Source organism: Saccharopolyspora phatthalungensis (genome assembly GCF_014203395.1).
Taxonomy (GTDB): domain Bacteria; phylum Actinomycetota; class Actinomycetes; order Mycobacteriales; family Pseudonocardiaceae; genus Saccharopolyspora; species Saccharopolyspora phatthalungensis.
Genome location: NZ_JACHIW010000001.1, coordinates 4,274,579 through 4,389,921, shown reverse-complemented (window position 1 = coordinate 4,389,921; position 115,343 = coordinate 4,274,579). Strand labels below are relative to the sequence as shown.

92 protein-coding genes, 1 tRNA gene, 1 pseudogene and 3 CRISPR repeat arrays (2 of these 97 running past the window's edge) are annotated in these 115,343 nt (G+C 67.0%); of the genes and pseudogenes, 40 read left to right on the top strand and 54 right to left on the bottom strand.

Annotation, left to right across the window (positions count from 1 at the left end; all coding sequences use genetic code 11):
- The 3 genes in view from BJ970_RS20160 to BJ970_RS20150 are tightly spaced (at most 29 nt apart) and all read left to right on the top strand, a layout consistent with a single transcriptional unit that may run on beyond the window.
- Positions 1 to 165 carry the end of an acyl-CoA dehydrogenase family protein gene (locus BJ970_RS20160; protein WP_184727678.1) on the top strand. 1,038 nt of this gene lie to the left of the window's left edge, so only the last 165 of its 1,203 coding nucleotides appear in the window; its start codon lies off the left edge, out of view; the stop codon is at positions 163 to 165.
- Complete coding sequence (locus BJ970_RS20155; protein ID WP_184727677.1) at positions 162 to 1,280, top strand: acyl-CoA dehydrogenase family protein; 1,119 nt, start codon at positions 162 to 164, stop codon at positions 1,278 to 1,280. The genes BJ970_RS20160 and BJ970_RS20155 overlap by 4 nt, the downstream gene beginning before the upstream one ends.
- A gap of 29 nt (positions 1,281 to 1,309) precedes the next feature.
- Positions 1,310 to 1,762, top strand: a complete 453-nt coding sequence (locus BJ970_RS20150) for a MaoC family dehydratase (RefSeq protein WP_184727676.1) — start codon at positions 1,310 to 1,312, stop codon at positions 1,760 to 1,762.
- A gap of 55 nt (positions 1,763 to 1,817) precedes the next feature.
- On the opposite strand, the gene BJ970_RS20145 is transcribed toward BJ970_RS20150, so the two are convergent.
- The gene (locus BJ970_RS20145) at positions 1,818 to 2,435 is read right to left on the bottom strand and encodes a TetR/AcrR family transcriptional regulator (protein WP_184727675.1); all 618 of its coding nucleotides are present in this window, start codon (positions 2,433 to 2,435) and stop codon (positions 1,818 to 1,820) included.
- A 67-nt stretch (positions 2,436 to 2,502) separates the two neighbouring features.
- Positions 2,503 to 3,258: an SDR family oxidoreductase gene (locus BJ970_RS20140; RefSeq protein WP_184727674.1), complete on the bottom strand. Its 756-nt coding sequence runs from the start codon at positions 3,256 to 3,258 to the stop codon at positions 2,503 to 2,505.
- Positions 3,259 to 3,350: 92 nt separating this feature from the next.
- Here BJ970_RS20140 and BJ970_RS38935 point away from each other — a divergent pair, with 92 nt between their 5' ends.
- The 3 genes from BJ970_RS38935 to BJ970_RS20130 all read left to right on the top strand — a co-directional run bounded on the left by BJ970_RS38935 (position 3,351) and on the right by BJ970_RS20130 (position 5,285).
- On the top strand, positions 3,351 to 3,485 hold the full coding sequence (locus BJ970_RS38935) for a hypothetical protein (RefSeq protein WP_281399461.1): 135 nt from the start codon (positions 3,351 to 3,353) through the stop codon (positions 3,483 to 3,485).
- 518 nt (positions 3,486 to 4,003) lie between these two features.
- On the top strand, positions 4,004 to 4,588 hold the full coding sequence (locus tag BJ970_RS20135; protein WP_184727673.1) for a DNA-binding protein: 585 nt from the start codon (positions 4,004 to 4,006) through the stop codon (positions 4,586 to 4,588).
- A gap of 40 nt (positions 4,589 to 4,628) precedes the next feature.
- Positions 4,629 to 5,285, top strand: a complete 657-nt coding sequence (locus tag BJ970_RS20130) for an RES family NAD+ phosphorylase (protein WP_184727672.1) — start codon at positions 4,629 to 4,631, stop codon at positions 5,283 to 5,285.
- A 158-nt stretch (positions 5,286 to 5,443) separates the two neighbouring features.
- Here BJ970_RS20130 and BJ970_RS20125 read toward each other — a convergent pair whose 3' ends face one another.
- On the bottom strand, positions 5,444 to 6,421 hold the full coding sequence (locus tag BJ970_RS20125; RefSeq protein WP_184729240.1) for a TerC family protein: 978 nt from the start codon (positions 6,419 to 6,421) through the stop codon (positions 5,444 to 5,446).
- Positions 6,422 to 6,953: 532 nt separating this feature from the next.
- Between BJ970_RS20125 and BJ970_RS20120 the strand changes: the two genes are divergently transcribed.
- Entirely contained in the window at positions 6,954 to 9,776 is a 2,823-nt protein-coding gene (locus BJ970_RS20120) for an alpha/beta fold hydrolase (protein ID WP_312864329.1), read from the top strand.
- Between the two features lie 32 nt (positions 9,777 to 9,808).
- Positions 9,809 to 10,702 carry an ABC transporter permease gene (locus tag BJ970_RS20115; protein ID WP_221468117.1) on the top strand — a complete coding sequence of 298 codons (894 nt, stop codon included), beginning with the start codon at positions 9,809 to 9,811 and terminating at the stop codon, positions 10,700 to 10,702.
- Positions 10,703 to 10,709: 7 nt separating this feature from the next.
- Here BJ970_RS20115 and BJ970_RS20110 read toward each other — a convergent pair whose 3' ends face one another.
- The 4 genes from BJ970_RS20110 to uvrB form a co-directional block, all read right to left on the bottom strand.
- Complete coding sequence (locus BJ970_RS20110) at positions 10,710 to 11,270, bottom strand: dihydrofolate reductase family protein (protein WP_184727669.1); 561 nt, start codon at positions 11,268 to 11,270, stop codon at positions 10,710 to 10,712.
- 129 nt (positions 11,271 to 11,399) lie between these two features.
- Positions 11,400 to 12,392, bottom strand: coding sequence for a methyltransferase (locus BJ970_RS20105; RefSeq protein ID WP_246470924.1), 993 nt, complete (start codon positions 12,390 to 12,392; stop codon positions 11,400 to 11,402).
- Between the two features lie 357 nt (positions 12,393 to 12,749).
- Positions 12,750 to 13,190, bottom strand: a complete 441-nt coding sequence (locus BJ970_RS20100; RefSeq protein ID WP_184727667.1) for a VOC family protein — start codon at positions 13,188 to 13,190, stop codon at positions 12,750 to 12,752.
- Between the two features lie 63 nt (positions 13,191 to 13,253).
- A complete protein-coding gene (gene uvrB, locus BJ970_RS20095; RefSeq protein ID WP_312864328.1) occupies positions 13,254 to 15,410 on the bottom strand; it encodes an excinuclease ABC subunit UvrB in 2,157 nt (718 codons plus the stop codon).
- Between the two features lie 108 nt (positions 15,411 to 15,518).
- On the opposite strand from uvrB, the gene BJ970_RS20090 reads away from it, so the two are divergent.
- The 3 genes from BJ970_RS20090 to BJ970_RS20080 all read left to right on the top strand — a co-directional run bounded on the left by BJ970_RS20090 (position 15,519) and on the right by BJ970_RS20080 (position 17,254).
- Entirely contained in the window at positions 15,519 to 15,950 is a 432-nt protein-coding gene (locus BJ970_RS20090) for an SPW repeat protein (RefSeq protein ID WP_184727666.1), read from the top strand.
- Between the two features lie 94 nt (positions 15,951 to 16,044).
- Positions 16,045 to 16,620, top strand: coding sequence for a ribonuclease FAU-1 family protein (locus BJ970_RS20085; RefSeq protein ID WP_184727665.1), 576 nt, complete (start codon positions 16,045 to 16,047; stop codon positions 16,618 to 16,620).
- Positions 16,621 to 16,774: 154 nt separating this feature from the next.
- On the top strand, positions 16,775 to 17,254 hold the full coding sequence (locus tag BJ970_RS20080; protein WP_312864327.1) for a ribonuclease FAU-1 family protein: 480 nt from the start codon (positions 16,775 to 16,777) through the stop codon (positions 17,252 to 17,254).
- A gap of 196 nt (positions 17,255 to 17,450) precedes the next feature.
- Here the strand turns inward: BJ970_RS20080 and coaE are convergent, their stop codons facing one another.
- Together coaE and rpsA are read right to left on the bottom strand one after the other, a co-directional pair.
- Positions 17,451 to 18,641: a dephospho-CoA kinase gene (gene coaE / locus BJ970_RS20075; protein WP_184729237.1), complete on the bottom strand. Its 1,191-nt coding sequence runs from the start codon at positions 18,639 to 18,641 to the stop codon at positions 17,451 to 17,453.
- 157 nt (positions 18,642 to 18,798) lie between these two features.
- Entirely contained in the window at positions 18,799 to 20,301 is a 1,503-nt protein-coding gene (gene rpsA, locus BJ970_RS20070) for a 30S ribosomal protein S1 (RefSeq protein ID WP_184727664.1), read from the bottom strand.
- 300 nt (positions 20,302 to 20,601) lie between these two features.
- Here rpsA and BJ970_RS20065 point away from each other — a divergent pair, with 300 nt between their 5' ends.
- Genes BJ970_RS20065 through BJ970_RS20050 form a run of 4 tightly spaced genes read left to right on the top strand, consistent with a single transcriptional unit; the run spans position 20,602 to position 25,134 of the window.
- Positions 20,602 to 21,462 (top strand): class I SAM-dependent methyltransferase, encoded by an 861-nt coding sequence (locus BJ970_RS20065; protein ID WP_184727663.1) that lies wholly within the window; start codon positions 20,602 to 20,604, stop codon positions 21,460 to 21,462.
- Positions 21,463 to 21,471: 9 nt separating this feature from the next.
- Positions 21,472 to 22,404, top strand: coding sequence for a GNAT family N-acetyltransferase (locus tag BJ970_RS20060; protein WP_184727662.1), 933 nt, complete (start codon positions 21,472 to 21,474; stop codon positions 22,402 to 22,404).
- 46 nt (positions 22,405 to 22,450) lie between these two features.
- Positions 22,451 to 23,113 (top strand): ATP-binding cassette domain-containing protein, encoded by a 663-nt coding sequence (locus BJ970_RS20055; RefSeq protein ID WP_184727661.1) that lies wholly within the window; start codon positions 22,451 to 22,453, stop codon positions 23,111 to 23,113.
- Positions 23,110 to 25,134 carry a YhgE/Pip domain-containing protein gene (locus tag BJ970_RS20050; protein WP_184727660.1) on the top strand — a complete coding sequence of 675 codons (2,025 nt, stop codon included), beginning with the start codon at positions 23,110 to 23,112 and terminating at the stop codon, positions 25,132 to 25,134. The genes BJ970_RS20055 and BJ970_RS20050 overlap by 4 nt, the downstream gene beginning before the upstream one ends.
- 60 nt (positions 25,135 to 25,194) lie before the next feature.
- Here the strand turns inward: BJ970_RS20050 and BJ970_RS20045 are convergent, their stop codons facing one another.
- Entirely contained in the window at positions 25,195 to 25,602 is a 408-nt protein-coding gene (locus tag BJ970_RS20045) for a VOC family protein (protein ID WP_184727659.1), read from the bottom strand.
- 253 nt (positions 25,603 to 25,855) lie between these two features.
- Positions 25,856 to 28,501: a DNA polymerase I gene (gene polA / locus BJ970_RS20040; protein WP_246471696.1), complete on the bottom strand. Its 2,646-nt coding sequence runs from the start codon at positions 28,499 to 28,501 to the stop codon at positions 25,856 to 25,858.
- Positions 28,502 to 28,637: 136 nt separating this feature from the next.
- Here polA and BJ970_RS20035 point away from each other — a divergent pair, with 136 nt between their 5' ends.
- On the top strand, positions 28,638 to 29,060 hold the full coding sequence (locus tag BJ970_RS20035; RefSeq protein ID WP_184729236.1) for a PaaI family thioesterase: 423 nt from the start codon (positions 28,638 to 28,640) through the stop codon (positions 29,058 to 29,060).
- 61 nt (positions 29,061 to 29,121) lie between these two features.
- On the opposite strand, the gene BJ970_RS20030 is transcribed toward BJ970_RS20035, so the two are convergent.
- Together BJ970_RS20030 and BJ970_RS20025 are read right to left on the bottom strand one after the other, a co-directional pair.
- On the bottom strand, positions 29,122 to 29,733 hold the full coding sequence (locus tag BJ970_RS20030) for an ANTAR domain-containing response regulator (RefSeq protein ID WP_184727657.1): 612 nt from the start codon (positions 29,731 to 29,733) through the stop codon (positions 29,122 to 29,124).
- 116 nt (positions 29,734 to 29,849) lie between these two features.
- Entirely contained in the window at positions 29,850 to 31,241 is a 1,392-nt protein-coding gene (locus BJ970_RS20025) for an amino acid permease (RefSeq protein WP_184729235.1), read from the bottom strand.
- 152 nt (positions 31,242 to 31,393) lie between these two features.
- Here BJ970_RS20025 and BJ970_RS20020 point away from each other — a divergent pair.
- A tRNA-Leu gene (locus BJ970_RS20020) sits at positions 31,394 to 31,470 on the top strand.
- An 82-nt stretch (positions 31,471 to 31,552) separates the two neighbouring features.
- Positions 31,553 to 32,776 (top strand): site-specific integrase, encoded by a 1,224-nt coding sequence (locus BJ970_RS20015; RefSeq protein ID WP_184727656.1) that lies wholly within the window; start codon positions 31,553 to 31,555, stop codon positions 32,774 to 32,776.
- Between the two features lie 929 nt (positions 32,777 to 33,705).
- Positions 33,706 to 35,359: direct repeats of the CRISPR family, unit length 37 nt; unit sequence GTGGCATCGGCCCTCCGGGGCCGATGAGGATCGCAAC.
- 108 nt (positions 35,360 to 35,467) lie between these two features.
- Positions 35,468 to 36,622: a CRISPR direct-repeat array (repeat unit 37 nt; unit sequence GTGGCATCGGCCCTCCGGGGCCGATGAGGATCGCAAC).
- Positions 36,623 to 36,858: 236 nt separating this feature from the next.
- On the opposite strand, the gene cas2 is transcribed toward BJ970_RS20015, so the two are convergent.
- The 15 genes and pseudogenes from cas2 to BJ970_RS19940 all read right to left on the bottom strand — a co-directional run bounded on the left by cas2 (position 36,859) and on the right by BJ970_RS19940 (position 56,007).
- Positions 36,859 to 37,143, bottom strand: coding sequence for a CRISPR-associated endonuclease Cas2 (cas2, locus tag BJ970_RS20010; RefSeq protein ID WP_221468111.1), 285 nt, complete (start codon positions 37,141 to 37,143; stop codon positions 36,859 to 36,861).
- A gap of 140 nt (positions 37,144 to 37,283) precedes the next feature.
- On the bottom strand, positions 37,284 to 38,909 hold the full coding sequence (locus BJ970_RS20005) for an IS1634 family transposase (protein WP_246470923.1): 1,626 nt from the start codon (positions 38,907 to 38,909) through the stop codon (positions 37,284 to 37,286).
- 18 nt (positions 38,910 to 38,927) lie between these two features.
- Entirely contained in the window at positions 38,928 to 39,926 is a 999-nt protein-coding gene (gene cas1, locus BJ970_RS20000; RefSeq protein ID WP_184727654.1) for a CRISPR-associated endonuclease Cas1, read from the bottom strand.
- Positions 39,919 to 40,554 carry a CRISPR-associated protein Cas4 gene (cas4, locus tag BJ970_RS19995; protein ID WP_184727653.1) on the bottom strand — a complete coding sequence of 212 codons (636 nt, stop codon included), beginning with the start codon at positions 40,552 to 40,554 and terminating at the stop codon, positions 39,919 to 39,921. The genes cas1 and cas4 overlap by 8 nt, the downstream gene beginning before the upstream one ends.
- Before the next feature lie 10 nt (positions 40,555 to 40,564).
- On the bottom strand, positions 40,565 to 41,455 hold the full coding sequence (gene cas7c / locus BJ970_RS19990; RefSeq protein WP_184727652.1) for a type I-C CRISPR-associated protein Cas7/Csd2: 891 nt from the start codon (positions 41,453 to 41,455) through the stop codon (positions 40,565 to 40,567).
- A 51-nt stretch (positions 41,456 to 41,506) separates the two neighbouring features.
- Complete coding sequence (gene cas8c / locus BJ970_RS19985) at positions 41,507 to 43,324, bottom strand: type I-C CRISPR-associated protein Cas8c/Csd1 (protein WP_184727651.1); 1,818 nt, start codon at positions 43,322 to 43,324, stop codon at positions 41,507 to 41,509.
- Positions 43,324 to 44,004: a type I-C CRISPR-associated protein Cas5c gene (cas5c, locus tag BJ970_RS19980; RefSeq protein ID WP_312864326.1), complete on the bottom strand. Its 681-nt coding sequence runs from the start codon at positions 44,002 to 44,004 to the stop codon at positions 43,324 to 43,326. The genes cas8c and cas5c overlap by 1 nt, the downstream gene beginning before the upstream one ends.
- A 709-nt stretch (positions 44,005 to 44,713) precedes the next feature.
- Positions 44,714 to 46,924, bottom strand: coding sequence for a CRISPR-associated helicase Cas3' (gene cas3 / locus BJ970_RS19975; RefSeq protein WP_184727649.1), 2,211 nt, complete (start codon positions 46,922 to 46,924; stop codon positions 44,714 to 44,716).
- 349 nt (positions 46,925 to 47,273) lie between these two features.
- Positions 47,274 to 47,977: a CRISPR direct-repeat array (repeat unit 37 nt; unit sequence GTGGCATCGGCCCTACGGGGCCGATGAGGATCGCAAC).
- A 25-nt stretch (positions 47,978 to 48,002) separates the two neighbouring features.
- Entirely contained in the window at positions 48,003 to 48,245 is a 243-nt protein-coding gene (locus tag BJ970_RS40045; protein ID WP_184727648.1) for a DDE-type integrase/transposase/recombinase, read from the bottom strand.
- A gap of 88 nt (positions 48,246 to 48,333) precedes the next feature.
- A pseudogene (locus tag BJ970_RS19965) lies at positions 48,334 to 49,298 on the bottom strand (2-oxoacid:acceptor oxidoreductase family protein); the annotation flags it as partial.
- Positions 49,295 to 50,440, bottom strand: a complete 1,146-nt coding sequence (gene ispG / locus BJ970_RS19960) for a flavodoxin-dependent (E)-4-hydroxy-3-methylbut-2-enyl-diphosphate synthase (protein ID WP_184727647.1) — start codon at positions 50,438 to 50,440, stop codon at positions 49,295 to 49,297. The pseudogene BJ970_RS19965 and the gene ispG, both read right to left, overlap by 4 nt.
- A complete protein-coding gene (locus BJ970_RS19955; RefSeq protein WP_312864325.1) occupies positions 50,440 to 52,242 on the bottom strand; it encodes a 1-deoxy-D-xylulose-5-phosphate synthase in 1,803 nt (600 codons plus the stop codon). Before BJ970_RS19955 ends, ispG begins: the two co-directional genes overlap by 1 nt.
- Complete coding sequence (gene ispH, locus BJ970_RS19950) at positions 52,239 to 53,486, bottom strand: 4-hydroxy-3-methylbut-2-enyl diphosphate reductase (RefSeq protein WP_312864324.1); 1,248 nt, start codon at positions 53,484 to 53,486, stop codon at positions 52,239 to 52,241. Before ispH ends, BJ970_RS19955 begins: the two co-directional genes overlap by 4 nt.
- A gap of 10 nt (positions 53,487 to 53,496) precedes the next feature.
- On the bottom strand, positions 53,497 to 54,462 hold the full coding sequence (locus BJ970_RS19945; protein WP_312864323.1) for a polyprenyl synthetase family protein: 966 nt from the start codon (positions 54,460 to 54,462) through the stop codon (positions 53,497 to 53,499).
- Positions 54,463 to 55,104: 642 nt separating this feature from the next.
- Positions 55,105 to 56,007, bottom strand: a complete 903-nt coding sequence (locus BJ970_RS19940) for an IclR family transcriptional regulator (protein WP_184727645.1) — start codon at positions 56,005 to 56,007, stop codon at positions 55,105 to 55,107.
- A 311-nt stretch (positions 56,008 to 56,318) separates the two neighbouring features.
- On the opposite strand from BJ970_RS19940, the gene BJ970_RS19935 reads away from it, so the two are divergent.
- The 5 genes from BJ970_RS19935 (at position 56,319) to BJ970_RS37065 (ending at position 61,608) form a co-directional block, all read left to right on the top strand.
- Positions 56,319 to 56,915, top strand: a complete 597-nt coding sequence (locus tag BJ970_RS19935) for an ester cyclase (protein WP_184727644.1) — start codon at positions 56,319 to 56,321, stop codon at positions 56,913 to 56,915.
- Positions 56,915 to 58,288, top strand: coding sequence for an FAD-dependent oxidoreductase (locus tag BJ970_RS19930; protein WP_184727643.1), 1,374 nt, complete (start codon positions 56,915 to 56,917; stop codon positions 58,286 to 58,288). The genes BJ970_RS19935 and BJ970_RS19930 overlap by 1 nt, the downstream gene beginning before the upstream one ends.
- A 2-nt stretch (positions 58,289 to 58,290) precedes the next feature.
- The gene (locus BJ970_RS19925) at positions 58,291 to 59,295 is read left to right on the top strand and encodes a terpene synthase family protein (protein WP_184727642.1); all 1,005 of its coding nucleotides are present in this window, start codon (positions 58,291 to 58,293) and stop codon (positions 59,293 to 59,295) included.
- Complete coding sequence (locus BJ970_RS19920) at positions 59,292 to 60,659, top strand: FAD-dependent oxidoreductase (RefSeq protein WP_281399458.1); 1,368 nt, start codon at positions 59,292 to 59,294, stop codon at positions 60,657 to 60,659. The genes BJ970_RS19925 and BJ970_RS19920 overlap by 4 nt, the downstream gene beginning before the upstream one ends.
- Positions 60,660 to 61,035: 376 nt before the next feature.
- Positions 61,036 to 61,608 (top strand): hypothetical protein, encoded by a 573-nt coding sequence (locus BJ970_RS37065; RefSeq protein ID WP_221467235.1) that lies wholly within the window; start codon positions 61,036 to 61,038, stop codon positions 61,606 to 61,608.
- A 574-nt stretch (positions 61,609 to 62,182) separates the two neighbouring features.
- Here the strand turns inward: BJ970_RS37065 and BJ970_RS19910 are convergent.
- Positions 62,183 to 63,460, bottom strand: coding sequence for an ROK family transcriptional regulator (locus BJ970_RS19910; protein WP_184727640.1), 1,278 nt, complete (start codon positions 63,458 to 63,460; stop codon positions 62,183 to 62,185).
- 108 nt (positions 63,461 to 63,568) lie between these two features.
- Here BJ970_RS19910 and BJ970_RS19905 point away from each other — a divergent pair, with 108 nt between their 5' ends.
- Positions 63,569 to 65,002: an MFS transporter gene (locus tag BJ970_RS19905; RefSeq protein WP_184727639.1), complete on the top strand. Its 1,434-nt coding sequence runs from the start codon at positions 63,569 to 63,571 to the stop codon at positions 65,000 to 65,002.
- Between the two features lie 34 nt (positions 65,003 to 65,036).
- The gene (locus BJ970_RS19900; protein ID WP_184727638.1) at positions 65,037 to 66,632 is read left to right on the top strand and encodes an arylsulfatase; all 1,596 of its coding nucleotides are present in this window, start codon (positions 65,037 to 65,039) and stop codon (positions 66,630 to 66,632) included.
- Positions 66,633 to 67,030: 398 nt separating this feature from the next.
- On the opposite strand, the gene BJ970_RS19895 is transcribed toward BJ970_RS19900, so the two are convergent.
- Together BJ970_RS19895 and BJ970_RS19890 are read right to left on the bottom strand one after the other, a co-directional pair.
- Positions 67,031 to 68,011 (bottom strand): hypothetical protein, encoded by a 981-nt coding sequence (locus BJ970_RS19895; RefSeq protein ID WP_184727637.1) that lies wholly within the window; start codon positions 68,009 to 68,011, stop codon positions 67,031 to 67,033.
- A gap of 449 nt (positions 68,012 to 68,460) precedes the next feature.
- Positions 68,461 to 69,606 carry a hypothetical protein gene (locus tag BJ970_RS19890; protein WP_184727636.1) on the bottom strand — a complete coding sequence of 382 codons (1,146 nt, stop codon included), beginning with the start codon at positions 69,604 to 69,606 and terminating at the stop codon, positions 68,461 to 68,463.
- 322 nt (positions 69,607 to 69,928) lie between these two features.
- Between BJ970_RS19890 and BJ970_RS19885 the strand changes: the two genes are divergently transcribed.
- The 3 genes from BJ970_RS19885 to BJ970_RS19875 are packed head-to-tail and all read left to right on the top strand — an operon-like array spanning position 69,929 to position 71,500.
- Positions 69,929 to 70,297, top strand: coding sequence for a hypothetical protein (locus tag BJ970_RS19885; protein WP_184727635.1), 369 nt, complete (start codon positions 69,929 to 69,931; stop codon positions 70,295 to 70,297).
- A gap of 8 nt (positions 70,298 to 70,305) precedes the next feature.
- Positions 70,306 to 71,247, top strand: coding sequence for a Ppx/GppA phosphatase family protein (locus tag BJ970_RS19880; protein ID WP_184727634.1), 942 nt, complete (start codon positions 70,306 to 70,308; stop codon positions 71,245 to 71,247).
- On the top strand, positions 71,237 to 71,500 hold the full coding sequence (locus BJ970_RS19875) for a putative immunity protein (RefSeq protein ID WP_246470922.1): 264 nt from the start codon (positions 71,237 to 71,239) through the stop codon (positions 71,498 to 71,500). Before BJ970_RS19880 ends, BJ970_RS19875 begins: the two co-directional genes overlap by 11 nt.
- 357 nt (positions 71,501 to 71,857) lie before the next feature.
- Here the strand turns inward: BJ970_RS19875 and BJ970_RS19870 are convergent, their stop codons facing one another.
- Positions 71,858 to 72,322, bottom strand: coding sequence for a DUF1772 domain-containing protein (locus tag BJ970_RS19870; protein ID WP_184727633.1), 465 nt, complete (start codon positions 72,320 to 72,322; stop codon positions 71,858 to 71,860).
- A gap of 437 nt (positions 72,323 to 72,759) precedes the next feature.
- On the opposite strand from BJ970_RS19870, the gene BJ970_RS19865 reads away from it, so the two are divergent.
- A complete protein-coding gene (locus BJ970_RS19865; protein ID WP_184727632.1) occupies positions 72,760 to 74,211 on the top strand; it encodes an alkaline phosphatase family protein in 1,452 nt (483 codons plus the stop codon).
- A 43-nt stretch (positions 74,212 to 74,254) separates the two neighbouring features.
- Complete coding sequence (locus BJ970_RS19860) at positions 74,255 to 74,890, top strand: hypothetical protein (RefSeq protein ID WP_184727631.1); 636 nt, start codon at positions 74,255 to 74,257, stop codon at positions 74,888 to 74,890.
- A 250-nt stretch (positions 74,891 to 75,140) separates the two neighbouring features.
- On the opposite strand, the gene BJ970_RS19855 is transcribed toward BJ970_RS19860, so the two are convergent.
- Positions 75,141 to 75,353 (bottom strand): hypothetical protein, encoded by a 213-nt coding sequence (locus tag BJ970_RS19855; protein WP_184727630.1) that lies wholly within the window; start codon positions 75,351 to 75,353, stop codon positions 75,141 to 75,143.
- 306 nt (positions 75,354 to 75,659) lie between these two features.
- The gene (locus BJ970_RS19850) at positions 75,660 to 77,189 is read right to left on the bottom strand and encodes a hypothetical protein (RefSeq protein ID WP_184727629.1); all 1,530 of its coding nucleotides are present in this window, start codon (positions 77,187 to 77,189) and stop codon (positions 75,660 to 75,662) included.
- A gap of 191 nt (positions 77,190 to 77,380) precedes the next feature.
- On the opposite strand from BJ970_RS19850, the gene BJ970_RS19845 reads away from it, so the two are divergent.
- Entirely contained in the window at positions 77,381 to 77,590 is a 210-nt protein-coding gene (locus tag BJ970_RS19845; protein ID WP_184727628.1) for a hypothetical protein, read from the top strand.
- 90 nt (positions 77,591 to 77,680) lie between these two features.
- Here the strand turns inward: BJ970_RS19845 and BJ970_RS19840 are convergent, their stop codons facing one another.
- Positions 77,681 to 78,205 (bottom strand): DUF3761 domain-containing protein, encoded by a 525-nt coding sequence (locus BJ970_RS19840; RefSeq protein WP_184727627.1) that lies wholly within the window; start codon positions 78,203 to 78,205, stop codon positions 77,681 to 77,683.
- 550 nt (positions 78,206 to 78,755) lie between these two features.
- On the opposite strand from BJ970_RS19840, the gene BJ970_RS19835 reads away from it, so the two are divergent.
- Positions 78,756 to 79,592, top strand: coding sequence for a metal-dependent hydrolase (locus tag BJ970_RS19835; RefSeq protein ID WP_184727626.1), 837 nt, complete (start codon positions 78,756 to 78,758; stop codon positions 79,590 to 79,592).
- 13 nt (positions 79,593 to 79,605) lie between these two features.
- Here the strand turns inward: BJ970_RS19835 and BJ970_RS19830 are convergent, their stop codons facing one another.
- Together BJ970_RS19830 and BJ970_RS19825 are read right to left on the bottom strand one after the other, a co-directional pair.
- Positions 79,606 to 79,953, bottom strand: a complete 348-nt coding sequence (locus BJ970_RS19830) for a YciI family protein (protein ID WP_184727625.1) — start codon at positions 79,951 to 79,953, stop codon at positions 79,606 to 79,608.
- A gap of 62 nt (positions 79,954 to 80,015) precedes the next feature.
- Complete coding sequence (locus BJ970_RS19825) at positions 80,016 to 80,630, bottom strand: NIPSNAP family protein (RefSeq protein WP_184727624.1); 615 nt, start codon at positions 80,628 to 80,630, stop codon at positions 80,016 to 80,018.
- Between the two features lie 90 nt (positions 80,631 to 80,720).
- Here BJ970_RS19825 and BJ970_RS19820 point away from each other — a divergent pair, with 90 nt between their 5' ends.
- Positions 80,721 to 81,206, top strand: coding sequence for a winged helix-turn-helix transcriptional regulator (locus BJ970_RS19820; RefSeq protein WP_184727623.1), 486 nt, complete (start codon positions 80,721 to 80,723; stop codon positions 81,204 to 81,206).
- 67 nt (positions 81,207 to 81,273) lie between these two features.
- Here BJ970_RS19820 and BJ970_RS19815 read toward each other — a convergent pair whose 3' ends face one another.
- Positions 81,274 to 82,038 carry an SDR family oxidoreductase gene (locus BJ970_RS19815; RefSeq protein ID WP_184727622.1) on the bottom strand — a complete coding sequence of 255 codons (765 nt, stop codon included), beginning with the start codon at positions 82,036 to 82,038 and terminating at the stop codon, positions 81,274 to 81,276.
- Positions 82,039 to 82,137: 99 nt separating this feature from the next.
- Between BJ970_RS19815 and BJ970_RS19810 the strand changes: the two genes are divergently transcribed.
- The 3 genes from BJ970_RS19810 to BJ970_RS19800 all read left to right on the top strand — a co-directional run bounded on the left by BJ970_RS19810 (position 82,138) and on the right by BJ970_RS19800 (position 87,919).
- Positions 82,138 to 82,992 carry a helix-turn-helix transcriptional regulator gene (locus tag BJ970_RS19810; RefSeq protein ID WP_184727621.1) on the top strand — a complete coding sequence of 285 codons (855 nt, stop codon included), beginning with the start codon at positions 82,138 to 82,140 and terminating at the stop codon, positions 82,990 to 82,992.
- A 321-nt stretch (positions 82,993 to 83,313) separates the two neighbouring features.
- On the top strand, positions 83,314 to 85,446 hold the full coding sequence (locus tag BJ970_RS19805; RefSeq protein WP_184727620.1) for a UvrD-helicase domain-containing protein: 2,133 nt from the start codon (positions 83,314 to 83,316) through the stop codon (positions 85,444 to 85,446).
- Positions 85,447 to 85,654: 208 nt separating this feature from the next.
- Positions 85,655 to 87,919 carry a helicase domain-containing protein gene (locus BJ970_RS19800; protein ID WP_184727619.1) on the top strand — a complete coding sequence of 755 codons (2,265 nt, stop codon included), beginning with the start codon at positions 85,655 to 85,657 and terminating at the stop codon, positions 87,917 to 87,919.
- Between the two features lie 27 nt (positions 87,920 to 87,946).
- Here BJ970_RS19800 and BJ970_RS19795 read toward each other — a convergent pair whose 3' ends face one another.
- Positions 87,947 to 96,868, bottom strand: a complete 8,922-nt coding sequence (locus tag BJ970_RS19795) for a WXG100-like domain-containing protein (RefSeq protein ID WP_184727618.1) — start codon at positions 96,866 to 96,868, stop codon at positions 87,947 to 87,949.
- Positions 96,869 to 97,592: 724 nt separating this feature from the next.
- On the opposite strand from BJ970_RS19795, the gene BJ970_RS19790 reads away from it, so the two are divergent.
- Both BJ970_RS19790 and BJ970_RS19785 read left to right on the top strand, forming a co-directional pair.
- Entirely contained in the window at positions 97,593 to 97,940 is a 348-nt protein-coding gene (locus BJ970_RS19790; protein WP_184727617.1) for a hypothetical protein, read from the top strand.
- 13 nt (positions 97,941 to 97,953) lie between these two features.
- Positions 97,954 to 98,667, top strand: a complete 714-nt coding sequence (locus BJ970_RS19785; RefSeq protein WP_184727616.1) for a GntR family transcriptional regulator — start codon at positions 97,954 to 97,956, stop codon at positions 98,665 to 98,667.
- 66 nt (positions 98,668 to 98,733) lie between these two features.
- Here BJ970_RS19785 and BJ970_RS19780 read toward each other — a convergent pair whose 3' ends face one another.
- The 11 genes from BJ970_RS19780 to BJ970_RS19730 form a co-directional block, all read right to left on the bottom strand.
- Complete coding sequence (locus BJ970_RS19780) at positions 98,734 to 98,925, bottom strand: ferredoxin (protein ID WP_184727615.1); 192 nt, start codon at positions 98,923 to 98,925, stop codon at positions 98,734 to 98,736.
- Positions 98,922 to 100,205, bottom strand: coding sequence for an NADH-ubiquinone oxidoreductase-F iron-sulfur binding region domain-containing protein (locus BJ970_RS19775; protein ID WP_184727614.1), 1,284 nt, complete (start codon positions 100,203 to 100,205; stop codon positions 98,922 to 98,924). Before BJ970_RS19775 ends, BJ970_RS19780 begins: the two co-directional genes overlap by 4 nt.
- Positions 100,202 to 101,239 carry a phosphotriesterase family protein gene (locus BJ970_RS19770; protein WP_184727613.1) on the bottom strand — a complete coding sequence of 346 codons (1,038 nt, stop codon included), beginning with the start codon at positions 101,237 to 101,239 and terminating at the stop codon, positions 100,202 to 100,204. The genes BJ970_RS19775 and BJ970_RS19770 overlap by 4 nt, the downstream gene beginning before the upstream one ends.
- On the bottom strand, positions 101,236 to 102,087 hold the full coding sequence (locus BJ970_RS19765; RefSeq protein ID WP_184727612.1) for an HpcH/HpaI aldolase family protein: 852 nt from the start codon (positions 102,085 to 102,087) through the stop codon (positions 101,236 to 101,238). The genes BJ970_RS19770 and BJ970_RS19765 overlap by 4 nt, the downstream gene beginning before the upstream one ends.
- Positions 102,084 to 103,196 (bottom strand): amidohydrolase family protein, encoded by a 1,113-nt coding sequence (locus tag BJ970_RS19760; RefSeq protein ID WP_184727611.1) that lies wholly within the window; start codon positions 103,194 to 103,196, stop codon positions 102,084 to 102,086. Before BJ970_RS19760 ends, BJ970_RS19765 begins: the two co-directional genes overlap by 4 nt.
- Positions 103,193 to 103,705: a Rieske (2Fe-2S) protein gene (locus BJ970_RS19755; protein ID WP_184727610.1), complete on the bottom strand. Its 513-nt coding sequence runs from the start codon at positions 103,703 to 103,705 to the stop codon at positions 103,193 to 103,195. Before BJ970_RS19755 ends, BJ970_RS19760 begins: the two co-directional genes overlap by 4 nt.
- Positions 103,702 to 104,928, bottom strand: a complete 1,227-nt coding sequence (locus tag BJ970_RS19750; RefSeq protein WP_184727609.1) for an alpha-hydroxy acid oxidase — start codon at positions 104,926 to 104,928, stop codon at positions 103,702 to 103,704. Before BJ970_RS19750 ends, BJ970_RS19755 begins: the two co-directional genes overlap by 4 nt.
- Positions 104,929 to 106,086 carry an amidohydrolase family protein gene (locus BJ970_RS19745; protein ID WP_184727608.1) on the bottom strand — a complete coding sequence of 386 codons (1,158 nt, stop codon included), beginning with the start codon at positions 106,084 to 106,086 and terminating at the stop codon, positions 104,929 to 104,931. It abuts the gene before it with no gap.
- Between the two features lie 25 nt (positions 106,087 to 106,111).
- Positions 106,112 to 107,446: an MFS transporter gene (locus BJ970_RS19740; protein ID WP_184727607.1), complete on the bottom strand. Its 1,335-nt coding sequence runs from the start codon at positions 107,444 to 107,446 to the stop codon at positions 106,112 to 106,114.
- 421 nt (positions 107,447 to 107,867) lie between these two features.
- Positions 107,868 to 109,370, bottom strand: a complete 1,503-nt coding sequence (locus BJ970_RS19735; protein WP_221467233.1) for a peptide deformylase — start codon at positions 109,368 to 109,370, stop codon at positions 107,868 to 107,870.
- Positions 109,371 to 109,566: 196 nt separating this feature from the next.
- On the bottom strand, positions 109,567 to 109,854 hold the full coding sequence (locus tag BJ970_RS19730) for a hypothetical protein (RefSeq protein ID WP_184727606.1): 288 nt from the start codon (positions 109,852 to 109,854) through the stop codon (positions 109,567 to 109,569).
- 82 nt (positions 109,855 to 109,936) lie between these two features.
- Between BJ970_RS19730 and BJ970_RS19725 the strand changes: the two genes are divergently transcribed.
- Entirely contained in the window at positions 109,937 to 110,752 is an 816-nt protein-coding gene (locus BJ970_RS19725) for a DNA-3-methyladenine glycosylase family protein (RefSeq protein WP_184727605.1), read from the top strand.
- An 86-nt stretch (positions 110,753 to 110,838) separates the two neighbouring features.
- On the opposite strand, the gene BJ970_RS38930 is transcribed toward BJ970_RS19725, so the two are convergent.
- From BJ970_RS38930 to BJ970_RS19715, 3 genes are all read right to left on the bottom strand, one after another.
- Complete coding sequence (locus tag BJ970_RS38930) at positions 110,839 to 110,964, bottom strand: hypothetical protein (RefSeq protein WP_281399456.1); 126 nt, start codon at positions 110,962 to 110,964, stop codon at positions 110,839 to 110,841.
- 58 nt (positions 110,965 to 111,022) lie between these two features.
- Complete coding sequence (locus tag BJ970_RS19720) at positions 111,023 to 112,993, bottom strand: NACHT domain-containing protein (RefSeq protein WP_184727604.1); 1,971 nt, start codon at positions 112,991 to 112,993, stop codon at positions 111,023 to 111,025.
- Between the two features lie 498 nt (positions 112,994 to 113,491).
- The gene (locus BJ970_RS19715; protein WP_246470921.1) at positions 113,492 to 113,890 is read right to left on the bottom strand and encodes a hypothetical protein; all 399 of its coding nucleotides are present in this window, start codon (positions 113,888 to 113,890) and stop codon (positions 113,492 to 113,494) included.
- Between the two features lie 206 nt (positions 113,891 to 114,096).
- Between BJ970_RS19715 and BJ970_RS19710 the strand changes: the two genes are divergently transcribed.
- The gene (locus tag BJ970_RS19710; protein WP_184727603.1) at positions 114,097 to 114,333 is read left to right on the top strand and encodes a hypothetical protein; all 237 of its coding nucleotides are present in this window, start codon (positions 114,097 to 114,099) and stop codon (positions 114,331 to 114,333) included.
- A gap of 118 nt (positions 114,334 to 114,451) precedes the next feature.
- On the opposite strand, the gene BJ970_RS19705 is transcribed toward BJ970_RS19710, so the two are convergent.
- Positions 114,452 to 115,343 carry the 3' portion of a helix-turn-helix domain-containing protein gene (locus BJ970_RS19705; protein ID WP_184727602.1) on the bottom strand. It continues 572 nt past the right edge of the window, so the window shows 892 of its 1,464 coding nt (coding positions 573–1,464); the start codon falls outside the window, past its right edge; its stop codon occupies positions 114,452 to 114,454.

Sequence of the window (115,343 nt, the reverse complement as noted above, 5' to 3'; positions counted from 1 at the left end):
TTCGCCAAGCGCGGTCCGGGTTTCCGGTACCTGCGGGCGAAGGGCAACTCGATCGAGGGCGGCACCACCGAGATCCTGCGCAACATCATCGCCGAGCGGGTCCTGGGGCTGCCGCCGGAGAGCCGCACCGACAAGGACCGGCCGTGGAAGGAGCTACCGCGATGAGCGCGCCGGATCTGCTCTACAGCGAAGTGGAAGAGGACCTGCGCGCGAACGTGCGCCGGCTGCTGCGGGACCGGTGCGACTGGACCGCCGTGCTGGCCCGCTGCGAAACCGACGAGCCCTACGACCTGGCGTTGTGGCGGACCCTCGCCGGGGAGCTCGGGCTCGCCTCGCTGCTGGTGTCCGAAGAGCTCGGCGGCGCGGGTGCCAGCACCCGGGAACTCTCGGTCGTGGCCGAGGAGATCGGCCGATCCGTGGCGCCAGTGCCGTTCCTGAGCAACCTGCTGACCACGGCCACCTTGGTGGCCTGCGCCGACGAACCGCGAGTCCGGGAACTCCTGCCGCAGTTCATCGACGGCTCGCGGCTGGGCACCGTCGCCGTCGGGTTGACCACCGTGCCCTACAGTGCGTTCCCGCAATCGGTGAAGGCCGAGGGGACCGCGCTGAGCGGTTCGGTGTCGGCGGTAGTGGACCTGGAGGTCGCCGACTACGTCGTGGTGCCCGCGGTTGACGCCGACGGCGCGGCGCTGTACCTGGTGGACGCTTCGGTGTCCGGAGTGTCGCGGAGCGCGACGACGCCGCTGGACCTCACCCGGCGGTTTGGCACGATCACTTTGGACCGTGCGGTCGGCGAGCGGATCGCCTCCGGTGCCGACGCCGAACGGATCCTGCGGCAGGCGCTGGTCACCACGGCCGGTCTGCTGGCCGCCGAGCAGGTGGGGCTGGCCCAGAAGTGCCTGGACGTCACCGTGGAGTACGCCAAGACGCGCTACCAGTTCGGCCGCCAGATCGGCTCGTTCCAGGCGATCAAGCACCGGCTGGCCGACCTGTGGGCCGGAGTGAGCTCGGCGCGGGCCGTCGCCCGCAATGCCGCCGACACCCTGGCGCGCGGCGACGACGAGACCGAACTCGCGGTGGCCATCGCCCAGGCATACTGCTCCGACCTGGTCGTGCTGGCCGCCGAGGAGCACCTCCAACTGCACGGCGGCATCGGGATGACCTGGGAACACCCGGCGCACCTGTACCTGGGGCGGGCCAAGAGCTCCCAGCTCGCCTTCGGCATCGCCGACCACCACCGGCAGCGCATCGGCGAACTCGCCGACCTGCCGATGCCGTAGCTTTTCGTTGTCCCCCAAGGAGGTTTACGTTGCGCTTATTCACCAGCAGGGAAGAGATCATCGCGGCCAAGGGCGAGAAGCTCGGCACCAGTGAATGGCTTACGATCACGCAGGAACAGGTGAACCAGTTCGCCGAGGCCACCCTGGACCGCCAGTGGATCCACATCGACGTCGAGCGCGCCGAACAGGGCCCGTTCGGCGGCCCTATCGCGCACGGATTCCTCACCCTGAGCCTGCTATCGAAGCTGAACTCCCAGACCTACCGGTTCGAGGGCGCCAAGATGGCGATCAACTATGGCCTGAACAGGGTCCGCTTCCCCAGCCCGGTCCTGGTCGGCTCCCGGATCCGCTCCAGCACCGAACTCGCGGACGTGACCGAAGTGGACGGCGGCCTGCAGCTGACGATCAAGTCCACCATCGAGATCGACGGCGGCAGCAAACCCGCCTGCGTGGCAGAGGGCCTCACCCGCATCATCTTCTGACCACTTTCCCCGGCGATTTCAAGGGAAATCGACGCACCGGTCTGAAATCGACTCGCTAGGGCCGGAGCGAGGCGAGCAGCAGGTCGGCGAACTGTTCGCCGACCTCGTCGCCGCTGAGCTTGCCGTCCTTGCGGAACCAGCTGCCGAGGTGATGCACCGCGCCGAAGAAGAAGTCCACGACCAGATCCGCCGACTTGTCCGCGCGGAAGACCCCGGCGAGCTGACCTTCCTCGATCAGCGCGCACACCCGCTCGTGGTAGCGCCGCCGCTCCGCGCGCACCTCGGCCTGCTTATCCGGGTGCAGCAGGTGCATCGAGCGGAAGAAGATCACCGTGTCGTCCAGGTTGGCGGCCGTCGTGGCGACCACGTCCGCCGCCACCGCGTGCAGCCGCTCCCACACCGGGGCGCCGCTTTCCGCCGCGCTCTCCATCCGCGCGTGCTGGTCCCGCAGCACCCGTGCGTAGATCTCGTAGAGCAGGTCATCCTTGGAGCCGAAGTAGTGGTACATCGCGCCCTTGGTGACCCCGGCGGCGTCCACGATCTGCTGCACCGAGGTCATCTCGAAGCCATGCTCGGCGAACAAGCGCGTGGCCACGGCCAGCAACCGCTGCGGAACCGGTTCGGCACCCGCTGCCACCCCGGCGGTAGTGCGATCGTCCGCCGACCGCGTCATGTCTGCCTCCCCTGTCGATCCCCGCTCAGCGTATCGACCCGTCGGTCATGCCTGCGGCAAGCCGCACCTACACCCCGCCCCTCAGGGTCACACCGCCGTCGAGCACCAGGATTTGCCCGGTGATCCAGGATGCCTCCGCGGAGAGCAGGAACGCCGCCGCACCGCTGATGTCGGCGGGAATTCCCAACCGCTTCAAGGGGTAGCCCGCGGCGATCTCGTCCTCCTTGTCCGCGTACAGCGCGGTGGCGAACTTCGTCTTGACCACGGCCGGAGCAATGCCATTGACCCGGACGTCCGGACCGAGCTCCAACGCGAGCTCCTTGGTGATGTGCGCCAACATCGCCTTGGTGGCGCCGTAGAAACCGATGCCCGGCGCGGGCCGCAGACCGGCCACGGAGGACACGTTGAGCACCGAACCGCCATGCTCCTTCAGCCACGCCCGGTAGGCCTGCTGGGTCCACGCCACCGTCGCGAGCACATTGACCTCGAAGGTCTTGCGCGCGATTCCCAGATCCAGGTCGATCAGCGGGCCGTGGGCCGGGTTGATGCCGGCGTTGTTGACCAGCATGTCCAGCCGGCCGAAGGTCTCCACGGTCTTGGCGATCGTCTCGGCCTGGTGCTCCTCGTCGTCGGCCTTCCCGGCGATGCCGAGCGCGTTCTCGGCGCCGCCGAGGCCCTGCACCGCCTCGGCCAGCGACTCGGGCTTGCGCGCCGTCAGGGTGACCTTCGCGCCTTCGGAGACCAGGCGTTCCGCGATGGCCAGGCCGATGCCTCGGCTCGACCCGGTCACGATCGCCACCCGGCCGTCGAAACGCTTGCTCATCGATTTCCTTCCTCTCCCGCTTTTCACCATGCGGCGGCAGCCGCTTTCACCGACTCGCACCGCCGTTCAAGTCGGCCACCTCGGCGCCAAACATGTCCGAGACCGACCAGTCGGTACGTCCAGTCAACGGTGCGCGCGCGGTCACGTCAACCCTCGGCCGCACGCCGGCCGGTGCATACGTCATCGCACTGGTCTTCGACAACGCGGCCCCTGGCGCGGCTGTCTAGCCGTACACCCATGTCGCCCCATCCGGCAGCGAACAGCGAAACGTCGCCCGGAAGCGAAGCGAATGCCGCCGAAGCTTGGAAAACTTTTAACTAACTAAAACTAAAATAGGTTAAATATTGACCGCCTCGCTGCGCCAAGCCCATCGGCGGTAGCCCCGAGTGCCGAGAGCGCCAATGCCGACCCCCCGGCACCAACCGCACCGAGCCGCGCAAGCGGGGCCACCGACCGCAGCCCTACACCGGCCGGACCCCGAAACTCAACGACGGGCGACTTGGCGAATCAAAGGGGACGCCAGCAGTGCCAACGCAATCCCCAATCCGGTCGGGCCCATTTGGACACCTTGCCGTAATCAACTCCGCCTCCGGCGGGCGTTTCGCCCCACGATTACGGCGAAGAACACCCCGATCGGAACCGGATCTCCGTCACAGTGCGCAATCCACATGCTACTACAAGTGATATTTCGCACTCGGCGCACGTTCGCGCACACATTTCGGCTTTCAGGCGCTACCCTGGAGTCATGTCAGCCGCGCTGGAGACCGTGTTGGCACGGGCCGGTTTAAAGGTCACTGCCAACGAATTCCTCAATCTGGTCGAGGATGCAGCGAAGAAGCTCACCGCGCCCCAGGTGGACCCGGCTGCGCACTTCACTGATGCGGAACGAGTCGCGCTCGCCGAAGCCGGCCTGGACCTGACCCCGCTGGACGACTCCGAAGTCGACGCCCGCGCGCGGACCGTCGCCGAACAGGCCGTGCTGCGCGACACCGCGCTGTCGGTCAGCCAGGCCGCGGAGCGGGTGGGAGTCGACAGCAGCCGGATCCGCCACCGGATCAGCGAACGACGGTTGATCGGCTGGAAGGACCGCGGCGGGTGGCGACTGCCTGCGTGGCAGTTCAGCGACACCGACGTGCTGCCCGGCCTGGACATCGTGCTGTCGTTGATGCCCGTCGACCAACCGGCGCTCGTATTGGCCAACTTCATGACGACGCCGCAGGAGGACCTCGAACTCGGGGACCGGCCCGCGAGCCCGCGCGAGTGGCTGCTGGCCGGCGGCGACCCGCAGCGGGTCGCCGAGCTCGCCGCCACGATCGGCACCCCGGCCTGAGCCCCTTCCCCAACCTTCGAGACCCAAACCCAGGACCTCCATGGCACGGCTACCACAGCCGCCCGCGCCCGCTGCGCTGCAGGCGATGCTCCGGCGCACCGAAGACGTGATCGCGGTGCCCGCCGGCACTCGCCTGGTGCGCGTGTTCACCTCCGGGGGCAACCATCCCCAGCAGTGGGACAGCTTCCGCTATGCCGGCCCGCTGCCGCACGCCAGGTTCGACCCGCACCTGCCCAACACCCAAGGCGGTCCAACCGTCACCCGAGAGCACGGCGTGCTGTACTTCTCGATCTCGGTGCAGACCTGCATCGCCGAGGTCTACCAGGCGACCTCCACAGTGGATCGCCGGACGCGCAGCCCGCACCTGGTGCTGTTTCGTCCACGTCGGACGCTACGACTACTGGACCTGACCGGCCTGTGGCCCACCCGCGCCGGCGCCTCGCAGGCGATCAGCAGCGGGCCCAAGCTGCGCACCCAGGCGTGGGCGCGCGGAATCCGCGCGGCCTATCCGGAGCTCGACGGGCTCTGGTACCGCTCGTCGATGGACGCGGGCAACCCATCGCTGTGCTTGTGGGACCCGCCTGCGGCGACAGCGCTGCCGGACTCGCCCGACGTGCTGTTGCCGTTGAGCCATCCGGGGCTGGACGTACCGCTGGGACGGGTGTGCAAGGAGTTGAGTTACACCCTGCTGGACTAGTGGTTTGCCGGTAGCGGAACCTCGGACGCCGCCTGGGCTCCGGGATCCCCGACTTGTGTATGCCCAGTCTGCTGTCTTGCCGCATCGGCAGGTGCCGGGAACCGGTCGGCAGCAACCGGCAATGCCGTGGGTTCCTGCCGAGAACCCGGGCACGTGGATCAAGCGTTCTCGGCCGGTTCCTGTTCCTGCGCCTCGGCGTCCTTCTTTGACTTCACCAGGCTGGCCCAGGTGGTGATGGCCAGGACCAGGACGATGACCGACAACGACAACCAGTTGTTGATCTCCAGCCACTCCGGCACCAGGTGGTACTCGTGGAACGCGTGCAAGATCAGCTTGATGCCGATGAACCCGAGGATCACCGCCAGCCCCACCGACAGGTAGACCAGCTTGTCCACCAGCCCGCCGAGCAGGAAGTACAGCTGCCGCAGCCCCATCAGGGCGAATGCGTTGGCGGTGAAGACCAGGAACGGGTCCTGGGTGATGCCGAAGATCGCCGGGATCGAATCGACCGCGAATAGCAGGTCGGCGCTGCCGATCGCGACGATCACCACGAACATCGGGGTCAGATAGCGCTTGCCGTCGATCTTCACGCTCGACTTGGAGCCGTGGTAGTCCTCGGTCACCGGGAACACCTTGCGGACCCAGCGGACCACGGCGTTCTCGTGGTACTCCTCGTCCTCGTCCTTCTTGCGCACCATGCTGATCGCGGTCCACAGCAGGAACGCGCCGAAGATGAAGAAGATCCAGACGAATTTGGCGATCAACGCGGCGCCGACCGCGATGAAGATGCCGCGCATCACCAGTGCGAGCAGGATGCCGATCAGCAGCACCCGATGCTGGTGGATCGACGGAACGGCGAAGCTGGACATGATCACCATGAAGATGAACAGATTATCCACGCTCAGCGAGTATTCGGTGATGTAACCGGTGAAATATTCGATCGCGAAGTGCGAGTCTCCGAACAACCACACGCCGACCCCGAACAGGATCGCGCAAGCCACATAGAAGACGACCCATTTGGCGGCTTCGGCGGTGGTCACCTCGTGCGGCTTGCGATCCACGATCACGAGGTCGAGCAAGAGCAGTAAGGCCAGGCCACCGAGCGTGGCCACCCAGACCCACCACGGAACGTCCAGTCGATCGACCGCAGCCTGCGCCTGCTGGGCGAGCAACGTCACGTCGGCACCCATCCATTACCTCCGGTTCAGGGCATGCGCCGGGGACCGGAGGTCTCTTCCACCGGCCTCTGGCCGGTCGACGGCACCGGGCTTGTCCAGGCAAGTTCCGTGATGACGACACCGTCGCGAAGGAATACTCCCCTCCACCACTTGCCAAGATTGTCACTTATGCGTGGCTCCAAACACCAGGCGGGGTGGAGACAAGCAACGAACATCACGCGGCAAACCGTACGGCCCGCCGCTGGGGGGCGGCAATGCGAACGACCACCGCTTCACACCGACGGCGGGCCGAGATCATTGCGTCTCACCCGATCACCGTTATGATCTCCACCGCCCGGTCGCACCGGGACCGCACGCGGGGATGCGGCATGGCCTCGGCAGCGGGCACGACGAGGTGTCCGGTTGCTGTTTGGTCTCTGCTTCATAGCGTCTTGCCTTCGCCCGCGTCTGGATGAAACCGGTGCCGTTGTCTTCCCCTACTGTCAACTGCGTGTCCGCCTCGCCCCGTCGCCGCAAGGGCCTCGTGCTGATCGCCCTGTCCTGCATAGCCCTCGTGGTGCTCGGCGCTTTCCTGTGGTCCGGTAACGAACGACCGGCCGCCGCCCCGGAACCGCCCCGGGAGGCACTGCTGGACGTGCTGGACGGCCCCAGCGGCAGCGAGCGGGTGCAGATCGACGTCACGCTGTTCGCCCCGGCCGACACCCCGGCGCCCGCGGTGCTGCTAGCGCACGGGTTCGGCGGCAGCAAAGACGACACCGCGGCCCAGGCGCAGGAACTGGTCCGCCGCGGGTTCACCGTGCTGACCTATTCCTCCCGCGGTTTCGGCCGCAGCACCGGCAAGATCGCGCTGAACGACCCCGACTACGAGGTGGCTGACGCCCACCAGTTGCTGGACTGGTTGGCACGCCAGCCGGAGGTGCTGCGCGACCGCGACGGCGATCCGCGCGTCGGCGTCACCGGCGACTCCTACGGCGGCGCGCTGAGCCTGCTGCTGGCCGGGACCGATCCCCGGGTGGATGCGATCGCGCCGGTGATGACCTACAACGACCTTGGCCAGGCGCTGCTGCCCAACGCCGCCTCGGTCGACCGCGTCGGTGGCGACACCCCGGCCCACGGAGCCTTCGGGGACCAGGGCGTGTTCAAGCAGGCCTGGACGGGTCTGCTGTTCTCGGCGGGCAGCTCGCCGGTACAGCGCACCGACCAGCGATCGCAAGCATTCCCGCGCACCGACGGCGGATCCGGCTTCCGCAATGAATCCGCGAATCAGCCGCTGACCTGCGGGAATTTCACCCCGCAGGTGTGCGCCGCCTACGCCGAGGTGGCGCAGACCGGGCGAGCCGGGTCGGCGACGCTGGAACTGCTCAACCGGGTCTCCCCGAAGACCGTCACCGCCAACATCAAGGTGCCGACGCTGCTGGTGCAGGGCGAACGAGACACCCTGTTCGGCCTGGACCAGTCGGATGCCAACGCCCGGCAGATCGCCGCCGCCGGCGGCAAGGTCAAGACGATCTGGTTCGCCGGCGGCCACGACGGCGCCACGCCCGGTCCGGCATTGCGCGAACGCATCGCGGACTGGTTCGCCTTTCACCTCGGCGGGGTGCCGCCGGTGCCCGACCCCGGTACCGGCTTCGAATACGACATCGCCGGCAGACCTCAGCGCAACGGCGAGGTCCCGGTCCGCACCGTGTCCGCACCCGCCTATCCGGGCGTGCGAGCAGAGCGCACCCCGCGCTTCGCGCTGCAACTGCACGGCGCGCCGACGCAGGTCGTCAACCCGCCGGGCGGCAATCCGGCCGCCACCAGTTCGCTGCCAGGCGCCGGCGAGGTGCTCGACGCGGCCGGCAGCCTCGGCCGGTCGCTGGCCCGTGACCTGCCCGGCCAGGTCGCGGTGTTCCGCACCGAACCGCTGGACAGCCAGCTGATGATCTCGGGTACGGCGCAGACCCGCCTGTCGGTGGCGTCGGTGCCTGGCCAGCCCGCGACCGGCGACGCGGTGCTATTCGCCAAGCTCTACGACGTCGGCCCGGACCACCAGCGCAGTCTGATCGGCAACGCCGTGTCCCCGCTGCACGTGGTCGGGTTGCCGGCGGATGGCACCCCGGTCGACGTGGCCGTGACGCTGCCGGGCGTCGTACACCCCCTGGAGACCAACCACTGGCTGGAACTGGCTGTGGCGACGACCGACCAGGCGTACGCGGTGCCGAGAGAACCGGCGGTGCACCGCATCGGCCTAGCCGGCGACAGGGCGGTATCCATTCCGTCCGTGCGGGGCGCGACGACGACCGCCAACGTCGTGCCGATGGGTCCGTTGGTTGGCATCGGCGTCATCCTCGCGCTAGCGCTGGCGGCGTGGCTGATCTCGCTGATCCGGCGCAAGAGCACCGACGACGTCGACCCGCTGCTGGCCGACACCCCGCTGCTGATCGCCGGGCTGACCAAGTCGTACCCGGACAAGCCCACCGCGGTCCAGGACCTGTCGATCCGCGTCGAGCGCGGCCAGATCGTCGGTCTGCTCGGACCGAACGGGGCGGGCAAGACGACCACGCTGCGGATGCTGCTGGGGCTGCTCAAACCCAGTTCCGGGCAGATCCGGGTGTTCGGCCACCGGCTGGTCGGCGGCGCACCGGTGCTGTCCCGGGTCGGCGCTCTGGTGGAGACCCCGGGTTTCCTGCCGCATCTATCCGGCTTGGACAACCTGCGGTACTACTGGGCGGCGACCGGGCGGCCGATGCTGCAGGCCCACTTCGACGAGGTGCTGCAAATCGCCGGGCTCGGCACCGCGGCCCACCGCCGGGCGCGCACTTACAGCCAGGGCATGAAGCAGCGGCTCGCGATCGCCCAGGCGATGCTCGGGCTGCCGGAGCTGCTGGTGCTCGACGAGCCGGCCAACGGGTTGGATCCGCCGCAGATCCACCAGATGCGCGAGATCCTGCGCCGCTACGCCTCAACCGGCCGCGCGGTGCTGGTGTCCAGCCACCTGCTGGCCGAGGTCGAGCAGACGTGCACGCACGTCTGCGTGATGCACGACGGCCGGTTGGTGGCTGCGGGCAGCGTCGCCGACATCGTGGCGGTCGGCGGCGAGGCGACGTTCCGGGTCGACGAGCCGGAGCGGGCCGCCGAGGCGCTGCGCACCATCGAAGGGCTCGGCCCGGTGGAGATCGACGGCGATCTGGTGCACGCCGACCTCGCCGGGCACCCGGCGGCGGTGGCGGTCAACGTGCTGGTCGCCGCCGGGATCGCGGTGCACCAGGTGGGGCCGCGACGTCGGTTGGAGGACGCTTTCTTGCAGTTGGTCGGGGAGGATCACCGGTGACCGACGAAGCCGAACAGCCCAAGGTGGGACAGCTGGATACCGCCGAGACGGCGGTGGTCCGCTCCGGCCGCCGACACGCATTCCAGCCCGACGGCAGCGTCGAGGGCTACCGGCCGAAGCGGACGCTGCCGGTGCGGGTGGAGCTGGCCCGCCAGCTGCGGCGCCGCCGCACCCGGCTCGCGCTGGGCTTCCTGGTGGTGCTGCCGTTCTTGCTGCTGCTGGCCTTCGAGATCGGCGACGACGGCAGGCGCAGCGGCCGGACGCTGGCCGACATGGCCACCACCAGCGGCCTGAACTTCGCGGTGTTCACCCTGTTCGCTTCGACCAACTTCCTGCTGGTCGTGGTGGTGGCGTTGTTTTTCGGCGACACGGTGGCCAGCGAAGCGTCCTGGTCGAGCCTGAAATACCTGTTGGCCGCCCCGGTGCCCCGCATCCGGCTGCTCCGCCAGAAGGCCGTGGTTTCGGCGCTGCTGTCGGGTTTCGGGCTGGTGCTGCTCACTGCGGGCGCCCTCGGCGTGGGCCTGCTTTGGTTCGGCGGCGGCGAACTGGTCAGCACCACCGGCGAAGCGGTGCCGTTCCCGGCCGGGATGATGAGCCTGGCGGTGGCCACGGTGTATCTCGCGGTGCACCTGACCTGGATCGCCGGGCTGGCGCTGTGGCTGAGCGTCAGCACGGACGCGCCGCTGGGAGCGGTCGGCGGCGCGGTGGTGGTCTCGATCCTTTCGGAGATCCTCGACCAGATCACGGCCCTCGGAGATCTGCGCGACTACCTGCCGACGCACTACTCGACGGCGTACTCGGACCTCCTGAGCGAGAACATCGACTGGACCGCGATGGCCCGCGGGGCCTTTTCGGGGCTGGCCTACGCGGCGGTTTTCACGGCCCTGGCGATCTGGCGCTTCCACGACAAGGACATCACCAGCTGACGCGGTTTCATTTCCTGACGCGGTAGCGGAGGTGGACCACGCCGCCGCCGAAACGGCGTTCGTCGAGGAGTTCCAGACCGAGGCGAACCTTGTCGGGAAGAGCCCGCGTGCCGCCGCCGACCAGCACCGGTATCAGGAACAGGTGGCATTCGTCGACCAGTCCGGCCCGGAACGCATGCGCCGCCAGACCGGGACCGCCCACGGTGATGTCGCGTTCCGCCGACGCTTTCAACCGCCGGACCGCCTCGGGGTCGAAGGACCGAACGATGCGCGTGCGGGCGGTGGACACCTCCTCCAGCGCCGAGGAGTGCACGATCTTGTCGGCCGCCTGCCAGATCCGCGCGAAGTCCTGCATGACGGGCCGCTGGTCGGCGAAGGAATCCGCGTCGTCCCAACCGATCATCAGCTCATACGTCCGGCGCCCGAGCAGGAAAGTGCCGACCGGCCGCTCAAGGTCGTTGACGAATGCGTGCACCTCCTCGTCCGGCTCGGCCCAGCCGAAATCGCCGTCCTCGTCGGCGATGTAACCGTCGAGCGAGGCGATCGCCGAGTAGATCAACTTCGCCAAGGAACTCCTCCGTCCGCTCGATTGCCGACCCGTCACAACCTCATTGCCCGGGCCTCATTGCCCGGGCCAGGACCGTTGCGCTACGCAACATCTCAGAATTGAGTCATTTTCCTGCGCGTCGGACCGAACTTACGCGGTCCGGTCTCGCCTGTCATCGCATCCGGCCGGGGCCAAGCGCCAAAGCGAGACCTGTTCCGCTGCTCGCGCCGCCCCGAGCGGCCCCCGCGCCTCCCGTGCCCGGGGATGCCGCGGACGCGTGTCGAGGCGCCCGAGCACGGCAAGGCCGGCGGCACCGAACTCATCCAACAGCTGCCCACGAGTACGCAGTCCAAGCAACTCGGCCAGGTTCGACAACACCAGCCAAGCCTCACCACCGACTGCCAGGTGATCCGCAACGCCACGAATGAACCCTGACAACATGCGTCCCTCTGGATCGAAAACCGCCGCGTCAAGAGCCGAGTTCGGTGTCGCGGGTAGCCACGGTGGGTTGCAGACCACCAGATCGGCGCGTCCGGGCGGGAACAGATCGGACTGTGTCACGGTCACGCGATCGCCAAATCCCAGCCTTCGCACGTTGTCCTGGGCGCAAGCCACAGCCCGCGGTGCGACATCAGTGGCCACCACACGACCAACTCCGCGCCTGGCGAGCACCGCCGCGAGCACGCCAGTGCCCGTCCCGATGTCGAACGCCGTTCCTACTTCGGCTATCTCGGCTGACGCAACGAGATCCACGTATTCGTCGCGGGTAGGGGAAAACACACCGTAGTGGGGATGAATCCGGGCATTCAGAGCCGGGACGTACACACCGAGCGTGCGCCATTGGTGAGCACTCAACACCCCCAGAAGCTCGCGGAGGGAGACAATGCACGACTCCCCCGGAGCGCCGTACACCTCGCGGCACGCGGCGCGCACATCCGGTGCCCGAGGCAGATCTACGACAAGGTCCGCATTCAACTCGACGAGAAGCATTCCGAGCACTCGAGCGCGGTTCTTCCGCGTCTGGCGGTACCGGTAGAACCTCTCGGCCGGATCCGGTACGGCCCGGATCGGTTTGCGGTCCAGGCGCTTGCTCAGGTCGGAGAGCAACCGCCGAGCGTTCGAGTAGTCGGCGCGCCACAACATTCCGATGCCTTGCGACGCATTCCGGAGGGCACTGTCGACGTCGAGGCCGGCAGTAGCAACGCCGACATTTTTCGGTGCCCGTGCGCCAGCGGCGGACCTCCACTGGGCCGACCGCAAGCGGCCGTTCTCGTGCCAGGAAATCGTCGTACTGACATGAACTGCAGGATGTTCCACAAAGGACTCCGGTGCCTCGGGATGGATGGCGATCATCTCGTTTCCTGCGCTCGCGCCCACAGCCTGACGCCTCCTCGCTACCGTGCGATCGACTGTCCTTGGCGCACCGCGGAAACGCCGTTTTCACGCGAAATCGCCAACCCTCCGGAGTCAGCGGACCCCCAGCGAGTGTGCTCAGACCGGTCACTGCACGCAAAGCTCATTGCCTTCGGGGTCTTGCAGGACGACGCAGTAGCCGTTGGGCTCGTCGACTTCGCGGACGTACGTGGCCCCGAGGCCCTTGAGGCGTTCGACATGCCTCGCCACGATCTCGCGTCGCTCCGCGCGCTCGTCCAGCGCCAGGCCACGTTGGGAGACATTCACGTCCAGGTGCACCCGGTTCTTCGCCGTCTTGCCTTCGGGCACGCGCTGGAAGAACACCCTGGGTCCCTCGCCCGCCGGATCCATCACCGCGGCGAAGTCGCCCCACTTCTCCTCAGGAATCCCGACGGTCCGGGCGAACTGCTCCCACGATTCGAAGCCCGAAGGCGGCGGCTGCATCTCGTACTCCAATGCTACCGCCCAGAACTGCGCCAACCGCATCGGATCGTGCGCATCGAAAGTCACCTGAAACCCCAAGCCCACCACAACCACCTCCAGCGCGCACAGTAAACCTGGGCACCGACAAGCACTCGCCGCCCAACCCCATCATTTGATGCCGGCGGCGTCCATGCCTCGGAGTTCCTTCTTGAGGTCGTGGATCTCGTCGCGGAGCCGGGCCGCGAGTTCGAACTGCAGCTCGCGGGCCGCATTCATCATCTGGTCGTTGAGCTGCTGCACCAGGTCCGCCAGCTCGGCGCGCGGCATCGACTTGATGTCGCGGTCCTCCAGCAGCCCGGCGCTGGCCACAGCCTCCCCGGTCGGCTTCTTACCGCGCGAGACGTTGCGGCCGGAACCGCCGACGGCCACCGACTCATCGGTGTCCTCGGACTCGGAGTACACCCGGTCCAGGATGTCGGCGATCTTCTTGCGCAGCGGCTGCGGGTCGATGCCGCGTTCTTCGTTGTAGGCGATCTGCTTGGCGCGGCGCCGGTTGGTCTCGTCGATGGCATGCCGCATCGAGTCGGTGACCCGGTCCGCGTACATGTGCACCTGGCCCGAGACGTTCCGCGCCGCGCGACCGATCGTCTGCACCAGGCTGGTGCCGGAGCGCAGGAAACCCTCCTTGTCGGCGTCCAGGATGGCCACCAGCGAGACCTCCGGCAGGTCCAGGCCCTCGCGCAGCAGGTTGATGCCGACCAGCACGTCGTACTCCCCCAGGCGCAGCTGCCGCAGCAGCTCGACCCGCCGCAGCGTGTCGACCTCGGAGTGCAGGTACCGCACCCGGATGCCCAGTTCGAGCAGGTAGTCGGTGAGGTCCTCGGCCATCTTCTTGGTCAGCGTGGTGACCAAAACCCGCTCGTCGCGCTCCGCGCGCTCCCGGATCTCGTGCACCAGGTCGTCGATCTGGCCCTCGGTGGGCTTGACGACCACCTCGGGATCGACCAGGCCGGTCGGGCGGATCACCTGCTCGACGAACTCGCCGCCGGCCTGCGCCATCTCGTAGGGCCCCGGCGTCGCCGACAGGTACACCGCCTGGCCGATCCGGTCGCTGAACTCCTCGAAGGTCAGCGGCCGGTTGTCCAGCGCGCTGGGCAGCCGGAAACCGTGCTCGACCAGGGTCCGCTTGCGGGAGGCGTCGCCCTCGTACATCCCGCCGACCTGCGGCACCGTCACGTGCGACTCGTCGATGATCAGCAGGAAATCGTCCGGGAAGTAGTCGATCAGGGTCGCCGGCGCCGACCCGGCCGCGCGGTCGTCGATGTGCCGCGAGTAATTCTCGATGCCGGAGCAGAACCCGACCTGGCGCATCATCTCGATGTCGTACTGGGTGCGCATCCGCAGCCGCTGCGCCTCCAGCAGCTTGTTCTGCTTCTCCAGCTTGCCCAGCCGCTCTTCGAGCTCCTGCTCGATGCCGCGGATGGCCTTCTCCATCCGCTCCGGACCGGCCACGTAGTGCGTCGCCGGGAAGATCCGCAGGTCGCGCACCTCGCGCACGATTTCGCCGGTCAGCGGGTGCAGGTAGTAGAGCCGGTCGATCTCGTCACCGAAGAACTCCACCCGTACCGCGAGCTCCTCGTAGGCCGGGATGATCTCCACGGTGTCGCCGCGCACGCGGAACGTGCCGCGGGCGAATGCGATGTCGTTGCGGGTGTATTGCACGTCCACCAGCGCGCGCAGGAACACGTCCCGGTCGATCTCGCCGCCGACCTCCAGCGGGATGGACCGGTCCAGGTACGACTGCGGCGTGCCCAGGCCGTAGATGCAGGACACCGACGAGACCACCACGCAGTCGCGGCGGCTGAGCAGGTTCGAGGTGGCGGAGTGGCGCAGCCGCTCGACGTCCTCGTTGATCGACGAGTCCTTTTCGATGTAGGTGTCGGTCTGCGGGACGTATGCCTCTGGCTGGTAGTAGTCGTAGTAGCTGACGAAGTACTCGACGGCGTTGTCCGGGAAGAAACCGCGCAACTCGTTGGCCATCTGAGCGGCCAGTGTCTTGTTCGGCTCCAGCACCAGGGTGGGTCGCTGGACGCGCTCGATCAGCCAGGCGGTGGTCGCCGATTTGCCGGTACCGGTGGCGCCGAGCAGCACGACGTTCTTCTCGCCGGAGTTGATCCGCCGCTCCAGGTCCTCGATCGCCTGCGGCTGGTCGCCGGACGGCTGGTAGTCGCTGACCATGCGGAACCGGCCATCGACCCGCGGGATGTCGCTGACCGGCCGAAACTCGGAGTGGGCCAGTACTGGGTGCTCAGTCGCGAATGCCACGACAACCAATGTACGAGCCCGCCCCGACATCGTGCTGCGTCACGGGGTGACCAAACGGCTGCCAGGGCAGATAATGAATTGCGTCACCCCAGTGCAGGAGGTGGTGTGATGTCGGGCAGCACACCTATCGTTGGGCATCCCGATCTCGCCGAGATGCGCCTGCGCTACGAGCGAGCCGCCGAAACTCCGACCGCTCAGGTGGCGGACGGCCTCGCCGTGCTCGCTGGGCTGTTCGTCGCATTGTCGCCGTGGATCACCGGGTTCGCCGCTAGGACGCCGTCGTTGACGGTGAACAACCTGGTCGTCGGGCTGACCGCGGCCCTTCTCGGGCTTTCGTTCGCGGCCGCCTACCACCGCACGCACGGCATCGCCTGGACTTGTCCGGTGCTGGGCGTGTGGACGATCGTGGCCGTTTTCGTGATGAGCGGAACCGTCGTCGTGACCAGCACCGTGCTGTGCAACGTGATCGGCGGGGCGATCCTGATCCTCGCGGGGCTGGGCATCATGGCTCCGGCCTACGCCACCCGCGCGACGACTTGACCGCGACCGATCGGAGGTGACGTGACACAAGTGGTCAAGAGAGAGCGGGCGCGACGACCTTCAGACGCCGCGCCCGCCCGCATACAGTGGCAGGGTGACCACGCAGCGCGAGATCGCCGAACAGCTCGGCCTGCCCGTTCACCCGCCGAAGGTCGAGGTCTTCGACCTGGTCGCGAACACCAACACCGACCCCAAGGGCCATGTGCGCACCGTGACGCACTTCCGTCACCAGCCGTTCGGCCTCTACCTGGCGCGTCCGACGCCGGGCCACCCGACCATCGCCGCCCTGGAATCCTGGCTGTTGCCCGCGCTCGGGCTGCGCATCACCCGCTGGTACTACCATCCCGGCCACGAGAAGGACGTGGACTTCTACCTGGACGTGGTGGACATCGAGCCGGGGGAACATCGGTGGCGCACCGTCGATCACTACCTCGACGTCGTGGTGCGGGACCGGCGCGCGGCGCAGGTGCTGGACATCGATGAATTCGTGGTCGCAGTGCAAGCGAAACTGCTGGATCCCGAAACGGCGGAGCGCGCGATGCGGCGCGCGTGCGAGACCGTCGAGGGGCTCGCCCGACACCGGTACGACCTCGCGAAGTGGTTGCGCGACAACGGGATCGAGCTGTCGTGGCATGGGCAACTCACCGAAGATCCCGCACTCCGCGAATGAGAGCTACCGCCAACCCGGTGATAGTTCGTGCACGCACCGAATCGATACGCTACGAGCCCCGAAAAGTTACCTGGAAACCCGCTGTTGTTGATCATCCGGGTCGGATTTGACGCTACTGTCAATAGGCGTGGGCGCTGGGATTTCTCCTCAATTGGTGGAAGTGATCGACGTCTTCAGTTCGCAGCGTAGACAGCCTTCCGGCTTCGTTCACCAGTTGGAGGTCTGCCACGTCGAGCGCTGGGGGCTCGCGGTGGAGTACTCAACCCCGGAAGCAGCGGAGCACGACGCCGAAATCACCTGGCTGCTGCCCGATCTCGGGCTGCGGCTGACCCGCTACCGCCCGCGCAGCAGGCACTCGCGCCCTGGCCCGAGCACGCTCACCGCGGTCCACATTGAGCGCGAGACGCGGTCGTGGACCACGACCGATCTGCTGCTCGGCCTGGAGGTCGGGGACCGCGGCCGTGCGCGGATCACCCACGCCGCCGAGTTCGCCGCTGCGGTGGACGGCGGTCTGATCCGGCTCAGCGAGGCCGACTACGCGCTGCGCACGGTGCACCGGACGCTGGAAGAGGTCACCCGGCACCGCGACATCAACGAGTGGCTCGCCCACCGAGGCATTTTCGAAGCCTGGTGATCACGCCCGGCGAGGTCCGGTGCCGGGTCGCGTTGAGATCGGATCGAACTCGGCGTCGTCGTTGGAAAAGTCCAGGTTCGCACCTTCGTCCAAATAGGACAGATCGGTCGGCGATGCGCGCTGTGGTCGTGAATGCCGGCGCGAGCGACACCCGAGATCACCCAAGATCACTCGGGTGCCGCTTGGCGCGAAAAGATCATTCGCTCCAGTCGGTTTGGTCGGCCCAGCGCCAGGCCCTCGGAAGGGCCTCGGCGAACCAGGGTTCCTTCGCATCCGCGTAGGCGCTGTGATCCGGGTCGGCAGCATGTTCGGCGGCTAGCTTCCGCTTGATAGCCAGGTATTCCTCGCGGGCCGCGTCATCGGCGCGCAGCCAGGCCGGGAACAGCAGCGCGACGCGCTGGCCCGGCGACCCGTCGACGCGGATGTGCAGGTTCGCGTAGCGACCCGGGTCAGCCGACACATGGAGCCGCTTCTCCCAGACCGCAGGGTCCGGTGCGAACGCGTGCTGGGTGTCGTTGTGGATGTCCGGCCACACCGGGAAACCGGCATCGCCCAGCGGCTCGGCCAGCGCATCGGCGTCGGCCAGGGACCGGACCGTCAGCTGCAGGTCGATGATGTCCTTCGCGGGCAAGCCGGGCACGGCGGTCGAGCCGATGTGGTCGACCCGCAGCGCCTTGTCCCCCGCCGCCCGCTCGATCCGGGCGATCAGCCGCCGCGCCTGCCGCGGCCACTCCGGATCCGGATCGACCAGCTTCGGCGCCCGCCTCGGCGGGTGGTGCCGCAGCCGGACGTTCTCCTCGAACGGCACCAGGCGGTCCGGCCAGAGCGCATCGACCCGGGCTACCAGGTCATCGACCGAACCGCTGTTGTCGAGCCACACGTCCGCGACCTCGCGCCGCTGCTCGTCGGTGGCCTGCGCGGCGATGCGGGCACGCGCGTCCGCTTCCGCCAGGCCGCGATCGATCAGCCGCCGCACCCGGTCCGGTTCGGGCGCGTCGACGATGACCACGAGGTGGTAGTTCGGCGCGTAGCCGACCTCGACCAGCAGCGGCACATCGTGGACCACGATCGCGTCGACGGGTGCCCGCGCCATCCGCTCGGCGGTCAGTTCGCGGATCTTGGGGTGCGTGATCGCATTGAGGTCGGCGCGCGCCTCGCTGTCGCCGAAGACCTTGGCCGCCAATGCCGGCCGGTTCAGCGCGCCGTCGGCGTCCAGGATGTCGCCGCCGAACCGCTCGACGAGTTCGGCCAGCCCCAGGCTGCCCGGTTGCACCACTTCCCGGGCCAGCACGTCGGCGTCGATGAGCACCGCGCCGCGCTCCACCAACCGCCGGGCCACCGTCGACTTCCCCGACCCGATGCCACCGCTCAATCCCACCCGCAACACGGGACCCATCTTGCCAGTCCAATGCCCCGTCCCACCTGCCACGTCAGCGCAGTCCCGCCGGCACGGGATCGGCCGGGAACGTCGGTCACGTGCAACGGAAACGGCCCCGCACCTCGGAAAGGTGCAGGGCCGTTCCTTCAGCCGCTAGGCGTCAGACTCACGCGCCGCCGGAGAGCTTCTCCCGCAGCGCAGCCAGCTGCGCGTCGCTGGCCAGCGAGCCGCTGTCCTGCTCGTCGTTCGAAGCCGACGAGTAGTTGCCACCACCGCTGGCCTGCTCCTCGCCGCCACCGGCCGCGGCGGCCGCAGCGGCCTCCGCGTCGGCCTGGCGGGCCTTGGTGATCTGGTTGATGTGCTTCTCGAAGCGCGTGTGGGCCTCGGCGTACTGCCGCTCCCATTCCTCACGCTGCTTGTCGTAGCCTTCCTGCCACTCCTGGGTCTCCGGGTCGAAGCCCTCGGGGTAGATGTAGTTGCCCTCGTTGTCGTACTCGGCGGCCATCCCGTACTGGGTGGGGTCGAACTCCGAGTCGGGGCTGAAGCCCTCGTTGGCCTGCTTCAGCGACAGCGAGATCCGGCGACGCTCCAGGTCGATGTCGATGACCTTGATCATCACCTCGTCGCCGACCTGGACGACCTGCTCCGGGATCTCCACGTGGCGCTCGGCCAGCTCGGAGATGTGCACCAGGCCCTCGATGCCCTCGTCGACCCGGACGAACGCGCCGAACGGCACCAGCTTGGTGACCTTGCCCGGCACGATCTGGCCGATCGCGTGGGTGCGGGCGAACTGGCGCCACGGGTCTTCCTGGGTGGCCTTCAGCGACAGCGACACGCGCTCGCGGTCCATGTCCACGTCGAGCACCTCGACGGTGACTTCCTGGCCGACCTCGACGACCTCGCTCGGGTGGTCAATGTGCTTCCAGGACAGCTCCGAGACGTGCACCAGACCGTCAACACCACCGAGGTCGACGAACGCACCGAAGTTGACGATGGAGGACACGACGCCCTTGCGGACCTGGCCCTTCTGCAGCTGGTTGAGGAACTCGCTGCGGACCTCGGACTGCGTCTGCTCCAGCCAGGCACGGCGGGACAGCACCACGTTGTTGCGGTTCTTGTCCAGCTCGATGATCTTGGCTTCGAGCTCGCGGCCGACGTAGGGCTGCAGGTCGCGGACGCGGCGCATCTCGACCAGCGAGGCGGGCAGGAAGCCGCGCAGCCCGATGTCGAGGATGAGGCCGCCCTTGACGACCTCGATGACGGTGCCGCGCACGGGCTCGTCCTTCTCCTTGAGCTCCTCGATGGTGCCCCAGGCGCGCTCGTACTGGGCGCGCTTCTTGGAGAGGATCAGACGGCCTTCCTTGTCCTCCTTCTGGAGAACAAGCGCCTCGACGAAGTCGCCGACGGAAACGACCTCGGCAGGATCGACATCGTGCTTGATTGACAGTTCGCGGGAGGGGATGACGCCCTCGGTCTTGTAGCCGATGTCAAGCAGCACCTCGTCGCGATCGACCTTGACGATGGTGCCCTCAACAATGTCCCCATCGTTGAAGTACTTGATGGTCTGGTCGACGGCGGCGAGGAAGTCCTCCTCCGTCCCGACGTCGTTCACTGCGACCTGCGGCTTGGTGGCGGCTGCAGTCGGGACGGTGGTGGTGTCGGTGGACATCAGGTGGGTTGCTCCGGTACGGATAGGTTGGTCGCTGGATCTACATTGTTGCCGCGCCCCGGGCATCCGGCCAAGACCAGCTGGTTGCTGGACCAGGAGATTCCGCTTCCTCGACCGGCCTCCACCCCCGGTGCGACCCGGTGCGGAAGAGCCGCCGAAAAAAAGACCCACGGCGCGGGCGGTATCGTACGCGCTTTCTCGATCGTCGGGCAAACTGCGGTACACCTCGACGACCAGCCGGTCCCGGACGACGACAATGCTTCACGTCCGAGCAGTACCCACAATCGGTGCGGAGAATCCTTGACACGACCCGACGACCCGGAAGACGACGAACCCCAGGGTAGTGCGGCAGAACGGTTGCTGGGCACAACCGGTGTGAGCAAGCGCACGGTCGGCGCGGCGGAATCGCGGAGCGCGAGCCGACTCTGGTGGGATGCCGACGCCGACGACTACCAGTCCGAGCACGGTGCGTTTCTCGGCGAGAGCGATTTCGTCTGGTGCCCGGAGCGGCTCCGCGAGCAGGATGCCGGGCTGCTCGGCGATGTCCGGGGCAAGCGGGTGCTGGAAGTCGGCTGCGGCGCGGCGTCGTGTTCGCGGTGGCTGGCCGACCAGGGCGCGCTGCCGGTGGGGCTCGACATCTCGGATGGGATGCTGCGGCATGCCGCGGCGGGCGGTCGGCACAGCGGGACCGCGGTGCCGCTGGTGCAGGCGAGCGCGGACTGCCTGCCGTTCGCCGACGACTCCTTCGACCTGGCCTGCTCGGCGTTCGGCGCGGTGCCGTTCGTGTCCGATTCCGGGGCGGTGTTCCGGGAGGTCGCGCGAGTGCTGCGACCCCGCGGCCGCTGGGTCTTCGCCGTGAACCACCCGATGCGGTGGATCTTTCCGGACGATCCGGGCCCGACCGGGCTGACCGTGACCCATTCCTATTTCGACCGCACCCCGTACGTCGAGGTCGACGACGCCGACCGGGCCACCTACGTGGAGCACCACCGCACCCTCGGTGATTACGTCCGCCAGCTGACCGCCGCCGGATTCCGGCTGGTCGATCTGGTCGAACCGGAGTGGCCGGAGGGGCACACTCAGGTCTGGGGGCAGTGGAGCCCGCTGCGCGGCCGGTTGTTCCCGGGCACGGCGATCTTCGTCTGCGTCCTCGACTCCTAAGGAGAAGTTGTGGCTACGGCACAGGAGTTGATGCGGTTGCAGTTCGCGCGGTTCGCCGCGTTGGACCCGCAATTGCCGGACACCCATCACCTGCCGTCCAGCGGCGAGCCGATCGTGACGCAGACCCTGGATGGCGGCGCGGTGGCCGGGCTCGTGGCGCGGAACTCGAATCCGCCGGGGTCGGCGCAGAGCCTCTGGCAGGCCAGCGAGGTCTTCGAGCTCTTCCCGATCGTCGGCGAGCAGCCCCAGGCGGGCATGGACGCGTTGTTGCGAGCCTGGCGCGAATGGCTGGCGACACACGCCTCACCGGGGCCCAACTCGTCCTGCACGGTTGTCTGGCCCAGCCGGGACATCGCGGCGACACGGGCCCTGCTCGACCACGGCTTCCTCCCGCTTTCCTGCCTGGCCGTGCGCCCACCCACCCCCGCCGAATATACGGAACTATCTGGTACCGTAAAAGTGCGTCGCGCCGGACCGGCCGACCTGGACGCCGTCGTCGAACTCACCCTTGCCGAGCTCGAATACGCCGCCCTGGTCGGTACGTCGACGTACCGACCCGACGCTCCGCGGCTGAAGCGGACCGCTGCGCACGTGCGCCTGCACTCCAGCGATCCGGTGTGGCTTGCGGAGCAGGACGGGACGCCGGTCGCGGTCGCGGAATGCGGCTGGGTCGACACCGCCAAGTCCCCCAGCAGCTACCGGCTCCGGGCCGGCATGTGGGCGTACGTCAACTGCGTGTCGGTGCAGGAGAAGGTCCGCGGCACCGGCATCGGCCGACAGCTGATGACCTTGGCGCACAACGAGTTCGCGCGCGCCGGAGTCATCGGCAGCTTCCTGTACTACAACCCGCCCAACCCGCTGTCCTCCGTGTTCTGGCCCCGGCAGGGTTACCGGCCACTGTGGACGATGTGGGAGGTGCGCCCGGCCACCGCGCTGCGCTGACGCTCGCCCGGCCGTGCGGCGGCCGGGTCAGAGCCGAGGAGTCTGCGTGGAGATCGTCGCCACCGGCGTCGAAGTCAGCGGAGCACACGGACCGCTGCTGGCACCCACTTCGCTGCGCGCGCGGACCGGCCAGGTCCTGCTGGTGACGGGCGATCCGAACTCCGGTCGCACCGCGCTGGCGCTGACACTGTCCGGGCGGCTGCGCCCCACCCGCGGCACCGTCCGCCTGAACGGCGCCATCGACGCAACCGCACTGCGACGCACCGTCGCGGTCGTTGACGCGCCGCAGATCACCGAACCCGACGGCGCGCTGGCATTGCGCGACGTCGTCGCCGAGGGCCTGAGCCTGGCTGCCCGCAAGTCCGGCCGGCGCAAGGTCCGCGACTGGCTGTCGGCTCGGGACTGGCTGCGCGAGGGAGCGGGCGAAGAGCGCTTCGAGAACCTGGCCGGGTACGAACGCACCCGGCTGCTGCTCGATCTCGCCTGCGAGAACCGCACAACCCGCGCCCTGGTGCTGGACTGCCCCGACCGCCACGGCGGCGACCCGGCCGGCTGGTACTCCTTAGCCGCCCGTCACGCCGAGCGAGGCATGGCCGTGATCGCGCTCTGCGCCCCGCACTCCGCCGACAAGCTGGGCATGCCACCCGCCCGAATCGGCGCGGACAACCTCGAAATGTCCACTCTGGATTCCGCTGAAGGTCTACGATGACTAGTTTCCGGCTTGCCGCCACCGAACTGCGCCGCCTCACTTCGGGCAAGCTGCCCAAGCTCGCGCTGCTCGCGGTCACCCTGGTGCCGCTGCTGTACGGCGCGATGTACATCTACGCGAACTGGGATCCCTACGGCAAGCTCGACTCGGTGCCCGCCGCCGTGGTCATCGACGATGCGGGCGCACAACGCGAAAACGGCACCCGGCTGGCGGCGGGTCAGGACGTCTACCAGGAACTCGTCGATTCAGGCACCTTCGACTGGAACCGCACCGACGCGCAGCAGGCCCAGGAGGGCGTCGCCAGCGGCCGCTACACGTTCGCGCTGGTGCTGCCAAGAGACTTCTCCGCGGCGCTGCTCTCCCCCGCCGACTTCCAACCTCGACAAGCGAAGCTGCAGCTGATCACCAACGACGCCAACAACTACCTCGTCGGCACCATCGCCGACAAGGTGGCCTCCGAGGTACGCAAAGGGGTAGCGGCCAGCGCCGGGACCGAGGCGGCGAACCAGTTCCTGCTGGGATTCAACACCGTGCACGACAAGACCGCCGAAGCGGCCAACGGCGCGAGCCGACTCGCCGACGGCGCCGGGCAGCTCAACGACGGGCTGGGAAAGGCCCGGCAGGGCACCGCGCAGCTGTCCACCGGCGCCCACCAACTGCTTGCGGGCCAGACCGAACTCGCCGGTGGCGCGAACCGGCTCGCCGACGGCACCGGCCAGCTCCGCAGCGGGCTCGATGAGCTCCGGAGGTCGACCGCGCCGCTGCCGGCGCAGACCGCGAAACTCGCCGACGGTGCGGAGCAGGTCGCCGCGGGCAACGAGCAGCTCGCGTCCAAGGCGGCGGAGCTCGGCGGGGTTTCGCAGGAAATCGTGGACAACCTCGACACGGCCAAGGTGCGCATCGCCGAGCAGCTCCGCCAAGCCGGGCTGGACGAGGCGACCGCGCAGCGGATCGTCGCGGGCCTCGACCAGCTCAACGGCCCCATGAGCGAGGCCAACGGCAAGGTGCAGACCCAGGTCGGCCAGGTGCGCGCGCTCGCCGAGGGATCCCGCCAGGTGGCCGCGGGAAACCGCAAACTGGCCACCGCGATGCCGACGATGACCAACGGAATCGACCGCCTCGCCGACGGTGCTACCCGGGTCGACGACGGCGCGCAGCAGCTCCGCGATGGCGAGCAGCAGGCACTGACCGGGACCAAGCAGCTCAGCGGCGGAGCCGACCAGCTCGCCGGTGGCGCCAAGCAGCTAGCCGACGGCTCCGGGAAGCTCGCGGAAGGGTCGAGCACGCTCGCCACGGAGCTGGGCAAGGGCGTCAACGACATCCCGAATCCCGACGAGCGGACCCGCAACGCCACTGCGGACACCATCGGCGATCCGGTGGCCGTGGACACCAAGGCCCAGGTCAAGGCGGACACCTACGGCGCCGGGCTGGCACCGTTTTTCTTGGGCCTGGCGTTGTGGATCGGCGGTTTCGTGCTCTTTCTGCTGATGCGCCCGCTGTCCAGCCGCGCGCTCGCCGCCGGTGTCGCGCCCTGGCGCGTCGCGCTCGGCGGCTGGTTGCCCGCGGCGGCCGTCGGCCTCGCGCAAGCCGTGCTGCTGTATCTGGTCGTGGTCTTCGGGGTGGGGGTGCACCCGGCGCACGCCTGGTGGACGCTCGGGTTCCTGATCCTGACGTCGTTCGCCTTCACCGCGGTGGTGCACGCACTCAACGCCGCGTTCGGCCCGAAGGGCAAGTTCATCGCGTTGATCGTCCTGGTGCTGCAACTGGTCACGGCGGGCGGCACGTTCCCGTGGCAGACGATCCCGGAGCCGCTCCACCCGCTGCACCAGGTGCTCCCGCTGAGTTACGTGGTCAGCGGTCTACGCCACCTGCTCTACGGCGGGCCGGGCACGACGGCGGTGACGAACGCGGTCGGGGTCTTGCTCTGCTACCTGGCGGCGGCGCTGCTGCTGAGCACGATCGCGGCCTGGCGTCAACGGGTCTGGACCCCGACCCGGCTGAAACCCGAGCTATCCCTATAGTTGGCGATTTCAAATGGAAATCGACGTGCTGATTTCCATTGAAACCGCCCTTTCCATGAGCTACGCGACATCCCCGGCGGGCTCGTCGTCGTAGCGGGCGACCTCGATCAGATTCCCGTCCGGGTCGCGCAGGTACAGCGAAGTGATCGGACCCGCCGCGCCGATCCGGCTGACCGGCCCCTCCTCGATGCGCACCTCGTTGGCGCGCAGGTGCTCCTGGACCTCGGAGATCGCGTTCTCCGTGATGAAGCACAGGTTGGCCGAGCCGGGCACCGGGTGCGTCGCGGTCGGCTCCACCAGTTCGCTGGCCGCGTGCAGCTTGATCGTCTGCCGACCGAAGCTCACCGCGCGCCGATCGCCGGGAAACGTCACCGGCGTCATGCCGAGGACCTGCTCGTAAAACTCCACTGCCCGATCGACATCGGCGACGGTGAGGACCAGGTGATCCACTCTGTCGATGCTGATCATGCTCCTCCTCGGGGTTGGCGCGGCCCGCGCCCGTGCAATACACCGGCTAACGCAGCCGCTACCGGTAACGCGTAGCGCAGGCTATCCGCACCGACGCGCGGCGCGTTCGGGCGGGCCCGGCGACGGTGATATCCACCATTCCAGGCGGCCCGCCCGGGCCGAACCCCGGAAATGATCACTTCGGGACCGAGCCGCAATCTCGTGGTTACCCGCTACCCCGACCCTGACCGGCCGAAACAGCGGCCGGAGCGGGTCAGTGCGCGGCGGCGTCCCAGGAGCGGCCGACGCCGATCGAGACCTCCAACGGCACGTCCAGCCGGTGCGCCGAACCCATCTGCTCGCGCACCAGCTTCTCCACCTCGGCCCGCTCATCGTCGGCGACCTCGATGATCAGCTCGTCATGCACCTGCAGCAGCATCCGCGACCGCATGTCGTTGTCCCGCAACGCACGGTGCACGCCCAGCATCGCGACCTTGATGATGTCGGCGGCGCTGCCCTGGATCGGCGCGTTGAGCGCCATTCGCTCGGCCATCTCCCGCCGCTGCCGGTTGTCGCTGGTCAGATCGGGCAAATAACGGCGCCGCCCCAGGATCGTCGAGGTGTAGCCGTCCTTGCGCGCCTGGTCGACGACCTCCCGCAGGTAGTCGCGGACCCGGCCGAACCGGGCGAAATAGGCGTCCATCTGCGTCTTGGCGTCCTCGGCGGAGATCCGCAACTGTTGCGCCAGCCCGTAGGCCGACAAGCCGTAGGCCAGCCCGTAGGACATCGCCTTGACCCGGCGCCGCAGTTCGTGGTCGACCTCGCCGATCGGCACCCCGAAAGCCCGGGAGGCGACATAGTTATGCAGATCCTCACCGGTGCGGAACGCCTCGATGAGCCCCTCGTCGCCGGAGAGGTGCGCCATGATGCGCATCTCGATCTGGCTGTAGTCGGCCGTCATCAGCTCCGCGTAGCCGCCGCCGACGACGAAGACCTCCCGGATCCGGCGGCCCTCCTCGGTGCGAATCGGGATGTTCTGCAGGTTCGGATCGGTCGAGGACAGCCGGCCGGTGGCCGCGATCGTCTGGTTCAGCGTGGTGTGGATCCGCCCATCGTCCGAAATGGACTTCACCAAACCGTCCACAGTGGTCTTCAACCGGGTGGCATCGCGATGTTCCAGCAGGTGCTGCAGGAAGGGGTGCTCGGTCTTCTCGTAAAGCGTCTGCAACGCCTCGGCGTCGGTGGTGTAACCGGTCTTGGTGCGCTTGGTCTTCGGCATGTTCAGCTCGTCGAACAGCACCACCTGCAACTGCTTGGGCGAACCGAGGTTGATCTCTTTGCCGATCACGCCGTAGGCGTCCTGCGCGGCCTGCTTGACCCGGGCGGCAAAACGCGCGCCCAGCTCGGCGAGCTGCTCGGCGTCGACCGCGATGCCCGCGCCCTCCAGCTCGCTGAGCACCACGAGCAGCGGCAGCTCCAGGTCGGTGAGCAGGCCACGGCTGTCGATGCGGTCCAGCTCCGTGTCGAGCGAGTCCGCCAGCTCCGCCACCGCACGGGCTCTGACCAGTTCGGCGGCCGCGGCCTTCTCCCTGGTCTCCGCCTCGTCTTCCAGCAGCGACAGCTGGCCGTCGTCCTCGCCCTGCTCCGCTCGCAGCTCACGCTGCAGGTAGCGGACGACGAGATCCGGCAGTTCGAAGGACCGCTGCCCGGGCCGCACCAGGTACGCGGCCAGTGCGGTATCGCTGGTCAAGCCCGCCAGCGTCCAGCCGCGGTCGCGGATGGCGTGCAGCGGCCCCTTGACATCGTGCGCCGCCTTGGTCGCAGCGGGGTCGGCCAGCCAGGCCGCCAGCGCCTGCTCATCTTTCTCCGTCAGCGCGCCGACATCGACGAATGCACCCGCGCCGTCAGCGGTGGCGAGCGCGATGCCGGTCAGGTCGCCGTGGCCGCGCGCCCACTGCCCGGTGCACGCCAGCCCGACCCGGTTGCCGTTGCGGGCGTGCTTGTCCAGCCACGCCGCCAACTGGCCGGGCTGCATGAGCCCACCGGAGATCTCGAAGCCCTCCTCCACCTCGGGCTCGGCGCTGGACAGCGTCGCGAACAACCGGTCGCGCAGCACCCGGAACTCCAGGTCGTCGAACAGCCGGTGCACCGCATCGCGGTCCCAGGCACGCGCCGCCAGGTCCGCCGGCACCGACTCCAGCGGAACGTCGCGAACCAACTCGGTCAACTGCCGGTTGAGCAGCACCGACGACAGGTTCTCGCGCAGCGCCGCACCGGCCTTGCCCTTGACCTCGTCCACCCGGTCCACCAGGTCAGCCAGCGAGCCGAACTGCTGGATCCACTTGGTGACGGTCTTTTCCCCCACCCCCGGGATCTTCGGCAGGTTGTCCGACGGGTCGCCGCGCAGCGCCGCGAAGTCCGGGTACTGCTGCGGCGTCAGGCCGTACTTGTCCTCGACGGCCTGCGGGGTGAAGCGGGTGAGCTCCGAGACGCCCTTGGTTGGGTACAGCACCGTGATGTCGTCGGTGACCAGCTGCAGCGCATCCCGGTCCCCGGTACAGATCGAGACGCGGAAGCCCTCCGCGGCGGCCTGCGTGGTCAGCGTCGCGATGACGTCGTCGGCCTCGTAGTTCTCCTTGCTCAGCACCGGGATGTTGAGCGCGCTCAGGACGTCCTGGATCAGGCTGACCTGGCCGCGGAACTCGTCCGGCGTGGTGCCGCGATTGGCCTTGTAATCGGTGAAGGTCTCGCTGCGGAAGGTCTTGCGGGAGACGTCGAAGGCGACGGCGAGGTGGGTGGGCGCCTCGTCGCGGAGCAGGTTGATCAGCATCGAGGTGAAGCCGTAGACCGCGTTGGTGTGCTGCCCGGTGCCGGTCTGGAAGTTCTCCTTCGGCAGGGCGTAGAAGGCGCGGTAGGCCATCGAGTGGCCGTCAATGAGCAGCAGGCGTCGGTCCTCGGAATACGTCACGGCGGCGAGTCTAGGCTGAAGAGCCGACAGCTTGTACCGGAGGCGACAGGAGGACCCAGCGGTGGCTGCGTTCAACGGTGGTGAGACGATGACCAGCGATAACAACCGGCCGAGCCCGGTGCTGAGGGCCGCCGACGAGCAGCTCACCGAGCGGATGGGCATCGAAATCGTCGAATGCGGACCTGATCGAGTGGTCGGCACCATGCCGGTCGCCGGCAACCGCCAGCCCTACGGTCTGCTGCACGGCGGCGCCAACGCGGTGCTGGCCGAGACCCTCGGATCCATCGCCGCGGGCCTGCACGCGGGCGCGGACCGGTTAGCGGTAGGGCTGGACTTGTCCTGCACGCACCACCGCGCGGCCACCGAAGGCGCGGTCACCGGCGTCGCCACGCCCCTGCACCAGGGGCGTTCGACCGCCACCTACGACATCACGATCACCGACGAAGAGGGCCGGCGGACCTGCTCGGCGCGGCTGACCTGCGTGCTGCGCGACCAGCCGCCCGGGCAGTGATCAGTTCTCGCCAACCGCGCGCTGCGGGTCGCCCCGCCGCACTGGGACGAGTTCACCGGTCTCAGGAGAGGTTTTCCAGCACCGCCTGGGCCACGGCCTTCATCGTGGTCCGGCGGTCCATGGCGGTCCGCTGCAGCCAGCGGAACGACTCAGGCTCGGAAAGGTTGTGCTTGCTCATCAGCAGGCCCTTAGCCCGCTCGATGGTCTTGCGCGCCTCCAGCCGCTCGGTCAGGTCCGCGACCTCGGCCTCCAGTGCCTGCACCTCGGTGAAGCGGGACACCGCCAGTTCGATGGCCGGCACCAGATCGCGCTTGGCGAACGGCTTGACCAAATAGGCCATCGCGCCCGCGTCCCGCGCCCGCTCGACGAGATCGCGCTGGCTGAACGCGGTCAGGATCACGACCGGCGCGATCCGCTCACCGGCGATGTTGGAAGCGGCCTCGATGCCGTCCATCTTCGGCATCTTGATATCCAGGATCACAAGATCGGGGCGAAGCTCCTCGGCGAGACGGACGGCCTCCTGCCCGTCCCCGGCCTCGCCGACGACCTGGTACCCCTCCTCGCGGAGCATCTCGACCAAGTCGAGCCTGATCAACGCCTCGTCCTCGGCCACGAGTACGCGACGTTCGACGGGCTTGGACTCGCGTGTGTCCTCGGCAGCCGGCGTCGTCACCGGGGTCCTCCAAAACTCGGGTCCGCCGATGCGGTTTGCATCGGAAACCGCAGCTTACCGGCTATGACTTCACGCCGAGGTAAACACGCGACGTGACCATTGCGACATCGCGTTGATCAAGCCTTCGCCACCCGCCGCCGCACGAACAGCAGGTAGCTCAGCACAATCCCGGCGAAGCTGACCAAACTCAGCGTGAGCTGCGAACGGGCCTCCTCGATGGCGCCCATCGTGACCACGACGGCGGCGATCACGATCAGCGTGGCCCACGTCAAATAGGGGAAGAACCACATCCGCAACTTCAGCCGCTCAGGCATCTCCCGTTCCAGCCGGCGACGCATCCGCAGCTGGGAGACCGCGATCATCCCGTAGATGAACAGCGCGACGGCCCCGGCGGAGTTGATGACGAAGTAGAAGATCGTGTCCGGCGAGACGTAACTCGCGGCAACGGCGGCGTAACCGACCAGGGTGGACAGCAAGATCGCCTTCCACGGCACTCTGCGACGGTTGATGTCGCGGACCCAGCCCGGCGCGAAACCCCGCCGCTGCAAGGCGAAAAGCATCCGGGAAGAGGTGTAGAGCCCGGAGTTGAGCACCGAGATCACGGCGGTGAAGACGACCACGTTCACCATGACCTCCGCGGCGGGCAATCCGAACCGCGTGAAGGCCGCGGCGTAGGGGCTGCCGCCGGTGGGGATCTCCCGCCACGGCGTGATCATGACCAGCAGGGTCACCGAACCGACGTAGAACAGCAGCACCCGCCACACCACGGCCCTGGTCGCCTTGGCCACCGACTTCTCCGGCTCGTTCGACTCGGCCGACACAATGGTGACGATTTCGGTGCCGAAGTAAGAGAAGACCACAATGACGACGCCATGCAGCACGGCGAAGCCGCCCTTCGGGATGAACCCGTCAAGCGCAATGTTCCCGACGGAGACCTCGGCACCGGGCCAGAGCCCGAGCACGAAAACGGTTCCGCACACCAGGAAGATCACGATGGTGATGACCTTGATGGAGGCCAACCAGAACTCGGTCTCGCCGAACGACCGCACCGAAACCAGGTTCGTGGCGGTGAGCAGCAACATCAACACCAGCGAGATGAGCCACTGCGGCACGACCGCCACCAAGGGATTCAGCAACCCAGCGCCGGCCACGGCCTCGAAGGCGACCACGCCGACCCAGTAGTACCAATACAGCCAGCCGATGGTGAACCCGGCCCAATCGCCCAACGAGGTCCGCGCGTACTCCATGAACGACCCGAGCGCGGGGGCCGCGGTCGCCATCTCACCGAGCATCCGCATCACGAGCACCACGATCAACCCGCCGAGGGCGTAAGACAGCACGGCGGCCGGACCGACGGTGGCGATCACGGCCCCGCTACCGATGAACAGGCTGGCGCCGATGATGCCGCCAAGCGCGATCATCTGCAGGTGCCGGTTCTTCAGGCTCCGGCGTAACCCAACTCTGTCGGCGTCCTCCGCCGCGGACTCGACCCTGGCGTCATCGACCATCACCGACCCCCGTGTTCGACCGGACACGCTGAGTTGAGACTGCGAACCTAACTCGCGATGATCACGCCCACCAAGGCCCCGAACCAAGCCCCCGAGGCACCGAAGACCCCTGGGGAACGGTTGATCATCGATCGAGTATGCTGACCCAGCAAGCCCCCGTAGCCCAATCGGCAGAGGCAGCGGACTCAAAATCCGTCCAGTGTGCGTTCGAGTCGCACCGGGGGCACCAATAGATGCAGGTCAGCGCACATAGAGCCTGACCTGCTAGTTGTTACCATAGATCATCCATACAAAACCCATGCTTTTGGGAGATGATCACGGTTCGCCCTCCACTGCCCCTCGGCACCTGGAGCACGATCCGCACCTACGGCCGCGTCGACGGCAAGTGGGTTCCCAAGGCATCGATCCCCACCGGCGCGAAGATCGACAGCTGGCGCGCCATGACCAAGTACCGCGGACACGACGGCCACACCCGACAGGTGGAGCGCGTCGGCAACAACGAGACGAAGGCACGGCGCAGCCTCCGCGGAGCACTCGTCAAGCAGGCCGGCCAGCAGACCGCCCTCGGCGCGGGGTCGCGCTTCAAGGACGCCGCAGCGCTCTACCTTGAGCAAATTCAGATCCGACGCTGCGGCACCACCTACGACCGATACAAAGGGCGCTTGGACAAGCACGTCCTGCCGTCGATCGGGCAGCTTCTCCTTCGAGAGTGCACCGTGAGCAAACTCGAGAATTTCATGCTGGACCTGGAGCGCAAGAATGTTGCCGCCAACACCCGCCGGGGCATCCGCACCGTGCTGTCCGGCGTGATGCAGTACGCGGTCCGCCACGAGATCGTCGACCACAATCCGGTCCGCGATCTCTCCGACATCGAAGGCACAGCAAAGAAGCCTGTTGCGATGACGGCCGAGCAATTGTCGGATTTCCTGGCCAAGCTCGATGCCGACAAGGTCGCCGTAAGCGCTGACCTTCCTGATTACATCCGGTTCTTGTTCGGCACGGGCGTTAGGTTCGGCGAGGCGCTGGCTGTCCGATGGCGCGACCTCAACCTGACCGACCAGCCCATCACCGTCGATGGCGAGCAGGTCCCGCCCCGATCGTTATGGATTAACGGCAACATCGTCGCCGTGTCCGGAAAGGGATTGGTCCGCCACGATGGCAAGACATTCAAAGCCAACCGCGTCATCGGACTCCCCGACTACCTGTACACACTGCTGTTAGTGCGCAAACCGCTCGACGCCCACGAAAACGAGCCCGTATTCCCGTCCGGCACACTGGGTTGGCGCCACCCCAGTAACATGCAGCGCTCAGTGCGACGGATGCGGGAACGCATCAAGTACCCCGACTTCACCACTCACGTCGGCCGCAAGATGGTGGCCACCATCCTGGACATGTCCGGGCAGACCGCCCGAGAGATCGCCGACCAGCTTGGGCACGCCAACCCAGCGATGACCCAGAACGTGTACATGGGACGCGGGGTGCGGAATCCGGCTGCTGCCGCCGCACTCCACGCGGCATACAGCGCCAAGGAGTAGCACACCGTCAAGGGGTAACAACCCCGTCGCCGGAAAGTAGCAGGCTGGTGCCCCGGCTCCCCAAGCACGTCGGTGGGCGGCCAAGACGTCCTTCGGCCGCGAGTGTAGAGCTCCTCTGCACCCGTGCAGCCCGCCGACGCCTCGACACGCGGCACTGACGCCCTGCAAGCAGATGCCCCGATCAGTGGTTATGCCCGGCCGCGCCCCCTTTCTGGGGGCTTGGTCAGTCGTCGTTGCCGCAGGGCGGTATGTGCGGATGGCCGTGCACAGGTCCAAGACACGTTCGCCAGGGATACCAGCAGCGGAGCGGTCAGAGAGGGTCCGTCCGTTCGACGATTTTCGTGCAGCACCTGCATCAACGCCAGCGGCTCGGTCAGCAAACCACACTCTGGCGTCGAAACCACCGACGTTTGTAACTGAACCTGAATTTGGACGTTTCCGGACTGTGCCGTGCCTGAGTGTAGTTGATCGCGCTGAGCTGCAGCGACATCAGGCGCGGCATGTGGTCCATGGCGGTTCACAGTACCCCGCAACGGACCATAAAGCATGGATAAACGATGGTTGTGCCAGCCCGCGCTGGACTCCCCGACCCAAGTTAGACCCACCCGCCTCCCGTGCCGGCGCCTCAGTCGGTTCGCCCCCCAACAATGCCCCACGCGCCCAAAGGCAGCACGCGGATACAGCAGCATCCCCTAGCATTTACGGTTACGGTGCGCATCGAGCGAGCCGCAAGCTCACGGCTGAATACGACTAGATGGACCCGGGAGCTCGTGAGGCCGAACCAATCCCTGCGCCGGGGTACGCAGCCCGCTTAGGATGACCAAGCGTCGTGCGACACGCCTACACTCACCGAAGTGATCCCCGGGCGTGTCGGTCTCGGTACGGTCACATGATAAGTACCGAGATACAGTTCTCCCTGTTCGTGCAGGGTGGCATCGGCCCTCCGGGGCCGATGAGGATCGCAACATGGACCAGGCGGTTCAGATGGGCCTGACCCGTGAGGTGGCATCGGCCCTCCGGGGCCGATGAGGATCGCAACCCCAGGGGCCGCGGGGCGAGCGCGGCGCTCCGCCGGGTGGCATCGGCCCTCCGGGGCCGATGAGGATCGCAACGCTGTGTTAAGTGCGACTGGCGCGGCGTGCGGACCGTGGCATCGGCCCTCCGGGGCCGATGAGGATCGCAACTGGATTGGGACGACCGACTCAAGGTCGCGACGGTGTGTGGCATCGGCCCTCCGGGGCCGATGAGGATCGCAACCGGATCATGGGGATCTCCTCGGTGTTCGTCCTGAGTGGTGGCATCGGCCCTCCGGGGCCGATGAGGATCGCAACCTGATCGAGAAGTCCACGGGGACCGGCCCCCGTGAGTGGCATCGGCCCTCCGGGGCCGATGAGGATCGCAACTGGCACGCCGCCCACCGCCGTGGTGTCGACATCAGTGGTGGCATCGGCCCTCCGGGGCCGATGAGGATCGCAACTCCAGCGCGACCGCCGCGTCCTCCGGGGATGTGTCGAGTGGCATCGGCCCTCCGGGGCCGATGAGGATCGCAACCTCTCTTGATTGGCGGGTTGAGGTCAGCGGAATGGTTAGGTGGCATCGGCCCTCCGGGGCCGATGAGGATCGCAACCGGGACGGGAAGCCGAGCGAAGTCCGACGCGCGCAGTTGTGGCATCGGCCCTCCGGGGCCGATGAGGATCGCAACCCTCGTACTGGGAGACGCGGACCGAGGTGCCGCATGGTGGCATCGGCCCTCCGGGGCCGATGAGGATCGCAACCTGATCGAGAAGTCCACGGGGACCGGCCCCCGTGAGTGGCATCGGCCCTCCGGGGCCGATGAGGATCGCAACTGGCACGCCGCCCACCGCCGTGGTGTCGACATCAGTGGTGGCATCGGCCCTCCGGGGCCGATGAGGATCGCAACTCCAGCGCGACCGCCGCGTCCTCCGGGGATGTGTCGAGTGGCATCGGCCCTCCGGGGCCGATGAGGATCGCAACCTCTCTTGATTGGCGGGTTGAGGTCAGCGGAATGGTTAGGTGGCATCGGCCCTCCGGGGCCGATGAGGATCGCAACCGGGACGGGAAGCCGAGCGAAGTCCGACGCGCGCAGTTGTGGCATCGGCCCTCCGGGGCCGATGAGGATCGCAACCCTCGTACTGGGAGACGCGGACCGAGGTGCCGCATGGTGGCATCGGCCCTCCGGGGCCGATGAGGATCGCAACACCTCAGGCGACGGGTGCTGTCGACGACCTGCTGGTGGCATCGGCCCTCCGGGGCCGATGAGGATCGCAACCACAAGAAGGGCCGCAGCTACGACCTGTACGCGCCTGGTGGCATCGGCCCTCCGGGGCCGATGAGGATCGCAACTGCACTGGACGCGGAAGGAATGCTGGCCGCACTGGGGTGGCATCGGCCCTCCGGGGCCGATGAGGATCGCAACAAGCTGGGGGACTCCGCCACAGCACTGGACGCGGCGTGGCATCGGCCCTCCGGGGCCGATGAGGATCGCAACCAGGTCGTAGAGTGCCGCGGTGAGGGTTCGGTCGGAGGTGGCATCGGCCCTCCGGGGCCGATGAGGATCGCAACCACTCCCCGGCCTTGTACGGTCCGCTGGCGAACCAATGTGGCATCGGCCCTCCGGGGCCCGATGAGGATCGCAACTCCTGGCTACCTGGTCAGGCGCACCAGCGCGGGAGTGGCATCGGCCCTCCGGGGCCGATGAGGATCGCAACGGACACAAAGGGGAAGGGCACCCGCGGTATGCGGAGTGGTGGCATCGGCCCTCCGGGGCCGATGAGGATCGCAACCGGATGATGCTGACCGAGGACGCCCAGTGGATCGACTGGAAGTGGCATCGGCCCTCCGGGGCCGATGAGGATCGCAACACGCTGTTGAACGAAACCCACCACTGGATCACCAGGTGGCATCGGCCCTCCGGGGCCGATGAGGATCGCAACAGCTGCCACGAGACGTACACCCACTCCGGGTCATCTGGCGTGGCATCGGCCCTCCGGGGCCGATGAGGATCGCAACGACATCAAGCGCTAGGTGCAGCTCGTCAATCTGTTTGGTGGCATCGGCCCTCCGGGGCCGATGAGGATCGCAACCCAACCATCGTGACATCACCTCCCCTGTCTGCCTACTGGTGGCATCGGCCCTCCGGGGCCGATGAGGATCGCAACAGCGCGGGCTATGTCGGCGTCAACCTGGACGTCGATGTGGCATCGGCCCTCCGGGGCCGATGAGGATCGCAACAACGTGCACCGCTTCTACAGCGTCCAGGACGCCGCAAAGTGGCATCGGCCCTCCGGGGCCGATGAGGAGCGCAACCTTGCCATCGCCGTCGTGATCGTCGTGCTGGCGATCTGTGGCATCGGCCCTCCGGGGCCGATGAGGAGCGCAACCACCCCGACGTCCCGGACGAGTACCTCGCCCGCGTTGTGGCATCGGCCCTCCGGGGCCGATGAGGATCGCAACTGTTCCGACGGAGCCGGGTACGAGGGCAAGACCTGCAAGTGGCATCGGCCCTCCGGGGCCGATGAGGATCGCAACCGAATTCCGACTACGGGACCAGTGTGTCCCGAGAGGTGGCATCGGCCCTCCGGGGCCGATGAGGATCGCAACCGGGTAGAAGGCCATGTACATCGGATCGTTGAGCAGGCGTGGCATCGGCCCTCCGGGGCCGGTGAGGATCGCAACCTGCCGGAATGCTTGCGCCTGAGCGTGTTCCTGCTCGCGTGGCATCGGCCCTCCGGGGCCGGTGAGGATCGCAACCTGCCGGAATGCTTGCGCCTGAGCGTGTTCCTGCTCGCGTGGCATCGGCCCTCCGGGGCCGATGAGGATCGCAACCGTAGCGCCGCCAGCAGCAGCGGCTGACTGCCCGATTGAAGCCCGGCTTCCCGTTTCTTGTCTTCGTGCCGGATGTGGTCCCAGCCGTCAATCATGGCGTTCCTCGCCGCTGTCGTCGGTTGATGTTCACGTGTGGTGCCGTGGTCGGCTACGCCGGACCTCGCCGTTTCTGTGCCTGACGCGCTCGGGGATCGCGGTTCGGTAGGACGTTTCGATTTTCCGAAGCGACCCGGTGGCTAGAAGACCAAGGGAGTGTGGTGTGGTGCTGGTGGGGAGTGGCCGAGATGCTCGGCTTTGGCGAGGGCGCCGTGGTGCAGTTTGTAGACGCGGATGCTGTCGTGCTCGGCGTCGATGACGTCGAGCAGGCGTTGCTGCATGAGTAGCCAGTCCACCTCGGTGCACACGACTTCGAAGACGGACTTTTGCACGCGCAGTCCGTATGCTTCGCAGACTTTGGCGACTCTGCGGAGTCTGCGTGCACCGGCTGGTGTGCTGGTGTCGACGTCATAGGTGATGAGCATTTCCACGTCAGTTCGCCACCCACGGTGCGTAGGCGGGCTGATCTCCGCGCAGGTAGCGCGCGAACAGTCGTGCCTGCACTAGCCGGGTGTTTCGCACATGGGTGAGTGTGGGAGGAGCCCGGGTATGCCGGGCTGGTTGATCATGGTGGTTGGGTGGGGTCGACGGCAAGTAGGTCGAGGAGCCGGGCCTGGGCTGGGGTGGGTTGCGGGATGATCGCCGGCTGCCCGGCGCCGGCCGGAATCAGCCGCATGCCGGCCAGCGCTTGGAAGATCAGGCGGCCGGTGGGCTTGGCCTGCTGACCGGGGTAGAGTCCGGGCATCTTGACCTGGGGAGCGATCGCGGTTCGCACCGCGCGTTCGATGAGGCAGAAGATGAGTAGGGCCAGGCAGATCACGGTGATCAGGGCGGTGATACGCCGGTTGGTTTTGAGGAACATCGGTGCGACCGCCAGTGGGCCTTTGAACGCCGAATAGCGGCGTTCCACTACTTCCTGGCCCTTGTAGCGGATCAGGACCTCGGCTGCGGTGACGTCGGCGGGCAGGTTGGTCAGCAGTGCGTACCAGCCGTCGGTGGCGGCCTCGGCATCGAGCGCGTCCTTGTCGAACCACCATGTCAGGGTGGGTTTGCCGGTGACCGGGTCGGTGCCGGCCTCGCTGCGCAGGTATGCCTTCACCCGGCGGTCACGGGCGATGGCGGTGATCCGGTCGGTCACGGCCTGCTCGGTCGGGTAGTGCCGGGAGCCGAGCCCGCGGATCAGCCGGTCGAGGTCACCCGTGGCGCGGTCGAGCTTGCGGGCCCGTGCGGTGGCCGCGGCCCCGGCACGGGCCGAGGAGTGCACGAACACCCGCCGCAGCCGCAGTACCGAGTCCTTCTTCCGCTTACCGGGCACGGTGATGGCGTCCTCGACCACCCGCCAGGTGCCCCGCTGATCGGCCGGTGTGTTCGCGTCCCGCTCGGCCACGTAGTCCACCACGGCCGCCGTCGGCGGGTCGAGCGCGGCCAGTTCGGCAGAGCCGACATAAGTTTTCGCCGCCGGGGCGATGAACGTCACCCCGGCGCTGATCATGGCATGCAGGTTGTCGTAGGAGACCAGCTTGGAGTCGCCGACAAGCAGGAATTCTCTCGGACCGGCGAGGTCTTTCAGTGCAGTCATCGCGCCCACCACCTGAGCCACCTCGCCGGCGCCACCGTCGTAGGACCGGTGCAAGACCGGCACCCCGCCATCCCCGGTCACCGCCAGCCCGGCCTGGATCTGCTTGAGGTCCGGGCGCCGGTCTTTGGGATGACCGAATCGTGGGGCCGCATAGCCGGGATCGGCGTGTTCGTAAGCGCCGTACAGCGAGATCGAGGTCATGTCCCAATGGCATCGGGACACGTCGAGCCCGAACCCGGTGATCGCTTGCGCCCCAACGGATCCGACGATGCGATCCAACTCCGGCGCGATCGCGTCCAGAGCACGGCCGATCCGGTCGTCGTTGAGTGCGGCGGGATCGATACCCAGCACTTCCTCAACCGACCACGATCGCGCCCAGTCCGTGACACGCAGCAGCGGTGCCGGTGACGTCAACCGGTTCGCGACCAGCGCCTCGATCACCTGCCCGTGCGTCAGGATCGCCACGTCCCGCCTGACCGGGCAGGCCCGGTCGATGATCCCGGCCAGGTCGAGGCGACGGCAGAACTCGGCCACCACCGGCAACGCACCCAGCATCTTCTCCACACTCGGCCCGCCATACGCAATCGGTTGCCGACGCCGTCGTTCCCGCATCCAGCCACGATAAGATGATCAAGACGAATCACCGTTCCCGCCCCAACCATCCTCATGTGCGAAAGACGGGACTAGCGGGAGCAGTGCGGCCGGTACGTCGTGTTGCACGCCGCTGTGTTTCCAGAGTCGTTCCCGTGCTTGCGACCACTCGTTGAGCACGAGTTTGCGTCCCTCCTCGGTGAGTGTGACTCCACCGCCGGGATCGGTCATGGTGTGTTTGGCGGTGATTTTCTTTCGGTTGAACAATGCCAGCACAAGACGGTCCACCAACAGTGGTCGCAGTTCTTCCATCAGGTCCAAGGCCAGCGATGGTTTGCCTGAGCGCACGCCGTGCAGGTAGCCGATGTAGGGATCCAGCCCGACCTGCTCCAGCGCGCCCACGACAGCCACGCGCAGCATTCCGTAGCCGAAGGAGAGAACACAGTTGAAAGGATCTTGTGGTGGCCGGCGGGTACGTCCCTGCGGAACGCCCCGCGCCAGCATCGGCATCGCTTGGAAGTAGCTGCGCGCGGCCATCCCTTCGATGCCGAGAAGTTCGGTCAGCGAAGCACTAGCAGCCACCGCTGCCAGTGCTTCGCTGTGCTGCTGGGCCACGGCGCGGATTTCGGTCTTGCGTGGTTCGTCGGCGTCGCGGGCGATACGCAGCAGCAGTTGGCGGTAGTTCTGCAGTTTCCCGGCCACCACTGCCTTGGCGATGGTTAGTCTGCGGTGCGGATCGTCGTAGGCGCGGACCTGTTCCAGCCGCAGCAACGGATTGCCTGTCTGCGCACCACCCACGCGGCCGAGGAACCGTCCGTTGCGGGACAGCCAGGTGATCCCGCGTTGGTCGTCGGTGCAGCGCAGCAGCAGCTCGTTGCTGACGTCGACGCCCCTCCACACCACGAGTTGCTCGATGCGCACCAAAGGCAGGATGTTGCGTCCCGGCCGTTCGGGATGGTGAATGCGCACGGTGTCGCCTTCCAGATGCAGGCTCGTGCCTGGAGTCGTGACGAACAGCGTGCGCAATAGCTCAGTCATCCCACCGTCCCAACGGCTGCGGTACGAACAGTGCCGAGGCGTCCACGAGTACGGAGGGCATGCAGCCCTCCCGTAGCGAGCAGCGATCGCACCGTGCGTCATTGACCGGAGCGGGTAGTGCTCCGGTTCGAAACACCTGCCGCAGGCGAGCGAGCACGGCGCGCAACCGTTGCTCCAGCGCGTCGTCGACCACGACTTCGTAGCGGCGGCGGTGCCGACCGGCGAAGATCACACCGTGCGGCACCGCCGCTGAGAACATCCGGCGCAGGCACAGCACCTGCGCCGCCACTTGCAGGTCCGCGGCGCTGCCGGGCCGGTAGCTGCCCGACTTGTGTTCCACGGGAACCGGCTCGCCCTGGTGGAACTCGACGACATCGCAGACGCCGTGCACCCCGAGCTCGGAGTCGCTGATTTCCAGTGAGCTCCAGGTGGGTATCCCGGTGCGCGAGACGCTGGGGCCACCGGAGTCGACGACTTCGTGCGCGAAGTGCCCGCGTTGGGTGTCGGTGTTGTCGGCGAAGTAGCGATCGAGGTGGATCAGCGCGGCTTGCCGGGGGCAGTAGGCGAAGTGCTCGATCGCCGAGACCGGAATACTCGTCCACGCCGCTTCGTCGGCTCCTTCGTCCACCTCAGCCCGCTCAGGAGAGGAGTTTGGTCATGGTGATGCCCGAGGGCAGGCCATCTTCGTCGACGGATACGACGTAGTCGCCGAAGGAGCGCGGTGGCCCGCTGAGCTGTTCGCTCAATCGCACGGTGATGCGCTCGGTGAGTTTGTGGGCTGGGGCGTTGCCGAAGGCGTTGTCGTGGCTGAACACATACAGTCCCCGTGCGGTCATCGTGCCCCGGGCCGAGGAGCGGTCGTGGTCGAGCATCATTTCCAGCGTCCGGTACAGCAGCTCGAAGTCCCGGCCGTCCACACCGGTCTGCGTCCCGCGAGCGGCAGAGTAGTAGATCTCGGCCTTGTACAGTCCATAAGGGACTGTCCACTTGCCGCCCATCTCGGTGGATTCGCCCTTCTCGATGTCCTCAGCCTTGGTTTGGGTGACGCGAGTGATCGTGTGCTGCTGCGGCATCACCGGGTGGAAACTGCGGGCGTTGGTCACCTGCAGCGGGCCGTAGATCTGGCCGAGGGCTTTGGTCTCGCCGGTGGACAGCACCGCGCCGAACAGACGGATATCGGCGTAGCGCTCGGTCAGCCATGACCGGGCGGTGCGCAGCTCCTCCTCGGTGAGCCGCTTCTTCTTGCGGTCGATCTTGTTGGCGCTCATGGTCTCACCGAGCCGCGTGTTCAGCGCGTGCCCGGCTTCGACGAAGATCCCGTAGCGCGGGTCATCGCCGGCGGCCAGCGGCAAGGTGTTACGGATCTTGCGCTTGAGCGCAACATCGGTGACCAAACCGTGCCCGGATTCCTCGTCCATGCGTGGCCGGTTGCCGAAGTCAGGATCGCCGTTGGGGTTGCCGTCGGTGACGTCGAACAAGAACACCATGTCGTGGCGCACAGCCGGGTCCAGGTGAGCGTCGAGAGTCATGGAAGACCTTTCTTTCCTCAAAAAATCCGTGGGTCTGCAGTCGATCGGAGGTCAGGCGTTTTCGTCGGGTCCGCCGTCGTCGCCGCGCTCCGGGTCGTCGCCGTCGGCGGCCTTGCGGGCCCGGCGCTGCTGTGTGTCATGTGCGCGTTGCTGGTGGTAGCCCAGGACGAAACGGGCTTGCTGCTCCGGGGGGAGGTAGCCGGTCAAAGGCGCGGTGTGGTCGACCAGATGCAGCAGCTGGTCGAGATCCTCGCGCAGGCGGCGCAGGGCGCGGGAGGTTTTGGGATTCCGGCGGATCTTGTTCAGCCATGCCGAGGCGAGTTTGCGTCCGGCCATCACTGCCGGCGTGGGGTTTCCAATGGCTCCGGCCAGGAAGCGATCCCCGAAGGTGGTGTTGACTTCCTTGCCGTGTGCTAGGTACTGGATCTCCTCCAAACGCGCGAAGACCCGACCGTAGACGTAGGCGGTGTCATGCGATTCTTCGTCAAGTCCTGGGGACACGCGGGGCTCCTTGTCTCGGGGATGGCACAGCGCCAGGCGCAGCAGCCCTGCGCGGGGCGCGTCAACGTGCCCGTCGGAAGCGATGCGGCGCAGTACGTGGTGCAGCACCGAGCGGGGTAGCGGGACGCCGCGCAACGCGCGGGCCAGCAGATCGCGCTGAATGTGCTCCGGGCGGCGACCCGACTTCGCGCCGATCTCGGCGTAACGACCTGGGGCGCCGTCGCCTCCCGACTCCCACCGGCCGGTGGCCAGTACCAGGTGCCACAAGCCGTGCGAGACGGGCTCGTCATGCCAGCCGGACGCTATGCGCATGTGGTCATACCAACGCCCCAAGTTGCGGGCGACCGCCGCCAGCGGCATGTCGATCCATTCGCGCACCATGATTCGCGAGGAGTTCCCGCCGAGGCTCAGTGAGCAGAACCGCTCCTGGCTGTCCCACTGCTCGGCGAGTTCCGCGGCCCTGTCCAGCTCACCGGACCACAGTTCCTTCAGCAGCCGGCTCACCGCACCGGGATCGGCGTTGCGGGGCATCACATCGAAGATGTCGTTGGGTGATGCGCCCAGGACCCACCAGACCATCACGCTGTCCTGGCCGGGCAGTTTCGTCGCGTGCTCTGAGCTCAGCAGGTGCGTCAAAGCGACGCTGACCGCATTTCCACACGTGAAGCAGATCGGTGTGTGCTGGAGACCGGTGGTGAGCCCGTAGCCGAAAACCTGCGCGTTCACGCTGACCAGCGCGACATCGTTGCCCGCACCCGGCACGAGCCGTTTCGGGACCGTGCCGGGAATCGAGTCCACCAGCGGACTTTCGGTCCCGCACGCCAGGCACAGCCCGAAGCCACCATTCTTGCCGCCCTTGCGGCGGATGACTTCATCGGCCCAGAACCGCACCAACGAAGACCGCTTGATGATCAACTGCTCATCGACGGCGATGAGCACACCGTCTTTGGCCCCGTAGTCGGCAGGACGCTCCCAGCGAATGTAGTCCTGCTGCCGGTAGAACTCCCGCACGCTCAAAGCCGCGTGATCATCGTCGGCCTGGCCCGCCCATGCCGAGATCAGCGACACGAAATGCTCGTGGCACTGGGCGACGCGCTCCGGCTTGGTGGTGTCATCGCCCCACCCGAACACGTACTGGATGTCGTCGGCTCCGAGCTGAGGCGCCACCCCGACCGTTCGGGTCACCGCAGGAGTCGTGTGCCGCTGGCCACGCAGTTTGCCTTTCGCATCCGGTTCCCGGATGCCGGTCAACCTGGCCGGCCGACCGTCGCTATAGAGGTCGAGCCGCCACACGAACTCACGTTCCCGGTGAAACGGCGCACTGTCACTGTTCTCCCGGGCATACTCGACCAAACGCTGCACCAGCACTACAGCGCCCCCATCCCAGCGGAGGTGATCCCCGAACGCGGGACGTGCAACCGACCCCGCTCAAGACGAGCGGTGAACCACGAAAACGTGACCGTGCTCTTGTCCCCCTTCTTCGGATGACGCACCCCGTGCAGCATCACCCCCAGATCGGCATCGACCGCGATGGCCGGGCGATCATCCGGCATACCGAAATACGCGGTGAACTCGCGCGTGCCCAGATAAGGCTGGTGAAAGCACTGCCCGCGCTCGACCCTCCGCCGGAACTGATCCCGATAGGCCGCGGCCTTCTTCGTGGCATGCTCACGCAACTCCACATGCGCATGGATGCGGTAGGAAACATCACGCAGACACACCGAGTTACGCTGCGTACGGTTCTCGGCCGTGTCGACCCGCCGCCCCCGCAGCGCCGCATCCGCCACCGAAGCCAGATCGATGGTCTCATTACGGCGCTGGGTGAACTGCCGGATCGGGTTGAGCACATCGATCGCCACCGGCCGCCAATCGAACTCCGGCTTCCAGAAAATCGCTTCGAGAACACCAATAGCAGCGGTCGGCGTCATCATCGGGTAAGAAACGCGCTCCACCTTCAACTCCGGACGGGTGAACAACGCACCCGGCCCCCAGACCTGCACGCTTACAGGTGGTGCGCCTTCACTAGACACTGGCAATTCCTGGGTCACCAAACCTCCTGTTCTCGTGAAACCTTGATGTGTCGGCGCTATAGCCCAGGGCTCGTCGCCGGGCATGCGCCTGGTTTTACAACACATGCCTGACGTTGTGCCCTCACAACGTCAGGCCGATGCCTGCCAACTCGGGAAACCTACTGTCCCCACCAGTCGCTCAGCCGCAGCAGGATGAGAACGGTCAGCAATTCACCGCTCCCGAGAGCAGCGCTGAGCAATACAGTCGCCTTGTTGCGCTTGCGCCACTGTATGGGTGAGCCAGCGGCCGTAAACTTCCCCGCGCACCGGAGTGCCTCCACTACTTGCCGCACATTCGTCCGTACGTGTGCACCCGAACTCGGCATTCGGCTTAACATCCGCATCCAACTGAAGCCTGAACCGCAGGTTTACTCTCGTCACCCGCCATTCCCGAAATAGTCGCCTTTCCCCCGGCTGGTGATCATGTTATCAGCGCCTAGGTTCCAGCTGCCGGAAGGCGGAGTCATTAGACACGGGCGGGCCGCCTGCTTGCCGAGCTCGCCAAGTTAAGGTCAGGTCGGCACGAGGCGAGAGCTGGTGAGGATCGCAATCAGCTTCCGGACGGCGGAACGCCGACCAAAGGCTCGGCGGCATCGAACGTCTGGTTCGGTGCCGCCGATTTGCGGCTGCAGAGGGAAGGCAGGAGCTGAGCATTTGCTCCAGGCCGTCGGAGGTTGACCGAGCGTGGTCACCAGACCTCCTGTTCTTGGGAGTGGGATGTGTCGATGCCGTATGCCTCGTGGTACGGGCCGATCCATTCATGCAGATCACCCATGCGCGGCGAGCAGAACGCCCGGATCGCCGGAACGTCCAGGAGCCGCCTCGGCAGCGCCACCACGTAAGGCTGCAGCTCGCGCAGCAACCAACGTCCTTCTTCGGGAGCTTGCTGGAATCGACGCAGCAACTGCGCAGCGGGAGTCGGCCCCTCATGGTCGGTCACGACAACCGGGACCGTGTCGTCATCGAGCATCCGAAACGCCAGCGAGCCGTCTCGGACCTGGCCCGCTCCCCCCGCACGCAGCGGACCCTCGGCCACCGCCGTGTAGTCGAGCTTCGCGCGGTTGCTCTGAATCTCTCGTGCTCGCCTGCCGTTTTCCGTGTTACCCCTGCTGTAGAGCGTGCGGTAGTACGCGTCGAGCGCGTCAAGATCGTCGGGGTCCACCGTGCGGGAATCGCTTTGCGGGCCGAAGACCTCGCTGGTGACCTTAACTCCGATCCCGTACCCGGCGGGGGACGTCATGTCCTCGGCATCGAACACCACGACCAGACCTTTTGTCGCGCCCTTCCCCTCGCGGTTAGCCCGGCCCGCTGCCTGCTGCAGCGCCTCCGCCGGGGCGAAAGCCCGGTACACCACCGGGAAGTCGACGTCCACTCCCGCTTCGATGAGCTGCGTCGACACCAGCCGCACCGGTTCGCCCACGGCCAACAGGCCGCGCACCTTCTTCAGCACGGTCCGCCGGTGTTCCGGATACATCCGCGTGGACAGGTGAAACGCATTGCGCACTCCGTCATCTCTCCACTGCCGGTAGATACCGCGGGCATCGGCGGTCGTGTTGACCACGACCAACACCTGCTCGTGCTCGGCGGCTTTCGCAGCGACCTCGGCCAATTCCGGCTTCGGCTCCAGCCACCACCGGTAACGCACCCGCCTCAAGCGCTGAAACAACGCTCGCGGCTCGTCGACCACATCCTGAACCTCCAGCCCGTTCCAGATGTCCAGAGCATGGAAGGAAGGTTGTGTCGCCGACGTGAGCAACACGGTGGTACCGAACTCCTCGGACAGCGTGCGCAAGGCATCGAGGATCGGTGTCAGCACCCGCAGCGGCAACGCCTGCACCTCATCGAGCACCACCACCGAGTTGGCGAGTCGGTGCAGCTTGCGCATCTGCGCCGGCTTGCGGCTGAACAGCGAGTCGAACAGCTGGACCGTGGTCGTGACGACGAACGGGCTATCCCAGTTCTCGACAGCCGAACGCAGCCTGCGCTCATGCTCGCCCTTTTCCGGTGGCCGCACGCCAGAGTGGTGTTCGAGCACCGCGTCCGGACCCAGCATCGAGCGGTAGACCTGTGCGTTCTGCTCAGTCACCGTGATGAACGGGACCGCCACGATGACCCGATTCTTGCCGTGCTCCGCACCATGATGCAGCGCAAAACCGGCGGCACTGAGTGTCTTGCCCACCCCTGTGGGGGCAGGCATCCGGTAGATGCCAGTCCCGCCGGCGGCGTGCTCGATAGCGCGTTGGTAGACGCCTTCACGAAGCGCGTCGATAGGAGAAGACTCCCGGCCAGCCAGCATTGTCTTGCGTTCCAACTCGAACCGGTCACGCAGGTCGGCCATGTCAGCATCCGGCCGCACATGCGCCTCCGGGAGCCCGTCGAAGTGCGCCGCCGTGTCGAGATGATCGGCATCGACCAGCGCGGAAAAAGCAAGGCGAATACCCAACTCGGCAACCAGATTCGATCGACGCCAGTTTCCCGGCAACAACGAGCCCGGCGGCAGCTCAAGAACCCGAGCGGCTTCCTCAACCTCACCAAGGAATGCCTGTACCGCTTCATCGTCACCCCGCGCCCCAGAAAGATCGCGCAGCTCATCGAGTTCAGTCAGCCCACCGTGATGTCCCAAAATCGCCATCGCCGCCGGACCCGCAGCCGCACGCAGCAGATTCGCCCCCAAATCCTTGTGCGGGGTCCCAACCGGACCCTTGTGCTCGCCGGCCTTCAGCAAACCTTCCTGCCAGCACCCGCGTCCCTTCCCCGCGTCATGAAAGAGCCCGAGGGCATGTCCCAACTCACCCGCGCCAAACGCAGACGCGAACCGCTCCGCCAGCAAAGCGGTAGCACGAGCATGATCCGACAACGCATGCCACTGCCCGTTCATGTTGGCACTATGCGCCCACATCGGGTTCTCCCCAGAATCGTCGAAGGCGGTTCCCTACTGACGTTGACCGCACAAACAGCCATCGCCATGTGACCGGAAACGTCTTAGCACCGACCCCCGACAAAAGAAGAACCATCCCGCGATCCCCACACGAAAAGACGCACCGCCCGGACACACGATGAGCCCAGAGGCCACATCACCGGTCACCAGCGCCAGCCCCAACAAACCCCCTACGCTGCGGAACGCAACCCGCTCAGGATGACCAAGCGTCGTGCGACACGCCTACACTCACCGAAGTGATCGCGGGCGTGTCGGTCTCAGTGCGGTCACATGAAAGGTTCCGAGATACAGTTCTCCCTGTTCGCACAGGGTGGCATCGGCCCTACGGGGCCGATGAGGATCGCAACGTGGACGCGTCCACGGTGGTGTCCACCGGCCTGTCCAGTGGCATCGGCCCTACGGGGCCGATGAGGATCGCAACCTGTCGTCCAGGCAGGCCGTGGCCGATGAGATGGCTAGTGGCATCGGCCCTACGGGGCCGATGAGGATCGCAACCTCTCGTTGATGGCTGGTCATGTCGTTGATGGCTGGTGTGGCATCGGCCCTACGGGGCCGATGAGGATCGCAACGACGTTGCTCATGCCTGGGCCCCCATCTGGTCTCGGGGGTGGCATCCGGCCCTACGGGGCCGATGAGGATCGCAACCTCTCGTTGATGGCTGGTCATGCCACGCCCGTGATCAGTGGCATCGGCCCTACGGGGCCGATGAGGATCGCAACTGGTCGGGGGCGGCGACACCGGGCATGCTCACCCTCGAGTGGCATCGGCCCTACGGGGCCGATGAGGATCGCAACTGCTCGGTCGATCACATCCCGTGGCGGCGCACCGAAGTGGCATCGGCCCTACGGGGCCGATGAGGATCGCAACAAGGCCAAGCTCCGCCAGCTCAACCCGCACCAGCAGTGGTGGCATCGGCCCTACGGGGCCGATGAGGATCGCAACCTCGCCAAGGTCGACGCCGACAAGATTGCGAAGCGGTGGCATCGGCCCTACGGGGCCGATGAGGATCGCAACAGTCCGCATGCGACGACTGTGACCGTCACGCCGCTGGGTGTAGCGCACCGCCCGGTATTGCACTGCACGGTCGCTGTGGTGGACGAGCCCGGCCAGGTCGGCGCCGGTGGCCTGGCGGCGCCAGATCGCCATCCGCAGCGCGTCCAGCGCCAGCTCCGACCTGCCAGCCGACGATCAAGCGGGAGAAGACGTCGAGCACGAACGCCGCGTAAACCCAGCCGGCAGCGGTGCGCACGTAGGTGATGTCCGCCACCCACAACTCGTTCACACGCGGTGCTCAGCAGCGGCCCGCAGCACCTCCGTCAACTGCTTACGATCGGAGTCCAGCGCGCGCCCGACGAAGGTCGCCTCCGCGGCGCGATGCCTGGACCCGAGGTGGCGGTCACGCCGAGCGCCCCCTGAAGGAGGCGCCCAGTGCGGCACCGATCCCGGCGATCTCGTCCTCGGCCTGGAAGGTGGTGACGTCGAAGTTCTTGTGCTTGGCCAACTCATGCAGCACGTCCGAGGCGGGGGTGATGGGGTAGGTCCCCAGGAATACCGGGCGTTTGGCGCACTGGCCGACCGCGATGATGCCGTAGACGAGCGCGGTGTTGCCGGTGATCTGCCGGTAAATGCCTGCGATGAGCTTGGCCGGGGCGACCAGGTAGGTCACCGCGAACGACTCTGTGGTCTCGCCGTAGTTCCAGCCGGTGTGGAAGGCGAGGATGTTGGCCTCGGCGATGGCGGGGTTCTTGGCGAACTTCTCGCGCAGGAACCGCTCTGTACCGACGGTTTCCCGGTTGTACATCCAGGACAGCAGGCCGAGGGCGAACATGTTCTTCGCGCGTTCGGCATCCTTTTTCGACAGGCCGGTGGGTTCGAGTGCGGCGCGGGTGATGCTGGCCATCGCGACCTGGTGTACTTGGAAGGAGGCCAGTGACTGGTCTTCCATAGGATTGCTGGTGTAGCCGACCTTGGCCAGGTTGCGTTTGGTGAACTCATCGGTGTTGACGATGAGGATGCCGCCGGCGGGCAGGTCGGCGATGTTGGCCTTGAGCCCGGCGGGGTCCATCGCGACGAGTACGTCGGGGCAGTCGCCGGGTGTGCGGATGTCGTAGTCGGCGAAGTGTAGTTGGAAGCTGGAAACGCCAGGTAGAGTGCCTTGTGGGGCGCGTATTTCGGCGGGGAAGTCGGGTAGGGTGGCGAGGTCATTGCCGAAGGTGGCGGCCTCGGAGGTGAAGCGGTCACCGGTCAGCTGCATGCCGTCGCCGGAGTCGCCCGCGAACCGGATCACGACCCGATCCACTTCCTTCACAGCGGGACCGGGAGCGGCGGCGGTCATGACACGACCACCGGCGAGGAGCCGGGCACGGGTTCCATGTCCTCGGCGATGCGCATGGCCTCCTCGATCAGGGTCTCGACGATCTGGTGCTCCGGCACCGTCTTGATCACCTCGCCCTTGACGAAGATCTGGCCCTTGCCGTTGCCCGAGGCGACGCCGAGGTCGGCCTCCCGCGCCTCGCCCGGCCCGTTGACGACGCAGCCCATGACCGCGACCCGCAGCGGCACCTCCATGCCCTCCAGGCCGGCGGTGACCTCCTCGGCCAGCTTGTACACGTCCACCTGCGCCCGTCCGCACGACGGGCACGACACGATCTCCAGCTTCCGCGGCCGCAGGTTCAGCGACTGCAGGATCTGGGTGCCGACCTTGATCTCCTCGACCGGCGGCGCCGACAGCGACACCCGGATCGTGTCCCCGATGCCCTGCCGCAGCAGAGCGCCGAAGGCGACCGCGGACTTGATCGTGCCCTGGAACGCCGGGCCGGCCTCGGTGACGCCGAGGTGCAGCGGATAGTCGCACTGCTCGGCGAGGATCTCGTAGGCACGCACCATCACGACCGGGTCGTTGTGCTTCACCGAGATCTTCAGGTCGTGGAAGTCGTGCTCGGCGAACAAGCTCGCCTCCCACAGCGCCGACTCGGCCAGCGCCTCCGGTGTCGCCTTGCCGTACTTCTGCATCAGCCGCGGGTCCAGCGAACCGGCGTTGACGCCGATCCGGATCGGCGTGCCGTGGTCCTTGGCGGCCTGCGCGATCTCCTTGACCTTGTCGTCGAACTTCTTGATGTTGCCCGGGTTGACGCGCACCGCGGCGCAACCGGCCTCGATCGCCGCGAACACGTACTTCGGCTGGAAGTGGATATCGGCGATGACCGGGATCTTCGACTTCTGCGCGATGGCCGGCAGCACCTCCGCGTCGTCCGCGCTGGGGCAGGCCACCCGGACGATGTCGCAGCCCGCAGCGGTCAGCTCCGCGATCTGCTGCAGCGTGGCGTTGACGTCGGCGGTGAGAGTGGTGGTCATGGACTGGACGGCTACCGGGTGGTCACTGCCGATGCCGACGGAGCCGATCTGGAGTTGGCGGGTCTTGCGGCGTTCGCTCAGTACCGGGGGCAGGGTCGCGGGCATGCCAAGCTGAACGCTCATCACAGTCCTCCGTCGCGCAGGATGCTGTCGGTGATGCCCTCGGCGTCGAGGCCGCAGTCGCGGGCGAGCTGTTGCGGGGTGCCGTGGTGCAGGAAGCGCCCGGGGATTCCGAACGAACGGACGGGCGCGCTGACACCAGTGGCGCCACAGGTGCGGGCGACCGCGTCGCCGACGCCACCGCCGTGCAGGCCGTCCTCGACGACGTAGACCGTGCGGTGGTCGCGGGCGAGGTCGAGCAGGCCAGAGTCGACCGGCAGCACCCATCCCGGGTCGACGACGGTGACGCCGATTCCGCGCCAGGTCAGCGCTTCCGCAACCGCCAAGCACGTCGGTGCGGTGGCACCGACGGCCACCAGCAGCACATCGTTGCCGCCCGGCAGCAACACCTCGACGTCACCGACCCGGCCGACCGCGGGGATGTCCTCGCCGATGGACGCCTTCGGGAAACGGATCGCCGTCGGTCCGTCCTCGGTGTCGACCGCCTCCTCGAGCAACCGCCGCAGCCTGGCCGCGTCACGGGGGCAGGCGACCCGCAAACCGGGCACCATGGCCAGCATCGACAAGTCCCACATACCGTGATGGCTCGGACCGTCCGGCCCGGTGATGCCGGCACGGTCGAGTACGAATGTCACGGGCAAACGATGCAGCGCGACGTCCAGCAGAACCTGGTCGAACGCCCGGTTCAGGAACGTGGCGTAGATGGCGACCACGGGGTGCGTCCCGCCCATGGCCAGCCCGGCCGCCGAGGTGACGGCGTGCTGCTCGGCCATGCCGACGTCGAAGAAGCGGTCCGGGAATCGCTCGGCGAAGGTGCCGAGCCCGACGGCCAACGGCATCGCGGCCGAGATCGCGACCACGTCCTGCCGCCGCTCACCGATCGCCGCGATCTCTCGCTCGAAGACCGAGGTCCAGGAGGGCTTTCCGGCGCTGATCGGTTTGCCGGTGGCGGGGGTGATCTGACCGCAAGCGTGCATCCGGTCCGCCTCGTCCTGCTCGGCGGGTGGGTAGCCCTTGCCCTTGACGGTCACGCAGTGCACGATCGTCGGCCGACTGGTGGCGCGGGCCGCGGACAGCGCCGCCTCCAGCGCCTCGGTGTCGTGGCCGTCGACCGGGCCGAGGTAGGTCAGCCCCAGATCCTCGAACAGCGGCTTGGCCCGCGGGTTGTTCCGCAACTCCCGCAGGTGCGCGGCGATTGAGCCGACCGTGGCGCTGTAGGACCGTTCGTTGTCGTTGAGCACGACGACGATGGGGTTGCGGGTGTCGCCGATGTTGTTCAGCGCCTCCCAGCACATGCCGCCGGTCAGTGCTCCGTCGCCAATGACCGCGACCACGTGGCGGTCGGACTCGCCGCTGATCGCGAACGCCTTGGCCATGCCGTCGGCGTAGGCCAGCACGGTCGACGCGTGCGAGTTCTCGATCACGTCGTGCTCGCTCTCGGCCCGCGACGGGTAGCCTGACAGGCCGCCGTACTGCCGCAGCGAGGCGAACCCGGCGGCGCGGCCGGTGACGAGCTTGTGCACGTACGCTTGGTGCCCGATGTCGAACAGGATGCGGTCCTGCGGCGAGTGGAACACCCGGTGCAGGGCCAGGGTGAGCTCCACGATGCCCAGGTTCGGCCCGAGGTGACCACCGACCGCGGACACCGAAGTCACCAAGAACTCGCGGATCTCGGCGGACAGTTCGGCCAGGTCGGCATGGTCCAGCCGACGCAGGTCGGCGGGCCCGGCGACGGTTTCCAGCAGCGCAGTGCGCTGCCGTGGCACGGGAACCGACGCGATGAAGTCGCCGATGGTCACGGTCACTCCCGAAGGGTCAGAACGGCGCTGGGAAGTCCGAAATGGATGGTTTCGGTCGTCGTCTCGATCTGCCGCACGTCCAGCGGGCCCAACCCGCCCAGTGCGCGCACGATCTCCTCGATCAGGTTCGGTGGCGCGGACGCGCCCGCGGTCAACCCGACCACACTGGCCTCCGCCAGCCACTCCGGTCGGATGTCGGTGACGTCGTCGATCCGGTGAGCCGGGGTGCCGCCGCGCTCGGCCAGTTCCACCAGACGAACCGAGTTCGACGAGTTGGCAGAACCGACCACCAGCACCAGGCCGGCCTGATCGGCAACCGCGCGCAGCGAGCTCTGCCGGTTCGTCGTCGCGTAGCAGATGTCGTCGGAGGCCGCGCCGCGCAGCGCGGAGAACTTGGCGCGCAACGCCTCCACCACGTCGGCGGTCTCGTCCACCGCGAGCGTGGTCTGGGTCAGGTAGGAAACCCGTGACGGGTCGGCGATGCTCAGGTTGTCCACATCGGACACTGTCTCGACGATGACGGTCTGGTCCGGCGCCTCGCCGAAGGTACCCTCCACCTCCTCGTGGCCACGGTGTCCGATCAGGACTACGGTGTCGCCGCGACCGGCGTACCGGCGTGCCTCGGAGTGCACCTTGGACACCAGCGGGCAGGTCCCGTCGATGACTCGCAGTCCCCGCCGGTCGGCCTCGTCGCGGACAGCGGGGGAAACGCCGTGCGCGGAGAAGACGACCGTCACGTCGTCGGGCACCTCGTGGAGCTCGTTCACGAACACTGCGCCGCGCTTCTCCAGGTCCCGCACGACGTGCTTGTTGTGCACGATCTCTTTGCGGACGTACACCGGGCTGCCCTCGGCCTGCTCGAGCGCCCGTTCGACGATGCCGATCGCGCGCTCCACGCCGGCGCAGAACGAGCGTGGGCTGGCCAGCAGCACCGTGCGGGGCGCGGCCACCGACAGCCAACTGCCGAGCACACTGTCCACTATGGTCCGGCTGCGCTGGTCGGCGCCAATGGCGAGCAGGTCGATATCGCCGCCACGCGGCGCCGACGCGATCTGCTCACCGACGCCAACGTCCACATGGGTCGAGACGGCGCTGATGCCGTGCCGACGCAGCTCACCTACCAGCAGCGGTGCCGCCGCGCAGTCCGACGGCAGCCGGTCGACGAGACGGTAGCTGCTCGCGACGAGGACCGCGTCGCTCGGGGCCGGATCGGCGGGCGTTGCCCTGATGTGCCAGACGAGTGGGTGCACGACCTTCTCCTCAGCTGTTGCGACGGGCGACGAGTTCGGCGAGTACGAGCAGTTCCGATTTGGCCTGCTCGGCTAGGTGGACGGCCTCCAGCGCCGCGAGGGCATCGGCGAGCTGCTCCCGGGCGTGGCGCTGGGTCGCCTCGCGACCGCCGGCCCGTTCCACCAGCAGCGCCACCTCGGTGACCTGCTCTGGCGTGAAGGCCTCGGGCTGGGCGTAAAGTTCGGCCAGTTCGGTGGCAGCCTGGCCACCCGCGCGCAGCGCGCTCACCACGGGGTAGGACTGCTTGCGCCGCACCAGGTCCGCGCCGGCCGGCTTGCCGGTGGCCGCCGGGTCGCCCCAGATGCCAAGCAGGTCGTCGATGAGCTGGAACGTCAGGCCCAGGTGCTCGCCGAAGTCCCGCAACGCCTTCCGCTGCCGCTCACCCCCACCGGCGAGCACCGCGCCCAGCTCGCACGATGTGCCCAGCAGTGCGCTCGTCTTGCCCCAGGCCATGGTCAAGTACTCGCCGGTGTCGACGTCGTTGCGCTCCTCGAAGGAAAGGTCGACGCTCTGCCCCTCGCACAGCGCGCTCACGCACTGGGCGAGCACGTCCACCGCGGTCGCGGTGCAGGCGGGAGACCCCGTGGCTGCGAGCGCCTGGAACGCGGCGGCCAGGATCACGTCGCCGGCCAGGATCGCCCGGTTGACGCCGAAGACAGACCAGGTGGTCGGCCGGTGCCGACGCATCTCGTCGGCGTCCATCACGTCGTCGTGCACCAGCGAGAAGTTGTGCACCAATTCCACCGCGGCAGCCGCGCCGACCGCGACCTCCGGTGCGCCGCCGACCGCCTGGGCAGACAGCAGCGTCAGCGCGGGCCGGATCGCCTTGCCAGCCGGTGCCTGGCACGGCTCGCCAATCGCGTCCCACCACCCGAGGTGGTAACCGGCCATGTGCAGCATGGAGCCCGGCAGGCGGCGCACCGCGGCACACAGCACTGGTTCGATGGTGGTCCTGCTCCACCTGAGGACTTCGCTGGCCGATCGGTGTGCCGGCGTCGTCGTAAGAGTCACGGCATCCTCATTTCGCAGCGCTGATTGGGATGTGGCGGCCGTCTCGCGGCGACACCGAAAAGTCTCGAAGCAGAGTGGGGCGTGCCATATCAGTAGTCGATGCGTACGCTTGTACTGATTCTGGTCATGGTTCGCGGTCGCGTAGGTTAGCCCGGACGTACGCGGGTGAGCAGATCTGCCGAACTTACTCCCAAACCAGGCGAGAACCATCCACTCGAGGAAGGTTCAGATCCTTGTCGCGGCTACCGCGCTTTTTGCTCAACGAATGTGACCAAGCCAGACTGCGCGACAGATGGCTCTGTCACAAGAGAAAGTTTCAACAGGTGAAACCAACTCGGACGGAAGGAGTAGCAGTCGCTTGCCGATCCTGGTGTCCACAGTGGCTTGTCGACCCGCGGTTCTAGCGAAGTCGTGCGGAGAGACGTTCGGTACGCTCAGATAGCTGAATATGATTTGGAACCAAGGTGTGTCACGTCCACACCTGCCTGAGGCTTTCTCGCGAGTGGTGTTTTCGGCCTGACGCGCGGGCTGAGATCCGGCGGGATGGGCGCTGGCACCAGCGATCAGTTACCCCTCGCAAGCATCGCAGCTGCGACCGGAACTAGCCCTCTGAGACGGTATGCCCCCTCCCAGTTGCCCACAGGCTTCAAGCGTCGCTCCGTCGTACTGCGAGCCGCAGCGCTGCGAGAGCCCCAGTGCGGTCGGCTGGGAAAGATAGTAGGAGGCTTTTTGAGCAGACTGGCTGGCCTCCATCCGGACCGCATCCAAATTCATCGAATCGAGCGGGCCCGCAACGGACACCCCGGCCACAATCCGCCTATCCGGCCCAAAGATCGGAACCGCAACCTCAGCTTCGTCACGAAGATATTCGCCATGTGAGTACGCCACAGATTTCCGGCGAACAACCGTCAGCTCACAGCTGAGATCGCCAACCCTTGTAATCGTCATTGCTGTGAACCGCTTCAGCTCCCGCTCAGCGAGCCCGGCGACGGCGTCACGCTCATATGAGAGGAACAGCTTGCCCACCGCACTGCAGTGCGCAGGCACCGGCTGCCGGAAGCTGTCGTGATGCCACTGATGATGCAGCCGATCCGAGTAAAAGACGTAGCCCCGGTGCAACACTCCAACGCTCACCGCACAATGCGTCCGCTCATATAGCGCCAGTAGGAAAGGCATCAGCTTCCGCTGCAGTGCAGCAGCCCGAATTGCCTCCGGTCTCGGCCGAAGCATTTGGTTACCAAGTGTGTAACCATCACCTGCTCTTTCTGCAAACCCTCGCGCAACGAGCGTGTTCAATATCCGATGCACGGTTGCCTTGGAGAGATTAGTAGCACGGGCAAGGCTGGATAGGCTGGACGGCGAACCGTGCGCTGCCAACGCCTCCAGAAGCGACAACGCTCGATCAACGCTGCGCGTGAAGCCTCCTTGTGTCTCTGCGCGATCCGAGGTCTGGCATGGCTGCTCACTCATCGTCACATGCTCCTCGTTTGCAGGACTGGGAGAGCTACAGGCTTGCCTAGGTACAGGATCAGCAACAGACCTAGATAGAAATCTCTGCACTTTTGGGCCCCCATGATGGCCACACGGGCGATGCGTGGTAGAGACCTTCATTCCGAAGCTGGGCGGCAGGTGTCGCCACGCGGACCCACTGGTCAGGACGAATACCATCGCGGTGCACACAGCACGATCGTCCATGTCAGACCGTCCGCCTGCGGAAGTCACCGCAAAGGTCTCGCCACTGCATCTTGAGCCGCCACATCTACCACAACGTCACCTAACTGGTGTTCCGCAGCGTGGAACGATCCGGATCGTTGCAACCCAAACCGTGGTTATCCTTGCGGCCATCCGACTTCCAGCAGACCGCCTCTTCAGGTGATCGGAGCGGCAGCATGTCAGAAACCAATTTGCCTGAGTTCTCCGCAATGACATCCTCCTTTGTGCCGCGTGCCCGCGGGGTTGGGCTGATCACGAGTACAGAGCTGCACCGGAAGTTGCTCGACGTGGTGGCCAAGCACGACTTCGATGAGCTCCGTGCGCTCTACCATGACGAGTACGTCTACCGCAACGCAAGCGGCGCTGAGCTGCACGGCGCTGAGGCAGGTGTTGAGGTGGCGCGCACGTACACAGAGGCCTTTCCCGACATGAGTTTCGACATCAGGCACATCAACGATGCCGGTGACGGACGCTCGCTCGCCGAGGTCGTCGTGCATGGCACCAACACCGGCCCACTGCATGGGAAGCCCGCGACCGGCCGGACGATTTCACTGCTGATGGCCAACGTCATAGAAGTGCGTTCGGGTCTGATCTACCGCGAGTTCGAGTACTACGACTCCATGAGTCTCCTCGGTCAACTCGGCCTCGCGGGACAGGTGATCTGATGCGGGAAACCTCCGCATGCTCGGACTGCAACGTCGTGGTGGTGGGCGCTGGCATCGGCGGCCTCACCGCGGCCTTTCTCCTGCAGCGCGAAGGATATCGCGTCACGGTACTGGAAAGCTCGACCAGAGACGAGGTCGGGGGACGCATGGCGAACGTGGACCACGGCGGTTTTCCCGTCGACCTCGCCGCTTCCCTGCTGTCCTATCGCTATAAGCATCTCCTCCGACTCGCGGCAGCGGTGAACGCTCGGCCGCTCCGGTCGTCGAGCCTGGTCGGTGTCGTGAAAGAGGGACGCGTCCAACGGATCAACGTCAAGTCCTTGCCGCGTATGGCAGCAGGCCTGCTAAAGCTGGTGCCACCGACCGACGCGGTTCGACTCCTGATCGACTACGCCCGACTGCGGCCCTCGCTCAGCTGGGAGGACATGTCGTCGATGTCCACGCAGGATCACCATTCGGTCTCCGAGTACGCGGCCCGGCGGGGCATCAGCAACGCGACCGTGGACTACGCGCTCGATCTGCTGTGCATCCTCGCCTCGTTGGAGGACGCCGAAGTCACGTCGAGCATCGGGCCCTTCATGATCCTGCGCAGCCTGCTCGGAGGAGGGGGGTTCCTCACCTCGACGACCGGAGTCGGCTTTCTTCCCCAGGCGCTCGCCCAACACGTGGCGGTCGAGCACGAGGCGACTGTCCTGTCTGTAGAGGAGCGTGCGGGAGAGGTCGAGGTGACCTGGTGTCGTGACAACGCAACGACAACCGTCCGAGCGCAAGCATGTGTGATCGCGGTGCCGCCGCCGCTCGTCCACGGGATCTACCCCCAGCTTCAGGAAATCGAGAGAACGGCGTTCGAATCGCTGCGGTACGCCGCAAGTATCCACATCGCATTCGGGCTGGACCGGCCTACCGCGGCCAAAGAGGTCGTTCTCGACTTCCCACGCAAGGAGCATCCGGAAATGTGCGGATTCGTGTTGCCGCACAACATGGCGCAAGGACGCGTGGCCGCGGGACGTGGTCTCGCCATGGCCCACTTCCGCGGCAACTGGTCGGCGTCACACCTCGACTCGGACGATGGGTTTCTGGCGGCCGCAGCCCTGGCCGGAGCGCGACGCCTGCGGGTGCTCCCTGAGCTCGAGAGTCACGCCGAACTGCTCCGCGTCTGCCGCGTTCCTCTGGGTATCGTGGTCCGCCGTCCCGGTGACTACCGAGCGTTGAAGGGGCTCAGCGCGGCACGTTCGGTAGACAGCAGAGTCCAGCTCGCGGGCGGCGACTTCCTCGCGCACTCGACGACCAATCACAGTGCCGCCTCCGGGATGCTCGCCGCGCAACGAATCGGGCGCGTACTCAGCACCCCGATGCCGGCGAGAGTGAGGTAGCCGTGCCATCGTTCGATCTGGCCGCGCAACAATTAGGCGTTCCATTTTCGCCAGCGCGCAGTCCGCACGCGGCAGTACTCGACGCCAACCTCACCGCCTGGTTGAACGAAACGAGTCTCGTCGGCGACGGGGCTGTCGCGCGGCACGTGCGAGCCGCTCGCTTCAGCGACCTGATCGCTTCCGTGTATCCCCAGGCTGGGTGTTCAGAACTCAATCTCATCGGACGCCTCATCGTCTGGATGTTCGTCTACGACGACCACTTCGACCCTCATCGACTGGGCCTGGCACCCGACCGGGCGCACCAGGCTGCGGACCAGCTCGCTCGAGTTCTCCGCAGCAGCGGTTCGCCGGGCTCACATGAACCACTGTGGCACGCGCTGGACGAGCTGTGGCACCAGGGCTTTCGCGAGACCGCCCCCCTGCTCAGGGAACGTCTTGCCGACCATCTCCTCGTTTTCGCCAGAGGAGTCGCGCTAGAGGTGTCGATGCGGGTGGACCAGAAAGTGCCGCTACTGGACGCCTACTTCGACCTGAGGCTGGACACCTTCGCTTGGCTGGTTCTTGTAGACCTGATCGAGGTTGCCGAAGGCATCGCCGTGCCGCAATGCATACGTAACACAACCACCTATGCCGATCTAATCCGCACCGCGGGCAGGCTGATGTTCCTCATCAACGACCTGTACTCGTTGAACAAGGAGATCGCCGCCGGCGAAACCCACAACATCGTCTTCGTTCTCCAGCGGAAGTACAGCAACGAGCTTTCCGAGGCGTTCGCCAAGGCGGTCGGTCTCTTCCACAACGATGTCGGTCGTTTCGTCGAGCTCCGCACGCGACTGGAACAGATGTCGTTGCCGCAGGGCGAGCGGATCGCGGTATCCCGCCACGTCCGAGCACTGGAACATATCGTGCGCGGGGAGCTTGACTGGTGTCAGGAGAGCGCGCGGTACCGCACCGGCCCTGCGTCTGGAGCAGCGAATCTCGACTTGGAGGAAAGGCCAATGTTATGAGGGACTTCAGTCAAGCGGTGGTGATTGGTGCTGGCGTGTCTGGACTGCTGGCGGCGCGGGTGTTGAGCGAGAGGTTCTCCTCCGTGCTCCTGCTTGAGCGAGATCGTCTGACAGGTAAGGATCACCGCGCCGGCATACCGCAGTCCCATCACTTGCACGCCCTCAGCGCTCAGGGTGGCGAGCTGGTGGAGGAGTTGTTCCCAGGCTTCCGCGACGAGCTGAGTAACGCGGGAGCACCGACCTTCGACTTTGGTGAGCAGGTCGCCGTCAGGTTTGCCGACGGCTGGGCGTCAAGACTGCAGACTGGCCTGATCGTCCAGTCGTTCACCCGGTCGCTGTTCGAGTCGTCGCTGCGGGAAAGGGTGCTCGCGCTGCCGGGTGTCGCGCTCGCGGATGGCTGCACCGTGCTTGGTCTGAGAGCAGACGAACGTGCCGTCACCGGTGTCAGTTACCGCGACGCCGGTGGCGAGAAGACGTTGCCCACGGATCTTGTCGTGGACGCGAGCGGCCGGTCTTCGCATCTTGCGGAGTGGTTGGAGCAGGCGGAATTCGGCCGCCCCCGCGAGACCGTGCTCAACGCAGGAGTGGGGTACGCGTCAAGGCTTTACGACAACCCGTCCGGTGTATGGCCCGAGTGGACCGGGCTTGCCGAGTTCCTCCAGGCGCCGGACGTGCGGCGGGGAGGCTTCGTGTCCAGGGTGGAAGGAGATCGGCTGCTCCTCACCCTTCAGGGCATCGAGGACGGCAAACCACCCCACGACGAGGAAGCGTTTGCCGAGTACCTCAGGTCGTTGCGGGTGCCCGTGGCCGACCTGGTCGCGCAGATGAGCCCGGCATCACCGATCCGGCGCTACTCGCGCACCGGGAACCGCAGGCTGGCTTGTCACCGGTTGCGTCGCTGGCCCGACGGGTTGATCGCGGTCGGAGATGCCGTTTGTACGTTCAACCCAATTTACGGGCAGGGTTTGACGGTCAGCGCCTTCGAGGCGATAGAACTGCGTGAGTTCCTGCAGGGATGCCCTCCGTACGGAATCCCGGCCGGTGCTACGAGGCGGTTCCAGCGCGTGCTGGCCCGCCGGACGAGGTGGCCATGGCTGCTCGCGACTTCATCCGACTGGGGCTGGCAACGACATCGCGCACCACTGCCGATCAGAGCGGGTCTCGGCTATCTGCGTAGGCTCATGCGCGCGATGCCTCACGACGACGTCCTGTATCAGCAGTTCCTCCGGGTTCTTCACATGGTGGATCCGCCCACGACGCTGGGTCGCCCGTCGATCGTACTGCGCGTGCTGCGGCACCGTTCCGGCGAAGCCGCTCGCAATGCGCTGCTATCGGAGCAACCTCTCGCCGGTGCAGAACATTAAGCCGCATTGGGGCGTAATCCCGTTTGCCCGTACGGCGCGATCTTGGGATCACCAGCGACACGAAGCGCATGGTCCGAGGGGATCGCGCCGGTGCCAACTTTCTATCCAAGATAGGAGCATCCGCACGGGGAAGACACAGATGGGAGGCCCTGGCGGGTAGCGGGTGAGCGCAGCGGTATGCTCGCGCACACCGTCCGTCGGCCGAAAACCCGTTCGTCGCTTCGGCTCCGGGAGCCTCGTCGTCTGCCCACGGCGCTATCGCAGTCGGATGCGGCGGAGCTTCTGGCGAGTTTTCATGCGTGGCGGGACCGGGCGATCGCGGGCTTGATGCTGTATTGCGGGCTGCGTTCCGCCGAGGTGCTGGGCCTGGACGTCGTTGACGCCGATATCGGCGGCCGATGGCTGCGGGTGGTCGGTAAGGGCCAGCGGGAACGCCGGGCCGCTGGATGCCGACGTCGCCTCGGTGATCCAGGTGTATCTGCTGGCCGAACGGCCCGAATCCGCAAGCGCCCGCCTGTTTCTCGTGGCCAAGGGGCCGAACCGGGGCAAGCCGTTGACTGCGGCCGGGTTGCGCACGATCTTCCGCTATCACCGTGGGCTTACCGGCATGCCAACACTTTCAGCGCCAAGGCGTCGATCGGGCCCGCGCCTCAACGTGCGCCAGCATGGCCCCGAGCTGAGCCGGGGTGAGCGGGTGCGGTTCAAACGGGGTTTCGTCGCCGGACCCGTGGCCGCCCAGGGCGTTATACGTACGGTCAACCGGGTTCGCGCGGGCAATGCGTCGTGCCGGACGACGTACCGCAACACCCGGTCGAACACCGACCACGCGTGCTTCAGCGCCCGGGGCGCGAGTGGGCGCTTGCGGGTTGCGAGCGCCGTAGCGAAGTCCTCCACTGCCTTCGGGTCGATCTGGCCAACCGACGTGCCGCGGAAGTGCTGCAACACGTAGCGCTCCAACAACTTCCGGTACCCGGCTCTATCTGCGCGAGTGCACCGTGGGCCGCCTTGGGAAGTTCATGAACCTCGAAGGCAAGAAGGTCGCTGCCAACACGCGCTGCGGCATTCACACCGTGTTATCCGGTCAGCGCGGTCAGGAGTTCGGCCGAGCCGACGGCAGGCTGTTTCTGAGCCATTTCCGACCCAACACTGAAACCGTTGCCGTACCTTGTCGATGTGTGGTTATTCCGTAACCTCCAAGGTTGGGCACCGTCCAGTGAGGATGGTCAAGGGGCTCTAGTTGCCTGCTTTGGTGGGATCCCGCTTAAGCGGCAGGCACTGCGGTACTGACCGGCAAACCTCCATCCGCCCCTCTTTTCAAATAAGGTGCCAGCAACGTTCCTGTTCCCCGCAATGCAACGATGCGATCCAGCACCGATCGCACGGGGCACGGTGGTGTCCTGGCCCATCTCGCAACGCCTCGACTATTCCGTTGATCGGTGTCGAGTGTGCCGCCCTCGATGTGAATACCCCGGTCAGGTTTGAATAGCCCGACGCCGACCGTGGCGGTCGCGGGGCCAGTCCGATCATGAGCTGGAGTGATTCCGGGAGGTGGCGCCCAGGAGTGATCTGGATGAGATCAGTTTAGATCTCGGCGCGACACCAGTGGAACCGACGGGGTCAGCAAAGACGTGTTCCAGGACCGTCCCGACACCGCCATGTATCGGCGCCTGCAGCCCGAGTGTGGAGGCCCCTACATCCAGCGCGCGACGTTGCGGTAGCACCAGGCGCTGGTCGAGCACCGAGCGGACCGTCGGCAGCATCCATTCAGCCAGGATTCCGAACCAGCCGGCAAGTACGACCGCTTCCGGGTCGAAGACGTTCACCAGCGTCGCGGCTGCGGTACCGAGCCAAGTAGCCTGCCGGCGCAGTTCGGCGACGACTTGGTCGTCACCATCCGCGGCTCGGGTCCGGAGTTGCTCGACGACAACCGCTAGCCCGCTGCCGTCGCCGAGTCGCAGCCCGGCGGCTTCGGCCAGCGGTGGGAGCCCGACGAGTGCCCCAAGGCAGCCGCGCGCGCCGCAATCACACTCCGGACCATTCGGGTCGACGACGACATGCGCGAACTCACCGCCGAGCCCGTGCGCCCCGAGCACGGTGCGGCCATTGACCAGCGCCCCGCCACCGACCCCTAGGTCGCCGAAAAGCACGACCAGGTCCCGGGTTGTCGCCCCCGGTTCGGCTCGACGTTCCGCTTCCACGCACAGCCGCCCACGCCGGTCGACCAGTACCGGGTAGTCCGGCCCGTCGAGGGCCTCGTTCAGGAGCTCACGCAGGGGGACGTCCTGCCACCCCAGCGCGGGTGACAGGTAGACCATTCCGCTGGCCGCGTCGACCATTCCAGCGACGATCGCAACGAGGCCGGCGATGCTGCCCGAGTATCCAGCGAGTTCTCCCTCGAGGTCACCCACGAGGTCGGCCAGCCGGGACGCCACTGTCTCCGGCGAGTCCCTGGGCACGTCCAGGCGCAGCTCGCGGTGAGCGACCGGTCGGCCCCGGAGGTTGCTGGCTAGCACCTCTAGCCGGTCCAGCCCCACCGCTGCGGACAGCGCGACCGCGCCTCGGGAGTGAATGTCCAGCAAGACGGACGGCCGACCGGCGGTGCCGGGATGCCGATTGCCCACTTCCTCCAGCAGGCCTCTGTCGATCAGCTCCGCGACCAGGCTGATCATGGTGGTGCGATTGAGCCCGGTCCGCCTGACCAGGTCTGACCGCGAGACCGGGCCAAGGTCGTACACGGTGCGCAGGACGAGACCGAGATTCCCACGACGCAGCGTGGCCTGATCGTGACGGGCAGAGGGCACGTTCACGATCCTAATGTCGCCCGCCGGACGACCGGCGCGAGCTGGGGGTTGGCAGACCACGCCGAATAATTTAGTTTAGTCGCGCGACTGAATCCAATGGAGGATTTCATGGTCACTGCAGACTCCTCGCCGCAATCGGAAGGACTGGGCACCTTCGACGACGACCGGCACGTCGATCGACGTCGCCGCATCGCGATGCGCACGATCGCAGCCGGGATGTTCGTCGACGGATACGACCTGATCGCGTTGAGCGGTGTGCTGGTACAGGTGAAGGACCAGATGCACCTCGGCGCAGGCCAGATCGGCCTGCTCGGCGCGTCGACATACTTCGGGTCGATGGTCGGCGCGATCATTTTCGGACGACTGGCCGACCGGCTCGGCCGCCGGGTCATCTTCCAGTGGACCCTCGTCTGCTTCGTCGCCATCAGCCTGCTCTCCGCGCTGGTCACCAACGTTGAGCAGTTGTACACCGCCCGGGTGTTGCTCGGGGTGGCGATCGGCGCCGAGCTCGCGGCCGGTCTGGCCTTCCTGAACGAGATCGCACCCCGGAACTCACGCGGTGGCTGGGCCGGCGCCTTGCCGCAGATCATGTGGTCCACCGGTGCTCTGTCCGCCATTCTGGTCGACGCCCTGCTGCTCGCTGTCGGCGACGAGAACGCGTGGCGGTGGATGTTCGCGGCGGGCGCCGTTCCGGCGATGATCGCTCTGCTGGCCCGGCTGCATCTGCCCGAGTCCCCGCGCTGGCTGCTGCTCAAGGGGCGCACCGACCAGGCCGTGGAGGCGCTGGCCTACTTCGGAATCTCAACGTCCGCTGGCCGGTTGGAGGCGCAGGCGCAGGCTCTGCGTACACACGGCGAGCGGGCCCGCGCGGCCGTTCCTGGCATGCGCACCCTCGTGACCGGCCCGCACCGCACGATTGCCCTCATCGTGATCACGCTCGTCGGCTTCGTCTCGCTGGTGGGCGGCGGATCGAGCATCCTGGGCCCGTACGTGTTCGAGCAGATCGGCAAGCTCTCCCAGATCCAATCGGTGCTCAGCGGCGCGGTGATCTGGGTGGGCGCCCTGATCGGCGCCATCCTGTCGTTCACCTTGGTGGACCGGATTGGTCGGATCCGGGCGTACATCTCGACGCATGTCGCGCTGTTTTTGGTCTACGTACTCATGGTGACGATCGGCTTCGGAACCTGGGTGCTGGTCCCGCTGTACTGCCTGTACGGAGTCTTCAACTGGATCGCTTCCAGCATCAGCGGCGTGCTTCCCAGCGAACTGCTCCCGACCAGCGTCCGCGGGGCCGCGAACGGGCTCGCGCACGGCCTGAACCGCTTCTGTAACGGGCTGGTCGTACTGCTCGTACCGGTCGGCCTGGAACTGCTCGGCTTCCGCGGGGTGGTCCTCATCTGCGGCGCAGTCGGCCTCGTGCTCTCAGCACTCGCCTACGCCTACCGCCGGTACGAACCCGCCCGACGCTCGATCGACGAACTCAGCGGGGAACGCAGCCACCCGGACGACCACGGCACACCGCGGCGCAGCGCCATTACCTGATTCACGACCAGCGCACATCGACTGAAGGGACACCATGACGAACGTCGTCCTCGTACTCGCCGACGATCTCGGCTACTCCGATCTCGGCTGCTACGGCGGGGAGATCCGCACCCCGAACCTCGACGCCATCGGCCGCTCGGGCGTGCGGTTCAGCAACTTCTACAACACAGCGCGGTGCAGCCCGTCCCGGGCGTCGTTGCTCACCGGGCTGCACCCACACCAGACCGGGATCGGCGTCCTGACCAGCAACGATACGCCCCGGGGGTATCTCGGCAGCCTCAACGACCGGTGTGCGACCACCGCCGAGATACTCGGTGCCGCCGGCTACGCGACCGGCATGTCAGGCAAGTGGCACCTGTCCTCCGAGGTGCACACACCGTGCGCGGCATGGCCGACTCGGCGCGGGTTCGACCACTTCTTCGGCACCCTCACCGGCTGCGGCAGCTACTACGCCCCGGGCACCCTCACCCGCGGGGAGCGCGACGCAAGCGCCGAGTTCGACACCCCTGGGTTCTTCTACACCGACGCGATCACCACCGACGCCGTGGAATTCGTGCACCGATCCGCGTCGCAACCACACCCGTTCTTCCTCTACGTGGCCTACACAGCGCCGCACTGGCCGCTACACGCCCCGGAAGCCGACATCGACAGCTACCAGGGCACCTACGACGACGGCTGGGACGCGCTCCGGAAGGCCCGGCTGGGGCGGCTGGTCCGGGAAGGCATCCTGCCCGAAGACACCGAGCTGACCGATCGGGACCCGACCCAGCCGCCGTGGTCGGCGGTCACCGATCAACGCTGGGAAGCCCGTCGGATGCAGACCTATGCCGCGATGGTCGAGCGGATGGACCGCGGGATCGGTCGGCTGCGGGCAGCACTGGAAGAAACCGGCCAGTGGGAGAACACGCTGTTCGTGTTCCTCTCCGACAACGGCGCCTCGGCCGAGGACATCGGAGACGAGCACTACCAGAGCCTTCGCAACCGACCGGAGAACTTCCCGGGCACGACCCGGTCCGGAGAGCAGGTGTTCCTGGGCAACCACCCGGAAAGCGACCCCGGCCCGGAAGACACCTACGCCAGTTACGGCACCGCGTGGGCGAACCTGTCCAACACGCCGTTCCGTCGTTACAAACGATGGACGCACGAGGGCGGCATCGCTGCACCGTGCATTGTGCACTGGCCACACGGCGGACTCGCCGCCGGCACCGTCCAACACGCTCCGTTCCAACTCGTGGATGTCCTGCCGACCGTGCTCGAGGCCGCCGGCGTGGACTACCCGCAGCGCCGACAGCAGGTCGAACTCCCACCACTGCAAGGGGTGAGCATGCTGCCTGCGCTGCGCGGCGCGGAGAGCGAGCCGCACACCCTGTTCTGGGAACACACCGGAAACACCGCGGTCCGCGACGGTCAATGGAAGCTGGTACGAGAACACTCCCAGCCGTGGGAGCTCTACGACGTGCACACCGACCGCAGCGAACTGCACGACCTGGCGGCCGAGCGCCCGGATCTGGTATCGAAGCTAGAGATCCAGTGGGAAGAGTGGGCAAGCCGAGTCGGAGTACTTCCCTGGGATGACGTGATCGCGCTCTACCGTGAACGGGGTCAGACGTCCCAGCACGCCAACGGTTGAGGCAGCGGCAGTAGCGGCGAGGAAGAGAAATAAAGGCGTTTCCCAATGATCTTGGAGCGATTCCCGTGCAAGGCACGCCGTCTCGACGCTGCTGTTCGTTGAGGACGGTGGCGGTGGGCGGCACCGCCGTGCAGGAGGACGAGGGGCGGGGCTGTGTAGCGGCTTGCCCCGCCGACCAATCAGGGCATAAGGGGGGAGTTTGCCGACGATCTTGTCGATCCGGCTGCGTGGCCCCAGAGCCGACCGAGCGAAAACGCGTGAGCGCTGAGAGTGCCAGCCGGGTTGGTATGCGAAGTTCAGTACGCGGCCGCAGCGTGGTTCACCACGCACCGACCCATACCCAACGCCACAGCCATGGAGGGCTCGCCCGCATCCCGCGTCTCCACACGCGCCGCCTCTCACAACTGCTGCTCCCCTTGCCCCCGCAAAATCGAATAGCCCGCACCACCCTCATTCCGGATTTCCGTAAGTCGCTTCGAACCCCACTCCATGCTCTTCCCGAACTTCTTCCCCAACGACGCACCCGTGTAGGGCTCGCCCGCGTCGCGAGCACGACGCGCCTCCACCCGCGCCGCCTCCCGCTCCCGCTCCCACGCCCACTCCCGCTCCGTTGCCCGCATCGCCCGCCCGACCCCGCCGACCTCATCCCTGATCTCCGCAAGCCGGGCCTTACCCCACGAACGGCTCTTCCCGAACTTCGCCCCCAACACCGCACCCGTGTAGAGCTCGCCCGCATCCCGCGCTCGACGCGCCTCCAAACGCCCCGCCTCCCGCAACCGCTCCTGCTCCCGCTCCTGCAAGTCCGACCGCGTCGCACCGCCCTCATCTTTGATCTCCGCAAGCCGCTGCTGCCCCCATCCCTTGCCCTTCCCGAACCTCTTCCCCAACGCCGCACCGCTGTAATCCTCACCCGCATCCCGAGCACGACGCGCCTCCACCCGCGCCGCCTCCCGCAACAGCTCCGCGCTCTCCAGCCCCTCGGCCGCGTCCACCGCTTCCGGCACCGAACCCACCGCCACGCCACCGGGCCCCACCGACAACTCCGCACCACCCTCAGCCGTCGAACCCATCCCGCCGGCAACAAAACCAGCCACACCCACAGGGAAACCAAGCAAATCCGATCCCACCCCCGCGACATCACCCCACGACCAGCCCGCCACATCCATCGAATCCAACGCTGATTCAACGGCGGGATCAAACTCCCACGACACCCGATCACCCGCCGGGTCCGCGGCCGTACCAACAACCTGACCGCCGCCCGCGAACTCCTCCAACACCGACTGCGGATCCGAACCCTGGTCCGGCACCTGCTCGCCAAATTCCGGCAAATGTGGGAAACCCTGCGCGCCCGAGGGCGTGCGCGCCGCACCCTCATCCACCGAATCATCCCCGCGACGCCGCTTACGGCCGCTAATCTCACCAACCGAGCCTGCCCCCGACACCAAAATCGGCCACATCGGTGGCACACCCCAACACCCCCGCATCATTCGAAACCGCTCCCAGCACACCACTCCTCGGCTCAAGATCTGCCACATCACGCCACGGACTCCCAACACCCGGCACATCCAACGCAGACTTCAAGGCCGGATCAATGGCCCACGACGCCAAGCCATCCGCCGACTCGGCAGAAGCAAAAGCCTCCGAGACCGGAACCCCTTCCCGGGGATCCGGCCCTGCCAGAAACCGGTGCGCCGCCCCGGTACTCACCTGTGCCGTCCACGCCAGACGATGGGACATCGGCGCGGACACCGCCAATCACCGCGTTGTAGGCGGGCGGCGGCATACCCGCGCGGGAATCCGCATCCCTGACCCCACTACCGGATCCCGGTTAATCGCTGTGCACGACGCCGCCGACCTGAGGCGCGCCGTACGGTGGCGGCGGCGTGCCCGGTCTGTCCTGCGCCGACTCCACCGTTGCCTCGCCCTCATGCCACGCCGGCGGCACTGATTTCGTCCGCGTCTCACGCGCGCCGATCATGACGTCCTGCCCCGCCGCGGCACCGGTATCCACGCCCCTCGGGACGCCGCTGGACGTGGCCGCCCCACCAGCATGCGTAGCCACGCTGGTATCCGGTACCCAGGGCCCCTGAACCGGGCTGACCGGCGGCGTATCCGAGAACGAAGACAGCCCAGCGGCCGTTTCCTTCGCCACCTCGCCGTTTTCGCCTTGCGGTGCACCGGACACGCCACCCCGTGGTTCTTTTGCAGTGTCGGCGCCAGCAGGCAGGAAAACCGACATCAGCGCAGCACCCCAAGCCACCGATGCCGGACCCGGGTTCGCGCCAGCGTGCACCGGTTCGGAACCGGGCACCGACACATCGGAGTCCACACCGGACACCTCACTCAGGAAATCAGACTTTTCGCCTGTCTGTGAATCGGAACCGGTCTTCAACTCCCCGGACGTGTCGATGCCGGCGTTGCCGAAGCCCTTCTCCCCGCCGACGGCATCCCGGGCCCGGCCCGCTGGGGTCAGCTCGCCCCGCACCGCCAGCCCCGCCAGATTCCCCAGACCCGGACCCACCGCCTCCGACATCCCGGCAGTGAACGAGAACGGATTCCACTGCGCACCCTGACCACTGATCGCCGCATATCCCGCCTCGCCCAACATTTCGGTCAGGCCCTCCTCCAGAGACTCCCCCAGCCCGTGACCGAACCGGGCCGCCCACATCGCCCGCACCGACGTCCCCGTGTAATCGTCCAGGCTCTTGGCCACCACGTCGGCAAAGCGCGCAATCGACGACACCGGATAAAGCTCCGCATGCTTGACCACCGCCTGCGCGGCCGCCACTGTCAGCACCGCCGCATCGATCTCATCGCCCAAGCCCCGCACCAGCACCTTGGTGACCGCATTCCCCACCACATTGCCTAACCCCGAGAGCGGCACCGCCAACAACCCGCTGAACGAGCCCACCCCCACCGCCATCTGCGTCAGCTGGCCATCCCACTGTTTGCGGGTCCCCAACGCGAACTGCAAACCCTGTGCACCACCGTCAATGCCGATAGTATGAGCCAGTCATACCGCTGGTTGAACCACGCACCCACGCCCGCGAAACGGGCTCGCGCGTTCAGCACTAAAACGCAACAAAAAGGGCTCTTCTGACCGATCTGGGGCGAGCGGGCAATTCGAAACTCATGGGCCCTCGATGCCCGTCGGCGTCGCGTGACACGACCTCAGCACGCGGGCGGCGCCTGAGCCCTGTGATGCTGGCCACCTCGGGTTCACCAGTCCGGTGGTAGTTGCCCGATTTCGAATCGCGCACGATCGTTTGAGTTCGGTCGCTGTCGACGAGAAGGGCATGGCCGTGGCGCACGCCTATTACTGCGCGAAATGCAAGAACGAGCAGACCGATCCGCACGCCGCCGAGCGCCTGGCGGACGCGTTGGGGTTGTCGCTGTGGAAGCCCAAGGACGAGGTCACCTTCGACTTCCCGAACGGGGCGTTGGCGTGCCAGCAGGCCATCGATGAGGCCGAGGTGGTGATCTGCCAACCACCGGTGGGCAATGACTGCTCATGGGAGCTCGGCTATGCCATCGGCACCGGCAAACGTGTGTATGCTCTCGGCCCGCTCCCGGGCGATGACTGGATGACCAAGATTGGCGTGCGTTATGTCGACCCGGTCTCACTGCAGGGACCGGACGGCGCGTCCGACATGGTCCAGGCATAGCGACAGCCATGACCGTGACGAATGACGGACCGTTGCGAGTAGCCGCGATCGACTGCGGCACGAACTCGATCCGGCTGCTCGTCGCCGACCTCACCGCCGACCGGTTGGCACCAGTGGCGCAGCGCTTCGAGGTCGTGCGGCTTGGGCAGGGCCTGGATCACTCGGGAATGCTGACCACCACCGCGCGCGCTCGCGCCCGCCGGGTGCTGTCCGACTACGCGACTGTCTGCACGGAGCTGGGGGCAGTCCGCAGGCGGATGTGCATGACCTGGGTGCTGCGCAATGCCCGCAATGGCGGCGATTTCCTCGCCGAGGTCGCCGACCTCCTCGGCACGCGACCCGAGATCATCGATGGTGCCGAGGAAGCCCGGCTGGCGTTCCTTGGTGCGGTGCGGGACCTGCCCCCCGCGCCGCACCTGGTCGCCGACATCGGCGGCGGCTCCACCCAACTCGCCCTCGGCACCACCACCCCGCAGGCCAGCGTGTCGGTGGAACTGGGCTGCGTGCGTATCGCCGAACGCTACCTGCACCAGGATCCGCCCACCGCCGACCAGATCGCCACGGCGAGCAAAGCCATCGCTGATCTCGTCGACGACGCGCTGGCCGCGTTGCCGGACACCGAGGGCGCGAGCCTAGTCGGGCTCTCCGAAGCAGTCACGACCACCGCCGCGGTTGCCCTGCGCCGTGCGCCCCACCGCACCCTGGTCGCCTACCGCGATATCGCCCGTGCCACCGACTGGCTGACCCATTCCACGGCCGCGCAACGACGCGCACACTCCGGGATCCATCCGCGCATGGTCGACGTCGCCGCCGCCAGCGCACTGGCCGTGCGCGCCGTCCTGGAACGCACGGGCAAGGACGCCCTTCTGGTCAGCGACCACGACATCCTGCATGGCATCGCCTGGTCCCTCGCCTCCGGCGACCACCACCCGCCACTTATTGAGGGGTAGGGCAGCGCGGCATGCCGCATACGCTGCTGGCCAGGCGGGAGCCGTCGCACACGTCGGCGCGCACGAACTCGGCGCGGCCGCCTATGCGATCAAGGCCGCACGTGCTGCTGCTGCGCCGGACGGCGACAGCGATGCCGCAGGGCGACTCGAGTGCCGATGGCAGCGTGACCAACTCCCGGCGGCGATTCGCGAGCTCGTGCTCGACGACCAGCGGTTGCGGAACGACATCTGCTGGTCGGTGTTCGACTGCTGAGCGGGCGTGGGGCTGCGAGCCCGCCCCAAAGCGGAGTTCAGCTTCCCAGACCAGCCAATAGGAGATCAATAGGAGATGGAGTCATGACGACCCAGACGGCCGCGACTCCCACCGTGGCCAGGCAGGCCGACGTGCCGGCAAGCGGTCGCGCAGCTAGCGTCGTGATGGGGAGAACCTGCTCCGCCGCCGCAAGAAAGCCTTCTTCGACCGCGAACCGGCCCCCAGTATCTCCACCATCGGGGAACGCCTCGCCGAACTCCTGCGCGCCTGATAGCGATTTCTCAGGAAAACCAGCGGGTCAGGCGGGCGAGGACGTCGAGCAGGTCCGGCCGATACGCGATGAGATCGACCCCCGCGTCACCGCGCTGCTGGCCGAACTGGCGCCTCACGCCGTTGGAGCGTGATCACCAGCAGTACGAAGGAGATCGTGAACAGCGCGAACCCGACGGCGTGACCGAGTTCCCACCGGTCACGCAGCGCCATCCAGTCCGATGGCACGGAGCCGCCGCTGCCCACCGGCAGCCGTAGGTTGACTGGGTAGACGATGGTCAGGAAGCTGGCCAACGCGATCACCTGCGCACCGGCGGCGACGGCGATCGGCCAGCGACGCGTCAGCACCGCGAGCACGACGGTCACCACCACCGCAAGGACGTAGAGCACGCCGCCGAGATTGCCAAACCACACGTACAGCGACTCCTGGAGCTGCACGTACAGCGGACCCGGATACTGCTGCTTTTGCGGCCATTCCAGGACGTGCGCGAACTCCAGCCCCATGGTCAACGCGGTCAGCAGCAGCGCCGCGAACGTCACGCCCCGCCGCATCCGTACCTCCTCTCGACGCCATCGCTCGACCGTCGCACCGACCGCTCATCCCCGCATCCGGAAATATCCCTGGATTCAGCGGCCGAACTCCGTATCGACGATGAACGGAGGTCGGGATGCTCGATCGTCAACTCGCAGAATGCTGCTGGAGCAGCACTACCGCCCGGCGGCATGGGACCAGGTGGGCGATATGACCGAGTCGTTACTTCCCGTCCATCTCGCCTGCCAATTCCGTGGCCCGAGGCCGAGCTTTGACAGCTCTGGAGTGGCGCGTGTTTGGCCCGTGCGGCGAATCGGTGTCGGAGCAAGGGTTCACCCAGTGGTTACCCGGACGTTGATCGCCGACCATCGGGCACCTGCCCGGGCAGACGAGTGTGAAGCCGTACCGGCGCCCGTCTGGGGGCCGGTCTCTGCCTAAGCACAGCGAGGGAGAGGTAATGGCAAGCACACGCGGCGCTCGCAGATGGCGACGCCTGGTCGGTGTGGCGGCGCTGACCGCGATCGTCGTCGGGAGCGGTGTGGTGGCAACACCGGTCACCGCTGGAGCGGACGAGTCGCACTTCCAGCCGCCGAAAATCGGTCACGTGTGGACGATCGTCCTGGAGAACAAGTCCTACGAGTCGACGTTCACCGGGTTGAACCAGAACGACTACCTGTGGAAGACCCTGCCCAGTTACGGCGAACTGCTGCGCCAGTACTACGGCACCGGGCACTACAGCCTGGACAACTACATCAGCCTGGTCTCCGGTCAGGCGCCGGCCCCGGACAACCAGAACGACTGCCCGCAGTACAAAGACGTGCAGCCCGGCTCCCCGGCTCCCGATGGCCAGGTCTACGCCTCCTCCGGCTGCGTGTACCCGAAGTCGACGCAGACGCTGTTCAACCAGCTCGACAACAAGCACGTGCCGTGGAAGGTGTATGCCCAGGACATGGGTAACACCCCGACCCGGGAAAACGCCTACCAGTGCGGCATTCCCGGCAGCCCGGCCGGCGACGGCGTGCCCGACCCGGGCGGCGCGACCCCGGCTGACCAGTACGTGCCCAAGCACAACCCGGTGCCGTGGTTCCACTCGCTGACCGACAACCCGGCCGACTGTGCCAACGTGGTGCCGCTCAACGGCTTGGCCGCCACCGCGGGGCACCCGGCGGCGAGCAGCCTGGAGCAGGACCTCAAGAACGAGGCGACCACGCCGCAGTTCTCCTGGATCTCCCCGAACAACTGCTCGGACGCGCACGACGCGACCTGCAAGGGCGACAACCTCTCCGGTGACCCGAACAACCACCAGGGCGGCCTGTACGCCTCGGACATCTTCCTGGAGAAGTACATCCCGATGATCATGGCCTCGCCCGCGTTCCAGCACGACGGCATGATCCAGGTCGTCTTCGACGAGGCGTTCCCGCCGTACAAGATGTACGGCAACTCCATCGCCGACTACTCCGGCAACAGCGACCAGAAGCTCAACGTGCCCACCGACACGGCGCAGTCCATTGTGGCCTGTTGCAACGAGTTGCCCGGCCCGAACACCACTCAGCCCGGTGACCAGGCGTTCGGCCAGGACACCACCCCTGGCGGCGGCATCACCGGCGCGGTGTTCATCTCCCGGTTCATCCGGCCCGGCTCGATCTCCGATCAGCCATACAACCACTACTCGTGGTTGCGCAGCATGGAGGACCTTTTCGGCACTAACCAAGGTGGCACCGACGGCCACGGCCACCTCGGCTACGCCGCGGCCGACGGGCTGCGCCCGTTCGGACCGGACGTCTACAACAACCCCTCCGGGCAGGCGCTGCGCCCGGCCGCGTCCGGGGCGGCGGTGTATCCGGCTACGGCCAGCATCAACGAGCCGGTACGCCCGAAGGTCACCGCGCCCGCGGTGCCCGTGAACTGAACGCAACCCTGTCGAATCACTACCGCTGAGGACACTTCATCACGTGAGTCCTTCACCCCGTGCGAGGTCGTGCTGGGCCGGTCCGAACCGGCCCAGCACCACCCGCCGACCACTCCCCGCCGCGCTGGCCGGCCTCGGCCTCCTGGCCGCCGTGACAACCGCACTGGCCGGTTGCACCAACGCGCCAGCCGCTGCTCCTGGCCCAACCGACGCCGCCGGCGTGGTCCAGCAACTGGGCCAGGTGCCCATTCCCACCGCCCCGGCCGCCGCGCCGACCCCGACCGCCAGCCCGGGTCACCCGCAACTGCTGGCCATCGGCGCCCCGGTGCGCGTGACCCTGCCCGGCGGGGTCAGCGCCGTGGTTACCGCCTTGGGACCGGACGTCGTCCTGCCCAGCAACACGACGACTCCACCGCAAACGGTGACCGGCACCATCACGATCACCGCCACCAGCGCCACCGGTGCGCTTGCCCTGCACGCGGCGGATTTCAGCTCCCGGGACGAGACCGGGCAGGCCGTGCCGTTGGCGGCCTCCGGCCCGGCATCGGCCACCGCCAGCGGCGGGCAGCCGGCCACGTTGAAGCTGACCGGCACCTTCCGCGCGGGCGCCGCCCAGGTCACCTGGCGCACCGCCGGCACCGTGGTTGCCATCTGGGATTTCAACATCGAGACCGACTGACCGCCAAGCGCGTCCCGTGCCGCACTCCCACCGTGATCGGTGTGATCAGTGCGGGATGGCCAACGCTCGCGAGCACGGATCCGGCCTCGGCGGCGGCCAGCCATGACTGCACATACTCACCACACGAGCCGCCTGCCGGGGTCGCAACCGTCCGCAGTGGACACCGGCGCGGCACCAGCTATCGAGGCTGACATGACTGGTTGCGTAATGGTGCGGTTCGCCGGCGGCGTCGATGCGGATTCCGGTTGTCTTATTGCGGGTTCTGGTTTCGTCCCCGTCCCCATGCGGCGATGATGCCGTCGGCCAACTCTTCCGAGTCGTCGGTACTGCTGTCGAACCACAGGGTTCGGCCATCGACGACCCATATCATCCACTGGGTGTCCACGCCCGCCATTCGCTCGAGCGGGCTTGCTCGGTGTCCTCGTTTGCCCACCTCGTGGATATCTCGCCAGGTGATCACCATCGGCTCGTCGTCGAGATGGACCACTATTCCCCGCGCTCTGGATGACGGCCGCGGTAGTGATCACCCTGCAGTATTTCGCCACGGCCAACCTCATGTTCGCGTTGGGGCCGGTGCTGGCCGGACCCGGGACCGTCTGTCTATGGTCCGGGGTCTCGAAACTGGGACGCACCAACGCCAGCCGGGAGAGGTCCCGGCTCGTTGCAGTCATCCCATTCGGTGTCTCGCGACCCGCGTACCGAGGTCGCAGGAACACGATCGCCCGTCCAACGGGCCCCAGCGGAGGGCACATCGTCTTACTCGATGCGGTCAGGGTCGTTTTCGGAGCGGCTCGGAGGGGGAGTTCCGAGGGCTCAGGTTCTTCAGCGAGTGCCTGGTGAGTTCGATGTGCGGGGCTGCGTCGGTGACAAGTTCGGCAAACCGGTCCCATCCGTTGTCCAGGAATTGCAGGCCCACCGGCGGGGCAACCCGACGTCGAGCCTCCGGGCCCCCGTTCGTGTCCTTTCTCCGCAGATGGCAGGCCAGGCAGTAGACGACGTCGGGTGCGGCCACGTAGGCCATGTTGAGCTGAGCGATGGTGGTGCCGGCGGCGCCGTAGACCTCAAGCGCGACAGCGGGCCTGATTCCGGTTTTCCCGCATCGCGGACACGCGGAGCTCACGTTGCCGCTCGGGCCCAGTTCTTCGGTGTCCTTGGCGGGCATCGTGACCAGGGTCAGGCGGGTGATGTCATCCCAGCGGAACGATCCATTGCGCACGCCCAGGTTGATGCCCCGGTCAGTGATCCGGAACAGGAGGTCGCCCTCGGTGTGCCCGAAACCCCCGATGGCAAGACCGACCACGGAGCAGATCCCGATAACGACGGCGGTGTGCCCGAAGATGGCCCCGAGGCCGGTCTCCAGGCCAACGGCGAAAGCACAGGCGAACAACCACATGCTCAGCTGGTGCTGCCGCCTCCTCGGCCTGCTGAACAGGATGCGCCTGCCGATGCGGGCGCGTCCAAAGCGGGCAGGCTGTGTGTCCGTAGGGGGTCCTTGCCGGACAAAGTCGCGGGGGTCTGGGCCGGTGAGGTCTCCGGACAGTTCGGCTATGCGGGCTTGCATGCGGTCGGCCTCGGCGAGGGCCCGCAGCAGCTTGGTGTTCAGATCCTTGATCTCGTGCTGGTGCAGGTGCTGCTGCTCGCGTAGTTGCTGGAGCTCCGTGTCCTGGTTGACCAATTGCTCACGCAGCCGGTTCACCTCGGCTGCCAGGACGGCGATCTGACCTGCCTGCTGGTCACGGATTGCGCCCAGTTCGGCGACCTGCAAGCGGGCTTGCTCCAACTCGCTGACGTGCCGACGGGCCTGCTCCAGATCGGCTTCGAGCGCGGTGATCCGCCGTTCTCGCTCACGTATTTCAGCCGAGGACACGCCTGGCAGTCCCGGGGGCTCGGGGGCGCGGCGCCGCCGCTGTTTCTCCTGATCCGCGTGCACCCGCGCAGCCTCGTAGAGGGTGTTGATCCTGCGGTTGAGGCCGTCCGAGGCCGTGCCGCTGCGCTCGAGATACATGGTCACGTACGCCTCGACCAGCTGGATACATGGCGGGCTTATCCGGTCACGCGGTGAAAGCTGCTCGGACACGCGCCGCCGCGACACCACGGTTTGTCCGGTGTCCGGATCGACCTCGTGCAGCTTCGGCCCGTCCCCGGGCTCCACTCGCCCTGCGGCTTCGACCTGGGTAAACCACTTGAGCGCGAGCTCACGCAGCTCGGCCAGCAGCTCGACCAGTGGCGGGGTGAAACGCTTGGCGAGCAGCCCTTTGCGGTACCGGGCGACGGCCTCCCGGCCCTGCTGATCACCCACGACTTTTCACCGCCCTACCTCGGGTGTCCGGTCTTGTGCCTTCCCGGACTCTGGACTCTCGCCGCTAATCAAACACCAGTCGCCACCCAGAGCGAGCGACACCTCACCCACAGCGAGGGACATCAAGTGGCAGCAGCGGCTAGCAACCACCACCGCCCCGATGCCTCTCCCGATCCCGCAAGGAGAACCGGATGCCCAGCACCCCGAACCACCCTCGTCACAGGCAGCCAGAACACCACCGGCCCCGGCACTGCTGGCAGGCACTCGACAGGGTGCTGGGCGACCCCCGCCGTTTCCGCCGGCTTGTCGTGCTCCTACTGCTGGTCACCGGCATCGTCACCGAACCCGGCACCCTGCCCCACCTCATCACCGCCCTCGTCCAACGCACCTTGCTCCGCTAGCCCGGTGCCAGGCACCCCGTGCTGGCGCAAGCACCTGATCGCCACAGCGACGGCGAGGCGTTGATGGAAACCCAACGTGCCCGCGGATTGTTACAGCCATTCCGCGACGCCGTCGTGCCCCGAGCAGGTGCCTCGACGGTGTTGGCTGAAGCTGTAGCTGCCGTCCTTGCATCGAGCGGTCGCGCCAGCCGGTGGGGCGGCTCCCTTTACCGGGTCGTGCACACACTTGCCGTCTACGTTGCGGTAATAATCCGCGCCGCATTTGGTAATGCCAGCTGTCGCTCGCGTAGGGGCAGCTTGGGTGGGTTTGACCGGAGCATGGGTTGTTACTGGCGCAGCCGGGGCCGACTCCGTCGAGCTGACCGGTGGGACCGGGCTCTCGGTCGTTGGAGCAGGCGACGCCAAGGCGGAGGAGGCAACTGCCGGGGCACTCACCGCCGGGCTTGGGACGATCCCGGGATTGGCCGGTACTGCCGTCCGATCCTGGCACCCTGCCAGGACAACACAGCTCACGAGGAAAGCCCCTAGGACCGAGAAGACGGTGGATAAGGGGCGACGCGTGGAACGACTGGTGTGGATCGCGCGAGTACGGCCACGAGGTTCGACAGGGTTCATGAACGGGGTACCTTCTTGGCTGTCCGGCGCTCAGAGTGGCCGGGCATGTCGATACATCGCCGCCAGTCACGCTGGGTTAGCCGAATCAGTAACATTCACTCAAATGGACGCGTCGACATGAGGCGGGTTGGGAGTTGTAACGCTGACCAGCAACTTTCTTTGTTCGACGGATGTCCCAAGCAAGGTCGGCTACATTCAAATCGGGGTCACCGCACCGGAGGCACCGAGGGTTTGGTAACCACGAAGATCACCGCCGCAACCGCGAGAAGGTTAACGTCTACTGTGGACAATCTGAGTGCGAATCCGGGTGCAAACTACAGCGAATCAGACCCCTTGAGGTTCTGGCGACTCTCGAAGACGAGATAGCCTGCTCCATCCGCTTCTTCAGGTCATAGGCCAAATCGCCAGATGTCGTCGGTCCGGGATGGGACCGACGACCTGCTGCGCCGCGCGCAAACGATCAATTCGTTCATCTGGCGGTCGTCATGGCCGGGCAGGTTCTGGACATCTTGATTCAGCGACTTTGCCACGAGGCCAGAGGAGTTGGGGCATGGAGGCAGGCGGCCACGCATACAGCGGCGCGCTAGCGGGGGCGTTGACATCGTCGGCAATCGGCGCGATGACTGGGGCTGAACTCGGCGCAGCCGGCACCGCGGTCGGCGCGTTAGTCGGCGCCGGGGCCGCGCTGCTGCCAGACCTGGACGCCGACGGTGCCACCGCCTACCGCTCCGCCGGCCCCATCACCGGCATCGTCGGCCAAGCGTTCCAGGCGCTGGCCCGCGTGGCATACCGCAGAACCCGGCTCCCACACGATTCGCCCGGAGACGGTGCGCACCGTGGCCTAGTGCACACGCCACTGTTCGCCTTCGGCCTCGGGCTGCTCATCGCGCTCGGTGCCCTCATCTCCCCGTGGGTGACCGCTATCGTCCTGGTCCTCGTCCTCGCCCCCGGGATTAGCACGCTGTCCCGATCGGGGCCGCGCTGGGTGCGCCGGAACCTCCACACCCACAAGGACCTGCCGGCGCTGCTCGCCGCTGGTCTCCTCACCGCCGGACTAACCGCCTCGGGGGCAATGAACGGGCTCGGCTGGTATGCGGGCGCCAGCGTCACCGTCGGCATGATCGTGCACTCCGCCGGCGACTCGGCCACCCGCTCAGGTATCCCGTGGTTCTGGCCGCTTCGCCGCCGCTGCGCCAAATGCAAGGCAGGGGCAGCGTGCGCGGGCTCGCGGTGGCGCCGCAGCCACCTGCTTCCGGAGATGCTGCGTTGGCGAGTCGGCTCAAAGTCGGGCAAGCAGATCGAGCGCGTGATCGAGGTCGTGTGCCTGCTGCTGGTGGTGGTGTGGCTACTGCTGCCAGACCTGGCTGCACTCATAAATGCCTCATGAGCGCGCTGAGCTCTTATGCTGTCAAATTCCGGATTTGCTCAAGTAGTTCCTCGTCGGTGTGGGCGGCACGGCTGGATTCGTTCGCGAGGATCCCGAAAATGGGGTCCCATTCGGTAATGGTGAGTCCGGAGACCTGACCGTGTTGCATGTAGGGATCGGTGTCCACGATGGCCCGCACGGTCTCCTCGTTCGGTCCGGCGAAGACCAGCAGTGCCGAGCGCACGTCGCCGCCCTGGGTGGGGCCTGATGCCCGAAGTGTTCCGGCCTCGATTTGCTCGAGGATCCAGTGGAGGTGGGCGTCGAGATGACGGACCCAGCCGTCCGGGTCCGGGTGTACATACGTGACCACGAAATGCGGCATGGGGTTTCCTTTCCAGGTTCTCTCCGCTGGGACCGCGGCCCCGCCGCGGTAAGTCGGCCAGGTCAGTGCAGTGGGGAGATCGCGGTGGGCAGGGCGATGGTCGATGTCGCGCGCTGAATGTTCTCCGGCCCGTTGCGCGGCGGCCAGATGCCGCGATCATAGGATTCTTTCCGGATCGCAGCTCGGGCGTTGAGGTCGGGAAACGGCCAGATGTGGGTGATACGGGGCGCGCCGTCCAGGCCGTACATTGCCACGGTCAGCGGATACATCGCGGTGCGCTCCGGCACGGCCTCCTGCCATCCGGCAATGGTCGGCGCCAAGCCGCCGATGGCGAGCTGGTAGGTCCGGAACTCGTACACGCTTCCGTACTGTCCGGGGGTGACGTCCGGGAGGAACGGGAACGGTTCGTAGGTTTCGAGCTGTATTCCGGTCAGATGCTCTCCGATGCCGAACGGGTCGGAGCTGCCCAGCACTCGTCGGCGTTCCTCGGCCAGCTCCTCGGCGGAGTCAAAACCACGGAGCACCAGCAGACGGGTCACGATCTCCCCGATTTCGGTCTCCCAGCAGCCGAGCAGCCTTCCGGGCGTGCCGGGCTTCGTGGTGTAGGTCTCGATACCGGGCAACGCTTTCGATACGGACCACAGACGCAGCGACAGTGTCGCCAGTTCGTACAGCATGACTGTTCCTCGTGATCGGTTTCCCAGCCGCACGGTGGTAGCTAACCACTAGTACTATCATCTTGCAAGTACTTGGGCTATCGTGTAGGCATGACTGGTGGCGTCGCTGATCCATATCGGGGTACGCAGGGCCGCGAGTTGTTCGCGATCCTCGGCGAGCGGTGGAACTACGGGATCCTCAGGGAGGTCTTCTACGGCGTCCGCCGCTTCGGCGCACTACAGCGCGCTCTGGGCATCGCACCCAATATCCTCACCGCACGACTCGCGGCGCTGGTCGACCTCGGCTTGCTGGTCAAGCGGCAATACCGTCCGGACAAGCCGTGGTATGAATACCACCTCAGCGAGTCGGCCCGAACGATCATGCCGGCATGGGTCACCATCGCGCAGTGGGCCGAGGCACACCTCCCGGACGGCGACCGTACCCCCCGCGGCATCAAACACACCGGCTGCGGACAGATCACACAGCCCCTATTGGCGTGCAGTGCCTGCGGCGAACCCATGGACGCCCTCGACGTCGCGCCGGTCATCGGCGATCGGCCGGACGAGCCGGACACCGACAAGCACCACGAGCAGTGAGGATTTGCAAACCAGACGCGGCGGCCCTAGCGCGCCCTGATCTCTTTGATCGCTTCCTCGACGAGGGTCATTGTGCGTGGGGATCGGAGGCGTTGAGGGTCTCAACGACCTGGTCGTAGTCGCCGCGTGCTTCGCCGTAGCGCAGGAACTTTACGCGCTCGACCTGGATCTCCGTTGCGTCGGGCTGTGATCCGAGCAGGGCGACGACCTCCGCGACGAACTCGTCAAGCGGCATCGCGAACTCGCTGTTCTCCTGACCGGGCAGCAGCGAGGTGCGCACGGCCGGCGGCTCAAGCTCCACGATCTTGACGGTCGTGTCGGCGAGCTGGAGCCGGATCGACTCGCTGAGCATGTGGATCGCGGCCTTCGAGGCGTTGTAGCTCGGCGTGACCTTCAGCGGCGCGAACGCCAGGCCCGAGGAGACCGTGACGATCGTGGCGTGCGGCCGTTCCTGCAAGTGCTCGATAAACGCGGCGATAAGGCGGATCGGGCCGAGCACGTTGGTCGTCACCACCGACTCGGCCGAGGCGAGGAAGGACTCGCGCTTGTGCCAGTCTTCGACGCGCATGATGCCGGCCATCGTGACCAGGACGTTGAGGTCCGGGTGCTTCGCCAGCACCTCCCTGGCGGCGGAATCGATGCTCGCGGGATCCGCCGTGTCGATCCGCACAGTGTCGATGCCGGGGTGTTCGGCGGCGATCTTCTCAAGCAGCCCGGCGCGCCGGCCACCGACGATGACGGTGTTACCTCGGGACTCCAGCTCAAGTGCGAGGGCGAGGCCAATGCCGCTTGTCGCGCCGGGGATGAAGATGGTGTTTCCGGAGATGTTCATGCCTCGACTCTGGCCGGTCGGCCGGCGCGGGTGCAGAGAGCACTCATCGGGGGATCCGCAGTCCCTGGTTCACGCCGCGCGTGTGGGGATACTGGAACCATGGATCGTGCTGCACTGGCGGCCTTCCTGCGCCGCCGCAGGGAGCGGCTGCAGCCCGAAGACGTCGGGCTTGCCCCGGGCGCCCGCCGCCGGGCCCCGGGGCTCAGGCGTGAGGAGGTCGCGGCCCTCGCCGCGATGTCGACCGACTACTACACGCGGCTTGAGCAGCAGCGGGGCCCGCGGCCGAGTGAGCAGATGCTCGCCGCGCTCGCCCGGGTGCTGCGGCTGACCGGTGGCGAACGTGACTACCTGTTCCAGGTGGCCGGACGCAATGCCCCCTCGTCGGTGTCGGCTGCCACGCATGTCGCGCCCGCGTTGCTGCGGGTGCTGGACCGCCTCGACGACACACCGGCGCTCATCCTGTCCAACCTCGGGGAGACACTGGTGCAGAACCGGCTGGCCGAGTCCCTGTACGGCGACAGGTCGGGCTATACGGGCCTTGCCCGCAGTGGAATCTACCGCTGGTTCACCGACCACTCGGAGCGGCTGCGCTACCCCGAGGACGACCGCGACCGGCAAAGTCGGGCTCAGGTCGCGAACCTGCGCGCCGCCTTCGGGGCGATGGGTCCGCAATCGCGGGCCGGGGAGCTCGTGCGGGCGCTGAAGAAGCAGAGCGCGGAGTTTGCCGAGCTGTGGGAACGGCACGAGGTCGCCAAGCGCTTCGAGGACCACAAGACGCTCATCCATCCGCAGCTCGGCGCGATCGAGCTCGACTGCCAGGTGCTGTTCACCGAGGACCAGTCCCAGGCACTGCTGGTGCTCACCGCTCCCCCGCACACCGAGGGCTACGAGAAGCTACAGCTGCTCGGCGTGCTGGGGCATGAGCGCTTCCCCGCCGACGCGCGTCCGAGTTAGCCGAGGAGACAAAGCCTCGTACGACCGCGATCGCCGAAGTACATTCCGGACGCGGCCTTTCGAGTTCTGCACGTGGACGAAGTGGTGCAGGACGTCCGGCCGAATATCGTGCTGCCAGATCTGTTTTCACGGGTTCGGTAGTCGCTTTCGGATGCCTGAGGGGTCCAGTTGCGCCGCGATCTCGGGAACAGCTCGACGCGGGACCGGCGCCTTCCGCTCGGCGTTGCGTCCAATTCAGTGATGCACCCCACGGGCCGACGCCATTGTGGCAACGTCATCGACGATCCCCGATGATCTTTCACCCCTTACGGAGGAGTGAGCGTGGCCGCCCTTGGTCTGCACCGAGACTTCCTGCCCCAGTACGCCAAGCTGGAGAAATCCGTACAGAAGCGGGTAAATGAGATTTTCTCGAAGTTCGGCGAGCACACCCACGCCGGACTGCACCTGGAGAAGATCGCCGGTGCCCGTGATCCACGGATCCGCACCATCCGGATCACCGACTTCTGGCGCGGGGTGATCGTCGCTCCGGACGACGAGGAGGTCAGCTACCTGCTGCTCAGCGTGCTTCCACACGACAAGGCCGAGGAGTGGGCGCGCCACCGGCGCGTCACGAAGAACAAGGTCAGCCGCGGCATCGAGGTCCGAAATGACATCGCGCTCAAGACCGCGACCCAGGGCCTGCGCAAGCTGGACTCTGGCCCCTCGGCCTCCGAGGTGAAACTGTTCGACCACGTCTCGGACGCCGACCTGACCAGGCTCGGCATCGACGACGAGATCCGGACGCTGTGCCGGACGTTGCAGTCGAACGAGCAGCTCGACGCGCTGGGAACCCTCATCCCCGAACTGCAATACGACGTGCTCTCCGGACTGGCGGCCGGAATACCACCCGAAGCCGTGTGGCGGGAGCTCGCGCAGAACCTCTTCCAGGACACCGATGAGTCAGCCACCGCGCCGGACGGCAATCTGGCCGGGGCTATGCAACGCTCTCCGGGGCACATCGTGGTGGTGCACGACTCGGCCGGACTCGACGAGGTGCTGCAACGGCCGTTTGACCTGTGGCGGGTCTTCCTGCACCACTCTCAACGCAATATCGCCGAACATGCGCCCTACAAGGGTCCAGCGCGGGTTACCGGCGGGGCCGGGACCGGCAAGACCGTGGTGGCTCTGCACCGGGCTCGGCACCTGGCGCTCAACCCCGCACTCGGCGAGAACACCATCCTGTTCACCACGTTCACCAAGAACCTCGCTCAGGAACTCGCTCGCAACCTCGACATTCTTATCACCGTTCCGGCGGTGCGGGCGCGGATCGAGGTGGCACACGTGGACGCGGTGGCCAACAGGTACTACCGCGCCGTGCACGGCGGGAGCCCGGACATCATCGGCCGCGGCGACCGCGGCAAGCACTGGCGACGGATCGTGCGCAAGCACGGCCTTGACCTGCCCGACACCTTCCTCGACCAGGAGTGGCGACAGGTGGTGCTCGGTCAGCAGATCGTCAGCCTTGAGCAGTACCAGGAGGCGGACCGGCGTGGGCGAGGCATGCGCCTGAGCGGCACCGTCAAAAACACCGTATGGGCGGTATTCGCGGAATTCGCCGAACTGATCCGGCAACAGAACCGGTGCACGTTCGAGCAGGTCGCCGACGTCGCCGCGGACGCGCTCAACGACGGGATCGAATCCGGCTACCGGCATGTGATCGTCGACGAAGCGCAGGACCTGCACCCGTCGCGTTGGCGCTTGCTGCGCGCGCTCGTGCCCGAGGGACCGGATGACCTCTTCATCGCGGGCGACACCCATCAGCGCATCTACGACAACCGGGTTTCGCTGCGCAGCCTGGGAATCAACATCCTGGGGCGGTCATCGACCCTTCGGATCAACTACCGCACCTCCCGCGAAATCCTGCTGTGGTGCACGGCGCTGCTGCTCGGCGAACGGGTTGACGACATGGACGAGGGGGAGAGCGACCTCGTCGGCTACCGTTCCTCCTTCCGCGGAGATCAGCCGGAATGCCGGGGTTTCGCGGACAAGGCCGGCGAGATCGCGGGCATCGTGGCGCAGGTCAGGAGGTGGCTGGACAACGACGTGCCCGCCGAAACAATCGGTATCGCCGCCCGTACCAGACAGTTCGGCAGGGACGTCGCTTCGGCTTTGAGCAACGCGCGGATCACGAGCTGCGACCTCGAAACCGCTGGCGAGGGCGTCCGCATCGGCACTATGCACAAGATGAAGGGCCTGGAGTTCCGTTGCGTCGCCGTCACCGACGTGTCCCGGCATTCGGTCCCGATGCCCAATGCCGTCATCGACGCCGAGCACGATCCGCAACAGCACCAGCAGGATATGCAGACCGAACGCAACCTGCTGTTCGTAGCCTGCACACGGGCCCGCGATGCTCTCTGGGTCTCTTGGCACGGTGAACCCAGCGTCTTCCTCCAGCCGGTGCTCGACGTCGGATAGCCGACACAGAGAGATAACGGACGTCCATCCACATAGGATGGACAACCAGGTGAGGAGCAAGAATCAACGAAATAGGCGCTTTCAGCCTATCGGATTAGGCCAGCTGCGACCGAAAGTGTCGCGACAGCAACGACGAACCACTCTAAACTAGAAAACAAAAAGTCATCCGCACCAACGCTTTTCGTTATTTTAGCATGCTCGGAGGGACATGTCCAGCGTCGAGAAACAGGACGAGTTGGCGGCAGAGCGACGATACGTCTCGGACTTGTACGCGCACCTCGATGCCGAGAAGGCCGAAGCCGCCGCACGCCTCGAAGAAGAGTCTGGGCGAACAGAGGGGGCTCGGCTCTGGGAGCGTGATGCGAGGACGGCGCATTGGTCTCGTCGGCTGTCCCAACTGCGGGCGGCCGAGAATGGCCTGTGCTTCGGACGGATGGACCGGGTTGACGGCATCAGGTCATACATCGGGCGAGTCGGGCTGTTCGACGACGAGGTCGACGAACCGCTGCTGACCGACTGGCGGGCGCCCGGTGCCCAGCCGTTCTACTGTGCGACCGAAGCCGCTCCCGGAGGCATTGTCCGCCGGCGCCACTTCCGGACTCGCGGACGGCTGCTGCTCGGCTTTCACGAGGACGTCCTCGTGTCGGCCGACGGCTCGGAGACCGTGGGGGCCGACAGCGCGATCATCTCGTCCTTGTCGGCACCGCGCGGGGAATCCATGCGAGACATCGTCGCCACGATTCAGGCCGAGCAGGACGAGATCATCCGCCTAGATCGGCCTGGCGTGCTGGTCATCGAGGGCGGGCCGGGCACCGGGAAAACGGCCGTCGCGCTGCACCGGGTTGCCTTTTTGCTCTACCACCACCGGGAACGGCTATCGCGCCGGGGTGTGCTCGTCATCGGGCCGAATGCGGGCTTCCTCCGCTACATCGGCTCGGTTTTGCCTTCGCTCGGTGAGACCGATGTGGTTCTGGCCGCTCCCGGTGAGTTGTACCCAGGGGTGACGGCCACCGCAGAGGACGGCGCGGAACAGGCCAAGATCAAGGGCGATGCGTCCATGGTGGACGTGTTGCGACGAGCGGTGGCTGATCGTCAGGAAATCCCCCGCGAGCCGATCGAGATCGAGCTCAGCGACGTCGCCGTGCACGTCGATGCCCCGCTCGCCGAACAGGCGCGAGAACGCGCCCGTTCAGTGGGCCTACCGCACAACCCGGCTCGGCGCGTTTTCCGAGAACACCTTGGTGCACTGCTGGTGCGGCAGGCGGTCTGCCGCATCGGAGAGGGCTGGCTGAACACGGATGGCTCGGCCGACCTCTACGACGAGCTCGCCGCGGACGTGCGGGCCGAATTGCGGTCTCACCCGGGCTTTCACGACGCGGTGGAACGGCTGTGGCCTGCACTGACCCCGCAGCGCTTGCTCGCCGAACTGTTCTCCTCGCATGATCGGCTGGCGGCCGCCGCAGGCGGCGGAGCTTGCCTGGCCGCGCTGTATCGGAGTGCGGACGAGGCATGGACGATTCCGGACGCGCCGCTACTCGACGAGGCAGCCGAACTGCTCGGCGAGGACCTGGTCGAGGAACACCGGCAGGCCAACCAGAAAAAGCAGGACGCGCAGGACTACGCCGTGGGAGTCTTGCAGATCCTGGACTCCCACGACGACCACGACGACGAGTCGCTGCGGGCCAGCGACGTGATCGACGCCGCGAGCCTCGCCGGACGCCAGGAGGAGGGAGACCACCGAGAGCTGGCCGAGCGCGCTGCCGCCGACCGGAACTGGACCTACGGCCACCTCGTCGTCGACGAGGCCCAGGAGCTCTCGCCGATGGCCTGGCGGGTGCTAATGCGACGGTGCCCGAGCCGATCCGCGACCATCGTGGGTGACCTGGCGCAGCGCCACTCGTCGGCCGCCGCCGGGGACTGGTCTGCCGTCCTGTCCCACTACGTCGGCGACCGGTGGGCATACCGCGGGCTCTCGATCAACTACCGGACCCCCATCGAGGTCATGGCCGTGGCCGCCAATGTGCTGCGGGCATTCGCTCCGGGTCTGAAGCCGCCCGACTCGGTCCGGCACGGGGACAAACCGTGGCGCCGACGGGTGGAGGCCGATGCTCTTACCGACGCGCTACGCGATGCCGTCGAACAAGAGGCGAAGGCCGACGGCCGCTCGATCGCCGTGATCGCCGCACCCCAGACCCTAGCGACCGTCGCAGTGCCCGAGGATGCCGTGGCCTTGACTCCGGCTGCGGCTAAGGGCCTCGAATTCGACGTGGTCATTGTGCTGGCCCCGGACGAGATCCTGCGCGATGGCGAGCACGGCGGTGCCGACCTCTACGTCGCGCTGACCCGCGCCACGCGTCGGCTGGGCATCCTGCACACCGCCGTGCCTCCCGCCTGCCTGGCCGGTGGCGACGACCGTTGGGCCGAGGTGAGCGCGACCGGGCGCGCGATCCCGCTCAGCCCCACCGGGAAGTAATGCGGCATGCTCGTTGGGGAAACGCCGTTAAAACATTCCGTAACCATCCACGGTGGAACCCCTTGCCTTTCCGCGCTTACTAGGCCAGGACAGGCGGCGCGGGGCGTCGCCACCCAACTCATCCCCCGGCACGAAGCCGTCGACATCGGAGTCCTCGGCTTCGCCCGTCGTGTCACCCCTATGACCCGACCGCACCGACTCCGCAGCGCCGCCCGGCCCCGGAAGGAACGCACCCGCCTCTGGAGCCGGCCGGGCACCCGCGCTCACACTCAGGTTCGCGGTCATCAAGTCTTGCAATTTGTTGCGCAAGGTCTCGATGGCGGCCGGATCGTCCCAAGCCGTCAGCAGCCGATGGGCCATCACACGCTGGAAAGCAGGAGATTCCCGAAGAACACTGCCGAGGCGTTCCCTCGCCTCCGCCAGCAAACCATCCGCTGCGTCATCCCCATACCAAAGGCGCACCTGGTTCAACGGCTCGCTCGCCGCACCGTCCAAGTCCAGCAGTTCCCGAATCGCGGCATCAGCCGCGGCGGCAGCGTCCGCCCGCTGCCGGAGCCGGACAACGTCCGCACGCCGGTACGAAAGGTTCGACGCGATGTTCGACCAGTTTACGATCTGCCTGTTCACCGTATTCCGGTACTCGGCCGGTGCAAGGCGCGAAAGCTCACGCAGGGAGTCAGCCGCGGCACGACAACGAAAAGTCAGCTGGGACTTGGCCTCCCGAATCCTTACTCCGCCCCAGCTTTCGTTCCGGTTGTACTTCTGCCCCAATGTCTTACCGGTGTATTGCTTACGAAACGCCTCGGCTCGTGCTTCCTCTTGCACCAGACTCCTGACTTCATCTGCGCTGCTCAAACCACTAGCCTGCGCCGCGATGATCAAGCGCCCCCACTCGTCGAGATCCGCGTCAGCAATCAGGTAACCGACCAGTCGCTCTCGCAACGCCCGAGCACCATCCACGTCGCCCGGATGCGTCAACAACCTGTGCGCCATCACATAGCGAAACCGTGCCGACTTCTGAAGGGGCCCCAAGATCTTGTCCGCTTCGGCAAGCAGGTGGTGTACGGCTTCTTGATCCAAGCTTCCCAACATCCGCTCCGCAGCCTCGAATTCCTGTTGCAATGCCGGCACAGCCGCACCGCCGCTTTCCCGGTTGGCCGGCTCAGACCAACTCGACCCAGACGGCCCCGCAAGGCCCGGCACCGCGCCCTGGCCACCCGAATAAGGGGCGCCCTGCTGATGACCGCTGCTCTCACCGATCGACGCCGTCGGTCCGAAGCCATCAACGGCCGTGTCCGCGCCGGAGGCGCCACTCCACTCGGTCTCAGGATGCATATCCACCCCGGGCCCAAACGACCAGTCAACTGTCGACGGATCAAGCGACCACGAATCACCCACCAGCGCAGACGCCCACGCCAGCAAATCGCGCGCCGACTCGGATGCGTTCTGATCAAATCGAAGGAACTCATCCACCCCCTCAGCGGGCACATCACCAGCCCCGCCGCTCCTTGCGGATTCCTCCCCCGCCGGACGGTCCGCCCGCGAACCCGCCACCTCACCACTGTGGACGACCGATCCGGCTGTTTCTGCTGCGGACACCGCGGAAACCGGCCCTGACGGTCCGGCCTCGACCACATCCATTCCTACGGCCGACGCGGACCCTTCCGCAACCGCACTCCCACCCGGATGCCACCCCGACCGCTCGGTCCGCACCCGCTCCACCAACTCCGCAGCCTGCCCCACCCGCCGGCGCAAACGCTCAACATCCGCGTTCTCCAACTCACCCGGATCCAACTGCGTCCACCAAACGTCAACCCGTGCTCGCAACACCGGCCGATACCCTTCCGGCGCATCAACCAGCAGCTCCCGCAAGGAAGCCAGCAAGCCCACCAAATCTGAAACCAACCTCGACCGCTCAGCCACATCCGCATCCTCCGCCGACACCTCCGGCTCCTCGGCCGCCGCCTCCCGCTCCGCAACCGCATCCGTCCGAATCAACTTCTCCCGGGCCCTGAACTCCGCAATTCTCTCCCCGCCCCACGACGCGCCCTTGCCGAACAAGGCGCCCAACGACCGACCCGTGTGGGTCAGACCCGCGTCACGAGCACGACGCAACTCTGCCCACGCCCTCTCCACCAACGCTGCCCGCTCCCGCTTCTGCAGTTCCGACCGACTCACACCCCCTTCCTTGGCCCGGTACTCCGCAAGCCGCTCCCCACCCCACCACGCGCCCTTTCCGAACGCCTCCCCCAACGACCTACCCGAGTGCGGCTGACCGGCCTCGTCAGCGCGACGCACCTCCGCCCACACCTGCTCCAACTGTTCCTCTCGCGCCCGCCTCAGCACCTCGGTCCCGCTTGGCCCGCCCTCCTTGGCCCGGAACTCCGCAAGCCGCTCCCCACCCCACCTAGCGCTCTTGTTGAACGCCTCCCCCAACGTCTTATGAGTGTGGGGCTTACCCGCGTCACGAGCACGACGCAACTCCGCCCACACGTTCTCCAACAACACCTCACGCTCCCCCGCAGCCTCCTCCGCCCGACTCAACCCGCCCTCCCTTTTCCTGAACTCGGCAAGCTGCTTAACCCCCCACGGTCTGCTCTTTTTGAACTTGGCCGCCAAGGACTGACCGCTGTAGGTCTGACCCGCGTCGCGAGCACGACGCAACTCCGCCCACACGTTCTCCAGCAACGTCTCCGTTTGCTCCGCAGCCTCCTCCGTCCGGCTCACACCACCTTCCGTACCATGTGTGGTGCCCAATTCTCGTGAGAACGGCAACGCCTCGTCATGGCCGAAGTCGGGGACCATCTCCGCGAACTGATCCACCACCCCGTCCAAGGTGTCCTCGTTCGCCAGCGTCATCACGTCATGCGTGCCCCGCACAATCCCCGCCGCAACATGCTGTGAACCCGACGGCGCCCCCGTCTCCGCAGTCTCTTCCGCCGCATGGGGCCCAGCTATCGTCGTTTCTGCCCTGGAGAAACCGGAAGCCACCCCAAACCGCTCAGTCCACACTCGCTCCACCAACTCCGCGGCCTGCCCCACCCGCGTCCGCAACCCCTCAACAGCCACGCCATCGAATCCGCACCGCTCCAACTGTGCCGACCACTCCTCAACCCGCGCCTGCAACCCCGGCCGATACCCCTCCGGCGCACCCACCAACAAGCCCCGCAACGTACCCACCAACCCCACCAGCTCCGAAGCCAACTCCGGCCGCTGATCATCAGCAACGCCTACATCTTCCGCTGGCATACCCTCCGTCGGCACGGCAGGCCCAGCGGCCAGCGCCCCCGAAACAGAACCACCGCCCTCCCTCCTCCTGAACTCCGCGAGCCGGGCGTTACCCCACGCTCTGCTTTTCTTGAACTTGTCCGCCAACGACTGGCCGGTGTAGGTCTCACCCGCGGCACGGGCACGACGCAGCTCCGCCCACACATCCTCCAAAGCCGCCTCCCGCCTCCGCTTCGCCATATCCGCCTGGCTCGCGGCGCCCGCTCTCGCCCTGAACTCCGCAAGCCGATCCGAACCCCACCTCCCGCTCCGTCCGAACATCGCTCCCAATGACCTACCCGTGTGCTGTTCATCCGCCTCCGCAGCACGACGCAACTCCGCCCACACATCCTCCAATTTCACCTCGTGCGGCCGAGCCCTAACGCGCTGTCTCCGCCGGTACTCCGCAAGCCGCTCTTTGCCCCACGTCCAACTCCTGCCGAACATCGCCCCCAAAACGGCACCCGTGGGGGGGTTACCCGCCTCCTCGGCACGACTCAACTCCGCCCACACATCCTCCAAATTCACATACTGCACTCGGGCCGTAGGGCGGCCATAAGCCCGCCTGAACTCCGCAAGCCGCGCCTTGCCCCACGACGTGCTCCGTCCGAATTTGGCCGCCAACGTCGCACCCGTGTGGGGCTTACGCGCCTCCTCAGCACGACGCAACTCCGCCCACACATCCTCCAGCTCCACCTCCTGCGGCCGGGCCATATTGCCTTCCCGAGCCCTGAACTGCCTTAGCCGCGCCAAACCCCACGACGTGCTCCGTCCGAAATTGGCCGCCAACGTCGCACCCGTGTGGGGCTTACCGGCGTCTTCAGCCCGACGCACCTCCGCCCACACATCCTCCAAGTCCGCGTCCCTGGCCTTCCCCGCCGCGTCCGCCTGCGGCACATGCCGACCCAGCTGCCTCTCAGTCTCGTCAGACTCGGCATCCTCATCACCCAAGTCGTCGAGATGACCCCGCTGGTGCCCGCTACTTTCGGCCCCCAAAGCCGGGCCACCCACATCCCCGGCAGCAGGCAGACCGCCCACATCGCCCGGAAATGGTACAGCCGCAACGACATCCGTGCCCCCTACCGGCAGATCCGCCAGCGCGCCCGAGGCTTGTCCGTACTGAATGTCACCCCAGCCAAAGGCCCACGACGGTCCGATGCCCACCGGATCAGCCGGCCACGCCGTATCGTCCGCCGACTCGGCCCACTCCAGGAAAGCACGCACCGGCTCAGACTCCACCGGACCAAACGCCGCCAAGCCATCCAGCAACTCAGCAGTCGCCGGTGGGTTCTCGGCACCTGCCGGCGAATCCGGCCCTCCGCCGGCGCGAACTGCCAGTCCCGTCCCTTGCGTTCCCAGCGTGAGCGCCAACTCCCGGGAGAACCGCAATCCCTCAGCACGACCGAACTCACGAACCCGCTGGGCAACCTGATCCACCACCGCATCCAAAGAACCCGCACGCGCCAGCCGCACCACATCATGGGTACCCTGCACAATCCGCACCGCCACATCACGCAAACCCAACGGCCCCCAAGTCACCGCCATCTCCCCCTGGACGCCGGACCCAGCCGCCACCACATCCGCCGGAAACAACCCCGAAACCACACCCGACTCAGGCGCGTCCACCCCCGCGACCGGCTCACCTTCGTCCACATTCCACCCCGACCGATCAGCCCGCACCCGCTCCACCAACTCCGCAGCCTGCCCCACCCGCCTACGCAAACGCTCAATTGCCGCGCCGTCCACCCCACCCCGCTCCAACTGCGCCGACCACTCCTCAACCCGCGCCCGCAACCCCGGCCGATACCCCTCCGGCGCACCCACCAACAACCCCCGCAACGAGCCCACCAACCCCACCAACTCCGCGACCAACCCCGACCGCTCGGCGGCAATCACGTCCGTTGCCTCCGCCGACACCGTCTGCTCAGACCCCGGTACCTCCAAAGCTGACCCGCTATCCTCTCTCCTCCTGAACTCCGCGATCTGCGCATAACCCCACGACATGCTCCTTCCAAACACGTTCCCCAACGACGCACCTGCGTGGAGCTCACGCGCGTCACGAGCACGACCGGAGTCCGCCCACACATCCTCCCGCACCAGGGTTGTACCGCCCGCTCCGAACGCATCCGACCGGTCTGTCTGGGGCTCACCCGCCTCATCAGCACTACGCAACCCCGCTAAACCCGCCGCCTGCCGCTGGTTCGCCGCATCCGCCTGGCTCAAATCCTGCTGCCGCTGCCTGAACTCCGCGAGCCGCCGGGTACCCCACGACGTGCTTTTTCCGAACTTGGCCCCCAACGACGGGCCAGTGTGGCGCTCACCCGCCTCTTCGGCCCGACGCACCTCCGCCCACACCCCGGCCAAACCCGACGCTCTCCTGCGCTTCACCACATCCGCCTGACTCGCACCCCCCTGCCGCTGCCTGAATTCCGAAAGCCACCTATTACCCCATCTTCCGCTCTTTCCGAACAGGTTCGCCAACGTCGCGCCCGTGTGCGGCTCACCCGCCTCCTCGGCCCGACGCACCTCCGCCCACAGCTGCGTCAAGTCCACCCCCCGGGTCTGGTTTGTCCTGGTCGCCCGGGGCACATTCCGACCAGATATCCGCCCAGACTCAACATCCTCATTACCCGAGTCAGCAAAACGAGCCTGCGATTGCGCATCCCGCGCGGAAGCCGCACGGCCCGCATCCCGTCTGAACTCCACAAGCCGCTTATAACCCCATGATTCGCTTCTTCCGAACTTGGCACCCAACGTTGGACCGGTGTGGGGCTCACCAGCTTCGTCGGCACGACGCACCTCCGCCCACACCTCGGCCACATTCGCCGCATGCCTTCGCCTCACCACGTCCGCCTGACTCACATCCCCCTCCTGCCGCCGGTAATCCGCCAGCCACTTATTGCCCCATCTCCCGCTCTTTCCGAACAGTTTCGCCAACGTCGCGCCCGTGTGCGGTTCACCAGCCTCTTCGGCCCGACGCACCTCCGCCCACACCTCCGCCAAATCCACCTGCGCGCCGCCCGCATCTCCTTCAGCCGCAACCACATCCGGCAGATCATCGGTCGATACACGCCCCGTGTGATCGTCTGGAAACGCATTCCCGCTAACACCCAACGACTGCCCAGCACCCAACGGATCAACCGGCCAGGGCAGCGCTTCATCTCCCGCCGCAGACCACACCAGCGAAGCCCACTGTGCCGCGGCCTCAAACTGATCAAACGCCCCCCAGTCATCCACCGACTCATCTGCCGTCGGCCGCGAATCCTCCGTAACCTCCTGCGAATCCGACCCCGCTCCGGCACGAAGCGGCAGCGAGTTGCCCTCCGTACCAAGCCAGGCCGCCAATTCCCGGGAGAAGTTCCTTGCCTGAACGAGGCCGTGTTCCAGGCGCCTGGCCGCCACCAGGTCGACCACCTCGGCAACCGAAACAACGTTGTGATCGACCAGTTTTGTGACGTCGTGCGTGTGCTGCACCAGCAACAACGCCGGCTCACGCGGCCCAGCCACCATCCGAGCCCGGTCGATCTCCCGCCGCAAATCCCGCACCGACCACTGCGCCACACTTCCCGCCACAGCGTCCCGCACCGGCACCGCATCCGAAGGCAACCTCAACGCATCCCACGCCGCCGATTCACGCACCGGCTCTGCCACTCGCGTATCGTCCACGAAGGCACCGGCCTTGCCCACATTAGACGACGATGGTCCACTGCGGTTGTCGCCGGTGGCCGAGGTGAACACCGGCGGCGTACCCTGCCCAACCGCATCCTCAGCCGAATATGTCGGTGACAGTGGACCTTGTTGGACCTGTCCAGTCGCACCTTCATGCGAATAGGGCGATGGCGGTGTACCGCGCCGAGAACCGTCCACAGTTCCATCGGCCTTAGTGGACTCTTCCCGGGCGCGCTGGTCGCCAGCCAAGTCCTGATCATGCGGCGGTTTCCGGGAATCCGGCGCCGCGCCCCTCCAGACCGGATGACCGACCGGAGCCGCGCCAAAGCCGGTCGACACTGCAGCGACGTCCCTGCCCACATTCGCCGGACCATCCGGTTTTTCGCCGTAGGCAGCTTGACCACGAGCCACGGAGCTGGCAGACACCGACGATAAGCCGCCGTGCGGGATTCCAGCCCCAGTCCCCACACCAACCGCACCGCCTGGCGTTCCTGGAGCGTGAGCGGCCGAAGTCGTGGCCCGGCCATCGTCGAAACGCCCGGCCGCAGAGTCACCATCCGCTCGCACAACACCCGGACGCGACACCCCCGCAAAATCAGCAGAAGGCGATGCAATCCCCTTGCCTGGGTCCGCCACTTTGCCTTCAGCCGAACCATTTTCGTCATCCGGCACCGTACTCTTGCCTTCTGCAACGCCTTTCTCGTCACCCGGCTCCACGCTCTTTTCCCCGGCAGCCCCGGTCTTTCCGCCCTCCGTCCCAGCCACACCAGCCCAGAAACCACCGACACCCCCACCCGCGACCGGATCGGAAAAGGCTGAATTCGACTCGGGAACCGCAGAATCCACATCAGACACCGCCCCACCGGTACCCGAGACGCCTGGGCCGTCACCGGTTTTCGGCTCGGAATCCGCCGCGACCAGTGGAGTTGTCTCCTCACTGGGGGGCTGGCCCCGGTAGCGCGTGCCCGGCGGTATCAACTCACCCCGCACCGCCAGCCCCGTCAATCTCCCCGCGCCCGAGGACACCGACTCCGACACCCCGGCCGTGAACGAGAACGGGTTGAGTTGCACCCCCTGACCACTGGCCACCCCATACACCAACTCACCCACCATCTCGGTCAAACCCTCCGCCACCGACTCCCCTAGCCCCCGGCCAAACTGCGCCGCCCACAACCCCCGCACCGACATCCCCGCATACGAATCCACCGCCTCCGCCACCACATCCGCAAACCGCGCCATCCCCGATACCGGATAGGACTGCGCATGCTCCTCGGCCGCCCGCCGCGCCGCCGCCGCCAGCACCGCCCGATCCACCTGATCCCCTAGCCCCGTCACCAAAATCCGCGCCACGGCCTTGCCCACCACATTGCCCAACGCCGACATCGGCAGACCCACCGCCGCCGACATCGCCCCCACCCCCGCCGCATCCCGCGTCCACCGCGTCGACCACCCGTGCTTGCCCTCACCCACCAGGACCCCCTGCGCCACCACATCCGGCAGCACGTTCAACCCCACCCCCACCCCCGCACTTACCGCCAACCGCATAAACAACTGGCCCCACCACCGCGACAACAGAAACCGCATCACCGCCATCCGGGCCGCCAGCCACGCCATCGACGCCCCACCCGTCGCACCGGCCATTGCCACCGCCCACGCGATTTCCGCCAACAGCAACAACAGCCCGCCCACCGTCACAAACTTCAAATACTTCACCTGCCACCCCAGATCCCGCACAAACGCCCCCAACTCCCGCAACGCTCCACCCGAAGACTCCAGCACGCCCGCAAAGGCGCCCACGCGCTGGGAAAACCGGTCCGCCGCCTTGCCCGAAAACTCACCCCGCACCCGCCCCACTACCTCTCCCAACACCCCAGCCAACCCCGCCACCGTTACCGCACCCGACAGCAGCCTCTCCCCCGCCCTCAGCAACGCATCCTCATCCGCATCCGTCATGTCCTCACCCGTCAACACCTGAAAAAGCCGTCGAACCTCCGCCGGCACCACAATCGACACACAAACCACCAACTCAGGAAATTCTCATGATCAACCCGAAACCACTACAATTCGGTTTGCCATCCGGACGATAGCGTCTCGCCAAGCTAGTGATCCCGGCTACACAGTGCTCCGCGCGTTCGGCCGCCACGTTCGAGAATTCGTTCGAAAAACTTGACATCCACGTCAAGCGGCGACAATTGTTTCGTCACGCTATTGACAATATTCGGCATTGTGTCCGTGCCTTCCCCGACCTGCGCGCCCCCGCGCCCGACGCTGCCGAGCTTATCGGCTACGGGTCCCGGCGAGATCCCCGACGGCACCCATACCGGAACGAAACCCTGCTATGTCCACCCAGAAAGCCGAGTCGTCACTTGCCATCGGCGTCCGCCCCGTCGTTCCCGCCGGGAGCTCCACTGTGGGTACGGATGCTACTGTCGACTTTCCGCTGTCGCTGCGCCGCCGGTCTGCCACGATACGAAAAGGACCAGCGGGTCAACGCCATCCGCGACCGTCCCGATGCGGCAGCGCCCTGGGCAATAAGCTGCGTAAACTCCGCGATGCTGGCGGCCTCGCGCACGGCAACGCGGTCCCGCGGCTCGGCAAAGGACTCAGCGACATCGGCCGCGCGGCCAACGGCACGGTAGGTATCGCCAGGCCGAACTCGACACACTCCTGGCGCGATACGTCGGAGCGAAAGGTTCCCAGTGTTCCGGGACTTCAAGCCGAGCGCAACAAAGTGATTATGGTCACCGAGGCCATCTCCGGCATCCCGCAGACCGAAAACCATGTCCATGTTTGCCGGAAACCGCCCCATCGGCAAAGCCGCCGAGAACATCGATCGCCCAACGGCAACATCCGGATGAGCCGGCTCGACACCCGCTTCGACGCCCCGGTCGGCCACGAGATCATGATCTTCCGCTCCGCCTCAGAACCCAGCACCGGCAGCGTCAATATCGAGAGTTTCGGCGAGATCCTCGCCGATGTGCTCCAGGACCGGGAGGGGCAGGTCCGCCATCGGGCTGGGATGGACGGCGGGCGGACCTGCGGTCAGCATCGCGGCGCGGGCGGGATGGGCGCCGGTTTCCGCTGAGTATCATCGAGACGTGGGACGGGCCGAGAAGGAACAGTTGCGCAGCAACGTCGCAAGCGCGATCCGCGACCAGATCATGGCGCGGACCGTTCACCCCGGCGACACCCTTCGACTGGGGCAGCTGGCCGAAGAGCTAGGGGTCAGTATCACGCCCGTCCGCGAGGCTCTGCTGCTCCTGTCGCAGGATGGCTGGGTGCGCCACGAGCCCAACCGTGGGTTCCGGGTCGCCCCAATCCGGCGCAAGGACGTCGAGGACACCTATCTGATGTGGTCGACGGCGGAGGGTGAGATCGCGGCGCGGGCCGCCACCCGCGCGACGTCGCGGGATGTCGCATACCTGCGAGAGATCGATCAGCGGATCCGGGACGCCGACCCGTCGGACGGCCACCTGGCCACCGAGCTGAACTCCGCCCTGCACCACTACGTGTCGGTGATCGCCGACGCGCCCAAGCTGAACTGGTTCGCGCAGGCCGCGAGCCGGCTCGTCCCGTTGCAGTTCCCGGAGAACTTCCACGTGGTCCCGGGCTGGTCCGAGGTCAATCGGACGCAGCACACGCCCTTGATCGACGCCATCGCCGCGGGCGACGTCGAGGCGGCGCGCAGCGGCACCGCGGCTCACTTCCAGGGCACCGGGAACCTGCTCATCCAGTGGCTGGACTCGCTGGAGTTCTGGAGCGAGCCGGAGACACCGCAGGCGCCCCGCGGAACGGGGCGCCTGGCCGGATGAGCGTTAACGGTCTGTTCTATAAAACACCGCTACGCAAAGCCACTGTTGAACACGCTCTGGGCGCGCTCAGCTCACGATGATGGCGTGCACGGGGCAGTCGGCGACCGCCCGGTTGACCTTGCCCTCCAGGTCGGCGGTGACCTCGCCGTCGCCCTTGACCGAGGCGTAACCCCACTCGTCGAGTTCGAAGATCTCCGGGCTGTGCGCGGCGCAGGTGCCGAACCCGTCGCACTTCGCGGACTCCAGGCGTACTTTCATGATTCCTCCGGTTCGGGATCGATGTCGGGTGCCGTGCGTTCGGTCGGCCCGAGGGCGGCACAGCGCGGACACGGCACCGCGCGGTGCTCGGCGACCAGGTCGGGGAACTCGCGGAGCAGGGTGGCGGCCACGTTGCAGGCACCGTCGAGGGTGGCGCAGGCACCCCGCCCACGCAGCGAGGCCGACCAGCTCCGCAGCTTCTCCAGCCGGGCATCGGAGGCGGTCCCGTCCGCCAGCTCCCGCAGCGCCTCAGCCATGGCCGCGGTGCCGCGGATGCATGGCCCGCACTGCCGGGCGTTCTCTCGGTCGAAGTACGCCATGACGTCGGCGGCTGCGGCGACCGGGCAGTCGCCTGGCCCCAGGACGAAGACCGCGCCGCACCCCAGTCCGCTGCCCTCGGCTCCCAACTCGGTGAACCCGAACGGGATGTCGAGCGCGCGCGGCCCGAGCAGGCCGGCGAAGTAGCCGCCCATCAGGAAGCCGACCGGCTCCCCGACCGGTTCGACGAGCTCGCGTATGGGCCGCCCGAGCGGAACCTCGTAGAGGCCGGGCCGCGCGACGGATCCGGTCAGCGTGAGCAGCACCGAGTCCGTCTCCGCACCCGCGGCGACGGCCGGGATCCGGGCTAGGGTCTCGACGTTCAGCACCAGCGTCGGGCCCCCGCCCACCCCTGATTCGAACGGGCGCGGCGGCTTATCGGTCGGCAGCGCGGGCCCGCCGTCGATCGCGCGGACCACCGAGGATTCCTCGCCCCCGACATAGGTGCGCGGGACTTGCACCACGTCGATCGGCACCGGCGTGCCACCAAGCTCGTCGAGCGCCTTGCGCACGCTGTCGGCGGCCACGGCGTCGGAGAGGTAGACGACGGCTCGATCGGCCGCCACCGCCTCGGCCACCCGCAGCAGCCCGTCGAGGACGAGGTGCGGGCGGATCCTCAGCAGGTACCGGTCTTTCACCGCGAGCGGTTCGCCCTCGTCGCCGTTCGCGACGAGCGTGCGCGGGCCCTCCCGGTCGGCGACGGCTCGCATCTTGACGCCGGTCGGGAACCCTGCGCCACCGCAGCCGCGGAGTCCGGCGGCCTCAACGACGTCGATCAGGTCACGGCCGGAGACCCCGTTCGGACGCGCGTACTCGGCCAGGGTCTCCCGGGTGTCCCGGTCCAGGACCAATGGCGCCGCTGCCCCGGCAAGGGGCACCAAGGACAGCGCGCCGCTGTTCCAGCGCGAGGCCGCATCCGCCAGGGTGACGCGAGGTGCGAGGGTGACCGGTTCGGCCGTCACGAGACCTCCGCTCCGAGCCCCTTCGCGGCCACGGCAGCGGTCGCCTCGGCGTCGCCGGTCAGCACCCGGACCGGGTTGATCACCATCATCTGGGTGATCTGCTCCTCGGTGGCGCCGCGCTTGCGGATCTCCGGGAGGATGCGATCGGAAATGCGGTGGTGGTGCCAGTTCGGCACGTGCTTCGCGCGGAAGGACGGCGGGGTGTTGATCGAGAAGAACCCGGCGTCGTGGGAGATGGTGATCCGTTCGGCGTAGCCCTGTTCGAGCAGTGCGACGAGGGTGTCGATGCGGCTGTCGTCGTCGAGCACGAACTCCATGCCGAACCGGTCGAGGCCGATGGTCGAGCCGTTGTCCATCAGCTCCTTGAGATAGTCCAGGTCGGTGGAGTCGCCGCAGTGCCCGATGACGGTGCGCTCCAGGTCGACGCCGTTGCTCTGGAACCACTTCTGCTGCTCGCGGCCGTTGGCGAAGGCGACGTTGGTGTGCGTGGAGATCGGGACGCCGGTCTCGGCCTGGGCGCGGGCGGCGGCGGTGAAGACCCGCTGCACGTCGGGAGTCATGCCGTGCTCGTCGGTAACGACCTTGATGATCCCGGCCTTGACCCCGTCGGTGCCGGGGATGCCCTTGACGATGTCGTCGATGAACATGGTTTCGAGCGGGTCCCGGCCGCCGAGGGTCCTGCCCACCAGACCGTCCGGGGCGTGGGTGTGGAAGTAGGTCGGCAGGTCCTTGGCGGTGTAGTAGCCGGTGGCCACGACGATGTTGAGCGGCAAGCCGTCGGCGACCTTCTGCACGGTGGGCAGGTAGCGGCCGAGCCCCAGCACGGTGAGATCGACGAACGTGTCGATGCCCTTGTCCGCGTGCAGCGACGTGAGGCTCTTCCGGGCCTTCTCGATCATCGCCTGCTCGTCCCACTCCGGGTGCGGCAGGTTCTGCTCAAGCTCCGGGTTGTGGGCGAAGAGGTGCTCGTGCATCAGCGTCGTGCCGATCTCGGAGCTGTCGATCGGTCCCCGGACGGTGTTGACGGTGCTCATGCGCTGAGGTCTCCTTCGGTGTCGGTGTCGGTGTCGGTGTCGGTGTCGGTGTCGGTGTCGGTGTCGGTGTCGGTGTGCGGCAGGGAGTCCCGGCGGGCCCGCGCGTCGGCGAGACCGGCTTTGAGGAAGCCGACGTCGGAGCCGGCGGTGACCATCCGGAAGCCGCGAGCGGACTCCGTGCGCGGGTCGCCGGTGATGCCCGCGGCGATGCCGGCCGCGTCGCACGCGGCGCAGATGTCGCGCACCGCGGCGCGATGCCGGGCGTCGCGTGGCCCCTCGGTAGGGGACAGTCCGAGGCTGACGGCAAGATCGCCCGGCCCCACGTACACCCCGTGCACGCCCGGCACTGCGGCGATTTCCTTCGCCCTGGCCACACCTTCGGCGGTCTCGATCATGACGAGGCAGAGGACCTCGCGGTTGACCGTCGCGGGGTCGGTGCCGAGGCCGTAGGCCGAGCGGGTCGGTCCCCAGCTGCGAATTCCGTCGGGGGCGTAGTGGGCCGCCGCGGCGGCGCGGCGGGCGTCCTCGGCGGACTCGACCGTCGGGACGATGACGCCCTCGGCGCCCGCGTCGAGGGCACGACCGATCAGCACGGGGTCGTTCGCCGCGACCCGCACCAGCGGTGTGGTGCCGGTGCGGGCGGTGGCCCGCAGCATGTCCACCGGGCTGCCCAAGCCACCGACGCCGTGCTGCTGGTCGAGGTAGAGGTAGTCGAAACCGGCGAGCGACAGGGTTTCCGCGATGTGCGGATCCCCGGTGTGGCAGGCGAGCCCGATCGCCGTGCCGCCCGTTTCCAGGATTCGGCGCAGCCGGTTCGGGTGTGCGGCTGCGGTGCTGGCATAGTTCATGAGAGGGCCTTGTCCAGCCGGTACCACTGCCGCGCGGACTCGGCCATGACCTTCGGCCGCATGGACTCCGGCAGCACGTCGAGAACGGCCGCCAGGTCGTCGGTGTGCAGGTGCGGGTAGTCCGTGGCGAACAGCAGCAGGTCCTCGGAGCCCAGCCATTCGATGATCTTGCGGGCGTGCGCGGCCGGGCCCAGATCGGCCGGGGCGATGGAGAACCGGAAGTGGTCGCGGATGATCTCGGTGGGCAGCCGGTCGACCCAGGGGATCTCGCGGCGCAGGCCCTTCCACTTCTTGTTGATGCTCCAGCTCCAGGTGGGTACCCAGGCGAAGCCGCTCTCCAGCATCGTCACGCGCATGCCGGGGAACTTCTGGAAGATCCCCTCGTAGATCATGCTGGTCAGCTGCGCGCCGTAGAGCTGGATCTCCGCCGCGTACTCCTCGGCGTACCAGGAGGCGTAACCGGTGGGCGTCGGCGCGTCCTCCGTGGTGCCACCCCAGCTCAGCCCCATGACCAGGTCGTGGCGGGTCATGGCCTCGTAGATCGGCCAGAACACCCGCTGTCCATAGAGCCGTTCGGCCCGGACGGGCATGGTGACCTGCACGATCCGCGGGTGCGAGCCGATCCGCTCGATCTCGGCGGCGGCCGCGGCGGGATCGCGCGCCGGGACGACCATCGAGCCGACAAGCCGCGGATCCCGGTCGAGCCATTCCGCGATCAGCCAGTCGTTGACCGCGCGGGCCAGCGCGGGGGCCCAGTCGGGGTGACGCAGCGAGTCCACGCCATAGGCGGTGTTCACGAGCGCCGCGTCGACCCGCCAGGGGTCGAGGACATGCTGCCGCAGCAGTTCGACGCTCGACGCGGGCGGCCTGCCCTCGGGCCGCCACTCGTCCCGCGCGGTGGTCGGGGCGCCGGGCGGGTAGGCCAGGGCGTGCCCGTTGGGTCCTTTCCAGCCGCGCTCCTGAGCTCCCTGCACCCACACCGGGTCGGTGTAGGGGAACAGGGCCTCCAGCGACGGCGGGATGGCGTGGACGTCGCAGTCCACCACCGGCCCGCTCCACAGGGCGTCCCGGGTAGTGCCCTTCAGCAGGGCGGTGACAGGGGCGGTCATGAGGTGCCTCCTCGGGCCGGCCGCAGCGACAGCACGACGTAGTCGGACTCCACCGAGACGGGGACCATCTCGGCTTGGTAGGGGCCGGGCAGCCGGTCGATCTCGCCGCGCTGGAGGGCCGCCTCGATCTCCGCGCCGCCCTCGACGCCCACGGGCAGCGGGCGGGCACGCAGCCGCGGATTCCAGTACGACTGGCCGGTCTCGACGTCGAATTCCCAGTTGTGCCAGGGGCAGGTGACGTAGGTGCGGGACTCCTCAAGCCGCACGTCGCCCGGCACGGGGGATTCGACGGCGTTGACCACCTGCCCCTCGCACAGCGGGCCGGCCAGGTGCGGGCAGCGGTTGAGCATCGCGTAGAACCGGCCGCCGATGTTGTACACGCCGATCTGCCGATCGCCCGCGTCGACGATGCGTCGATCCCCCGGCGGGATCTCGTCGACCCGGGCGACCACGAAGCGGTTCGCGCGCCGGGCCGGTGCGGACTCGGAACGGGTCTCTGCCGTGGTCACCGGACCTTGACCTCCTTCTTGTTGCTGTGCAACGGAATCGTGTCCTCGCCGAGCCAACTCGGGTCCAATTCGGACACCGACCGGCACCCCATCAGGCGCATCGTGCGGACCATCTCGCTGCGCAGGAGCTCAAGCACGCGCTCGACACCCGCGGTTCCGCCCGCGGCCAGGCCCCAGGTCGGGAGTCGCCCGACGAGCACGGCTTTCGCGCCCAGTGACAGTGCCTTGAGGACGTCGCTGCCGCGGCGGATCCCGCTGTCCATCAACACTTCCGCCGTGTCGCCGACCGCCTCGACGATCCGTGGGAGAACGTGCAGCGTGGCTGGCGCACCGTCGAGCTGACGACCGCCGTGGTTCGACACGATCACCGCGTCGGCCCCCGCATCGACGGCACGGCGTGCGTCCTCGGCCGTGAGCAGTCCCTTCACGACGAGTGGTCCGCGCCAGTTCGCGCGCAGCCAGTCCACATCGGTCCAGGTGGGCGAGTGCGATCCCGCGCCGCCCTTCGTCATTTCGGTGAGCATCATCGGCTTGCCGTCGGCGGTGATCTGCGCGGTGTTCGGGATCTCGAAGGGCAGCCCGTCGAGGACGTACCTCGCGAGCCACGCGGGTCGCCGCACCAGTTGCGGGGCGAGCTTCACGGCGTTGCGGGCGTTGACCCGCATCGAGTAGCTGAAGCCGTTCTTGAAATCCCGCTCCCGGTAGCCGGATACCGCGGTGTCCACCGTCGCGACCAGCGCGGAATAGCCCGCCGCCTGGGCGCGGTGCACGAGGTGCTCCATTGTGGAGCGAGAGGAGAAGCGGTACACCTGAAACCACTGCGGTCCTTGGACTTCCGCGATCTGCTCAAGGGTGAATCCGGCCGCGGAGCTGGCCACGTGGATCGAGCCGGCGCGCGAGGCCGCGGTGGCCAGCCCGATGTCACCGTCCGGGTGGACGAGCCGCATGCCGCCGCAGGGGGCGGTGAGCACGGGCAGGGCGATGCGGGTGCCGAGCACGGTCGTCGTGAGGTCGGGCCGATCGACCCACGTCGCCATCCGGGGCCGGAACGCAATGTCACGGAATGCCTTGGCATTTCGCCGCAGGGTGACCTCGTCCTCGGCGCCGCCCTCGATGTACTCGCGGATTCCGCGAGGCAGGGCGCGAGCCGCCGCCCGGCGCGCGTCCTCGTGGTTCAACAGCCGCGCGAGGCGTGCGCGGCGTGCCTTCTCAAGCGCGGACATTCAGGCACCCACCGCCGGGATGCCGTGGCCGGGCAACAGCGGAATGCCGTAGAGGCGGCTCGCGTTGTCACCCAGGATTCGCCGCCGACGGTCCAGCGGGAAGGTTTCGGGCACCGACTCGTACGGCGAGTCGAAGTCCCAGTGCGGATAGTCCGAGGAGAACATCAGCCGGTCCGCGAAACCGGATTCCTCGAACATGGCGTACACATGCGGGGTCTCTTCCAGCCGCTCCGGCTCCTCGATCGGCTGCGTGGAGAACCAGAAGTGCTCGCGCAGGTATTCCGACGGGCGCCGGGTCAGGTGCGGCACCTCGTCGCGGAGCTTGTCGTAGGTGGCGTCGAGTCGCCAGGAGTACGGCGCGGCCCAGTCCCAGCCGAGTTCGAGAAGCGCGATCTTCAGGCGGGGAAAGCGTTCGAAGACACCCTCGAAGATCAGGCTCGGCACCATCGAGATCGGCAGCACGGCGAAAGCGGCGTGCATCTCCGCGTAGAAGTTCTGCCGGCCTGCCCCGGTCGGCTGGCGCCCCATGCCGGGGACGTGGAAGGCGAGCGGAATGTCGTAGTGCTCGCATGCTTCGAAGATCGGCCAGTAGCGCTGCCTGCCGAGCGGTTCCTGGCCGGCCGGGGACATCAGCACTTGAACGTAGGAGTCGCCGTGCGGTCCTTCCTTACAGCGCACGATCTCCTGCTCGGCACGGGCGAGGTCGCGCGGCAGCGTGATGCTGGCGTGGAACCGGCTGTCGGCGCCCACCCAGGTGTGAGCGAGGGCGTCGTTGAAGGCGCGGTAGAGCGCGTAGGCGCACTCGTAGGGCATGTTCGCCCCGCCGCTGGTGATGATGTAGGTCTGCGGACAGGTCAGCACCACCGCGGACATGTCGAACGGGTCCAACACCTGTTGCACGGCCAGATGCGGGTCGACGCCCACCCGGCCGTTCTCGTCGACGGCGTCGAGCCGGTGGGTGAATTCCCGCTGCGACGGCGAGACGCCGCCGCCGAAGCTGCCCAGCCCGTAGCGGGCGATGTAGGTCCGCCACCGCTCGGGAAGGTGCTCCGCGATCTGCGGGTCCGTCGGCACCGGCATCGGGTGGAAGTCGGTGTCGATGATGCCGAGCTTCGCCCCGGGCGGAGCCGTGGCGGGTCGGGGGTCGGTCAAGGTCATGATCATTCTCCTCGATTGCGCGGAACTACAACGCGCTGCGGTAGGTCTCCTTCGCCACGAACACCGCGATCAGGGTCAGCAGGCACGTGGCGCCGATGAACAACGAGGGGCCGACGGTGCTCCCACCGGCGGCGGCCAGCAGCGAGGCGCAGATCAGTGGGGTGAACCCGCCGCCCACGGTGCCGGCGATCTGGTAGCCGAGCGAGGCACCGGTATAGCGCTGCGTCGTGGGGAACAGCTCGCCCAACCAGGCGCCGAGCGGGCTGTAAACGACGGCGTGCGCGAGCGAGGCGAGCGAGATGCTTAGGTACATCAGGGGAATGCTTCCGGTTTGCATCAACGAGAACATCGCGACGATGCCTGCCGCTTGCAGCACCGCGCCCAACCCGACCACGATCTTGCGGCCCCAAAGGTCCGAGAACCCGGCGAACACCGGCTGGCCGAGCAGGCCGATCGCGGCGGAGATCAGCACGGCGTTGAGCACGTCGGTGCGTGGAAAACCTTGCTGGATCCCATAGGAGACGATCCAGGTGCCGTACACCGCGCTCGCTGCGAACGGGCCGAGCACCAGGAAGATCGACAGCAGCAGGTTCTTGGGGTGCCGGAGGACCTCGATGAGTGGCGGCGCCGGCTTCTTGGCGTCACGCTGCTCCGCCCGCGCGCGGGCCTCGGCGAAGATCGGGCTTTCCTCGACGCCGAGCCTGATCCAGAGGCCGATGGCAACCAGAACCGCGGAGGCAAGGAACGGGATGCGCCAGCCCCAGGCGAGGAAGGCGTGGTCGGCCATCAGTGACACCAGCGCGAAGACACCGTTGGCCAGCAGGATGCCACCGTAGAGACCCATCTGGGCCACGCTGCTGGAGAGCCCGCGGCGTTTCGGCGCGTGCTCCATCGACATGAGCACGGCGCCGCCCCATTCGCCGCCGGCGGAGATGCCCTGGATCAGCCGCATGACCACCAGGAGCACCGGCGCCCAGATCCCGATCGTCGCGTAGGTCGGAAGCAGGCCGACGATCGTGGTGGAAGCACCCATCAGCACGATCGACAGGACGAGCATCCGCTTGCGGCCAACCTTGTCGCCGAAGTGACCCCAGATGATCCCGCCGAGCGGCCGGGCGATGAAACCGGCGGCGAGCGTGGCGAAGGCGGCCAGCGTGCCCGCGGTGGCGCTGAAGTCCGGGAAGAACAACCCGTTGAACACCGCCGCCGAGGCGACGCCGAAGAGATAGAAGTCGTACCACTCGATGACGGAGCCAACGAAGCTCGAAGTGAGCACGCGGTTGCGCATCCGTCGGGTGGAGCGTGCTACCGCGCTCCCGGGTAAGGCGTCGTCAGGGGCGGCGAGCTGGGATTCGGTCACCTTTGACCTCCGTGGCGGGACTGATCATATATTCTGATCGCACAGATTATATTCTTCCGCCGCGAACGATGTCCAGCACGAACCAAGGCCCCTCGGCCCGACGCCAAGGAGGCCACCGTCCGCGCGGTCGGCGGCTCTCGGGCCGATCAACGTCCGTTCATGTGCATATGCCCTGAAGTCATGGCGTGTCGGGGAAGTCTGGAGGAGCCGCCGGCTCGGCACCTGTCACGGTCGTCACGATTGCTACGGCCAGGGCACGGGTGTCGACGTGGTGGAATACGACCTCGATCTCGGGGAGCTTGTATTCCTCGCGGGTCTTGTCGACGGTGACCAGCGGCCGGAAGTCGAGTGCTTCCAGCGGCGTCCAGGCATTCCCCCGCTGGGTAAGTCACCGTTTCGTGGGAGGTGCCGCGGCGTCCGGTCAGTACTTCCAGTTCGTGCCCGTGCCACGGTATTGCTCGACGGGGATCGGCTGGATGCCATCGCGCATCCGGTCGGTGTAGAGATGGCCGTGGAGATGGTCCACCTCGTGCGCGACGAGCCGGGCAACGCCCCGCTCGAACATGGTGATCTTCTTGGTCCCGTCGATGGTGGTGTGTTCGACGTGGATCACGCGCGAGCGGGGGACCTGTCCTCGCACATCGAAGAAGCTGAGGCAGCCTTCGTACTGCTCGTCGATCTCCCCTGTTTCTTCGATGACGGTGGGGTTGAACAACGTGATCGCCTCGCCGTCCGGGGTTCGGATGATGGCGGCCGCGCGGTCGATCCCGATCTGGGGGGCCGCGACGCCCATCCCTTTGCCGAAGGCGTGGGCCTTCGTGACTCGTTCAGCAGCGGAGTTGAGCGCGGTCACGACGCGGCGGGCGTCCTCGGCCTCGTCCGGGAGATTGAAACGGCGGGCGACGCGGCGCAGCGCGGGGTCGGTGTCCTGGATGATGCCGAGGCAAGCCATCGTTTCGCTAGGCCGGGGCGGAGGCTCTTGGTGTGCCGCCCTGCGGCCACGGAAGTCCCATTCGAGGCGGTAGCGGCCGTGCAGTGGCGGGTCTTGGCAGGACCAGGAGAAGAAGTGCCGATCACCGGTGTCATCGCGGCCGATGGCGGTGGCGAACGGCATGGCCTGCGCAGTCATGGAGGTGTGCAGGCCCCAGACCTGCGCGGCGAGTTCGGCGGGGAAGTCCAGGCACACCGACAGCGTCCGTGTCGGTAACCGGATGGCGCGCTGGAACCAGTTACCCCAATGGATCTCGCTCACTGTGTATTCGTATTCGATCCAGCAGGATTCCCCTGGATACAAGGGAAAATGGCCGTGTTCGCCGGAGAATGACAGCCAGACTTCCTTGAACGCGTCCCGGTCGTGGTGGGCGGTCCAGCCCATCGGGTTGGACCGGTTGCGGCCGTGCCAGGCATGCAGCCCGATCTCCTCCCAGGTGAGCGGGTTCTCGCTGTAGAGCTGGTTCGAGCGTTCCGGATCGCCGGGATAGCGGTCCACGGAGATGCGGATCAGGTACCGGGTGATCGGCTCGCTGCTGCGGTTGACCAAGTGACGGCGCTGAGTGAGTCGGTATGCCCCATCCTCGTAGCGCAGGGTCGCATCGTCGTGGTCGACGACCAGGCTCCCGGTCCCGGTCTGTGGTTCGGGCTGCGGAGGCGCTGGCGGGCGGGACTTGGCCGGGCGGTTGGCCTCGTAGTCCTGGAAGGCGGTGCGAAGGGCCCCGCCGGTGCGCAGCGCGTTCTCGGCGTGGATGGCGAATGCCTCCGACGGCCGCTCGGTTCCGGATTCGACCTTGGACACATACGAGCGGTCGTAGCCCATGGCTTTGGCCAGAGTGGCGCGGGAGTGACCGCGCACGTCGCGCCAGCGTTTGAGTTCGGCAGCGAACACATTCACCTCGGCGTCGGACATGTCGGTCGTGCCCGTGGTCATCGCCAGCCTCCCCGGATGGGTTCGGGACGGTGAGTGTGCGTGAACGCACCGTGAGTCGCGCTTCAGCCTAGCTGCCCACCCGCAGCTTGCGGTGTTCTCGATCTTCCGGCGCACCGATCAGCTGAAGGGAGACAAGGAGGCCGTCATTTGTCGCTCAACCTCAACGTTCTCCACCAGCTTGCGCATTGGGGCCTACCTACGATGCGACGAGCTCACATGCCATCCGTTGGTGTCGCACCACGTTCACGCTGCCTTGCAGCGCCCATAGACCCGGCCCGGTGTCGTTGCCCCGACCTTCGGCACCGGGCCGTCCGGCCGGTTGGTGCATCGCCCCTCGATGCACCAACCGGCCGGGTTCCAGCCCCGGCGTGCGACAGCCCACCCCCGACGTGTGCGGCTGCACGGGGATCGACGCGCGGCCCTGCCGCAACCGGTCCCCCACGCCGGGGCACCACCAGCCCGAGAGGTTGTCGATGCCGCTCACCGCCGTATCCGCGGGGCCCGCCCGCGCCCGCCCCCCACCGCCGCAAGAATGAGCACCCCGCGACCGATAGGAAGGCGTCACCATGCCGCACACGACCGTGATGCTCGACCATCCCGGCTGGATCGCCACGAGCGATGGGCACGCGCGAGCAGTTCGCACAGCGTCAGGGGTATTCGCCGTCATGTGCCGGGAGTCCGGGAACGCCGAGCACTCCGTGGACGTGGCGCTGGTTGGCGGCGCCACGGCCACGGCGCCGGTTCTCGATGTCACGGACCCCGCCGGCCTGGCTGGCAACGATCCGGTCGCCGACGAGTTGCGGGCGGCGGGCCGGGTTTCCCGGCTTCGCAATCCAGACCTGTGGGATGCGATTGCGACATCCATCGTGCGGCAGGTGATCCGGGCGGGGCAAGCTCGCAAGCTGTACCGGGAATTCAGCCGAGTCCACGGCGAGCACATCGAAACCTCTGCGGGTGAGGTGTTGCTGTTCCCGACGCCTGACGTAGTCCTCTCCCTCCCGGATGAGGAGTTCGCGCGCCTGGGTTTGGCGTTCAAGCGGCGCCCGCTGCGTGCCGCGGCCGAGGCCTACCGCGAGTTCGGCGACAAGTGGGCGGGCCTTCCGCCGGCCGACCTCGCCGCCGAAATCCAGACCGTGCCGCGCATCGGGCCCTGGACGGCCGGCGCCACGGTCGCCGACGTGACCAACGATTACGCCCTGTATCCGTTCGCCGACCTTGGCGTACGCACCTGGGCGAAACGCCTCGCGCCCGGGCGATCCTGGCCTGACGACGAATCGCAGTTCGCGCGGGTGTGGCAAGAGTTGGCGGGAGCTCAGTTGTCCGAACGGACACTGCTCACGCTTGCTTGGGGAGTTCGTCATGCCAATGGAGTCGCCTTGTGACCCCGTAGCCGGTGCCGATCTCGGGCGCCGCATTGACGCGCTTTTCGTCAACGCACCACTGCGCGACTACAGCAAACGCCCACGTGTCAACGACTTAGACCCTCGTAGTACTCCAGCAAGCGCCGCAACTCCGGCTGCTCGGCGTTGTGCGCCAGGATCAACCGCGTCAACCACTGCTGATCGTTCTTGGTCGGGGTGTCACCGATCGCCACCAGCTCACCTCTCCGCCGTTGGTCGACCTGAATGAGTGGTGCTGCGCGGCGGGGGCATTCATCTGCTGTCAGGCTTGGCTCGGTAGTGGGTGGCGAGGTGGTCTCGGAGCCGGGCGTGGCGGAATTGGTAAACGGCCCCTGCTCGGCGTAGGACACCCCTTCGGTAGGCGTCTTCGAGGAAGCGCTTCGGGCGCCAGGGCAAGCGGCCGGTCAGCGGAAGCCACAGGCGCGTGAACAGCAGCCAGTTTCCCCACGCCGAGAGCGCCAGACGGGCTGTAGCGCCTACGAGCCCGAACACGAGCCCGAACACTGACACGAGCCCGAACACGAGACCGGACACAAGACCGAACACGAGCCCGACCGCGAGCCCGGCCGCGATCGTTCGGACAAGCGTGACCGTTCGGTCGCGGGTCAAAAGTGTCCACGGGTTGGTGGCGTGGGGGTCATGGCTATCTCCAAGAACTGACACAACGACGTTCACGAGCCCGACCGCGAGCCCGACCGCGAGCCCGGCCGCGAGCCCGGCCGCGAGCCCGTTCGCGAGCCCGTTCGCGAGCCCGGCCGCGAGCCCAGCCGCGAACCCGCCGGTGAACTCGATCGCGAATCTTTTGAGGTATGTCGCCGAAGAGCGCTTTGCGCTGCCTCGCCGCGGCACACGCAGACGCAGTCGTTCCGGCTCCCGTCCAGCACGCCCGCGAGTGAATCCCGTTTCATTGATAAGCCCGAACACGAGACCGGACACGAGACCGGACACGAGACCGAACAGAAGACCGGCCGCGAGACCGACCGTCGTCGTGGTGAGGAGGATGCGGGTGTAGCGGTGGAGAGTGGCAGGGAGTTGCCACCAGGTGAGGTCGTGGGTGTTGTGCTTGGTGAGGTGCGTGGCGAGGTAGCCCAGCCAGTGACGGGCATTCTCGGGTGCCCAGTCCGGGCGGCGTGTTCTGTGGTCGTGGCGGTCGTAGCGGGTGGCGAGATAGCTGTAGAGGAGGTGTTCTTCGAGGTCGTCGTCGGTGGGAAACCGGTGGGTGTCTAGGAGCTCGCGGGGGTCGTGGTCCGGGGCGTCGTTATAGGTGGTGCGGGCGAGCATGACCATTAACGGCGTGCGAAGCACTGGGGTGAGGTTCCGGCTCGCGATCTCCTCGGGTGCGGTATCGAGGTGGTCGAAGACCGCGTCCCATTCGGGGGCGCGGGTTTTGCTGGTGCTCTGGCGCAGGTAGCGGTGGGCTTCGTCGAGGGTGAGGTCGTCGAGTTCGATGGCCGCGGCACCGCCGACCGCTTTGACCGTGCGGGCAGCCTGGGCGTATTGCTCGGGTCGGCTGGTGACGACCAGCGGCCAGTCGACGTTGCTGATCTCACGGATCGCGGCGCGGTGATGCTGGTCGGGGATCTCATCGAACCCGTCCAGGACGGGAAGAATCAGCCCACCATCAACAAGATCCTCGGCCCCGCTTGTCCCGGTGGTGGGGTCGCGGTCTTCGAGGAATGGGTAGTCGCGGAGGAGTTGCTGAACCAGCCAGGCCCGCAGCCGGGTCGAGGTGGGGTTCCAGTCGCTGAGGCTGAACAGCACCGGCACTGGACCGGTCACACCGGTGTTGTCGGCCAGGTCGAGGATGAGGCGGTGAGCGAGCACGGTCTTGCCCGCACCCGCGCGCCCCAGGATGACCAGCCGTTGTGAGCTGATGGCCTGGTAGGTGTCCCGGATGGCGGTGAAGTGGCCCGCCAGCGGCACCGGGTCGTCGCGCCCCGTTTCGCCGTGGATGGTCTCCCAGTGGTCGAGCAGGTCGTCGGCGGCGGTGTGCCATCGCACCGACAGTGCGTCAGGACCACGGATTCCCCACCGCTGCACTTCCTCTGCGCTGAGCTTGCGAACCTGGGTGACAAGGTGCCGAACCAGCTTCGTCTGCGCCTCATCCAAGCCCAGGTGAGCAGCGGATTTCGGCAGCACCACAACATCGCCATGTACAGCGCCGACCTGAAAAACGGTCCTAGCAGCGCCGTGATTCTCGTTGTGGATCTTCCCGCTCGACACGCCGTGCAGTCTGCCGCACACGGGCCGCAGCCAAGACCAGGAAGCGCGAACGAATGAGCCAGAACCACCGCGTGGACGATCAGCAGCTGGCCCGGTTGACTGACCGAACCCTCGCTATCTGACGATCAGGCGGCCTGATCGCGCGTGTTTCTGCGCCGGTTCGCCCCAGCGGGTGATCGCCATCGCGGCGGTGGGTACGGCGTCGATGCGTTTGCCGACGGCGTTGCGCAATGAACGTGGCTTTTCACCGGCTCGTGGGCAGCCCGTTGGCGCAACAACATCAGCCTGAGCCACCGCGTTTCCCGCAACACGACCCCGACGAACCTACGGGCCGGCACCACTTGCGCACCTGAGCCCGGCCAACCCGAGCCCGCCGAAGCTGGTGGCCGGGCGCGTGGCCTCCCCCTCCCACCCGCGCCCGGCCACCTCTCCAACCAAGGCAAACCACCCCACTGTGTCCTGTGCGAGGGTGAGTTCCCTGCGCTTGGCGAACACCGGCTACGCGGGTTGTCGGGGGTGGCGGTCGGCGTGCGGCGTTGTCGGGTTCGGGGTTCTTGGGGCACCCGCTCGGGCCGGGATGAAGTGGAAGTCGTTGCGGTGCAACGTGCGAAGCAGCATCCGGTACCGCAGGATCGAGTCCGGCCAAAGCAACGTTCCGCTTGTCGAGCCGTTCTTGTACCAGCTCTGGCAACCGCCCGTGTGCCAGACCGTGCGTTGGAAACGCGTCCGGATCTCGTGCTGGAAACGTTGTGCCGCCTCCGGTCGGACAACGAGCGCCCGCGCGGCGGCTGACCGGGTTGCGCGGATCGCGCGGACGACGTAACGCGTCTGGGCCTCGATATTGGCCACCACCCCGGTGTAGGCGACGACACTGGTGGGACCCAGCAAGATGAACATGTTGGGAAATCCGGGCACATGGAAATCGGGTGGCGGTGAACGTGTCGACCAGTGTCGTGGCCTGGTCGAACACCCACGTATGGTCAGCCGCCGCCAGAGCCAGCTGCTGACGGTTTTGGTCGATCGTCAGCGCTTCGTAGAGTCGTTGCAGCGGTTGATAGCGGGGCACGGGGAACGGTGGGGCAGGCACTGTGTGTAGCCGTCGTATGAGCACTGCCAGGTCGGTCAGCGAGGGCGGTGAGGTTGTGGCGCGGTGGGGCCAGAAGGTGGCGACTGCACCGTTGGTGATCACTGGTTGCTGGCCGGGCATTGGTGGCAGCGCGACGGGTGCGGGCTGGGTCGCCAGCCAGCGGGTGATCGTGATGGTGGTCTGTGCGCGGCGGCGGCGTACCGGGGTGTCGGGGGCCAGCCTGGCGACGATCTGCTCGTGTGGAAGGAGGTAGACCGCGTTGGAGCGTCGCTGCAACGGGCGGGCGTCGGTGGGGTCGGCTCCGAAGATCCGGCAGGTGGCGTCCAGCGCGTCCAGGCCGGGCAGGTGGGTATCTGGTGTTGTGGGCAGGCTCATGCCGTTGTGGTGAGCGCGGCGCGGATGTGTTCGCGCAGCTCGGCGACTTCGGGTTTGCCGTTGTGTGGCGCGGCGACGGTGTCCAGGACGCGCAGCCGGGCGTAGCCGCGGGTGGAGGACAGTCCGGTGATCGCGTTCACCGAGTCGTAGCCGGTGGTCACGGCTGTGTCGATGTCATTGGCCTGGAACTGCGCGGAGGCCAGCGCCGGCAGGTTCACGGCGCGGCTGCGCGCGCGTTCCTTGCCGTATGCGGTGGTTGCGCTGGTCAGTTTTTCGACGGCTTGGGGCGCGAATTCCGGGCGGGACAGCGACAACAAGTACAGGGAGTGGCCCTGCTGGCTGGTGATCTCGGCGTCCCTGACGAACGACGTCCACGGCGGGGCGGTGGCCGGATCGGCGGCGGCGTAGGTCTCTTGGGCTTGCCCGATGGCGCGGTGGGTAGACTCTGGCTCGCCGAGCGCGGCGCGGCACCAGCCGAGGACCGCGTAAGTGGCGCCCTGGGTGACCGTGCTGACCGGGTGTTTGCGGTTCGCGGCGGTCGCCGAGGCCAACTGCACCAAGTGCAGTGCCTCACTTGCGCGTTCGAGGTGCAGCGCTTGGTCTGCCATCTCCAGCAGCACGTGCACTGTCAGGTCGGTGGCGCGGGGGTCGTCGTCGGCGCGGCGGGCGGTGTCCAGGGCGTAGGTCCACAGGCGGCGGGCGGCGTCGTGATCGTCGACATCGTAGGCCATCCACGCTGCCATGCTGGCCAGTTCGGCGATGGCCACTGCCAACCGGGTGCGGATCTCCGGCGAGCAAAGGGCGTCCTCCAACCGGCGCACCTGGTGCAGTTGCGTGACGGCTGCGGCGCGACATAGCCCACCGCCGTAGGCCAAGTCTGAGCGGCGG

Excerpts from the sequence above, each read along its gene's own strand:
- BJ970_RS20155 (WP_184727677.1), top strand. The coding sequence starts at position 162 with ATGAGCGCGCCGGATCTGCTCTACAGCGAAGTGGAAGAGGACCTGCGC.
- BJ970_RS20145 (WP_184727675.1), bottom strand. The coding sequence starts at position 2,435 with ATGACGCGGTCGGCGGACGATCGCACTACCGCCGGGGTGGCAGCGGGT.
- BJ970_RS20140 (WP_184727674.1), bottom strand. The coding sequence starts at position 3,258 with ATGAGCAAGCGTTTCGACGGCCGGGTGGCGATCGTGACCGGGTCGAGC.
- BJ970_RS38935 (WP_281399461.1), top strand. The coding sequence starts at position 3,351 with ATGTCCGAGACCGACCAGTCGGTACGTCCAGTCAACGGTGCGCGCGCG.
- BJ970_RS20135 (WP_184727673.1), top strand. The coding sequence starts at position 4,004 with ATGTCAGCCGCGCTGGAGACCGTGTTGGCACGGGCCGGTTTAAAGGTC.
- BJ970_RS20130 (WP_184727672.1), top strand. The coding sequence starts at position 4,629 with ATGGCACGGCTACCACAGCCGCCCGCGCCCGCTGCGCTGCAGGCGATG.
- BJ970_RS20105 (WP_246470924.1), bottom strand. The coding sequence starts at position 12,392 with ATGTTGTGGCGCGCCGACTACTCGAACGCTCGGCGGTTGCTCTCCGAC.
- BJ970_RS20090 (WP_184727666.1), top strand. The coding sequence starts at position 15,519 with ATGTCGGGCAGCACACCTATCGTTGGGCATCCCGATCTCGCCGAGATG.
- rpsA (WP_184727664.1), bottom strand. The coding sequence starts at position 20,301 with ATGTCCACCGACACCACCACCGTCCCGACTGCAGCCGCCACCAAGCCG.
- BJ970_RS20050 (WP_184727660.1), top strand. The coding sequence starts at position 23,110 with ATGACTAGTTTCCGGCTTGCCGCCACCGAACTGCGCCGCCTCACTTCG.
- BJ970_RS20045 (WP_184727659.1), bottom strand. The coding sequence starts at position 25,602 with ATGATCAGCATCGACAGAGTGGATCACCTGGTCCTCACCGTCGCCGAT.
- polA (WP_246471696.1), bottom strand. The coding sequence starts at position 28,501 with ATGGCCTACCGCGCCTTCTACGCCCTGCCGAAGGAGAACTTCCAGACC.
- BJ970_RS20035 (WP_184729236.1), top strand. The coding sequence starts at position 28,638 with ATGACCAGCGATAACAACCGGCCGAGCCCGGTGCTGAGGGCCGCCGAC.
- BJ970_RS20025 (WP_184729235.1), bottom strand. The coding sequence starts at position 31,241 with ATGGTCGATGACGCCAGGGTCGAGTCCGCGGCGGAGGACGCCGACAGA.
- BJ970_RS20015 (WP_184727656.1), top strand. The coding sequence starts at position 31,553 with ATGATCACGGTTCGCCCTCCACTGCCCCTCGGCACCTGGAGCACGATC.
- cas2 (WP_221468111.1), bottom strand. The coding sequence starts at position 37,143 with ATGCTCATCACCTATGACGTCGACACCAGCACACCAGCCGGTGCACGC.
- BJ970_RS20005 (WP_246470923.1), bottom strand. The coding sequence starts at position 38,909 with ATGCGGGAACGACGGCGTCGGCAACCGATTGCGTATGGCGGGCCGAGT.
- cas1 (WP_184727654.1), bottom strand. The coding sequence starts at position 39,926 with ATGACTGAGCTATTGCGCACGCTGTTCGTCACGACTCCAGGCACGAGC.
- cas7c (WP_184727652.1), bottom strand. The coding sequence starts at position 41,455 with ATGACTCTCGACGCTCACCTGGACCCGGCTGTGCGCCACGACATGGTG.
- cas3 (WP_184727649.1), bottom strand. The coding sequence starts at position 46,924 with ATGTGGGCGCATAGTGCCAACATGAACGGGCAGTGGCATGCGTTGTCG.
- ispG (WP_184727647.1), bottom strand. The coding sequence starts at position 50,440 with ATGAGCGTTCAGCTTGGCATGCCCGCGACCCTGCCCCCGGTACTGAGC.
- BJ970_RS19940 (WP_184727645.1), bottom strand. The coding sequence starts at position 56,007 with ATGAGTGAGCAGCCATGCCAGACCTCGGATCGCGCAGAGACACAAGGA.
- BJ970_RS19930 (WP_184727643.1), top strand. The coding sequence starts at position 56,915 with ATGCGGGAAACCTCCGCATGCTCGGACTGCAACGTCGTGGTGGTGGGC.
- BJ970_RS19920 (WP_281399458.1), top strand. The coding sequence starts at position 59,292 with ATGAGGGACTTCAGTCAAGCGGTGGTGATTGGTGCTGGCGTGTCTGGA.
- BJ970_RS19905 (WP_184727639.1), top strand. The coding sequence starts at position 63,569 with ATGGTCACTGCAGACTCCTCGCCGCAATCGGAAGGACTGGGCACCTTC.
- BJ970_RS19900 (WP_184727638.1), top strand. The coding sequence starts at position 65,037 with ATGACGAACGTCGTCCTCGTACTCGCCGACGATCTCGGCTACTCCGAT.
- BJ970_RS19885 (WP_184727635.1), top strand. The coding sequence starts at position 69,929 with ATGGCCGTGGCGCACGCCTATTACTGCGCGAAATGCAAGAACGAGCAG.
- BJ970_RS19880 (WP_184727634.1), top strand. The coding sequence starts at position 70,306 with ATGACCGTGACGAATGACGGACCGTTGCGAGTAGCCGCGATCGACTGC.
- BJ970_RS19870 (WP_184727633.1), bottom strand. The coding sequence starts at position 72,322 with ATGCGGCGGGGCGTGACGTTCGCGGCGCTGCTGCTGACCGCGTTGACC.
- BJ970_RS19865 (WP_184727632.1), top strand. The coding sequence starts at position 72,760 with ATGGCAAGCACACGCGGCGCTCGCAGATGGCGACGCCTGGTCGGTGTG.
- BJ970_RS19855 (WP_184727630.1), bottom strand. The coding sequence starts at position 75,353 with ATGGTGATCACCTGGCGAGATATCCACGAGGTGGGCAAACGAGGACAC.
- BJ970_RS19845 (WP_184727628.1), top strand. The coding sequence starts at position 77,381 with ATGCCCAGCACCCCGAACCACCCTCGTCACAGGCAGCCAGAACACCAC.
- BJ970_RS19840 (WP_184727627.1), bottom strand. The coding sequence starts at position 78,205 with ATGAACCCTGTCGAACCTCGTGGCCGTACTCGCGCGATCCACACCAGT.
- BJ970_RS19835 (WP_184727626.1), top strand. The coding sequence starts at position 78,756 with ATGGAGGCAGGCGGCCACGCATACAGCGGCGCGCTAGCGGGGGCGTTG.
- BJ970_RS19830 (WP_184727625.1), bottom strand. The coding sequence starts at position 79,953 with ATGCCGCATTTCGTGGTCACGTATGTACACCCGGACCCGGACGGCTGG.
- BJ970_RS19825 (WP_184727624.1), bottom strand. The coding sequence starts at position 80,630 with ATGCTGTACGAACTGGCGACACTGTCGCTGCGTCTGTGGTCCGTATCG.
- BJ970_RS19820 (WP_184727623.1), top strand. The coding sequence starts at position 80,721 with ATGACTGGTGGCGTCGCTGATCCATATCGGGGTACGCAGGGCCGCGAG.
- BJ970_RS19815 (WP_184727622.1), bottom strand. The coding sequence starts at position 82,038 with ATGAACATCTCCGGAAACACCATCTTCATCCCCGGCGCGACAAGCGGC.
- BJ970_RS19810 (WP_184727621.1), top strand. The coding sequence starts at position 82,138 with ATGGATCGTGCTGCACTGGCGGCCTTCCTGCGCCGCCGCAGGGAGCGG.
- BJ970_RS19800 (WP_184727619.1), top strand. The coding sequence starts at position 85,655 with ATGTCCAGCGTCGAGAAACAGGACGAGTTGGCGGCAGAGCGACGATAC.
- BJ970_RS19790 (WP_184727617.1), top strand. The coding sequence starts at position 97,593 with ATGGTCACCGAGGCCATCTCCGGCATCCCGCAGACCGAAAACCATGTC.
- BJ970_RS19780 (WP_184727615.1), bottom strand. The coding sequence starts at position 98,925 with ATGAAAGTACGCCTGGAGTCCGCGAAGTGCGACGGGTTCGGCACCTGC.
- BJ970_RS19770 (WP_184727613.1), bottom strand. The coding sequence starts at position 101,239 with ATGAGCACCGTCAACACCGTCCGGGGACCGATCGACAGCTCCGAGATC.
- BJ970_RS19765 (WP_184727612.1), bottom strand. The coding sequence starts at position 102,087 with ATGAACTATGCCAGCACCGCAGCCGCACACCCGAACCGGCTGCGCCGA.
- BJ970_RS19760 (WP_184727611.1), bottom strand. The coding sequence starts at position 103,196 with ATGACCGCCCCTGTCACCGCCCTGCTGAAGGGCACTACCCGGGACGCC.
- BJ970_RS19750 (WP_184727609.1), bottom strand. The coding sequence starts at position 104,928 with ATGTCCGCGCTTGAGAAGGCACGCCGCGCACGCCTCGCGCGGCTGTTG.
- BJ970_RS19745 (WP_184727608.1), bottom strand. The coding sequence starts at position 106,086 with ATGACCTTGACCGACCCCCGACCCGCCACGGCTCCGCCCGGGGCGAAG.
- BJ970_RS19735 (WP_221467233.1), bottom strand. The coding sequence starts at position 109,370 with ATGACCACGGGCACGACCGACATGTCCGACGCCGAGGTGAATGTGTTC.
- BJ970_RS19725 (WP_184727605.1), top strand. The coding sequence starts at position 109,937 with ATGCCGCACACGACCGTGATGCTCGACCATCCCGGCTGGATCGCCACG.
- BJ970_RS19715 (WP_246470921.1), bottom strand. The coding sequence starts at position 113,890 with ATGTTCATCTTGCTGGGTCCCACCAGTGTCGTCGCCTACACCGGGGTG.
- BJ970_RS19710 (WP_184727603.1), top strand. The coding sequence starts at position 114,097 with ATGAGCACTGCCAGGTCGGTCAGCGAGGGCGGTGAGGTTGTGGCGCGG.